Here is a 96,255-nt window from a genome sequence, read left to right on the forward strand (position 1 = left end):
TTCCCCATGTGAGAGTAGGACACCGCCAGGTACTTTTTATTTTGTTAGTTTATTTTTAGAGTAAATTAACAAAATAAAAATTTTGGCAGCAACAGTGCAATGGTCCCACCTGAATCCATATCGAACTCAGAAGTGAAACATTGTTACGCCGATGGTAGTGTGGGGCTTCCCCATGTGAGAGTAGGTCACTGCCAATTATACCTTATTTAGCGGAGTGGTAGTTCAGCTGGTTAGAATACCTGCCTGTCACGCAGGGGGTCGCGGGTTCGAGTCCCGTCCATTCCGCCAATTCTTAATACCAATAGGGGCGTAGTTCAATTGGTAGAGCACCGGTCTCCAAAACCGGGTGTTGGGAGTTCGAGCCTCTCCGCCCCTGCCATTATTCCATATCAAATTATCTCTAATTTTTGTAAGAATATTGTCTATTTTGCTATTCGTTTTATACTAATCGCACTTTTAGTATTTCAGAGATATTCTTATGTATTATTCCATTCAAGATTTTATTCAATTAATTGCGCAATTACGTAATCCTAATGGCGGTTGTCCTTGGGATCTTAAACAAAATTATGAATCAATGATTCCCTGTTTAACCGAAGAAACTTATGAAGTCATTGATGCCATCCAAAAGAAAGACATTGCTAATTTAAGGGAAGAGCTTGGCGATCTTTTATTACAGGTTGTATTTTTTAGTCAGCTTGCTTCTGAAGATGGTTATTTCACATTTGATGATGTCCTTAATGATATTTCTAAAAAGATTGTGCGTCGTCATCCTCACGTGTTTGGAGATGCAACAGCAGGAAATGAAGAAGAGGCATTAGCTCGTTGGAATAGTATCAAAGCACAAGAGAAATCAGTTCAAGAAAAACGTTCTATTTTAGATGATATTCCGAATGCTTTTCCTGCATTGTTAAGAGCACAAAAAATGCAAAAACAATGTTCAAAGATTGGATTTGATTGGGATGATGTTGAACCTGTATTAGCAAAAGTTGAAGAAGAATTGCAAGAAGTAAGGGATGAAATCAATCAAACTCTTCGTAATCAGGAAAAAATAGAAGAGGAAATTGGGGATTTATTTTTTGCAACGGTTAATTTATCTCGACATCTCAAATGTAATGCAGAAGAGGCTTTGCGTAAGGCGAATAATAAATTTGAACAACGTTTTCGTAAAGTAGAAGAAAAAGCATTGGAACGAGGTTCATCAGTTAAAGATCTTTCTTTAATTGAAATGGATATCCTATGGGATGAAGTGAAAAGAGAAGAAAAATAATTGAAATGGCAGAGGGAGTTTTCCTCTGCCATTTTTTTATTTTATAGCATGGATAAGTAACATATAGGCACTTATCACCAATAAAATAATGCCTAATAGTTTTTTGACTAAGTGCGGCGATAATTTACCTCGAATTTTCATTGAGAAAAAACCTGTTACAAAAGCACTTAGCACGACAATAATCACGATCGAAAAATTAACGTAACCGATTTGCCAACCAAAGTGATGCGGTGAGCTTTTTGAAAGATAGCCATAAAGGCTGCCTAATCCACCAATAAACATCATTGCATTGGTATAAGGGGCAATTTGATGGGCTTTAACGGATTTTAGCTGACCAATTAAAGGTGCCATGATTGAGCCTCCTCCAATACCCGTCATACCAGCAATAAATCCCCCAAAAGTCGAAAGGCCCATTCCTTTTATGGTTTCATCAGCTGTTGCTTGCTGATTCATAACACTTTCTTTACTAAAAATAGTACGAATTGCCAATAGGGAAAGCGTAATAACAAACACACTGATAATAGCAATATCAGGTATATAAAAACTGGATTCAAATCCTAGTTGTACACCAATAATCATGCCAACAGACCAAATAAGTATCGCTTTGTAATTAATTGATACTTTTTGTTTGTAGAAATAAATTAAATTAATAAAGGATGATCCCATGACAATCGTCAATGATGTTGCAGCAATCATTTGTAGAGGAAATTGTGGGAATAAAGTGTAGAGAATCGGCACCATCAATACACCGCCACCAATACCAAAGATGGCCGACATGATATTCGTCATGACACCACATAAAATCAAAATAAGAATTAACTGTAAGCTCATTTCAAACTCCTTTTGTGTGGGAGTACGGCATTATTATTCTTTTGGATAAATAAATAATTTATGATCTTGCTCATAATTATCTATAAAAATAGACTTTATTTTAATTTTGTGATCCTTCTCACACAATCAGTATGACAATTATCATATGCTCTTTACACACCTAGCAGTAGTCTATAAATGGAATTTAATAATGGCTTCTACAAGGAGGAGCGTATGCTATTAACGGTTTCGAGTTTCCTCATCGTAACGGCTTTAGTGGCCTATGTTTCATGGCTACGTACTAAAAACGATGATTTAACCACCTCGAAAGGTTATTTCTTAGCGGGACGAGGATTAAGCGGTATTGTGATTGGTTGCTCAATGGTGTTGACCTCTCTTTCAACAGAGCAATTGATTGGCGTGAATGCCGTTTCTTATCAAAACAACTTTTCTATTATTGCGTGGACAGTGCCAACTGTGATTCCGCTTTGTTTCTTGGCGCTTTATATGTTACCGAAATATTTGCGTAACGGTTATACCACCATTCCAGAATTCTTTGAAAATCGTTTTGACCGACAAACTCGTTTGATTATGTCAGGGTTATTCTTAGTCTTCTATCTTTTGATCGTGATTCCGACCGCACTTTATACCGGGGCGATTGCCTTTAATAAAATCTTTAATCTAGAAACTATCTTCGGATTAAGCTACGCTCAAGCGATTGTTTATACGGTCATTGCTATCGGTGTAGTGGGGGCGATTTATGCGATTTTTGGTGGGTTAAAAGCGGTAGCGGTTTCCGATACTATCAATGCCGTGATCTTAGTGATTGGTGCGTTGCTTGTACCTGTATTTGCATTGCTTTATTTAGGTAATGGCAGCATTTCAGAAGGCTTGAATATTATCACTACCACTCACGTTGAAAAATGGAACGCCATTGGTAGCTCAACAGACTCTACTCCTTGGCCAACAATTTTTACCGGTATTATGGTTGTTCACTTCTTCTATTGGACAACGAACCAAGCCATCGTACAACGTTGTTTAGGGGCGAAGGATTTAGCATCAGGTCAAAAAGGGATTTTAATTGCAGCGCTTTTCCTACTCACATTACCGATTATTCTTAATTTACCGGGTTTATTGAGTTTCCATATTTTAGGTGAGGGTTTAAATCCAATTGATACGTCTTATCCATTGTTGGTTAATAAAGTGATGCCGACTGCATTGCAAGGTTTCTTTATTGCGGCACTTTTCGGCGCGATTTTAAGTACCTTTAACTCATTCTTAAACTCTGCAGCGACCATTTATTGTAAAGACTTATTACCATCTATCAGTAAAAAACAACGTACTGATCAAGAATTGATCGTCTATGCGAAAAAAGTCTCTACCATTATGGCGATTGTGACCATGATTATTGGCCCACTTTTGATGTTTGGTACAGATGGTATCTTCTTAATCACTAAACGCTTTGCCGGTTTTGTGAATATTCCAATCGTGGCGCTATTTGCTGTGGGTTTATTTAATAAAACTGTTTCAGGCTTGGCTGCACGTATTGCTTTACTTGTACACGTAGTACTTTATTTCAGTATTGTTTGGGTGTTCAATGTGAAAATTAATTTCGTGTATGTCATGGGCGGATTATTCGTATTTGATGTTGTCTTCATGTTGATTCTAGGTCAATTCTTAAAACGTGAGCCTTATGTGGAAAATACCGTCAATAAAGGCGACGTGGACTTAACCAATTGGAAATATATTAAAGTGACGTCTGTTTCATTGATTCTTGGTTTAATTGCGCTTTATGCATTCTTATCACCAATTGGTATTGCTTCACCAGATGGCAATCCAATGTTAGTGTTGGAAGTATATGCGGTATTACAACTCATCGTGTTGATTGTCTTTAGACCAAAAAATGAAAAAACAGAACATCAATTACATCTTTCTAACCAAAATTAAGCAGTCGGGCGTACATCACGTACGCCCTTAAAATAGATAAGGATTATGTATGAACATTATCTATATTTTACTCGACCAAGTGCGTAAAGATATGTTGGGTGCTTATGGTCACCAGATCGTCAAAACCCCTAATATCGATCGTCTAGCTAAAGATGGCGTGCGTTTTAATAATGCTTTTACACCCGCTTCCGTTTGTGGACCTGCACGGACATCACTCTTTACTGGTTTAATGCCATCTACCCATGGCATCATTCGTAATGGTGAAAAAGGCGGTACCGGTGAAGTGAGCGAAGCGGCACCAAATATCGGTAAACTAGACGGCTATAACACCTATGTCGTAGGAAAATGGCACGTTGGGACAAAATCCGTACCAGAAGATTACGGCATTAAAGGGCATAACTTTGATGGTTATGGTTATCCAGGCAGTGGCGTGTATAAAAATTTAGTGTTCAACCAACCGCCGACACATTCCAATCGTTATAAAGAATGGTTAGATGAAAAAGATTATGACATTCCTGAAGTGAGTCGTGCTTATTTTGGTGATAACCCACATTTGCGCGTACAAGAACTTTGTGGTTTGCTTTCAGGCACAAAAGAACAAACCATCCCGTATTTCATCATTGATGAAGCGAAAAATTATATTAGTGAATCACTTGCTGAAAATAAACCGTTCTTTACATGGATTAATTTCTGGGGACCGCATACGCCTTGTATCGTGCCAGAACCGTATTATTCCATGTATCGAAAAGAAGATGTGGTGCTGGATGAAAGCTTCTTCAAGCCACTAGAAGGCAAACCAGGACACTATCGTACTATCTCTAAAATGTGGGGGATGTGGGAAGCGAGTGAAGATCATTGGAAAGAAGTGATCACAAAATTCTGGGGTTATATCACCTTGATTGATGATGCAATTGGTGAGCTCTTTGCTTTCTTAGAAAATAAGGGAATTTATGACCGCACTTTTATTGTGGCAACCGCTGATCATGGTGATGCGATGGGCGCTCATCGAATGATTGAGAAAGGAGAGTTCATGTTCGATACCACCTACAACATTCCGATGATTATCAAAGACCCGAATTCAAATCGTGTTAATCAACAAGATGATAACCTTGTTTATCTCCACGATTTAACCTCGACCGTTTATGATCTCGCTAATCAACCCATTCCTCAAGCCTTTGAAGGGGAAAGTATTTTGCCGATTGTTCGTCAACATCAAGATAATCAACGCAAAGGGATATTGGCACAGTTGGCGGGGCATTTCGTCTATTTTGAACAACGCATGTGGCACCGTAAAGACTATAAATTAGTGTTTAATGCTTCGGACATTTGCGAGCTTTATGATATAAAAAATGATCCAGCTGAAATGCATAATTTGTTCTACAAGCCAGAGTATGAGGCGGTCAAAAAAGAGATGCTGGAAGAAATGCACCAAGAAATGAAACGCTTAAATGATCCATTAGAAAACTGGGTATATCGGATTATAAACGAAGTGTAAAACCAATAAAAAATTGACCGCACTTTTAAGGGACGATTATGGAAAATTGCGCAATCAAGCCTACTGAATTATCACATTGTCAGTTTACTGAGCTGCATCACTTGCCGAAAGGTTCCTTCTTGTATCAACAAGGTGAGTCAGCACATGAATTTTATTATGTGCAAGCAGGCTTGATTGGCTTATTTCATACCCTTGAAAATGGCAAGGAAAGCTTGGTGCGGTTATATTCCAAAGGGGATTATTTTGGTTTCCGAACCTTATTCTCCATGGCGGATAAACACTATCATTGCAATGCGAAAGTCTTAATTGATGCAGAGATTACTCGCATCAAACCTAATGTAGTGAGTGAATTTTTCACGCATAATACGGTGATGAGCCAATGTTTATTGCAAATCTTGGCAGATGAATTACGCGAAGCAGAAGAACGTTTGGCAAAAAGTGCTTATCTACGCACCTTAGATCGTGTGATGGATAGTTTATATTTCCTTAAACAAAACTTTCCTGATTATAATTGGACGTATCGCGAAATTGCGGAATATGCTGGCTGTGAAACCGAAACCGCGATTCGTATTGCGAAAGAGCTCAAACAAAACGGGGCATTTGATCGAATATCAGGTCATAAATAATGTTGTAACAAAGGATGGTTGATGTCTGTTTTTCTACCACAAGCTCATTTTCACTTAATGGCGAAACCAAGCAGTTTTCACTGTAACATTCAGTGTGAATATTGCTTCTATTTGGAAAAATCAGAACAGTTTGGGCAACATGTGCCTTTTATGTCAAAAGACACCTTAAAACATTACGTCAAAAACTATATCCAATCTCACGCCGGTAATGTGGTTGAATTTGCTTGGCAAGGGGGGGAGCCCACTCTCTTAGGCTTAGATTTTTACAAGCAAGCTGTTGAATATCAGCAGGAATTTGCTCAAGGCAAACAGATTACAAACGCCTTTCAAACCAATGGTATTGCCCTTAATCAGCAATGGGCTGCATTTTTCAAACAACATCATTTTCTCATTGGGCTTTCTATTGACGGTTTAAGTGCTGTGCATAATCGTTATCGTATTTCGGGTAACGGTAATCCCACTTTTGAAAAAGTCGTAAAAGCATTAAATCTGCTACAAGAATATGGCGTGGAATTTAACACCTTAACCGTCATTAACGATCAAAACTGGCAAAAAGGAAAAGAAACTTATTTAGCACTCAAACAGCTTGGCTCGACTTATATGCAGTTTATTCCTATTGTCGAACGTCATGCACAAACACAATCTGTCACTGATTTTTCAGTACCATCAGAAGGTTATGGACAATTTCTCGTGGATGTCTTTCATGAATGGTATGAGCATGATGTAGGACAAATTTATGTGTCGCAGTTTGATAATCTGCTTGGACAATGGCTTGGTTATCCTTCCACAACCTGTGTTCATCAACCTACTTGCGGGCAATCGCTTGTCACGGAAGCCAATGGCGATGTGTATACTTGCGATCATTTTGTGTATCCCGAATACAAGGTCGGAAATTTAACTCAGCAACCTTTAACAGAGATTGTGCTTTCCAGTAAACAGCAACAATTCGGTTTAGAAAAATCACAAAAATTGACCGCACTTTGCCGTCATTGTGAGTTTCGTAAACTCTGTTATGGCGGCTGCCCGAAACATCGTTTTATTTCTCTCGAAAATGAACCTAATCCACATAATTATTTATGTGCCTCTTACCGTTATTTCTTTGAACAAACTGCGCCTTATATGCAAGCCATGGCTCGTCAAATTCGATTACATCCATCCGCCGCTTAAGGTAGAATAGTGTTTTTCTATTTTACTGTTTGATTGATATGAATCCTTGGACATTGCTTGCTATCTCTATTTGCCTTGAAATCGTAGCAACGAATTTATTAAAAGTCAGTGATGGCTTTACCAAACTTTTACCCACCGTTGGTTCATTAGCGCTATATGCCATTTCGTTTTATTTTGTCTCCATTGTTTTCCGAACACTTTCCGTGGGCTTGGTTTACGCCATTTGGTCGGGCGTTGGTATTGTTCTGACCGCTATTGTGGCATATTTCGCATTTGGTCAGAAAATTGATACCGCAGGGCTGATAGGTATAGTGTTGATTATCAGTGGCGTTTTAGTGATTAACTTGTTTTCTCAAACAGGGCATTAATCCTCCAAATGAAATGTGAACAAGCTCACAAATTTTATTTTTCTTCAAAATAAAATTATGTAAGCAATCGATTCACCGCTATAATTCTCCGGCATTTTTAACCGCACTTTGTGCAACTTTAAAGGAAATTCTATGAAAAAATTACTTTGCTCATTATTTGCGCTTTCTGCTGTTAGCACAGCAATGGCACAAGAAGTGAATATTAAATTATTAGGGACCTCCGATGTTCACGGTCGTATCGTACCTTGGAGCTATGGTGCAGACGTAGAGGACAAATCTGGTTCTTATGCACAAATTGCAACTTATGTGAAAGATGTGCGTAAAAATAATAAAAACGTGGTGTTAGTGGAAGTCGGTGATGCGATCCAAGATAACCAAATCGATGTGTTTGCAAAAGATAAAAAATACTATAAAGATCACCCGATTCCAAAAGTATTAAACGAAATGAATTATGATATTTTCGTATTGGGTAACCACGAGTTTAACTTTGGGATGAAAGCATTAGATGAAATCCTAAAAGATATCAAAGCGAAAAAATTAACCGCAAACTTCTATCATAAGAAAAATGACAAACGTTATATCGATGCGACAACCATCATCGAAAAAGATGGCGTGAAGTTAGGGATTATTGGTTTAAGTACCCCAATGTCAGCAAAATTTGAAGAAGATACGGGCAACTTAAAAGACATGAAATTTACTTCACCGACAGAAGAAGCGCGTACGCAAGTTGAGAAATTAAAAGCAAAAGGTGTGGATGCGATTATTGCGGTGACCCACATGGGTATCGATAATGAAAATAATATTCCTGATACCGGTATGCGTGATGTGATCAATGCAGTAGATGGTATTGATGTGGTTATCGCGGGTCACATGCACAAAGATGTGCCAAGTGAAACCATTAAAAACACACTAATCACTGAACCACACCGCTACGGTACCGTGGTATCTGAAGTGGATTTAACTTTTGATATCAACGATAAAAAAGAAGTGAAATTAGTGAAGAAAGAATCTAAAACGGTTCCAGTTAAAGCACTTGAAGCAGATAAGAAAATTGCGGAAATCTATAAACCTTACCACGAGAAATTACGTGAATTAAACAATGTGGTGATTGGTCAAACCGAAAACGAAATGGTACCACAAGAGACCAAACACGGTGTATCTGCTGCATTCTCAAGAGATACTGGTTTGTCTTCATTCATTAATGATGTTGAACAACATTACAGTGGTGCAGATGTGGTAACTTTCTCTTTCGACCATCAAAAAGCACGTATGGATAAAGGCGATATCAAGAAAAAAGACATCATCTTTAACTATCGTTATGCAGGCGGTGATGTTACCGTTTATGAAATGACCGGTAAACAATTGAAAGAATATATGGAATGGTCTGCAAACTACTTCGATACCATCCAACCAGGTGATACTGAATACCGTTACAATGCAGAGCGTAAAAAATCAAAATATGTGACTTACGACATTTTCGGTGGCGTAAATTACAAAATTGACTTACGTAATCCAAAAGGTAGCAAAATCGTTGATTTAACCCTTGCTGACGGCAAACCGGTGACAGATGATATGAAATTAAAAGTGGGTATGAACTCATATCGTTTCGCTCAATTAAACGGTAAAGGTGGGATTTGGGAAGGCCAACAAATTCCGGTACTTTGGGAATCTAAAGTCGCAATGGGCCGTGAAAAAGGCACTATCCAAAATATGATGATCGATTACATCACCAACGTGAAGAAAGGTAAAATCGATGGTCAATCTCACAACCGTTGGGAAATCATTGGATTAAACTAATCGGTCCTTTTAAAATACAATAAAAACCAACCGCACTTTGAGGCAATTGAATCAAGTGCGGTTATTTTTTTCTTTGTTTTCAGCTAAAACTTGTAAATAATCAAGGTAAAATTGAGCTCAACGTAGTAAACTACAAGCACTTTTATCCTTTAGGAGATGACAAATGAAACCTTATTTAATCGCCCCTTCTATCCTTTCTGCAGATCTTGCTCGTCTTGGTGATGATGTGCAAAACGTATTGAATGCAGGTGCGGATGTGATTCATTTTGATGTAATGGATAATCACTATGTGCCAAATTTAACCTTTGGCCCAGCGGTTTGTAAAGCTTTGCGTGATTACGGTATTAAAGCACCTATTGATGTGCATTTGATGGTAAAACCGGTTGATCGTATTATTCCTGATTTTGCCAAAGCCGGTGCGGATTACATTACGTTTCATCCTGAAGCCAGTGAACATATTGATCGCTCTTTACAGCTCATTCGTGATCACGGCTGTAAAGCGGGTTTAGTGTTTAATCCTGCCACACCATTAAGTTATTTGGATTATGTATTAGATAAAGTGGATGTGATTTTGTTAATGTCCGTGAATCCAGGATTTGGTGGGCAATCTTTTTTACCTTCCACATTGAAAAAATTACAACAGGCACGTCGTCTGATTGATGAAAGCGGTTTAGATATCCGTTTAGAAGTTGATGGTGGGGTAAAAGTAGATAATATTGCAGAAATTGCCGCAGCAGGTGCAGATATGTTCGTGGCAGGCTCAGCGATTTTTGGCAAACCAGATTATAAACAAATCATTGATCAAATGCGTGCGCAGTTAGCTTCAGTTAAATAGATGGTAGCAAGAATGAAGACTCAATTTAAAGTTATCGGTTTTGATTTAGACGGTACGCTTGTGAATAGCTTGCCAGATTTAGCGTTGTCTGTGAATTCTGCTTTAGCAGACTTTGGATTACCTCAAGCACCCGAAGAGTTAGTGTTAACTTGGATTGGTAATGGAGCACCTGTATTGATTGCTCGTGCTTTAGAATGGGCAAAAGAGCAAACAGGTAAAGACTTTTCAGATGCAGAAATGGAACAAGTGAAAGAGCGTTTTAACGTGTATTACGCGGAGAACCTTTGTAATGTGAGCCGTTTATATCCAAATGTAAAAGAAACATTGGAAACCTTGAAAGCTCGTGGTTATACCTTAGCTGTGGTAACGAACAAACCCACTCGCCATGTTCAGCCGGTATTAGCGGCATTTGGTATCGATCATTTATTCAGAGAAATGCTTGGTGGGCAATCATTACCCGCGATTAAACCACATCCAGGCCCATTGTATTATTTATGTGGTAAATTTGGCGTAGAACCCCGCCAAGTATTGTTTGTAGGTGACTCTCGAAATGACATTCTCGCTGCTCATTCAGCAGGTTGTCCAGCTGTGGGTTTAACTTACGGTTACAACTACAACATTCCAATTGCGGAATCAAATCCAGATTGGGTGTTTGATGACTTTGCGAAGTTATTAGAGATTCTTTAATCTATCTTAAAGCGTAAAGTGCGGTCAAAAATGACCGCATTTTTTCTTAAACCTCCCACCAAATCAACGCCCATTTGCGTTGTCCGTGTTTTATCGGTTCATTGTTTATTTGTTTTTGTTGATAGAATTGAGCCAAACTTTGTTTTTCTTTTTCAGTGAGATTGCCGAGAGAAAACTCCACGGAATTTAATAAATCCTCAAAGGTTTCACCTTGGAAATGACCTGATTCGGTTTCAATAAAACTCACATTCGCGTGAATGCCTTTTTGGTAAAGGCGATTAACTAAATAAATATAAGTTGGAAAGCCCACATCATCACGGCCAATGGCTTCAAATACGCCTTCATCGAGAAAATGGCGTTGTGTTACCGAGGTTAAAAAGACGCGTTTTTTAGCCTTGCTTTGCAGCTTTTCAATCATGTCATCCAAATCATCAACCAGCGTAGAACGAGAGGCGAGTATTACATCGGCTTGAGGCACATCATCCCAGTTATCTGACCATGATTTATGTAGAAGGGTAATATTATTCAGTTGATGCTTTTCTTTGTATTGCTGTACCATATCCAACATCCCTTGGCTGTAATCGAGAGCATACACAGCTTGGCATTGTTGGGCTAAAGGAATCACAAACGTGCCGGGACCACAGCCAATATCTAACACCGTTTCATTGGGTTGCACATTCATGGCTTTAAGCAACGTTTCGTTATAACGGCTTGGTTTACCCACTAAATTCTCGGCCATTTTAGGCGCTTTTTTATCCCACTTTGTTGGTGGAAGATTATAGTGATTGCAGGCTTTCAGATGTTGTTGATAGAGATCGTTGAAATTAATGTCATTGATGATCATAGTGGCGCCCCAAAGTGCGGTTAGTTTTCGGATTGTTTTTAAATTGCTTGATGATTATATGCTTTCTCCCACTTAAAATCATTTGAAAATGATTGACGCAAACGTTTTCGTTTTGGTGTGTTTTCCTTTATAATAGCCCGCGATTTTCATCTCAAACACAACTCAAAGGTACCCGTATGTTTCAAACTTTTCGTGGCTCACCCGCCCTTTCTGAATTCCGTATTCAAGGCTTAATGCAAAAATTCCAACAAAATCAATTACCGGTGAAATCGGTTTATGCGGAATATTTGCATTTTGTGGAATTAAATCGGCCGCTTGTTAGCGAGCAGGAAGCAACATTAAAGGCGTTGTTACATTACGGCCCAACTTTGGCAGAACACGATGCCAAAGGCGAAACCTTTATCGTGATTCCACGCGTTGGAACCATTTCTTCTTGGTCTTCTAAAGCGACCGATATTGCGCATAACTGTGGTTTAAGTGAAGTGGAGCGTATTGAGCGTGGTTTGGCGTATTATTTTGAGTTAAGCCAACCGCTTGATGAAAAAACAACTGAAAAATTGACCGCACTTTTACACGACCGAATGATGGAAACGGTGGTGCGCAATCCGCAAGATGCGGAGATTTTATTCCGTCATCAAGATCCGAAACCGTTCAAAACAGTGGATATTTTGAAAGGTGGACGTGAAGCCTTAGTGACAGCCAATGTAGAATTAGGCTTGGCACTGGCAGAAGATGAAATTGATTATTTGGTGGAAAACTTCACCCAATTAGGGCGCAATCCGCACGATATTGAACTTTATATGTTCGCGCAAGCCAACTCTGAGCACTGTCGCCATAAAATCTTTAATGCGGATTGGATTATCGACGGTAAAAAACAGGATAAATCCCTGTTTAAGATGATTAAAAATACCTTTGAGAAAACTCCTGATTTCGTGCTTTCAGCTTATAAAGATAATGCTGCAGTAATGGAAGGCTCAAAAGTCGGCCGTTTCTTTGCGGATCAAGATGGGCAATATCGCTATCACAATGAAGATGCCCATATCTTAATGAAAGTGGAAACCCACAACCACCCAACCGCGATTTCGCCATTCCCAGGTGCTGCAACAGGTTCGGGCGGTGAGATTCGTGATGAAGGTGCAACCGGTCGTGGTGCCAAACCAAAAGCCGGTTTAACCGGTTTCTCTGTATCTAACCTTGTCATTCCAAACTTTGAACAACCTTGGGAAAATCCACTTTCCAAACCAAACCGTATTGCTTCAGCCTTAGATATTATGATTGAAGGCCCATTAGGTGGCGCAGCATTTAACAACGAATTTGGTCGTCCTGCATTATTGGGTTATTTCCGTACCTATGAAGAGAAAGTTAACAGCTTCAACGGTGAAGAAGTGCGTGGTTATCACAAACCGATTATGTTAGCGGGTGGTATCGGTAATATTCGTGGCGAACACGTTCAAAAAGGTGAAATCCCCGTTGGTGCGAAATTGATCGTATTAGGTGGCCCAGCGATGAACATCGGTTTAGGCGGTGGTGCCGCTTCTTCGATGGACAGCGGTAAATCAAAAGAAGATTTAGATTTTGCTTCCGTTCAACGTGAAAACCCAGAAATGGAACGCCGCTGTCAAGAGGTGATTGATCGCTGCTGGCAATTAGGTGATGAAAACCCAATTCTCTTTATTCACGATGTGGGGGCGGGTGGTTTATCCAACGCGATGCCTGAATTGGTGCACGATGGTGAACGTGGCGGTAAATTTGATTTACGCTCAATCCTTTGCGATGAAAAAGGTATGTCACCATTAGAAATTTGGTGTAACGAATCGCAAGAACGTTATGTATTAGCGGTTGCGCCAGAAAAACTCGAATTATTTACCGCACTTTGTGAACGTGAGCGAGCGCCATTTGCAGTCATTGGCGAGGCAACGGAAGAGAAACATCTAACCTTGCACGATAGCCATTTCGACAATAATCCAATTGATTTGCCAATGAATGTGTTATTAGGCAAAACCCCGAAGATGACGCGTGAGGTTTCATCAAAAACTGTGGAAAATCGACCGCTTGCAACAGAAAATATTCAATTAAAAGAAGCGTTACATCGTGTATTACGTTTACCGGTGGTGGCAGAAAAAACGTTCTTAATCACCATTGGCGACCGTTCGGTAACGGGTATGGTGGCACGCGATCAAATGGTCGGCCCATGGCAAATTCCGGTGTCTGATGTGGCTGTTACAACTGCATCATTAGACAGCTATCATGGTGAAGCCATGGCAATGGGCGAACGCGCACCAGTAGCGTTATTAGACTTTGGTGCTTCTGCACGTTTAGCGGTAGCCGAATCTATTACCAACATTGCGGGCACTAACATTGGCGATATTAAACGCATCAAACTGTCTGCAAACTGGATGTCTGCAGCGGGCCATGGCGGTGAAGATGCAGGCTTATATGAAGCCGTAAAAGCAGTCGGTGAAGAACTTTGCCCAGCATTAGGTATCACCATTCCTGTGGGTAAAGACTCGATGTCGATGAAAACCACTTGGGAAGAAAATGGCGAGAAAAAATCCGTCACCGCACCGCTTTCTTTAGTGATTTCATCTTTTGCACGCGTGGAAGATGTCCGCAAAACCGTGACACCTCAATTACGCACAGACAAAGGCGCAAGCCGTTTATTGTTGATTGATTTAGGTGAAAGAAAAAATCGCTTAGGCGCGACCGTACTTGCGCAAGTGTATAAACAATTAGGTGATAAACCAGCCGATGTGGTAAACGTAGCTAAACTGAAAAACTTCTTCGATGCAATGCAAGCATTGGTGGCAGAGCGTAAATTATTGGCTTACCACGACCGTTCCGACGGTGGTTTAATTACCACCCTTGCAGAAATGGCATTTGCGGGTAACTGCGGTGTAGATGTGGATATCTCTGCATTAGGCGATAATGATTTAGCCGTGTTATTCAATGAAGAATTAGGTGCGGTAATCCAAGTGTCAGAACGTGAATTAAGCGCCGTGCGTGAGGTATTAAAAGCGTATGACTTGCTTGGTTTAACTTATGAACTCGGTTCTGTAAGTTCAGAAGATCGTTTTGAAATCACACGAGGCAGTAAAAAACTATTAAGCGAAAAACGTTCTGAATTACGTGGTATTTGGGCAGAACTCACTCACCAAATGCAACGCTTACGTGATAACCCAGAATGTGCTGACCAAGAATTTGAAGCGAAAAAAGCAACAGACAATAAAGGTTTATCCGCTCATTTAACCTATGATGTTAATGAAGATATTGCTGCGCCTTACATCAGCAAAGGCGTGAAACCAAAAGTGGCCGTATTGCGTGAACAAGGCGTAAATAGCCACGTTGAAATGGCAGCGGCTTTTGACCGTGCAGGCTTTGCAGCGATTGATGTTCACATGAGTGATTTAATGACTGGTCGTTACAACTTAAACGACTTCAACGCGATGGTGGCCTGTGGTGGCTTCTCTTACGGTGACGTATTAGGCGCAGGTGGAGGCTGGGCAAAATCCATTTTATTTAACCCACAATTACGCGATCAATTCAGCCAATTCTTCGCTAATGAAAGCACCCTTTCATTAGGCGTATGTAACGGTTGTCAATTTATCTCCACCCTTGCGGAAATCATTCCTGGTGCAGAAAATTGGCCACGTTTCGTGCGTAATAAATCAGAACGCTTTGAAGCTCGTGCCGCGATGGTGAAAATCAACGACACCAACTCATTGTGGTTTAAAGGCATGGCTGGCTCACATATGCCGATTGCGGTTTCTCACGGTGAAGGTCGCGTAGAATTCAAAACACCTGAGAATTTGACCGCACTTCAAGCGCAAAACTTGATTGTGGCACAATATATCGACAGCCATTTGAATGTAACAGAAACCTATCCAGCTAACCCAAATGGTTCGGCATTAGGGATTACCGCAATTTCTAACGTCGATGGTCGTATCGCCACGATGATGCCACACCCAGAGCGTGTATTCCGTGCTGTGAGCAACTCATGGCATCCAGAAGATTGGTCTGAAGATGGTGCTTGGATGCGAATTTTTAGAAATGCGAGAGTGAATTTTAAATAATGTGAGATTGCTCACAGAAAATTAATTAAAAATAAGAGATACTACTAAATTGGTATCTCTTTTTTATTGCATAACCTGAGTAATAAAAAAATGCCAACAATATTAGAGAGTAATATTGTTAATGTTTATATAAAAATTCTTGGGCATTATGCCTGTAATATCAATTGAACTATATGAGGAGTTCTACATGAGTGCATTAGTTACATTGCTAGCTAATATTGTTGCGCCATTGCAACGTCAATTTATTAACTTTATCCGCATTGCGATTTGTGTGGTGATGGTTTGGATTGGAGGTTTAAAAGTTTGCCAATATGAGGCGGATGGTATTGCACACTTTGTGTCAAATAGTCCTTTCTTAAGCTTCCTTTACAAAAATGGTGCAAATGAAGTGACAAATGATAAGGGTGTTTTAGTGAAAGAATATACCTTATATAAAAACCCTGAAGGCAAAATGGTCGCAAAAAATATCGAATGGCATAAAGCCAACGGCACCTATACGGCTTCTTATATTATTGGCGCAATCATTGTAACAATTGGTATTTTAGTATTAGCGGGGATTTGGTCTCCAACATTAGGTTTATTCGGAGGTTTACTCACCTTTGGCATGTCGATAGTCACGCTGTCGTTCCTGATATTTACGCCAGAAACCTGGGTGCCGAATTTAGGTGGGGACTTCCCAACACCTAATTATGGCTTCCCATATCTCTCAGGTGCTGGTCGACTCGTGATTAAAGATATAATTATGATGGCAGGTGGCTTAGTTGCTGCAGCAGAATGTGCAAAACGCTATTTAGAGAATAAAAAGCAGTTCGCGTAATAGCAGGATTTTAAAGGGCTTGCTGAGATAAACAGCAAGCTTTTTTTGTTATTAAGATATAAAAACTTAATAATAAAAAACCGACTAGGAACAGTCGGTTTTTATGTTTGTTAATGACTTAGATGAGTCCCAAAAATAAAATTAAAAGGTATAGGAATATCCATACTGGAGCTAATAAAATTGTAATTATCATACCTAAAGTAAGTATAGGTTTACTTTCTATATTTGACTGCTGTAATAAAAAATCCTTACTTTTATCTAAATAGTATGTTAATTGATTAGTTAACAATGCTACAAGAAATACCCAAGACCATAGTGAGGTTAATAAACTCGATAAAAACATTATTCCTTCAGGAAATGCAAAAAACACTTCTGTATTTCCATTTATAATATCAAATGAACCGTCTCCTTTATCTATTAAGTAAGCATCTGTAATAAACTTAAGTAATATATTAATCTCCATAGGTTCAGATATCCAGGTTCTTAAGTTATTGTAAAATGAATCAAAAGAGAATTCTTGAGTGATGATCAGTTCTTTTATAGTGGTATAAAAGAAAACAAAAATTGTTATTGAAATAAGAGTATTTAAAATTACAACTAATATTTGTTGACTTACACTAGAGTTTATATGTCTATTAAATAACCAACGGGTGATGCAAGATGAAACATAATCAATTACTATTCCAATCAGGAAGAACCAAAGGAATTTATATATTATAGGTGTGACAGGGGTTGATAAAATCCATTGTTTAGAGAAATACGAATAAGATAACAATATCAAAACCCATGAAGAGCTTATGATGCATGAAGATACAAATGATCTAACGGAAATAATTTTTTTTCCATAAATAATATCAGTGAGGAGAATTGAATTCACAAGAAAAGATGATACTTTTCTTTGCATTTTAAAATTTTGTAAGAATTTAGGAATTTGTTTTGCAATGCTACCATTGCCAAAAGTATCATCTAAATACTTCAGCGATTTTAACATCATAATAATGATTGCTGGGATACTAAAAAGTGCAACTTCAATGGTCATTTTTTATTTTTTCCCTAAATGGTAATGATAAGGTTCGCTGTATTCTATTAAAGTTCATATATTTTGAGACGAAATTTTATGTTCTAGGCTACAATATTAATCCTTAATCGTTATTACACTACAACTAATTTTGGAAGATACTAGTTAGCAGTTTAATAACATAGAGAAAGAATTATAGTATTAATTTTTAATTGTATATTATTATGTTAATACTCTTAGTTAAAAAGCAGTCAAAAATCAAACCGAATTTTGACCGCTCTTTTTATTACTTTTACTTACGTATTATTTTTGTTTTTTCAAAAATTCAACGCCAGTATCTGGGAAGTCGGTGAATACACCAGTTGCACCAGATTTATTCAATAACGCATCGTACATTTGATTTACGTCAGTGAAGAATTCAGGTAACGCATCTTTACGCACAGTGTATGGGTGTAATTCCACTTTGTATTGTGCGAGTTCTTTCACTAATGGGGTGTACACAATGTTACCTGGTTTAGATTTTTCTTTATCCACTAACATGTACCAGCCTGGACCAACACCATCAGCATATTTCACGACTTCTGCCATTGCACCTGGTTTGAACATCCAATCGTAATCATAGTTCACCCATTTGCCTTTCGCATCTTTTTCTTCAGTTTCATGCCAGTCGGTGTATGCCACTAATTGAACAAGTTTTAAATCCATGCCCATTTTTGGTAGCAATTCGTTTTTGATACGTTTTAACTCATTGAAGTCGAAGGTTTGTAAGTAAACCATGTCTGATTTCTTGTCGTAACCGTATTTTTTCAACACTTTAAGGGTTTCAACTGCAATGTCTTTGCCATTTTGGTGGTGGAACCAAGGTGCTTTGATTTCAGGATAGATACCCACTTTTTTACCAGTCGATTTTTCTAAACCTTGGATGAATTCTAACTCATCTTCAAAAGTATGGATTTTGAAGTGTGATTTCCAAAGTGGGAAACGGCCTGGATATACTGCAACTTGTTTACCATCTTTAGTTTCAAAGTTTTCAGTCATATTTAAACTTTGAATTTCTTTTAAGGTGAAGTCGATTACGTAGTAACGACCATCTTTACGATGACGATTTGGGAATTTTTTCGCGACATCAGTTAAACCGTCTAAGAAGTGGTCATGGATAACAACCAAACGACCATCTTTTGTCATCGCTAAGTCTTGTTCTAAGTAGTCTGCGTGCTGTGCAAATGCAAGCGCTTTGGACTCAAGTGTGTGCTCTGGTAAGTAACCACTTGCACCACGGTGAGCAATGATAATTTTGTCTGATTTCATCGTGTCCACAGAAGAGTGTGCGCTACATCCTGCAAGTACGCCTGCAGCTAATAAAGAAAGCGCTAAAGTTTTGAGTTTCATGGTGTGTTCTCCTTGATTTACTTATTACATCTTGGTTTCATGTCGTAAAAATAGATTTCACTAATTTCACGGTCATATCCTGGATAAAATCCTTTTGGCATCCCTAACACAATTTGTTTGCCTCGGTTTGCATGGACAAGCAGTTGTTTCGTTTTCGGATTCACATTCAAGCCTTCGACTTCGCCGACATCTCGAATGTCATTCAATGTTTTTTCTAAAACAACGCGAGCTTCATTATTTTTATCTGAAATTTCTACACGATAAATATGATCGGGTTCTTTTTCATCTGCCGTACCATCATCAGATGTGACGTAGAGATCACCGTTATAGGCATAAACGCCTTGAATCCATTGTGGAACAGGTTGTAAATGCACTTTACGTTTATATTTACCGGTTGAAAGATCGTATTCATATAAATAACGGCCACTTTCTTCACCAACCCAAGATGCCATCCAAACTGAATTGTGAACGGTATCTACGGTGATGCCGGAAACTTCGACTTGACCTGACTCAGGATTAAAATCAACTGATCTTTTTAATGCGAGGGTTTCGGGATCGTGAATCGCAATTTGAATATTTTTACCTACGCCAGCATCAAACCATTCGGAGGAAACATAAAGTTCATTGTTGTAGATATCAATGTCGCCAATGTGATTGGCTTCTTTTTGATAGCCGACAAAAGGATCTTTATTTTCTTTAATCAGTTTTCCATCCATATCGTATTTGGCGAGCGTTTTACTACCCGATACATATAAATATTTACCATCAGTGGTAATGCCTTGGCGTCCGTTGACTTCGAGTACTTTGTCTAATTTATAAGTATAAGCGGGGAGGGCTGAACGATAGGGCGCTTCACAAGTTTGATTTGCGAATGCTGCATTTGCCATAACTGCCGCGCCTAACATAATGGTTAATTTATTCAATTTCATCACATTATCTCCTTTTAAAGTGCGGTTAAAAATTCAGTTGTTTTTGTAATAAAAAAGGCGGCAAGCCTTCGCCTGTCGCCTTTAATTTATAGATTATTTACCGTAGGTATCGCCTAATTTCGCTTTATGTTTACCTTCTTCAACCATTACGATGAAGAGTAATAACACCGCTAAGACACCACCACCGATCATGACGTAGAAACCGCCGTCCCAGCCATAGTGTTGTGCTGCCCAACCGATAACAGCTGATGCAGACACAGTACCACCTAAGTAACCGAATAAACCGGTGAAACCTGCTGCTGTACCTGCTGCTTTTTTCGGTGCAAGCTCAAGAGCGTGTAAGCCGATTAACATTACAGGACCGTAGATTAAGAAACCGATTAAGGTCATTAAGATGAAGTCAGTTAATTGATATGGGTTTTCATACCAAGCTGCATAGTTTGCAAGCTCTGCTTCAGGTGTAGCTGGGTTCATCCAGTATGCTACAACTGCTGCTGTAGTTAAGATCATGAAGATGAAACCGGTTAAACCACGTTTACCTTTGAAGACTTTATCTGATACCCAACCACATAATAATGTACCTGGAACTGCTGCTAATTCATAGATTGTGTAAGCCCATGCAGTACCTTTGATGTTGAAGTGTTTTACTTCACTTAAGTAAACCGGAGACCATTTCAATACGCCGTAGCGGATTAAGTATACGAATACGTTAGCAATCGCGATGTACCATAACAATTTGTTTTTCAATACATAAGTGACGAAGATTTCTTTTGTGCTTAAATCGTTTTCGTAAGTTTTTTCGTTATAGTCATCTGGGTAGTCATTACGCCATTTTTCGATTGATGGTAAACCACAAGATTGTGGAGTATCACGCATGACGAAGTAAACTGGAATTGCACAGAGCATTGCCGCAATACCCGGATAGTAGAGGGATTGTTGCCAAATGTCTTTTGCTTGTGCTTCGATACCATGAGTGCTGAAGAACACTGCACTTGCTAATAGCACCATTGCACCCGGCATCATACCACCGATGTTGTGCGCGGTATTCCAGATAGATACGATAGTACCGCGTTCTGATTTAGACCACCAGTGTACCATTGTACGACCACATGGAGGCCACCCCATACCTTGGAACCAACCATTTAAGAAGATCATTACCCACATGATGGCAACGCCAGAGGTTGCCCATGGGAATAAACCCATCATGGTCATACAAAGACCAGAAAGCAATAAACCAAATGGTAAGAATACGCGAGGGTTCGAACGGTCAGACATACCTGCCATTACGAACTTAGATAAACCGTAGGCAAGACCAGCCGCTGAGCCGATAACACCTAGTTGCGCTTTAGTGTACAAGCCCTGTTGAATTAAACCGGGTTGTGCTAAGTCAAAGTTTGCACGTACAAAATAGTAAGCGGCATAACCAAAGAAGATCCCTGCAAACACTTGCCAACGTAAGCGTTTATACGTGGAATCAATTTTCTCCGCTGGAAGTTCCGCAATATGCGGAGCGGGTTTAAATGGTCCAAACATAATTTCTCTCCAAAATCATTTTAATTATGAGTCCACCCCCATGATGGGGATAGCGTGCATGATAAAATAAAAATAGAAATTAAAAAGAGAAATAATTCAAAAATGTGATGCATTTCACAAAATATTTTTTAACAAATGAGCGAATTCGAAAATTGTGTGATCTATCTCACAAAACAGCTTTCTTTTTCGCTCAGAATGTTGTGAATTTAACCGCTCTCCCATACAATAGCCATGGAATTTGTAACAGTTTTTACGTTTCTTTTTATTAACATTTTGGCTTTGGGGGTAACAATGGGATTATCGCCTAATATGTATCGTGATGTGGGTGATTTTTCACCTATCTCGACGGATGTGATTATCATTGGTGGCGGTGCGACAGGTGCGGGGATTGCTCGTGACTGTGCATTGCGTGGAATTAACTGTATTTTATTAGAGCGTCGTGATATTGCGACAGGCGCAACAGGCCGTAACCACGGTTTGTTACATAGTGGTGCACGTTATGCCGTAAACGATCAGGAATCAGCAGAAGAATGTATTAAAGAAAATAAAATTCTGCGCAATATCGCTCGTCATTGTGTGGATGAAACAGAAGGTTTATTTATTACCTTACCTGAAGATTCCCTTGATTATCAAAAAACCTTCATCGAAAGTTGTACCAAATCCGGTATTGAAGCTGTCGCCATTGATCCTAAACTAGCCCAAATTATGGAACCATCGGTAAACCCAGATTTAGTGGGTGCCGTTGTGGTGCCAGATGGTTCAATCGATCCTTTCCGTTTAACGGCTTCTAACGTGATGGATGCCACCGAAAATGGCGCGAAAATGTTCACTTATTGCGAAGTGAAAAGCTTAATTCGCGAAGGTGGCAAAGTCATCGGTGTGGATGTTTACGATCACAAAAATCGCGTAAACCGTAAATTCTTTGCGCCATTAGTCGTCAATGCAGGTGGTATTTGGGGGCAAGGTATCGCAGAATATGCGGATCTCAAAATCAAAATGTTCCCAGCAAAAGGTGCATTACTTGTCATGGGTCATCGTATCAACAAAATGGTGATTAACCGTTGCCGTAAACCTGCGGATGCGGACATTCTTGTGCCAGGAGATACCATTTGTGTTATCGGTACAACCTCTAGCCGTATTCCTTACGATCAAATCGATAATATGGAAGTCACCCCAGAAGAAGTGGATATCTTATTCCGTGAAGGGGAAAAACTTGCGCCAAGCTTGCGTCATACTCGTGTATTACGTGCTTATGCCGGAGTGCGTCCGTTAGTGGCATCTGATGACGACCCATCTGGTCGTAACGTAAGTCGTGGTATCGTGTTACTTGACCACGCAGAGCGTGATGGCTTAGATGGCTTTATCACTATCACTGGTGGTAAATTAATGACTTATCGCTTAATGGCTGAATGGGCAACGGATCTTGTTTGTAAAAAACTCAACAAAACCGCACGTTGTACAACCGCTGAGCGTCCATTGCCTGGTTCAACCGAAAGCCGTGCAGAAACCAATCAGAAAGTGATTTCACTTCCAAGTACAATTCGTTATTCAGCCGTGTATCGTCATGGTTCTCGTGCAACTCGTTTATTAGATAAAGAACGTCTCGATCGTTCAATGGTGTGCGAATGTGAAGCCGTGACAGCGGGTGAAGTACGTTATGCCGTTGATGAATTAAATGTGAATAACTTAGTGGATTTACGTCGCCGTACTCGTGTGGGGATGGGGACTTGCCAAGCTGAGCTTTGCGCATGCCGTGCAGCGGGTTTAATGAACCGTTTTGAAGTGGCAACACCTCGTCAATCGACCACACAATTAACCTCCTTCATGGAAGAACGTTGGCGAGGTATTGAACCTATTGCATGGGGTGAAGCGATTCGTGAAGCAGAATTTACTTCATGGATGTATGGCAGTGTGTTGGGCTTAAACGATGTTCAACCGCTTGAAACTGACAAACAGCAAGGGACGGATAACAATGAATTTTGATGTAGTGATTATTGGTGGCGGCCTTGCAGGTTTAACTTGCGGCATCGCTCTACAAGAACAAGGCAAACGTTGTGTCATTATCAATAACGGCCAAGCAGCGATTGATTTTGCATCCGGCTCATTGGATTTATTAAGCCGTTTACCAAATGGTGCGTTTGTTAAAAATATTCCTGAAAATTTGACCGCACTTGCAGCTCAATTACCACAACACCCTTATAGCATTATGGGTGCTGAACGCGTATTAGCGAAAGCGCAAAATTTCGAAAAATTAGCGGAGTCGTTAAATTTAGATTTAGTTGGTTCAACCGCAGAAAATCATCTTCGTGTAACGGGTTTAGGCAGTTTACGCGGTGCATGGCTTTCACCAAATAGTGTGCCAACTGTGCAAGGCGAAACCCCATTCCCTTATAAAAAAATTGCGGTTTTAGGCATTGAAGGCTATCACGATTTCCAACCAGAATTATTGGCAGATAACCTCACGTTGAATCCACAATTTGCACATTGTGAAGTGAAAACCGGCTTTTTAAATATCCCAGAATTAGATCAGTTACGTGCAAACTCTCGTGAGTTCCGCAGTGTAAACATTGCTCAAGTTTTAGAATATAAACTGAAATTTGATGATCTTGTGGCTGAAATGAAAGAAGCTGCGAAAGGCACTGAAGCAATTTTCTTACCAGCTTGTTTCGGTTTAGAAAATCAAGAGTTTATGGAGTCACTTCGTAAAGCAACTGGCTTGCCATTATTTGAATTGCCAACTTTACCGCCTTCTTTATTAGGTATGCGTCAACGTATTCAATTACGCCATCGTTTTGAGAAATTAGGCGGACTCATGATGAATGGTGATAGCGCATTAAAAGCACATTTTCATGGCAACAAAGTTCGTGCTATTCAAACGCGTTTGCACGAAGAGGAAGAAATCACGGCTGAGTATTTCGTCTTAGCGTCAGGCAGCTTCTTCAGTAAAGGTTTAGTCTCTGAATTCGATAAAATCTATGAGCCCGTATTCCATTCTGACATCATCGGTGTGGAAGGTTTTAACGATACGGATCGCTTTACTTGGACTGATCACCGTTTTTCAAATCCACAACCGTATCAATCTGCAGGCGTGGCGATTAATGCGCAATGCCAAGTTCAAAAGGGCGGTCAATTTTTAACGAATTTATATGCGGTGGGTAATGTGATTGGTGGTTTCAATGCACTAGAACTCGGTTGTGGTTCTGGCGTGGCAGTGGTAACAGCACTTGTTGTTGCTGATGAAATTCTTCACAACACACATTAAGGAGGCGTTATGAACATTCAACAATTAATTGATAATGCAAAACAATCCCTTAATGTACCACAGCATCATCATGCTTTTGATGAAAGCTTTGAGAGCTGCATTAAATGTACGGCATGTACAGCAGTGTGTCCGGTTTCGCGTCAAAATCCAAACTACCCGGGTCCAAAACAATCAGGTCCAGATGGTGAGCGTTTACGCTTAAAATCAGCCGAGCTTTATGATGAAGCATTGAAATACTGTACTAACTGTAAACGTTGTGAAATTGCGTGTCCGTCTGATGTAAAAATTGGTGACATTATCGTTCGCGCAAGAAACAAATACCTTGCTCAACAACATAAACCAGCAGTGCAAAAATTACGTGATGCGATTTTAAGTAACACCGATATTATGGGTTCACTTAATACACCGCTTGCTCCGATTGTGAATACGATTACGGGCTTGAAAGCGACAAAATTTGTGTTGGAAAAAGCATTAAAAATCAGCCGTCATCGTACGTTACCAAAATATTCCTTTGGTACGTTCCGTAGCTGGTACATGAAGAAAATGTTGGAAAGCCAACAAAAATTCGAACGTAAAGTGGCGTATTATCACGGTTGTTATGTGAACTACAATAATCCACAGTTGGGTAAAGAATTTATCCAAGTGTTTAATGCCATGGATATTGGTGTGGTGTTATTAGAAAAAGAAAAATGCTGTGGCTTGCCATTGAGCGTGAACCAATTCCCTGAACGTGCGAAAAAAATTGCGCAATTTAACACCGATTACATTGGCAAAATGGTGGATGAAAATGGCTTGGATGTGATCAGTGAAGCATCAAGTTGTGCCTTAAATTTACGTGATGAATATCATCATATTTTAGGTATCGATAATGCGAAAGTTCGTCCGCATATCCACATGGTGACACCATTCTTATATCAACTCTTTAAAGAAGGTAAAACCTTACCGCTTAAACCATTGAAATTGCGAGTGGCTTATCACACCGCATGTCACGTGGATAAAGCAGGTTGGGCACCATACACCTTGGAAGTGTTAAAACAAATTCCAGGTTTAGAAGTGGTGATGCTCCCATCACAATGTTGTGGTATCGCAGGGACATACGGTTTCAAAGAAGAAAACTACGAGGTTTCCCAATCTATCGGTAAAAACTTATTCGATAACATCAATGCAGGCGGATTTGATTACGTGATCTCTGAATGCCAAACTTGTAAATGGCAGATAGATATGTCATCTAACGTGACTTGTATCCATCCATTGACGTTATTGTGTATGTCGATGAATCAAGCTTAGTGAAAAGAGCGGAAACTGATAAAAAAGTGACCGCTCTTTTTGTTATTTAATCCAATATGGAGAACTAATTATGCAAAAAATCTTCAAGGTTTCCTTGTCTTGTGATTGAAACGGTCGCCGCATTAGATAAACCGTTAGATCAGTTACAAAAAATTACGGAGAAAGACTTGCTGGGTATTTATCGCGACAGCTTAAAAACCATGGGGTTGCCAATGTTTAATAGCGGTCCATTACAAGATTAATTAATCTTTTCAAAAAAACAAAAGTGCGGTGAAATTTCACCGCACTTTTTTATTTTCTCTTTCGATTAAAGAATATGTTGATATTGTTCTAACATTTCTTTTGGCCATACGCTTGATTGCACTTCACCAATGTGTTTTTTGTGGAGTAAAAGCATTGCCATACGAGATTGACCGATACCACCACCGATGGTGAGAGGTAATTTGCCGTTTAATAAATCTTGGTGCCAATCCATTTTTAAGCGATCTTCATCACCGGTTAAACCAACTTGTAAACGTAATGCAGATTCATCCACACGAATACCCATTGAAGAAAGCTCAAACGCTTTACCTAACTCAGCGTTCCACACCAAAATATCACCGTTTAGGCCTTTGTAGCCGTTTTCAGATTCAGTTGTCCAGTCATCATAGTCTGGTGCACGACCATCATGTGGTTTACCGTCTGATAATTTACCACCGATACCGATTAAGAATACGGCGCCATATTCTTTACAAATCGCATTTTCACGCTCTTTGCTTGAAAGATCCGGGTAGCGTTTCACTAAATCTTCACTGTGAATGAAAGTAATTTCTTTTGGCAAGCTTGATGGAATGTCAAAGCGAGCTTCTACCGCTAATTCAGTTAAGCGGATTGCACGATAAATAGAACGTACAGTTTCTTTTAAATAAGCAAAGTTACGACGACCTTCAGGAATCACTTTTTCCCAGTCCCATTGGTCCACATAAACAGAGTGAGTTTGATCCAATGAATCTTCATCTGGACGTAATGCTTTCATGTGAACAAATAAGCCTTCACCTTCTTTGAAATGGAAACGTGCGAGAGTATGACGTTTCCATTTAGCCAATGAGTGAACCACTTCATAAACCGCATTTGGGATACATTTCACGTTTACTTGAACAGCTTTCTCAATGCCTGATAAGTTATCTTGCATACCGTTGCCAACTTCACTAAGGATTGGACCTTGTACTTCGATAATGCCAAGTTGTTCAATCAAGTTTTGAGTAAAGGTGTTCTTCACAAAGCTGATTTCTTGTTGTTGTAAAATAAACGTCTTTTTCATATTTATCCTTCTTTTTATAATGACTGGTAAGATTTGTTGTGCATTATTCAATAAAATGACAAATTATTTCAACTAATTTCTTTACATTGTTTTAAATGTTGAATATTATCAAAAATAAAGAAGATATTTTGAAAAAGATCTAATAAGGAGTGTTTTATGAACAATATCGATACACTTGATCGCCAAATTCTCCGTGTACTGACTAAAGATGCTCGTACACCTTATGCAGAAATGGCCAAAAACTTTGGCGTGAGCCCAGGTACAATTCATGTTCGTGTGGAGAAAATGCGTCAGTCTGGCCTGATTGAAGGGACAAAAGCGATTATTGATGAGCGTAAGCTGGGTTACGATGTGTGCTGCTTTATTGGCATTATTTTGAAAAGTGCAAAAGATTATGAAAAAGTGATTAAAAAGCTAGACACCTTTGATGAAGTGGTGGAGGCCTATTACACCACGGGGAATTATTCTATTTTTATTAAAGTGATGACACACACGATTGCTGAATTACATTCCGTGTTGGCGACTAAGATTCAGCTGATTGATGAGATTCAATCGACGGAAACCCTGATTTCCATGCAAAATCCTATTTTACGAGACATTAAACCTTAAATGTCATCAAAATAATAAAGGCGTGTATTTAACACGCCTTTTGTTTTTTAATTAACGATAACGATCGAGGAATTTGTAATAGAGTACGCCGATCTTGGTGGCTAAGTTTTTAAGATATTTTCCACCGTAAAACGAAGGGACTTTTAATTCTTCAAAAATTCTCAAACGTTCGTCATTGCCTAAAATCGCTTCAGCAATAATGCGTCCCGCAAGCCCTGTTAGTGCGACGCCATGCCCAGAGTAACCTTGTGCAAAGTAAATATGCGGTGAGATACGACCAAAATGCGGGCTTGCATTCAGTGTCATATCAATCGGCCCTGTCCAACCATAGTCAATTTTGACATTTTCCAATTGTGGGAAGACATGCAACATATTGCCACGCATAATTTGCACCATATCTTTTTCTGAGCTCGAATCACTGCCAAATAACAAACGGTTATCCGCACTCAAGCGATAATAATCGAGCAAAATATTATTATCACAAACAGACATACCATTATTGATCACGGAATCAGCCGTGGCTTGATCTAAAGGTTCAGTCGCAATAATAAAGCTTTCTACCGGCAAAATTTTACGATTAATGCCGCGATGAATGGATTTTGGTAGTGCATCGATATAGGCATTGGTCGCTAAAATAACATCTTGAGAAATGACCGCACTTTTATCGGTTTTGACTTCAATGCAACCTGATTTTTCCACTAAATCCACAACAGGGGATTGTTCGTAAATTTGCACACCTAAATCTAAGCAGGCTTTTGCTAAGCCTAAGCAATAATTTAATGGGTGTAAGTGGCCTGAGTTACTATCGAATAAGCCGCCCACATAAATATCACTGCCTAGATGTTGTTTAAGTTTGGCTTTATCCCAAAGTTGCATCTTGTCATAGCCAAAAGTCGCGTGGCTGGCTTTTTCCATTTCAATGAGATCGTCCATACGACGTTCATTTAACGCCAATGTGGCATAGCCTTTTTTCCAATCACATTGAATGCCATATTTCGCAATGCGTTCATCAATAATATCAATGGCTTCTAGCGACATATCCCAAAGTTTTTTCGCTTTATCAAAGCCCACTTGAGCAATATATTCATCAATGCCTTCTTCAAAACCATTGATAGCTTGACCGCCACTTCTGCCGGATGCGCCAAATCCTACTCTTGCGCCTTCTAATACAATGACTTTCTTGCCTTTTTCTGCTAATTCAAGGGCGGCTGATAAACCGAAGAAACCCGCACCAATAACACAAACATCCGATTCTTCTTGCTGAGTGAGAGGCGGCAATTCGAAGGTTTGGTTTCGACTGTCGAAATAATAAGATTTGATATGTTCTTGATGAGCAAATTCGAGCATGATTGATGCCTAATTAATTAACATAAAATTGAAATTGAGGGAATCTTACCCTGATGGGAAAATATGTCAAACCTTTTGCTAAAAAGGTGCTATACTCCCCCAAGTTTATACAAGTAAACGATTACTTAAGGTTTATTTTGATTGTCCTGAGGAGGTCAATAAATTGAAAAAAAATGCTGTTCAATACATCAAATCACTTTGTCTTTCTGCCGTTGCATTTGCTGCAACTTCTGCTGCTCTTGCTGCTGAAAAATTGTATGTTTATAACTGGACTGACTATGTGCCATCCAATTTGGTTGCAGAATTTACCAAAGAAACCGGCATTGAAGTGATTTATTCTACGTTTGAAAGTAATGAAGAAATGTATGCTAAATTGAAACTGACCTCCAGTACAGGCAGTGGTTATGATTTAGTTTTCCCATCAAGCTATTACGTCAATAAAATGGCGAAAGAAAATATGTTACAAGAGCTTGATCACAGCAAATTAAGTAATTTTAAACAAATTCCAGCAAACTTATTAAACAAGGAATTTGACCCAAATAACAAATATTCTCTGCCTTATGTTTATGGCTTAACCGGTATCGGTGTGAATGCGGATGATATTGAACCAAGCAAAATCACAAGCTGGGCTGATTTATGGAGCCCTGAATACAAAGGTAAAGTATTATTAACCAGTGATGCGCGTGAAGTGTTCCACATTGCATTACTTTTAGATGGTAAATCACCAAACACCACGAATGAAGAAGAGATCAAAGCCGCTTACGAGCGTTTAGTGAAATTGTTACCAAATGTGGTGACTTTTAACTCTGACTCGCCAGAAGTTCCGTTTGTTCAAGGTGAAGCCTCTATTGGTATGTTATGGAATGGTTCGGCTTATTTAGCCCACAAAGAAAATCCAAGTATCCAATTTGTGTATCCAAAAGAAGGGGCGATTTTCTGGATGGATAACTACGCGATACCAAAAGGTGCGAACAATGTTGAAGGAGCTTATAAATTTATCGACTTCTTACTTCGCCCTGAAAATGCAAAATTAGTCGTTGAAAAAATGGGTTTCTCTATGCCAAATGAAGGCGTGAAAGCGTTACTTTCACCAGAAATGGCGAATAACCCAACCTTGTTCCCATCAGCTGAAAATATTGAAAAAGGCATTATGCAAGGCGATGTGGGTGAAGCAGTGGATATTTACGAAAAATATTGGAATAAATTAAAAACCAATTAATCCAAATATTGATGAAAAGTGCGGTGAATTTGACCGCACTTTTTCTTTGTAAAGGATGACAAATGAGTTTTCTTGAGCGACTTTTTCACGCAATCTTGTTTGAAACCACAGTTGTGTTGCTTTCTGTTTTCGCTTTGTATTTCTTTACAGAAGAAAGTGTTTCTATTCTCTTTGGGTCCATGGTACTGGTTTCCTTAACCGCCATGCTATGGAACCTCGTTTTTAATTATTTTCTTGATAAAGTCTTTACGGGGCCACGAGAAAAGCGAGGCGTCATATTTCGTACTTTACATGCCATTTCATTTGAAGTTGGTTTGCTTGTTTTCACAGTCCCGATCATTGCTTACTTTTTGAAAGTAGATTGGATCACGGCTTTTATGATGGATTTCAGTTTAACGGTAATGGTGACCGTTTATACCTTTATTTTTAATTGGGTGTATGATCACGCGCGATTGCTGTTTATTAAGCGTGAATGATGCAATAGGTAAGAGAAGAAATAAAAAAGTGAGGTCAAAATCTAAGATGTTTTTGACCGCACTTTTATTTTTAGGGCGTGGTAAAACGCCCTTTTATTTCTTAAAGTTTTTCCACTAACTCAATGGCTGCACCAATATAGGTTGCAGGAGTAAGTTGTTGTAAACGTGCTTTTTCATCAGCTGGAATATCCAGTTTTTCGATGAATTCACGCATTGCTTTTTCATCAACGCGTTTACCACGAGTGAGCTCTTTTAATTTTTCGTATGGTTTTTCAATACCATAGCGACGCATCACGGTTTGAATTGGCTCAGCTAAAACTTCCCAGTTGTGGTTGAGTTCATCACGGAGATGTTGTTCGTTAACTTCTAATTTGCTGATACCTTTACGCGTTGCAGCATACGCAATTAAACAATAGCCTAAACCCACACCTAAGTTACGTAATACAGTAGAGTCGGTTAAGTCACGCTGCCAGCGAGAAATTGGTAATTTTTGACCAAGGTGAGTCATCACAGCATTGGCTAAACCTAAGTTACCTTCTGAGTTTTCGAAGTCGATAGGATTCACTTTATGCGGCATGGTGGATGAACCAATTTCACCCGCGATAGTGCGTTGTTTAAAGTGATTTAATGCAATGTAGCCCCATAAATCACGGTCGAAGTCGATGATGATGGTATTAAAACGTACCACGGCATCAAAGTATTCAGCAATGTAATCGTGAGGTTCAATTTGCGTGGTGTATGGGTTCCAATCTAAACCTAATGAGGTGACAAATTCTTCGCTAAATTTGTGCCAGTTGATATTTGGATAAGCCGATAAATGCGCATTGTAATTACCTACTGCACCGTTAATTTTACCCAAGATTTCATTTTGTTGGAGTTGTTTGAATTGGCGTTTTAAACGGTAAACCACGTTCGCCATTTCTTTACCCACAGTACTTGGTGAGGCAGGTTGGCCGTGTGTACGAGAAAGTAATGGAATGGTTTTGTATTCGTTCGCTAAACGGGTGATTTCATCAATCAGTTTTTGCCATTCAGGTAAGATCACTTCTTCACGCGCCGTTTTTAACATCAAGGCATGAGAAAGGTTGTTAATGTCTTCTGATGTACAAGCAAAGTGAATAAATTCAGAGACTTTGGCTAATTCTGGTAAAGCTTCACTTTTTTCTTTTAAGAAATATTCAACCGCTTTGACGTCATGATTCGTGGTGCGCTCAATTTCTTTGATACGTTCAGCATCTTGAAGACTGAATTCTCCCACAATTTTATTAAGGTAATCGTTTGCTTCTTTAGACAAAGAAGAAACTTCTTGGATTTCAGCGGTCGCCGCCAATTTTTGTAACCAACGTACTTCCACGGTGACACGGAATTTGAGCAAGCCAAATTCACTGAAAATACCACGTAATGCGGTGGCTTTATCTTGATAACGACCGTCAATCGGGGAAAGAGCGGTTAATGCGGAAAGTTGCATAAGAGTTCTCCAAGGATTAATTTAAAGTTGAGTAGAGTTGTCGTGCTGCTTGCACTAATTTTTTACGATGAAATAACAGTTGCCATTTGCTGCCACCTACTTGACGCCACAAAACGGCCGAACGAATGCCGGCAAGCAAACACGCACGAATTTTGTCTTGTACATTTTGTTGCTGTAAATGATATGCCGAACCAATAATATGAATGCGTTTGCCTAAAGGACTAATTGTATCGACATAAATGTTTGCCATGATAGAAAACATCTCATCATCAAATTGATTGTCGTGATAAGAAAGTTGTTCTGGTAAACGGGCAATTCGGCGGCCAAGTTCTTGTTTGATTTCAGGTTGCTTGTTTAATTTGCTCTCTAACGCTAACAGGCTGCCCCAATAATTCAATAAATTTTTGTCATTTAATTGAGTGAGTTGCTCAATAAGTGTGTTTAATCCCACTTTAAGATGTTGAACATCACCGCCAAATACGGCTAATGTATCTTCAGGTTGAGTGATGAGAAGAGAATGAATGGTGGTTTGGAATGCATCTTGATGATCAACTTCGCCTTTTTGTGCTAATTGACTGATTAATAAGACAGATTGACAAACACCGGCAAGTGCCAGAGCCATATCATTATAATTTTTCATTGGGACTATAGATTGTAAGCTGTAGAAATTTTGGGCGTAATATAGCATTTTTACACATTGTTTTGAACTCAATCATTAAAAAACGCCCTATCTTTTGTTATCATAGCGCCAATTCAGTTTACAGAATGAAAGGATAACCAATGACAAAACCAATTGTATTCAGTGGCGTGCAGCCTTCCGGCGAATTAACTATCGGGAATTATTTAGGTGCACTTCGCAACTGGGTGAAAATGCAAGAAGATTATGAGTGTATTTTCTGTGTGGTGGATTTACACGCCATCACTGTACGTCAAGATCCTGCAGCACTTCGCAAAGCAACGCTTGATGTGCTCGCCCTTTACTTGGCTTGTGGCATTGATCCGAATAAAAGCACGATCTTTGTGCAATCTCATGTACCAGAACATACTCAACTAAGCTGGGTGTTGAACTGTTACACCTATTTCGGTGAGATGAGCCGTATGACTCAATTCAAAGATAAATCAGCACGTTATGCCGAAAATATTAACGTGGGTTTATTTGATTATCCCGTTTTAATGGCGGCAGATATCTTACTTTACCAAGCGAAAAGCGTACCGGTGGGGGATGACCAAAAACAACATTTAGAAATCACTCGCGATATTGCCGCTCGTTTTAATGCTCTTTATGGTGATATTTTCACGATCCCTGAAATCTTCTTAGGCAAAGCGGGTGCGCGTATTATGTCTTTGCAAGATCCTGATAAAAAAATGTCTAAATCAGATGATAACCGTAATAACGTGGTGACCTTGCTTGAAGATCCAAAATCGGTGGCAAAAAAAATCAAACGCGCGGTAACAGACTCTGATGAACCACCTGTTGTACGTTATGATGTGCAAAATAAAGCGGGTGTATCTAACTTATTGGATATTCTTTCTGCGGTAACCGATAAATCTGTGGCAGAACTTGAAAAAGAATTTGAAGGCAAAATGTACGGGCACTTAAAAACAGCGGTGGCTGACGAAGTGTCAAACTTACTTGCCGGCTTACAAGAACGTTTCTATCAATATCGTAACGATGAAGCGCTTTTAGACGAGATTTTACGTCAAGGTGCGGAAAAAGCCCGTGCAAGAGCAAAAGCAACCCTTGACAAAGTGTACGAAGCCGTAGGCTTTGTTGCAGCAAAATGATAATTTTAAACTTAATAAGCCGTGTTCTGTCACGGCTTTTTTAGATAAGGAGAAAAATATGGCCATTCAAACTGAAAAACCAATTGAATGTGTAGGTTGTAATACTTTCGATATGAAATCATTGTTTGATAACAGCGATTGTAGTTTACCTATCGAACAGTTTTACGCGACTCGTCAAGATGCAGAAGGCGCATTGGAATATTTCACGTTAAAAGCACGTGATGTAGAAAGTGAACCTTGTCAAATTCAGTCTGAAATTCAACAGGTTGAAGAGGGATATGTACTTAAAGCGGTTTTCACATTCTGCTGCCAAGCGGAATTAGTGATTTTTCAAATGAAGCTTGTGTAAGTGATAACTTACTCTAGAAAACAGCGTTTTTTGTGACCGCACTTTCTGATATTTATGTTCCCCTGCATCGTATTATTCCTTTTTCTAATGTAGAAGGGCAGGGGAATCGTACCAGTATTTTCTTACAAGGTTGTAAGTTAAACTGCCTTTATTGCCATAATCCAGAAACCATTCCTCGTTATGCAGAAGGCGCTCATCAAGTCAGCCTGCAGTATTTGTATGAGCAGGTGATGGATGCCGTACCTTTCATTCGTGGTGTGACGGTTTCCGGCGGGGAACCCACCATTCACCATAAAAAGCTCGTTCCGTTGTTTCAAAAGCTACGTGAGGAAGGGCTAACTTGCTATTTAGATAGCAGTGGTTTCTTTGAATTTGAAGCAATTCGACCTTTAATTGATGTGACAGACAAATTTCTCTTTGACCTGAAAGGAGAAGGGCTTGGCTTACAACGTTTGTGCTTTGATAGACAAAATCGCCAAGGTATTGTCCCTCAAAACATCATTCCCGCTCATCAACATATCAAGCAAGAAAATTTAGATCGTAATTTGAAGAATTTGGCGCAATTATTACCATTAAATAAAGTGGAAGAAGTGCGGTTAGTTTATGTGGCGAATTTTTTTGATGCAGAAAAGTTGGTGGAAAAAGTCGGTTCCTTATTGAAAGGTTATCCGGATGTTTTGTTCAAAATTATCCGAATGCACACAAAAGGTGCTCGAGATGCTGAAGGGCTCAGCCCTTATGTCCCAACTGTTGAGCAGACCCAAGAACTTGAAAACTATGCGAAATCTTGTGGTCTGACCAAAATTGTGACCATTTTATAAGCAAACATATCGAAAAGTAGCAAAAATATTCCGACTTTTTACCGAAAAACAAGTAGAATAGGACAATTTTATTCACTTACTTATCTAACCAACCTAGGGGAAAAAAATGGGTATTTTAGGTAGCATTTTAGGCATTGTCGTATTACTGGTCATTGCCGTATTATTTTCAAATAATCGTAAGGCGATTAATTTACGTACTGTATTAGGGGCTTTGGCGATCCAAATCGGATTTGCGGCCCTTATTTTGTATGTGCCGTTTGGTCGAGATGCATTACAAGCGACGGCAAATGGTGTATCAAATGTTATCGCCTATGGTAATGAAGGGATTAACTTCGTCTTTGGTGGCTTATCGGATCCTTCAAATGCCGGCTTTATCTTTGCGGTGAAAGTGTTACCAATCATCGTCTTTTTCTCTGGTTTAATTTCTGTGCTTTATTACTTAGGCATTATGCAAGTTGTCATCAAAGTGATTGGTGGTGCATTGCAAGCCGCATTAGGCACATCTAAAGCAGAATCAATGTCTGCAGCAGCGAATATTTTCGTTGGCCAAACTGAAGCACCTTTAGTGGTTCGTCCTTACATTAAAAATATGACCCAATCTGAATTGTTCGCTATTATGGCGGGTGGTACAGCTTCTATCGCGGGTTCAGTGATGGCGGGTTATGCAGGAATGGGCGTGCCGTTGACTTACTTAATCGCAGCCTCTTTCATGGCTGCACCAGCAGGTTTATTATTTGCGAAAATTTTATTCCCGCAAACTGAACAATTTACCGATAAACAACCTGAAACGGATGATAGCGAAAAACCGACTAACGTGCTTGAAGCAATGGCAGGTGGTGCGAGTGCCGGTATGCAATTAGCGTTAAACGTAGGTGCGATGTTACTCGCTTTCGTGGGTTTAATTGCTTTAATTAACGGTATTTTAGGCGGCGTAGGCGGCTGGTTCGGTTACGGTGATTTAACGTTACAATCAATCTTTGGTTGGATCTTCAAACCATTAGCTTACTTAATCGGTGTATCTTGGGATGAATCTGCCATCGCGGGTCAAATGATTGGTATGAAGTTAGCGGTGAACGAATTCGTGGGTTACTTAGAGTTTGCGAAATACTTACAACCAGATACCGCGGTGGTATTAAGTGAAAAAACCAAAGCCATCATTACTTTCGCATTATGTGGTTTCGCTAACTTCAGTTCTATCGCAATCTTAATCGGCGGTATCGGTGGTATGGCACCAAATCGTCGTGGTGATGTGGCTCGCTTAGGTTTAAAAGCAGTTGTAGCGGGTACATTAGCTAACTTAATGAGTGCGACTATCGCAGGTTTATTCATCGAGTTAAGCGGCGTAGCAATGTAATTAAAATGTGGTGAATTTTGACCGCACTTTATCTCTCAACACCACGAATCGTTCGTGGTGTTGTATTTTAAAGCAGGCGAAAACGTTTGCTTAAATGATTTTTTATTTATCAACAAGAGGAAAAAATAATGACTCCACATATTAATGCTCCTGAAGGCGCATTTGCAGATGTTGTATTAATGCCAGGTGATCCGCTTCGTGCAAAATATATTGCTGAAACATTCTTAGAAGATGCGAAAGAAGTGACTAACGTTCGCAATATGTTGGGTTATACCGGTACTTATAAAGGTCGTCGTATCTCTGTTATGGGGCACGGTATGGGTATCCCATCTTGCTCAATTTATGCGAAAGAATTAATTACTGAATACGGTGTTAAGAAAATCATCCGTGTTGGTTCTTGTGGTGCTGTACGTATGGATGTTAAAGTACGTGATGTTATCATTGGCCTTGGTGCATGTACTGATTCAAAAGTAAATCGTATCCGTTTCAAAGATAACGATTTTGCTGCAATTGCTGATTTTGATATGGCACAAGCTGCGGTTCAAGCTGCAAAAGAAAAAGGTAAGCAAGTTCGCGTAGGGAATCTTTTCTCTGCAGACCTATTCTATACACCAGATTTTGAAATGTTTGATGTGATGGAAAAATACGGCATCTTAGGCGTAGAAATGGAAGCAGCTGGTATCTATGGTGTAGCAGCAGAATATGGTGCAAAAGCACTTTGTATCTGTACCGTTTCAGACCATATTCGTACACACGAACAAACTACTGCGGAAGAACGTCAATTAACTTTCAATGATATGATTGAAATTGCGTTAGAGTCTGTATTAATTGGTGATAAAGCATAATTTATCCGATTGATAGAAAAAACAAAAGAGCGGTCAATTTTAACCGCTCTTTTGTTTTTTCTACTTCGCTATTTTTCATACCAAATTCGGTTCACATAGAGCACCACTTTGCCCGAGGGTGTTTCCACATGAATTTCATCATCAACGCCTTTTCCAATTAAGGCACGTGCGACGGGAGAATCAATGGAGATCCAGTTTTTAGCGGGATCGAATTCATCGCAGCCAACAAGGCGATATTGCTTCACTTCACCTTCTTCATCTTCTAGCTCAACCCATGCACCGAAAAACACTTTGCCTTCTTGTTTTGGGTGGTAATCCACGATTTGTAACACTTCTAAGCGTTTGGAAAGGAAACGCACACGGCGATCAATTTCACGTAAGCGACGTTTACCGTAAATATATTCCGCGTTTTCACTGCGGTCACCAAGCGCTGCAGCATCTGAAACCGCTTGGGTAACTTTAGGGCGTTCTTCTTTCCACAAAAATTTAAGTTCTTGGTCAAGCGCAAGCCAGCCTTGACGGGTAATGTAATTTGATTTTGCCATGATAAAAATAAAAGAAATTTTTTTGAATTATATTTGAGCCTGTTGTCTAAAACCAGTATTCTATTCCCGTTTTTATCGAATCCTTTAATAACAAAGAAGTATGACAATGTTAAATCAACAAATTAGCCAAATTATTGCGGCAGAATTAACCGTTCAACCCCAACAAATCCTCGCCGCCATTCAATTATTAGATGATGGCAATACCATTCCATTTATCGCCCGTTATCGTAAAGAAGCCACAGGTGGCTTAGATGATACCCAACTTCGTCATTTTGAAACTCGTTTAATTTATTTACGTGAATTAGAAGATCGTCGTCAAACCATCTTGAAATCTATTGAAGAGCAAGGGAAATTGACCGATGAATTGCGTGACAAAATCCATGCAACACAAAGTAAAACTGAATTAGAAGATTTGTATTTGCCATATAAACCAAAACGTCGCACGAAAGGGCAAATTGCGATTGAAGCCGGTCTTGAGCCATTGGCTGATTTACTTTGGAACGAGCCGAAGAATGATCCTGAAACGGTAGCCGCTGAATTTGTAGATGCTGATAAAGGTGTAACAGACACCAAAGTCGCACTTGATGGCGCTCGCTATATTTTAATGGAGCGTTTTGCTGAAGATGCGGGCTTATTAGCGAAAGTCCGTGATTATTTAGCAAAAAATGCCGTTATTGTATCCAAAGTGATCGAAGGCAAAGAAACGGAAGGCGCAAAATTCCAAGATTATTTCGACCACCAAGAATTATTGAAAAATGTGCCTTCTCACCGTGCATTAGCCATGTTCCGTGGACGTAATGAGGGCATTTTACAATTAAGCTTAAATGCAGATCCCGATGCAGAAGAGGGAAGTCGTCAAAGTTATTGTGAAGAGATTATTCGTGATTATTTAGATGTCCGTTTCACGGGGCAGCCTGCAGATAAATGGCGTGAGCAAGTGATTGCGTGGACATGGAAAATCAAAGTTTCGTTGCATTTAGAAACGGAATTAATGGCAAGTTTACGTGAAAAAGCAGAAGAAGAGGCCATTGATGTTTTTGCTCGAAATCTGACCGCACTTTTAATGGCGGCACCAGCTGGCGCGAAAAGCACTATGGGCTTGGACCCAGGCTTACGTACAGGTGTTAAAGTCGCCGTAGTAGATAACACAGGTAAATTATTAGATACCACCACCATTTATCCACACACGGGGCGTGAAGCCGAAGCGCAAGTGGCGATTTTCAGCTTAATCCGCAAACATAACGTGGAATTAATTGCCATTGGTAATGGTACGGCTTCTCGTGAAACTGAACGTTTTGCGAAAGAAGTCATTAAAGAAATCAAAGAAAATAAACCACAAACCGTTGTAGTGAGTGAAGCTGGCGCATCGGTTTATTCTGCTTCTGAATTTGCGGCAAATGAATTCCCGAATTTAGATGTCTCTTTACGCGGTGCGGTATCTATCGCCCGTCGTTTACAAGATCCATTGGCGGAATTAGTAAAAATCGAACCGAAAGCTATTGGTGTAGGGCAATATCAACACGATGTAAACCAAACCCAACTTGCGCGTAAACTTGATGCGGTGGTGGAAGACTGTGTAAACGCGGTAGGTGTGGATTTGAATACGGCATCCGCGCCGTTACTTGCTCGCGTGGCAGGGATGACGAAAACCTTAGCGCAAAACATTGTGGAATACCGTGATGAAAATGGTCGTTTTGAAAGCCGTAGCGAATTGAAAAAAGTGCCGCGTTTAGGGCCAAAAGCCTTTGAGCAATGTGCGGGCTTTATGCGTATTGCAGGTGGGAAAAATCCACTTGATGCTTCAGGTGTCCATCCAGAAGCTTACCCAGTGGTGGAAAAAATCTTGCAAGCGACAGCACAATCTATTCAAGATTTAATGGGCAATGCGGGTGTGGTACGTCAGCTTGATGCAAAACAATTCATTGATGAGCAATTTGGTTTACCAACGGTTCAAGATATTTTCAAAGAGTTGGAAAAACCGGGGCGCGATCCGCGTGGTGAATTTAAAACCGCGGTATTCGCAGAGGGCGTGGAAGAAATCACCGATTTAAAACCAGGTATGATTTTAGAAGGTACCGTCACTAATGTGACCAACTTCGGCGCATTTGTGGATATTGGTGTTCACCAAGACGGTTTAGTACACATTTCATCATTAAGCGATAAATTCGTAGAAGATCCACATCAAGTGGTGAAAACGGGCGATATCGTAAAAGTGAAAGTCTTGGAAGTGGATGTGCCGCGTAAACGTATTGCATTGACGATGCGATTAGATGAAAGTGCGGTCAAAAATGACAGCAAATCTGACCGCACTTTAAGCGCAAAACCAAGAAGTAATGCACCTCGTCAAGAGCGTAATCCTAGAGGAAATAGTGCGATGGGTAATGCCTTTGCCGATGCGTTGAAAAATTGGAAAAAATAATTTCGTCATTTAGATGAACATTGTGGCCAAATAGGCGTACAATGAAGGGGATCTGGTCAATCATCCAATCCCCTTTTTTATTTCAACGAAAGGAATATTCTTATGGAAAAAGGTATTCTTGGGCCGCATGAAGGCAAGGAGCTGGAATTAATGTTAAGGGGCGAAAAGCAAGTGGCATTATTCAATCAGGAGCTCGGTATTCCTGACGCCTTTCTCCCTTATCTTGAGCAAGGAATGCTTCATTCAAAAACAGTGCAACGTCATATTAATGATGTTTGCTTAACCGATTTTATTGTCTATTTACCCCAATCTCTTGCACTCGCTGAACAAATGGAAGTACTACTTCCTGCAAGCACGGTGAATGGTTTTGATCCAAAAGTGGAACGTGAAATCGGCCGAATTCTTGGTTACCGAGAAAAAGATATCGAATACTATATTCAGCATTTTCAAGATAATTTAGAAAAGTATCGGCAGCAGTATAGTTAATAGATAAAATAAAAGTGCGGTTGATATTTAAGCAAGATAGGCGTATGTATATGATGAAATCCTTTTAAGGATAGAAATAAATATACGAACGATTAGAGTGAATCCTATATTAGGTGAGAGAAGATGATTATCGGAAATCCAGGGATATATGATAGTAAAGGGAATTTTAATAGCTTTGCTATTCAAATAGATAAGATTTTAGATACAGATAATTTTTCAGTAAATCTGTGTATTGATATGAATATTTACCCAACTCAATTGGCTTATAATAAAGCAAGTTATCTTATTGATTATTTTAATCCTAAATTGGAGATCTTCTCCAATATAAATGATGAGTTATTTTATTTGGATGATAGGGATTTAATGATTAATTTAATGGCAAAGGGATTTGGGTATATATATGCTATTGAGGAATTAATAAAAGACAATAAAATTGATTATCAAGAGTTTATAGATAATGAAGATATTTTTTTAGAAAAATTGAATCTAGTTAAACAGAGTGAAGTGGTAAACCCATATTTATGGGAGATAGACTACATGGAGTATGTAAACAAAGGGTTTTATCCTTTTGTAATAAATAGTTCTAGCGGTTTATCTAAAATAATAGTTGTTTTTAATAAGAATAGAAGTTATGACTTAGATTATATTGAGGATAGATTGTTGCTTTCTAATACAAGATCAAGTCAGAGTGTTGGTTTCTTTGATGAACGATTTTGGGGAGTTAAGGTGTCTTGTGTTAAGAGTGATGAGTTAAGCCTAATAATTAATAAGGTTTACTCTGTGTTGAGTGAGGCTTCTTAATAGAATGTAGACTAGGCATATGGTGCGGTCAAAAACACAAGCGATTTTGACCGCGCTTTTGTTTCCAAAGATGATTATTCTAAGTAAACCTTATAATTCCACATTCACTTTTCTGTAGAAATATCACTATAGATAGCATAACAAGTCAAAGTGGTAAATTAGGTAATTGTTTAATGTATACTAGATCTAAAGGAACTAATATTATTGTTACTAAGGTAAATTAATATGACTAAACCTAAAGCTGCTTTTGTCAGAATTAATAAAGATTTCTTATTGGTTACCTCTTTTATTAGAGGAATGATTGCGATAACAGATCCAGATCAAGATTTTATTTTTAATGAAGTTGATATTTCTGATTTAGATCTAGGAAGGTTAATTAAAGAAAAGCTTAATGAAAGTAAAGAAATTTCGTTCGAAGAGTTTCAGGCTATCTTTAATTCTGAAAAAATGAAAGGACTACAAAAAAATCTCGAAGAAGAGATGAAAAAACGCTATGGATATAAAAATAAAAAATCGATCTATAAGGATATGTCTTTTTTATCTTTAGAACAGGACGCTAGTTTTATAATTATAGCGCCACTTCACCAGGATTCTCTTGGTGGGTACTCAGGAATTTCACTTCCTGACAATTCACCATTAGAATTTAAATATGATAAGAGTATTTCGGATGAAGAATTAGGGAAAGCCATAAGACAAGCCCTGACGTATTGTACGAGTATTTATCGGTAATATATTTCCTCAAAATAAAAGTGCGGTCAAAAACACAAGTGATTTTGACCGCACTTATTATTAGAAGGAAGAATTATTCCGCGTCTTCTTTTGCCCACTCTAATGACCGTTTCACCGCTTTTTTCCAACCTTTATAACGACGTTCACGTTTTTCTTCGTCATTATCTGGAGTAAAAGTACGTTCTACACGTGCTTTGTCGTGAAGCTCATCTAAATCTTTCCAGAAACCAACGGCAAGACCTGCAAGGTAAGCTGCACCAAGTGCCGTCACTTCTTTCACCACTGGACGTTCTACGTTCACATCTAAAATATCTGCTTGGAATTGCATTAAGAAGTTATTGTTGGTTGCGCCACCATCAACACGTAAATATTGTAAGCGTTGACCTGAGTCAGATTGCATTGCTTCTAACACATCACGGGTTTGGTAAGCGATAGATTCAAGGGTTGCGCGTACAATATGGTTACGGTTAGAACCACGAGAAAGACCGAAAATTGCACCTCGTGCATACGGATCCCAATAAGGTGCACCTAAACCGGTGAAGGCTGGAACAACATACACACCGTTACTGTCAGGGACTTTTTGTGCGAAGTATTCGGAGTCATAGCTGTCATGAACGATTTTGAGTTCATCACGCAACCATTGGATTGAAGCACCTGCGATAAATACCGAACCTTCAAGTGCGTATTCTGGTTCGCCTTTGGCGTTACACGCGATGGTGGTTAATAGGCCATTTTTAGAGGTAATGGCTTTATCACCGGTGTGAAGCAACATAAAGCAGCCTGTACCATAGGTATTTTTTGCTTGGCCTGCGCGAGTGCATAGATGGCCGTAAAGTGCCGCTTGTTGGTCACCCGCGATACCGGCAACAGGAATACGCACACCGCCTTTACCCCCGATGTTGGTTTTGCCATACACTTCGGAAGAATTACGCACTTCAGGCAACATAGAACGTGGAATATTTAATAATTCCAACATTTTGTCATCCCATTTTTTCGTATGGATGTTAAATAACATAGTACGGGATGCGTTGGTGTAATCCGTTACGTGAACACGACCTTGAGTTAATTTCCATACAAGCCAGGTATCCACGGTACCAAATAGAAGCTCGCCACGTTCCGCTTTTTCGCGTGCGCCTTCTACATTGTCTAAAATCCATTTCACTTTTGTACCGGAGAAATACGGATCCACCACTAAACCCGTGGTGTTGCGGATATACTCTTCGTGACCATCCGCTTTAAGTTTGTCTGTAATATCTGCAGTACGACGACATTGCCACACAATCGCATTATAAACCGGTGTGCCGGTTGCTTTTTCCCACACAATGGTGGTTTCACGTTGGTTAGTAATACCAATTGCCGCGATTTCATCTGAGGTAATACCTGCTTTTGCAACCACTTCGTTTAATGTTGAACTTTGTGTTGCCCAAATTTCCATTGGATTATGTTCCACCCAGCCTGCGCGTGGATAAATTTGTGTAAATTCACGTTGGGCGATTTCGACAACATTCGCATTGTGATCTAATAATACTGCACGGGAGCTTGTGGTACCTTGGTCCAAAGCGATGATGTATTTTTTGTCTGTCATGGTTCTATTCCTTAGAGCGCTTGGCACTCTCATTAATGAATGAAGAAATTTTGAGCTTAAACGAACAAATTGCGAACCTAACTTAATTGAATTCGAATCTAATTGGAACAAGCAATGTTGGGTTTTGTGATTAGCATCACAGATTTTTCTCTGAAGATATGCAATCGATTGCGTTAACGTACAAAATAATGTGATCCTTCTCTCATTTCTAGAAAATAGATCGGTTTTATCTATTGAATTAATTGGTTAAAACTAGATAATGAAGTCACTCACTTTGAGTATCTCAATATTTGATCAAACAACGAAACGAATTGCAAAGCAAGATTTCTTTAATGAAATCATTAAGTTAATCATTATTTGGAGATTCTCTTATGAATGCCTATTTTGCAGAATTTTTTGGCACAGCACTTTTAATCCTGTTAGGTAACGGTGTGGTGGCCAACGTATGTTTAAATAAAACGAAAGGGCAAAGTTCTGGTTGGATTGTGATTACTACCGCGTGGGCATTTGCAGTGTATGTGGCCGTCGTTGTGACAGGTCCTTACAGTGGGGCACACTTAAATCCTGCGGTAACACTTGGCGTGGCAATGAAAGGGGCATTTGCTTGGGAACTGGTTCCAGGCTACATTGCGGCACAAGTTGTGGGCGGCATGGTAGGTGCGTTGTTGGTTTACATTATGTATAAAGATCACTTTGCAGCGACCGAAGAAGAGGGCTTAAAACGCGCTTGTTTCTGTACCGAACCTGCGATTCGTAACTATCCAATCAACTTAGTGAACGAAATTGTTGGTACCTTCGTGCTTGTTTTCGTGATTTTCTATCTTGCGGGAGCAAACATCACTTTACCAGGCACGGCAGAAAGCACGCCAATTGGTTTAGGCTCTATCGGGGCATTACCAGTAGCGATTCTCGTTTGGGCAATTGGTTTAAGTTTAGGTGGCACAACCGGTTATGCGATCAATCCAGCTCGAGATCTTGGTCCGCGTTTAACCTTAGGTCTTTTCCTGGGCGGGACATTAAAAACTAAAGCTGACTGGGGATACAGTTGGGTGCCGGTTATAGGGCCGTTTATCGGAGCGGCTTTAGCAGCAGTATTCTATAACGCCATTATGTAATTTATTCAAATAGAAAGAGCGGTCAAAATTCATGATGTTTTTTGACCGCTCTTTTTATATTTAGGGGTTTGATTAAATACAATAATCTTCGAATTCCATCGGCATTTTAGCTTGCAATAAGAATTGTTTGGTGCGCTCTTGCTGTGGATGACCGAAGAATTCAGCCGCGGTATTTTGTTCAACAACTTGACCATTTTCCATGAGAATCACGCGATCTGCCACATCTTTGGCAAAATTCAATTCATGGGTGACGATAATCATTGTCCAACCTTCTTGCGCGAGCATTTTGAGCGCTTGTAACACTTCACCGACGAGTTCAGGGTCAAGAGCGGAAGTAGGCTCATCTAACAAGATAATATCGGGTTTAACGGCTAAAGCACGGGCGATCCCGACGCGTTGCTGTTGACCTCCAGAGAGTTGAGAAGGATATAAATCCGCTTTCGCTTTTAAACCAACTTTTTCCAATAATGCTAAGGCTTTTTCACGCGCAATCTCTTTCGCTTGTTTTTGCACAACGACCATGCCTTCCATCACATTTTCGAGTGCAGTGCGATGGGGAAAGAGATTGTATTGTTGGAATACCATTGAAGAACGACGACGCAATTTTAGTTCATCGGCTTTGCTGATTTTTTTACTGAAATCAATGGTTAAGCTTCCATCGGTAAATGCTAATACACCTTTTTCTGGGCGTTCGAGCAAATTTAAACAGCGTAAAAAAGTCGTCTTGCCTGAACCTGATGGACCCAGAATGGCAACCACTTCGCCTTTATTAATTTCAAAATCAATGCCTTTTAATACATGGTGGCCATTAAAACTTTTCTGAATATTCGTGACTTTTAACATAAACAGTCCTTATAAATGGCGAGAAAGGCGTTTTTCTAAACGGGTTTGTCCCATTGACAGCACAAAACAGAATACCCAATAAATGAGAGCCGCTTCACTATAAATTAAAATAAATTCGTAGTTTTCAGCTGTGATGTTTTGCGCCACACGAAATAATTCCGCAATCCAAACGAGTGAAGCAAGGGATGTATCTTTCACTGTGCTAATGAAAGTATTTGATAGCGAAGGGACGGAAATACGTAAAGCTTGCGGCATAATGGTACGCACGAAAGCTTGTGTGTAATTCATGCCTATCGCATAAGAGGCTTCCCATTGACCTTTAGGAATCGCAAGAATGGAGGCCCTTACTGTTTCTGCCGCATAAGCACCAATGTTAATGGAGAACGCAATAATCGCGGTTGGAAAAGGTTCTAGCTTGATGCCAACTTCAGGTAAACCATAGAAAATGATGAAGATCTGCACCAACATTGGGGTGCCACGAATAATTGAAATATAAGTGCGACAAATGCCCTGCAGTATTTTGGTCATTAAATTGGGATGTGGCAATGTGCAAATCACAGCCACGATAACCGCAATGAATAAACCGCAAAAGAAGGAAATGACCGCAAGGGGGATCGTATATAAAATTGCCCCTTCCATCATAGGCCAAAACGAGCTGATTACATAATCAGCTCGTTCTGTGGTCATAAATGGAAGGCTGGCTAACCAATTATTGAGTAATGTCATCGCCAAACCATTTGATTGAAAGTTGTTTTAAAGTTCCGTCTTTGCGTAGTTCTTCAAGTGCTTGGTTCACTTTTGCAATAAGCGGTTCTTCACCTTTCAAGAACGCAAAACCGGTCGGGATTTTTTTATCACTTTCTACAGCAATTTTTAAGCCTGAGTTAGGTTGTTTTTTGAAGTAATCTAATACTGCAAGCTTATCGTTTACTGTTGCATCAACACGACCTTGTTTTACCGCTTCAAGGTTTTGCGCCAAGCTATCTACAGTCACGATAATTGCACCATTATCACGTGCGTCTTTGCTCCAGTTACTGGTTGCAGATTGTGCAGATTTTTTACCTTTTAAATCAGGGAATGATTTAATGCTATCGTTATCGGCTTTCGTCACGATTACGCCAGCAGAGTAGTTGTAAGGTGCACTGTAATCATATTTTTTTAAACGTTCTGGGCTTGGATTGGTTTGGTTCGCAATAACATCAAAGCGTTTTGCGTTCAAACCTGCATACATGCCGTCCCAAGCGGTTTCTTTAAATTCGACTTTCCAACCTAATTTTTGTGCAACTTTTTCGATAATTTCCACATCGAAACCGGTTAACTTGCCATCTTTGTCATGGAAAGTAAATGGTGCGTAAGTACCCTCAGTACCAACTAATAAGGTTTTAGTTTGTTCAACGCGATCAGCAATTTCGCCGGCGTTAGCAAAAGTAGAAAGGGCTAATCCTGCCGCTAAAAGTGCGGTGCTAAAAAATGATTTTTTCATAAGTATTCCTTTTTTAGATAAATAACGAAAGTGAAATGAATTATAAGAAGCGAAAAAGAAAAGAAAAGTATTATTTATTTATGAATTATTTCCTTTAGTTATATCAAATAAAATTTGTTTAATTAATAAACAAAAAAGGTCTGTGAAAACAGACCTTAGATAAAATGAATTCAATCAATAGATTAAGCTTCAATACCTTCGAATAACGCCGTACTTAAATAACGTTCTGATGCAGAAGGTAAGATCGCGACGATTAACTTATCTTGGAATTCAGGTAGTTTTGCTAAGCGGTCAGCCGCAGCCACTGCAGCACCTGAAGAAATACCTGCAAGAATACCTTCCTCAGCCATTAAGCGACGAGCGGTCGCAATTGCCGTATCGCTATCTACAGTTTCCACGCGATCAATTAATGATAAATCTAAGTTTTTCGGAATGAAACCCGCACCGATACCTTGAATTTTGTGTGGACCTGGTTTCACTTCTTGGCCAGCAAGGGTTTGGCTGATAACAGGCGATTCTGTTGGTTCAACCGCTACAGAAGTAATTTTTTTACCGTGATCGAGTTTGATTGCACGAGAAATACCGGTAATTGTACCGCCGGTACCGACACCAGCAACCACCACATCGACTTTACCTTCCGTATCTTTCCAAATTTCTTCACCAGTAGTTTGACGGTGAATGTCAGGGTTAGCCGGGTTTTCAAATTGTTTTAGCATCACATAATGATTTGGATTAGACGCCACAATTTCTTCTGCTTTAGCGATCGCACCTTTCATCCCTTTTGAGCCTTCAGTGAGCACAAGATTGACGCCCAAACCACGTAATAAACGTTTACGTTCAAGACTCATGGTTTCAGGCATGGTTAAGGTGATTTTATAACCACGTGCAGCAGCTACATAAGCTAAAGCAATACCGGTGTTACCGCTGGTTGCATCTACAATTTCTTTACCTGCCGTTAAAATGCCATCTTTTTCTGCTTGCCAAATCATATTGGCACCAATACGGCATTTCACGCTAAAGCTTGGGTTGCGACCTTCGATTTTTACGACAACGTTGCCATTGTGTCCGAAGTGTTTTAAACGAACTAATGGCGTATTACCGATTGAGTATGAGTTATCTGCATAAATTGTCATTTTACTGTCCTTTTATATTTGGGAATGAGTTGATGCAGTAGTTATAACACCGGTTTTTGTATAAAAAAAATAGTTAATAGCTATATTTTATAACTAAATGCTATTTATTCACGATGTTATTTCCTGAAGGCTTAATTTCCGTACTATTAGAACGTGTCACAATTTGTGTTGAACCTGAAGTGCGGTCAAAATTCATATCAAATTTTAATTGTGAGCGATAATTTTCCACCCACATCACCGTTGCACCACAGACCGCCACAGGAATAATCACTAAGTTTACGATTGGCAATGCGGTACAAAGGGTAATTAATGCCCCGAATGTCAAGCTTTGTGAACGTCTTTCGCCTAACGCATTTTTCATAATGCCAAAAGAAATTTTATGGTTATCAAACGGGTAGTCACAGTACTGAATCGCCATCATCCAACAAGTAAATAGGAAGGTGAGTACTGGAATAATAGTTTGTCCAATAACAGGGATAAAACTCAATAAGAACAAGCCTACAAATTTCGGTAAGCTGTACCACAATTTTTGCCATTCACGATTCAACATGCGCGGCACATCTTTCATAATTTCAGCCAAACCATCCTCATTAACGGCTTCACCGGTCAGCATTTTTTCGACTTTTTCTGCTAATAATCCATTAAACGGTGCGGCAATAAAGCCTGAAAGCGTTGTAAAGGCAAAATAGAAAAATAAGAGAATCGAGCCGATAGACAGTACAAGCAAAATCACATTTAAAAAGCTTAACCAATCAGGAATAAAGCTCATTACCCAGTCGATCATCGTGGAGATTTGTGAAACAAATAGCCAAAATAAGCCTGTGAGCAGGACGACGTTAAGTAAAATCGGCATAATCACAAAACGGCGGAGGCCTTTTTGCGTAATGAAATGCCAACCCATCACGAAATGATTGAAAGCAGATTTTATTTCATTTTGATCGATCATCATTGTTCCTTTAAATTAAAAAGTAAAAAATACAAAATGTCACAGAAAGACAATATTTTTTGAGAAAGATTCCATCTCATCCCTTTTAATCTCTTGTTTGCTTTCCTATTTTTTCACCTGTGGAAATGTGATAGGATTAGCAAAAAATCATTGCGTTAAGGAGCAACAAGAATGGACTTAAATACCATTTTGATTATTTTAGGGGTAATTGCTTTAATTGCCTTAGTGGTACACGGATTATGGTCAAATCGCCGTGAGAAATCAAAATATTTTAAAAGCGCGAATACATTTAACCGCACTTCTAAAAACGGTGAGGTCAATCCTTTTTCGCAAGCTGCTGATCCTAATGCGGATATTCGTTTAACACATCGTGCTCAAGCGGCACAGCCTGTACAACAAAGTGTTCAACCTAAAGTGGCACCACAGGCAGCAAGCCAACAGCAATTTAATTTTGATGAGCAACGTGCTCAAGTGGATGTGCGTCAAATAGAAAAAAGCGTCGATGATATTAAAATCTCCTTACCAAATCAGCCAGTTTATGAGATGAAAACGGCGCAACCTGCTCCTGCGCCACAGCCTGAACCTGTGGTTTATCCTGAAACGAATGTACAACCGAAACCACGTGTGGCAGAAATGACAATCGAAGAGTTAGAAGCACAAAGCAATGATTTTGATGGTGTAAATTCTTCTTCGCCTGAATTACGTGAGCAGTTAGCCGAGATGTCATTAAATCCAACTCAAGAACCTACTCATGAGAACGTACATTTTAACTATCACGAACCGGTAGAAGTGGAAAAACCAAAACAAACCACTGGCTTTGTTCAACTTTATGTGATTTCAAATCAAAATCGTGAATTTTATGGTCCGCAGTTATCTCAATCGTTAGAAAACTTGGGATTCATTTTTGGCGAGCGTCAAATGTATCACCGCCACTTTGATTTAAGTGTGGCAAGCCCGGTTTTATTTAGCGTTGCTAATATTGAGCAGCCAGGTACGTTTGATTATTACAATATGGCCGAGTTTTCAACCATGGGTGTGGTACTCTTTATGCAGTTGCCATCTCCAGGTAATAATTTGGCGAACTTACGTATGATGATTCGCGCAGCGAAAACCATCGCAGAAGATTTAGGTGGCGTGGTGTTGACTGATCAGCAAGAGATTTTTGATGATGTAGCTGAGCAGGATTACTTATCTCGCATCGCATAAAACGCACGAAAAAATAACCGCACTTTGGGCGAGCCGATGGTTCGCCCATTTTAATTCAATGAGTAAACCGTTAGAGAACATTATGAGCCTTCAGCAACAAATTGATACATTACGTCAGGATCTTCGTCGTTATGAATATGAATATCACGTGTTGGATAATCCAACCATTCCTGATGCGGAATACGACCGTTTATTTCACCAACTTAAAGCCTTAGAGGCCGCCCATCCGGAACTTATTACAGCAGATTCACCTACTCAACGAGTGGGCGCTAAACCGCTTTCTGGCTTTGCACAAATTCGTCATGAGATTCCGATGCTTTCTTTGGATAATGCTTTCTCAGACGAAGAGTTTTATGCATTCGTAAAACGTATTGAAGATCGGCTTATTCATTTGCCTGAACCTCTCACTTTCTGCTGTGAGCCGAAATTAGATGGTTTAGCCGTGAGTATTTTGTATGTGAATGGTGTGCTGACTCAAGCGGCAACGCGTGGTGATGGGACAACGGGGGAAGATATTACTGCCAATATTCGCACGATTCGAAATATTCCCTTGCAGCTTTTAATGGACAATCCTCCCGCTCGTTTAGAAGTGCGTGGTGAAGTGTTTATGCCACATGAAGGCTTTGAGCGTTTAAATCAGCAAGCGTTAGAGAGAGGCGAGAAAACCTTTGCTAACCCACGTAATGCCGCAGCAGGTTCGTTGCGCCAGCTCGATCCAAAAATTACGAGTAAGCGTCCATTGGTATTGAATGCTTATGGTATTGGTATTGCGGAAGGCGTAGATTTGCCGAATACGCATTATGATCGTTTGCAATGGTTGAAGTCTACTGGGATTCCGGTAAACCCAGAAATCCGTTTATGTAACGGCACGGATGAAGTGTTGGATTTTTATCGTGATATTCAAAATAAACGTAGTGCTCTTGGCTACGATATTGATGGTACCGTGCTGAAAATTAATGATATTGCGTTACAAGAGAAATTAGGTTTTATTTCCAAAGCACCACGTTGGGCGATTGCCTATAAATTCCCAGCTCAAGAAGAATTAACTCGCCTAAATGATGTGGAATTCCAAGTGGGCAGAACGGGGGCAATTACACCTGTAGCTAAATTAGAGCCTGTATTTGTGGCAGGGGTAACGGTAAGTAATGCCACATTACATAACGGCGATGAAATTGAACGCTTGGATATTGCTATTGGTGATACGGTAGTGATTCGCCGTGCGGGAGATGTGATCCCACAAATTATTGGTGTATTGCACGATCGTCGTCCAGCGGATGCAAGACCGATTATTTTTCCAGAAACTTGTCCTGTGTGTGATTCAGCCATTGTTCGTATTGAAGGTGAAGCGGTAGCGCGTTGTACGGGCGGTTTATTCTGTGCAGCACAGCGTAAAGAAGCACTTAAACATTTCGTTTCTCGTAAGGCCATGGATATTGATGGCGTAGGGGGGAAATTAATCGAGCAGTTGGTGGATCGTGAATTAGTTCATACACCCGCCGATTTATTTAAGTTAGATTTAACCACACTGACTCGTTTGGAAAGGATGGGCGCAAAATCTGCTGAAAATGCCTTAGCCAGCCTTGAAAAAGCAAAAAATACGACGTTAGCACGTTTTATTTTTGCTTTAGGAATCCGTGAAGTGGGGGAGGCGACAGCATTGAATTTAGCAAATCATTTCAAAACCCTAGAAGCGTTGCAAAATGCAGATTTAGAAGCCTTACAGCAAGTGCCTGACGTGGGTGAAGTGGTGGCAAATCGTATTTTGGCGTTTTGGCATGAACCACATAATGTCGCGGTGGTGAATGATTTAATCGCTCAAGGCGTACATTGGGAAACCGTGGAAACCAAAGAAGTGACAGAAAACCGCTTTAAAGGCAAAACGGTGGTGTTAACCGGAACCTTAACTCAAATGGGACGTAATGAAGCTAAAGCCTTATTACAAGACATGGGCGCGAAAGTGAGCGGCTCGGTTTCAGCGAAAACGGATTTTGTGATTGCTGGTGATGCAGCCGGTTCTAAACTGACAAAAGCGCAAGAATTAGGTGTGGCTGTTTTAACGGAAGAAGAATTTCTGGCTCAGATTTAATCGTCTCAATCGAAAAAATACTAAAAAAATGACCGCACTTCATCTCATCTCAAGATTAAGTGCGGTTTAACTTTTCTTCTTAATAAACGATAGCAGACATTTTAAGCTCTTAATTTACTGGCTCCGCGTTCCAGTTGTTTTGCCAAGCATTCTTTTGAAGCAATAATCTGTTTACCAAAGCGTTTATATAAACGTTGTTTTAATTTTGCCAACCCTTTCACTTTAGCACTTTTTTCTGCCCCAAATAACTGCTTAATATGGAGTGTCACCTGACCAATTTCTTGTAAGGCAATACCTGTTTTGGCTTTTAATTCGTTTAATTGGAACGTGATTTTTTCCTGTACATTCTGTTCTAATCGTTGTGTTAATTCTGCCGTATCGGCAGTTTCATTTTGACACAACTGTTCAAATTCGGCGATTTCTGTACTGAAATCTAGCTGTAACCCTTGTTCCAGTTCAATTAATACTGCAGTGCCGTATTCCAATTGTGATGTTAATTGCTGTTGGCTCTGAACTAATTGATTTTGAATGGCTTCACTTTGCTCAATACATTCATTTAATGATTGTTTCATTTCTGTTTGTTGCTGCATAGCAGAGGCTTTTAGTGAATCAATTCGTTGTTGAATTTGCTGCATAAGATCTGACATTGTTTGTACGTTTTCCATTCTCTTCTCCTTTGGGATTTTTAACCGCACTTAAGAAAAGTGCGGTCATTTTGTTAGTTATTTTTTGATGATTTGTTTTACATCAACTTCTGTTTTATTCCATTCTTTATCGACTTTACCGATAATTTGAATGTTATCTTGAGGTGCTATCGTTTGACCATTCCATGCTTTTTTGCTGACTTCAATTTGGATTTCTTTTCCACTTGCGTCTTTAAATAAGAAATCCTTTTTACCAATTTGTTTTACAATTTGTCCGTCTAAACGAACTGGAGTGTTATCATTGGCATTTAATGCATCAGCAACGGTTTTTACAATGACACTTTCATCTACAAAACCTTGTTGAGTGACTTGATTATTGCCATCATTAAATCCTTGCGCTATTGCGGTGTTATATACGGCAACAGAAGATAATGCGATAGCTGCAACAGTAAGTAATTTTTTCATAGTTTGTTCTCCTAAATAAGATAATCATAAAGTAAGTTGAAAGTTTTGCTTTCAGATGTATTAAATCATTCAAATCTTAATCTTTTCTTAAGTGATTAACATTTTTCAGATTTATTTATCGATTGGGTTGTTTGCCTTTCGATGAGTGTATTTAAACAAGAGAATCTTAAGGAAAGATTAAGAGAGGTAAAAAAAATGAAAATTTTTTGAAAATAAAAAATAGGGCGTTTAAGCCCTACTTTTATGAGAAAAATGCCTTGAAAATCTACCGCACTTTAGCCTGCTACTGCAGGTAAATAACCCGATTGAATTAAGAATGGCACGATCATAATGATTACGCCAATTACTAAGGCTATCACTAAGGTTACGTTTCCACCGATTACGCGATAAGGCAGATTCGGATTCGCTTGACGTGTTTTCCATGCTAGTCCGATAGGCAAAATTAAGCAGTAGAACGCACAGAGTAAACCTGCATAGCTTAATGCTGCGATAAAGCCTTCAGGATAATACAAGGCAAACGCAAGTGGTGGTGTGAAGGCTGCAACCGTCAGTGTCAAGCGATTGTGTGGCAATTTGTAACGTTTAAATAAATCGCCTAAACCTTCAAATACCCCGAGCATGACACCAAGGAAAGAGGTGATTAATGCAAGTGCAGAGAATACGCGTACGATTTCACCCATGATGTGGGAGTTCGTGATTTGACGTGTTGCATTGACTAAGCCGTTAAGGGTTGGATCCGCTTGGAGCACTTGTACGAATTCATTTTGGCTTAATACACCGTGAGTCGCTAATTGCCACACTAAATAAGCTACAAGTGGAATCGCTGTACCAATTAAAATCGCTTTACGGAATTGAGTAACACTACCATCTAAATAGCTGTTTACGCTGCCCATGATGATGTGGAAGCCAAAGGAGGTAAAGAAAATTGGTGCCGCAGAGATCACGAAAGCATAATTTAAAGGTAAGGCCATCAGGTTATCGACAGACACTTTTGGTAACATCATGAATAACACAAAAGCAAAGGCAATTAATTTACCGATGAACAGAATGCGGGTGGCACCATCAACGCCTCTTGTACCTACAACCACAAAGGCACCGAGTACGACGGTAAATAAAATGATTGAAAGTTCGGAGGAAAGACTTTCAAAGCCAAAAGCGGTTGGTAAACCCGATAATAATGAACCGCCTCCGGTGATGTAGGCCGCAGAAAGAGCATAAAGTAAAATGAGCAAACTAAAGGTGGCTAAGACACGTCCAGTAATGCCGAAGTATTTTTCAGCGAGAGTCGCCACGCCATCATTTAATCGATCGGCCGTTTGATAGACTTCAACAAAAAGTAAACCGCTGTAAACCAAAAGCGCCCATAAGCCGACTAATAAGAAAACGGTGTAACCAAAACCAATACCGGCAGAGGTTAATGGCATCGCGAGCATTCCCGCCCCGATAGTCGTGCCGGCAATGATTAAGGCACTGCCGAATGTTTTGTTTTTTAGCATAAAATTGTTCTCCGAGTATAAAATTGAAAAACGAGGTTAAAGCTGACCGCACTTTTCTTTGTAATGATAGCGGCAAACCGAAAGATAAGAGTCGTTTCCACCAATTTGGATTTGTTCCCCTTCCTTAATGACTTCACCTTGTTCATTTAAACGTAAAACGAAATTGGCTTTACGTCCACAATAACAGATTGTTTTTAATTCTTCTAGTTGATCTGCCCAAGCAAGTAAATACTTACTACCTTCAAATAGCTCTGCTTGGAAGTCGGTACGCAAGCCATAACAAAGCACAGGAATTTTCAGTTTATCCACGACATCGCTTAATTGATACACTTGCTGTTTCGTTAAAAACTGGGCTTCGTCAACTAAAACACAATGAATTTTTTCTTGTTGTAAACGTTGGCTTACTTCGGCAAAAAGGTCACTCGTTGATGTAAATAAATTCGCATCTTCATGGATACCAATACGTGAAGTGACTTTGCCTACTCCAAAGCGGTCATCAATCGCTGCTGTATAAACCATGGTGTTCATATTGCGTTCACGATAGTTATAGGAAGACTGCAGCAAGGTGGTTGATTTACCTGCATTCATCGTAGAGTAGTAAAAATAGAGTTTTGCCATTATTTAATCACCCATTTCCAGAAATGATAGGCAATGAATCCTGCAACAGGTGGACAGGCTGCAAGCATAAAGGTCCCGTAAGTGGCACCGCCGCCAACCATTTTTCCTGCTTCTGCAAGAGCGTCAACAATATCACTGCTTGGTGTGGTGAAAATCCATGCGCCAATAATCGCAAGCACTAAAAAACAAGCGATACCGGCTGCACGCATGGCTCTTACTTTAATCATATTTTCCATATTTTTTCCTTAAATTGCAGGAAGTTCAGCCATCGCCCAACGAGGTTTGACATCAATGGCGAGATCGCTATGCTGACCTTGTTTTAAACGTAAAAAGCCCGTATAGGCAATCATGGCACCGTTATCGGTACAAAATTGAGGTTGCGGATAAAAGACTTCACCACCAAGATTTTTCATCATTGTGCCAAGGGTTTCACGTAATTTTTTGTTTGCACTCACCCCGCCAGCAATCACTAAACGCTTATAGCCCGTTTCTTTTAAGGCACGTTTACATTTAATTGCAAGTGTATCCACGACGGAGTCTTGGAAGGCAAAAGCGATATCGGCTTTAGTTTGTTCGGTTAATTCACCTTCTTGCTTGATCGCCTGATTAATCGTATTAGCTGCAGAGGTTTTTAAACCTGAAAAGCTAAAATCAAGGCCTGGTCGATCTGTCATTGGACGTGGAAACACAAAACGATCCGGCGATCCTTTTTCGGCTAAACGTGAAAGTGCTGCACCGCCAGGATAATCTAACCCTAATAATTTTGCAGTTTTATCAAAAGCCTCACCAGCCGCATCATCAATAGATTCACCAATAACCTCATATTTCCCCACACCATCAACGCGCACTAGCTGTGTATGTCCACCTGAAACTAAGAGGGCAATAAATGGAAAGTGCGGTCGATTTTCATCAAGCATTGGCGCAAGTAGATGGCCTTCCATGTGGTGTACACCAATAGCGGGCACATTCCAGGCATAAGCCAGTGAACGCGCGATTGTTGCGCCCACTAATAATGCTCCCACTAAACCAGGGCCACTTGTATAGGCGATACCATCAATTTGATCAGCGGTTAAATTGGCTTCTTCTAATGCGGCTTTAATTAATGGTGCCGTTTTGCGAATGTGATCGCGAGAAGCCAGTTCTGGCACCACACCGCCATAATCCGCATGCAAGGCTATTTGCGTGTAGAGCTGATTGGCAATTAAGCCTTTGTCTTCATCATAAATCGCGACACCTGTTTCATCACAGGAGGTTTCGATCCCTAAAATACGCATTTTCTTCTCATTTTATTAAAAAAATTGGCAAAGATTTTACCTTGTTTAGCCCGCTTAAACCAGTTCAAACGCCAAATTTTCAGCAAATAGGCGATCTTTCCTTTGCTTTTGCAGGGAAGATCGATTAGAATTGCGTCCTTTATTGAATTTGCCGTTCATTCGGCAGTAATAAAAATTTAAAATTGCAATTAAATTAAACTCATTGAGGTGATTGGCTTATGCCTGTAATTAAAGTACGTGAAAACGAATCATTTGACGTAGCTTTACGTCGTTTCAAACGCTCTTGCGAAAAAGCTGGTATTTTAGCAGAAGTTCGCGCTCGTGAATTCTATGAAAAACCAACTACAATCCGTAAACGTGAAAAAGCAACGCTTGCTAAACGTCACGCTAAACGTAATGCTCGCGAAAACGCGCGCAATACCCGTTTATACTAATTTGTAGTATTTTCTAACTCGAGTTAAGACAAACCGTGAAACCTTTTGGGTATCACGGTTTTGTTGCTTTAAATTCATCGAAAAAAAGTCACGCAAAATCAACCGCACTTTCGCATCGTATTCAAGGAGGCAAGGCAATGAAGGGCTCAATTCCACGCCAATTTATTGATGATCTGCTCACAAAATCGAATATTGTCGATGTGATTAATGCGCGTGTGAAACTCAAAAAAGCAGGACGAGATTATCAAGCTTGTTGTCCGTTTCATCACGAAAAAACACCATCCTTCACGGTAAGTGAAAAAAAACAATTCTATTATTGTTTCGGCTGTGGCGCGAAAGGCAATGCCATTTCATTTTTAATGGATTACGACAAGTTAGAATTTGTTGAAGCCATTGAAGAACTAGCCGCTTCGGCAGGGCTTGAAGTGCCTTATGAGAAACGCCCAAACCAATTCGGTAATAAACCGGATGTGAGCTATCAGACAAAACGCAATTTATACGATTTAATGCAAGAGATTGCGTCGTTTTATCAAGCGCAACTTCCACTAAATATTCCAGCTCAAAGCTATCTTCAGCAACGTGGTTTATCGCCCGAAATTATCGATCGTTTTCAAATCGGTTATGTGCCCAATGCGATGGATACGGTGTTGCGTCAATTCGGCAAAAATCGAGAAGAACAGAAAAAACTGTTTGATTTAGGTATGCTTTCTCGTAACGATCGTGGCAATGTGTACGATAAATTCCGTAATCGCATTATGTTTCCGATTCGGGATAAACGTGGTCGTACGGTCGCCTTTGGTGGACGTGTTTTAACGGATGAAAAACCTAAGTATTTGAACTCACCCGAAACTATTACGTACCATAAAGGCAATGAACTTTATGGTTTGTATGAAGCCTTACAAATCAATGATGAGCCAGAAAAATTACTGGTGGTTGAAGGCTACATGGATGTGGTGGCATTAGCGCAATTTGGTGTCAATTATGCGGTGGCTTCTCTTGGGACATCAACGACCTCGGAACAAATTCAATTATTGTTCCGTTCAACAGAGCAAGTCATTTGCTGCTATGATGGTGATAGAGCGGGGCGAGATGCTGCTTGGCGAGCCCTTGAAAACGCCTTACCTTATCTGGAAGATGGACGACAAATTAAGTTTATTTTCCTGCCTGATGGAGAAGATCCGGATACTTATATTCGCCAATATGGTAAAGAAAAGTTTGAAGAATATATTGAGCAAGCCCAGTCTCTCACAGAATTCTTATTCGCACATTTAAGTCCGCAGGTGGATTTCTCGACGCAAGAAGGACGAGGCAAGCTAGTAGCACTCGCAGCGCCTTTAATTCGTCAAATTCCTGGTGATATGCTGCGTTTATCATTACGTAATATGTTGGCGCAAAAGCTCGGGATCTTTGATCAATCACAGCTTGAAAGCTTGCTCCCAAATCAAATAGACAAGGCGGAACCCAAACCCAAAACGCCACAAAAAACCATTAAGAAAACACCAATGCGCGTGGTGATTTCGCTGTTATTACAGAATTCACAGTTAGTGAATCGCATTTCGGATGTGGGTTTACAAGCCTTAAAGCATGAGGCGGGTTACGAATTACTCGAAAAATTGACCGCACTTTGTCGTGAACGAGAAGGCATTACAACAGGGCAAATATTAGAATATTTTCGTGATACAGAATTCAGCAAACCCCTTGAAATATTAGCTTCTTGGGATCATCTATTAGATGACTTAGAAATCATTAATGCATTCTCTCAAAACTATCGTCGATTGAATATTCAGGCGATTGAACGAGATATTGAAATGCTGATTGCAAAAGAAAGGGCGGAAGGCTTAACTGATCAAGAGCGAGCAATTTTAGTGAATTTGCTCAAGGGAAAAGAAGAGCAGAAAAAACAGTTAGTTAATCCGTCATAACAATGGTAAAATCTCCTGTTCAAAACAAGGGCTTTTATCTTCCAAAAATAACGCAAAACGGGAATAAAAATGGAACAAAATCAACAATCTACCGCAGAGCAATATTCAGAACAAATTGAACAGCTTATGGAATTGGGTCGTACGCAAGGTTATTTAACCTATGCGGAGATTAATGACTTACTTCCGGAAGATGTGATCGATCCAGAGTATTACGATAAGTTGTTGCAGACTTTACAGCATGATGCGGGTATTCCGGTTCTTGATGAAGCGCCGGAAAGTGACGAAATGATGTTGAATGACACGATTCCGGATGAAGATGCAGTGGAAGAAGCAACACAGATTTTATCCAATGTGGAATCTGAAATCGGTCGTACAACCGATCCTGTGCGTATGTATATGCGTGAAATGGGTACCGTTGATCTCCTTACCCGTGAAGATGAAATCAGCATTGCAAAACGTATTGAAGAAGGGATCGATGAAGTCCAAACTGCGATTGCAGCTTACCCAGAAGCGTTAACTGAATTATTAGATAATTATGACCAAGTTGAAGCGGGCAATTATCGTTTAGCTGATTTAATCACAGGCTTTGTGGATCCAAATGTTCCAGAAGAGGAAACCGCAAACATTGATGAAAATTTTGCTGATGAAGATGAAAGTGCCGAATCTGCTGCGGACGTTGATGAGAGCGATGAGGAAGATGAAAGCGATAACAGCTCAAGTTCTGATGACAGCGATTCAGATAATAGCATCGATCCTGAAGTGGCGCGTGAAAGATTTGCCGCATTAAGAGAGCAACATACTAAAACATTAGCAACTATTGCAAAACACGGTCGCAGTGGTAAACGTGCAAAAGATCAAATTGCTCAACTCGCAGATATTTTTAAACAATTCCGTTTAGTGCCAAAACAATTTGATGTACTTGTTTTATCAATGAAGAATATGATGAAACGTGTACGTTCAGAAGAGCGTCAACTACAAAAAGTATTAGTTGATATCGCGGGTATGCCAAAAGATGAATTTGAGGCGCTTATTGTTGCGAATGGTAGCAGTGATGCATGGGTAGCAAAAGCGTTAAAATCAACAAAAGCTTGGGCAAAACGCTTACCAAAATATGAAGAGCGTATCCGTTTATCTCTAGATAACTTAGCGAATATTGAGCAGCATACGAATCTCACCATTCAACAAATGCGTGAGATTTGCGATGCGGTATCTCGTGGTGAACAAAAAGCTCGACGTGCGAAAAAAGAAATGGTTGAAGCTAACTTGCGTTTGGTGATTTCTATTGCGAAAAAATATACCAACCGAGGTTTACAATTCTTGGATTTAATTCAAGAAGGGAATATTGGTTTGATGAAAGCGGTAGATAAATTTGAATACCGTCGTGGTTATAAATTCTCAACCTATGCAACCTGGTGGATTCGTCAGGCCATTACTCGTTCCATTGCTGACCAAGCGCGTACAATCCGTATTCCTGTTCATATGATTGAAACGATTAACAAATTAAACCGTATTTCTCGTCAAATGTTACAAGAAATGGGACGTGAAGCGACGCCAGAAGAACTTGCTGAGCGCATGGGTATGCCAGAAGATAAAATTCGTAAAGTGCTTAAAATTGCGAAAGAACCTATTTCTATGGAAACCCCAATCGGTGATGACGATGATTCACATTTAGGTGACTTCATCGAGGACTCAACCCTTGAATTGCCATTAGATTCTGCAACCGCACAAAGCTTGAAAGTGGCGACTCATGAAGTGTTAGAAGGTTTAACACCTCGTGAAGCAAAAGTATTACGTATGCGTTTTGGTATTGATATGAATACTGACCATACACTTGAAGAAGTGGGTAAACAATTTGATGTAACCCGTGAGCGTATTCGTCAGATTGAAGCGAAAGCATTGCGTAAGTTACGTCATCCAAGTCGTTCAGAAACCTTAAGAAGTTTCTTAGATGAGTAATTATTCATTTCATTCATATAAAAAAGAAAAGGCAGAGAGCTCTGCCTTTTTTATTTGATTAAATTTGGCTATTTACCACTAAATCACATTCCTTTAAAATACGCATCTTTCGTCATTTTAAAAAACAAAAAAGGAACTTTATGGAAGAATCTCAAGAACTAGAAAAGCTGCCTAGAGTAGTGACTAGTGTATTAAAAGTGGTATTAAGTTTTTCACTTATTGCGTTGGCTTTAGTATTGATTATTGCTTTAGCTAAAATTACCTATACCTTAGCAATTATGGTGTTTAATACATCAAGCGTAGTGCCTTATGATGTTGCCGAACAAGCCGTGATGTTTTTCTTATATTTCGGTTTTATTGGCCTTATCGTGCAATATTTTAAAAGTGGCTATCACTTTCCTTTGCGCTATTTTATTTACGCGGGGATTACCGCTATGTTGCGCCTGATTATTGTGAATCATGAGAGTTCGGTTGATACCATCTTATTCGCAGGCGCGATTTTAATTATGGTTATTGCACTTTGCTTAGTGTTGTATTCCAATAAAATTAAAATTTAAAAGTGCGGTCATTTTGACCGATATTTTGGAATGGATTATTCCGGTACAATCCATTCCACTGTCCAACTTCCCGTACCTTCAGGGACGAGCGTTTGGGTCAAATAAGGCAAAATAGATTTCATTTGCTGTTCTAATTGCCAAGGTGGGTTAATCACCACCATTCCACTTGCGGTCATACCACGTTGATCGCTATCAGGGCGAACCGCCAATTCAATTTTCAAAATTTTACGAATTCCTGTTGCTTCTAATCCTTTAAAAATGCGTTTTGTTTGTTGACGTAGAACCACTGGATACCAAATCGCATAAGTACCCGTAGCAAAGCGTTTATAACCTTCTTCTATAGCTTTCACTACCAAATCATAATCTTCTTTTAATTCATAAGGCGGATCAATAAGCACTAAGCCTCGGCGTTCTTTTGGTGGAAGCGTGGCTTTGAGTTGTTGGAAACCATTTTCTGATTTTGTGGTGATATTTTTAAATTCTTTGAAATTATTGCGTAATAATGGAAAATCACTTGGATGTAATTCTGTCAGTAATGCACGATCTTGAGGACGTAATAATTGCGCGGCAATCATAGGTGAGCCCGCATAATAACGTAATTCTTTACCGCCATAATTGAGCTTTTTAATGAGATCCACGTAGCGAGCAACTTCTTCGGGTAAATCTGTTCTTTCCCAAAGTCTCCCAATTCCCTCTTTGTATTCGCCGGTTTTTTCTGATTCGTTAGAACTTAAACGATAGCGTCCGACCCCAGAATGGGTATCGAGATAGTAAAAACCTTTTTCTTTCAGCGAAAGATTTTCCAATATCAGCATTAATACAATATGCTTTAATACATCAGCATGATTGCCTGCATGGAAACTGTGACGATAACTTAACATGATTTGTCCTTTTGACGTAAAAAAGTGCGGTCAAAATTAACCGCACTTTTAGTATTTAAATCAGGGTTAGAATAATTCTTCTGGTTGCGTTGCAGGAATTGCGTCTTTGGTTTTACCTGTTCCACCATTTAGACGTTGTTGCAACTCTGGTGGAACATAATAACCGCGCTCTTGCATTTCCGCAATGTAAGTACGTTTAGGCTCGGTACCAACGATAAAGTATTCTTTACGGCCACCACCTTCAGAAAGTAAACCAGAGTTACTATCAATGGTTTTTTCCATGATGTTTGGAGGAAGCTCAAGTTGACGTTCTGGCACATCAGAAAGTGCAGCTTTCATATAAGCAACCCAGGCAGGCATTGCGGTTTTCGCTCCCGCTTCACCTTTACCTAATATGCGTTTGTTATCATCGAAACCAACATAGGTTGTGGTGACTAAGTTTGCGCCAAAACCTGCGTACCAAGCTACTTTCGCACTATTAGTGGTACCGGTTTTACCACCGATATCACTACGTTTAATGCTTTGAGCAATACGCCAGCTGGTACCTTTCCAACTAAGTCCTTGCTCACCATAAATCGCCGTATTTAATGCACTACGAATTAAGAAGGCTAATTCACCACTAATCACACGAGGTGCGTATTCTTGTTTTGCTGCACCGTCTTTCGCATCCGCCATTAAATCAACAGAACCGTCATTTAATGCGGATGTTTGAAGTTCTGGCAAGTCAGGTACATTCTCAGGTTGCTGATCGCCCTCACCTTCATCTGTATCGGTGTTGCTATTACCTTTAGCGGATTTTAGGTTATCAGGGTTAGCCACTTCTGCGACATCTTTAAAGCCATCAATTTTATCTTTGGTTTCACCATAAATCACAGGAATGTCATTACAGGTAATACAAGCAATTTTAGGGTTCGCAATAAATAAATCTTTACCGGTATTATCTTGAATTTTTTCGATAAGGTAAGGATCAATTAAGAAACCACCATTATCAAAAACTGCGTAAGCACGCGCCATTTCCAATGGCGTGAAGGATGCAGCACCTAATGCAAGCGCTTCACTGGCAAAATATTGGTCACGTTTGAACCCAAATCGTTGTAAGAAGTCAGCCGTAAAGCCAACACCTGCAGTTTGTAGTGCTCGGATGGCAATCATATTTTTAGATTGACCTAAACCTACACGTAAACGCATAGGACCGTCATAACGATCAGGTGAGTTTTTAGGTTGCCACAAAGGTTGTCCTGGTTTTTGAATAGAGATAGGACTGTCTTGCAATACGCTTGAAAGCGTTAAACCTTTTTCTAACGCAGCCGCATAGATAAATGGTTTAATCGAAGAACCGACTTGCACTAAAGATTGGGTTGCTCGGTTAAATTTACTTTGTTCGTAGCTAAAACCACCCACCATGGCCTCAATTGCACCATTATCAGAGTTTAATGAAACTAATGCAGAGTTAGCTGCTGGAATTTGACCTAAAATCCATTCACCGTTATCACGTTTACGAATCCAAATTTGTTCGCCCACTTTAACCGGTGCTCTTCCCGCCCAACGCATTGCATTAGAAGAGAGCGTCATCGTTTCATTATTGGCTAAAAGTAATTCTGCCCCATTCTTACCTAATGCGGTTACCGCTGCTGGAATGAATGGTTCTGAATCAGGTAATTTTTTCAAGAAAGCGACAATGCGTTCATTATCCCATGGGGTTTCACCTTTTTTCCAAAGTGGTGCACCGCCACGCCAGCCATGACGCATGTCATAATCGATCAAGTTATTACGGACGGCTTTTTGAGCTTCCGCTTGATCTTTTGAAAGTACTGTCGTGAAAACTTTATAACCTTTAGTGTAAGCATCTTCTTCACCAAAGCGTTTTACCATTTCTTGACGAACCATTTCAGTCACATAGTCTGCACGGAACTCAAATTTAGCACCGTGATAGCTTGCTACAATTGGTTCTTTAATCGCTGCATCATATTCTGCTTTGGTGATCTTGTTTTCATCCAACATTCGGCTTAAAACCACATTTCGACGTTCTTCCGCACGTTTTGGCGAATACAGTGGATTCATGGTAGAAGGTGCTTTTGGCAAGCCAGCAATGATCGCCATTTCAGAAAGTGTTAATTCATCTAAGTTTTTACCAAAGTAGGTTTGGGCGGCGGCTGCAACGCCATAAGAGCGATACCCTAAGAAAATTTTATTCAAATAAAGTTCTAAAATTTCTTGTTTGCTTAAGGCATTTTCAATTTCAATGGCTAATACTGCTTCGCGAGCTTTACGAATAATGGTTTTTTCTGGCGTTAAGAAGAAGTTACGCGCAAGCTGTTGTGTAATGGTACTTGCCCCTTGAGATGCCCCACCATTGTTGACGGCAACAAAAATCGCACGAGCAATACCAACAGGGTCTAAGCCGTGATGTTCATAAAAACGGCTATCTTCCGTCGCTAAGAAGGCATCTTGCAGACGCTGAGGCACATTTTCTAATTTCACTGGAATACGGCGTTGTTCACCGACTTCACCGATTAATTTGCCATCAGCCGTATAGATTTGCATCGGCTGTTGCAACTCAACGGTTTTTAGGCTCTCAACCGATGGTAAGGAGGATTTTAAGTGAAAATACAGTACACCACCGGCGACTAACCCCAGTATACATATCGTAAATAGGGTACTTAATATTAATTTTGCGATCCGCATCGTAAAATTCTCTCTGGTTTAATGAATATTCAAAAAATCAAAATTATGATTTTGGCTGCTAAGTATAAAAGATTAATCCCTTAAAGAATAGGAAAGAATATGGGAATTGTTCCTAGAAAGCAGCTAAAACAAAAAATTGGTGTGAGTAAACAACAAGATAACCTCTATTTTGTTTGGCTAGATGAATTCTACAAAGTTCAATCTATTTGCTTAAATGGACAACAAAAGGACTTTTTTCCCCAGCTATTACCTCATTTACCGCAAAAAGCGAACCAATGTTGTTTTATTGGTTCCATTTCACCCCATTTGACTTGGTCTAAAACGCTTATTTTACCGCAAACACTCAATGCTCAGGAGTGTGAACAACAATGTCGTTTCATTTTGCAAAAAGAATTACCGATTCCGTTGGATGAATTATGGTTTGATTATCTTGCCATGCCATTAAAACAAGGTTTCCGTTTGGATATCACGGCGATTCGACAAGAAAGCGCCAATGCAGAATTAGAAAAATATTTGCCGCTAAAATTGACCGCACTTGATTTACTGAATCACAGTATTTTACGTGCATTTTATGCCATTTTAGGTCAAGAGCCAGTTAACACCTTATTTTTATATCAAGATCAACAAGGATGTCTCGCCGTTTGTGAACGATTACAACAACGACAAGTTTTGCAATCTCAAGGTGATTTATCCGAACTTTATCAACAATTTATCCAACGCTTTCCCGAAACGATAGAACAGGTTTATGTGTATCAAACGCCCGATATGTTGAATTTACACGCAATCGAATTACAGACTCAGGATTGGCAGCGTATCGAAACAGATCTTCCTTTCATTGCTTTAGGTAATGCACTTTGGCAAACCGATTTAAAGCTAGTGGATTTATCTTTAAAACCACCCGCACTTTTGCCTCCAATTAATCGGGAGAGTGGTGATGTTTAGCCTTAATTTATTACCTTGGCGCTTAGAACAACATCAAAAGGCTTTTCGTCATTTTATGTGGCAAGGTTTAATTTGGCTAGCTTGCTCAGTTTTGATTGTTGTTGGATTGAACCAACTCAATGAACAACAAGGGCAAACTCTAAATCAGGCAAAAGAAAAACTGACACAAATAACTCATCAAGTCCATCAGAAACGCATTCAGGTTCAGCAACTACAAAGTAGTCTGAAAGAAATGAATGAGCTGACAGAAATGGATACGAAATATGTGTATCGAATGCTTAATTTATTAACTGAGCTGCCATTACAACAAGGCGAGTTAGATGAATTTACGCTTAATGCTAAGCAAGTTGCCCTTTCAGGCATGACAGAAAGCCAACAAGAGTTTGAGGAGATACATCAATTTCTCAAACGCCATTTTACAGAGGTTAACTTAACTAAGTTTCAGCCAGTGCAACAGCAGTTATTTTTTCAATTTGATATTCATTTATCGGAGTCTGTGCAATGAGGAACTTTATCAATGAGCTTGTTCAAAAAAGTGCACAAAGTTGGTTTGGGAGATGGCTTCGATTACCTCAAATGGTTCATGCAGCCTTTTGGTTGAGTGCATTAAGTGCGGTCATCTTTTTACCTGTTTTTCGTTACGTTGAAAATAGCAATGAACGGCATCGACTTGACGCAGAATTGAGTTTGCAGCAGCAAGAGTGGGATAAACAGGAAAAGATTTTACAAACCTTAAGGCAAAAGTCAGACAGCCGACAACTTTCTCCAGAATTAGCTAATTCTGTGTTGCCGATTAATCAGCATGTACAGGCGTTGTTAAATGGGCGACTTCGAGCGTTGGATTTACGTTGGGATTTTTCTCAACATACTTTGTTGCATTTGTCGTTGCAAGGCTATTTTGTCGATTTACAGCAATTTTTAACCGCGCTTTTAAACGATATTCCTACACTTTCTTTAACGCAATTAAACATTGAGAAATTAGATGAAGAGGAAAATGCTTCTATTACATGTGAGTTAATTTTCCAATTAAATAAGGACAAATAATGAAAAAGCTTTTCTTAATCTTGATAGCGTTTTTTTCTGTATCAGCATTTTCGCAAGATCCTTTTGATCGAAAACAGAGAGAACAAACCGAATATCCAAAAGAGGGGCTCACCCTACCGTCGGTGTCGACTTGCGTGTATTCGGAGCCGAGACTGGCGGAGGAACGCCCATTGGCTCAGCTACATGTTGTGGGAGTTGTGCAATATGGTAAACAGGCAGAAGTGTTATTTAATGATGATGGGTATATTCTGCCTGTTCAAGTCGGGCAGAGGATTGGAAAAGAAGGCTATTTAATCGAAAAAGTGAGTAAAAACAGCGTGACGCTTCAAGGTTATAAAGCAGGGCAATGTGAACAAACGACCTCAATCATAATGAGATTTTAAAATGATAAAGCAGAAAATAAAAACAAAGTGCGGTCAGTTTTTAATGTGTTTTTTGATCCTATGGACAACTTACTCAGCGGCAGAGAATCGCGTATTTTCACTTCGCTTAAAACAAGCTCCCATGGTGGCGACACTCCAGCAACTTGCTCTTGAGCAAAATGCCAATTTAATGATTGATGATGAGCTAGAAGGAACGCTTTCATTGCAATTAGATAACGTAGATTTTGATCGTTTATTGCGTTCTGTGGCAAAAATCAAAGGGCTCTCTTTTTATCAAGAAAATGATATTTATTATTTGGGTAAGCCTTCTCAACATGAACAATATGCAGAGAAAATGACAGAACCTATGGCAATTAGCGGAGAAAGTTTATCTAGTGAAACGCCACTTGTGAGTACAACGGTTAAACTGCATTTTGCCAAGGCCTCTGATGTGATGAAATCTTTAACAACAGGGAGCGGTTCTTTGCTTTCACCTAGCGGCACAATTACATTTGATGATCGAAGCAATGTGTTACTGATTCAGGATGATGCTCGTTCTGTCAAAAATATCAAAAAATTGATTGCAGAGCTGGATAAACCCATTGAGCAAATCGTGATTGAAGCACGTATTGTGACGATTACCGATGAAAGCCTAAAAGAATTAGGTGTGCGTTGGGGTATTTTTAATCCGACTGAGGCTGCCCATCGAGTGAGTGGCAGTCTAGATGCGAATGGTTTTAGTCATATCAGTAATAATTTAAACGTGAATTTTGCGACAACGGTCACGCCGGCTGGCTCATTGGCTCTTCAAGTCGCTAAAATTAATGGCCGATTATTAGACTTAGAATTGACCGCACTTGAACGTGAAAATAACGTAGAAATTATTGCAAGCCCTCGCTTACTTACGACCAACAAGAAAAGTGCAAGCATCAAACAAGGGACAGAAATTCCTTATGTGGTGACGAATGGGAAAAATGATACACAGTCAGTAGAGTTTCGCGAGGCTGTCTTAGGATTGGAAGTCACGCCGCATATTTCGAAGGATAATAATATCTTATTGGATTTATTAGTCAGTCAAAATTCTCCGGGAAATCGCGTGGCTTATGGGCAAAATGAAGTCGTATCCATTGATAAACAAGAAATTAATACGCAAGTGTTTGCCAAAGATGGGGAAACGATTGTATTGGGCGGCGTATTTCACGATACGATCACGAAAGGTGTCGATAAAGTGCCATTATTGGGCGATATTCCAGGTATTAAGCGCTTATTCAGTAAGGAAAGTGAACGTCATCAAAAACGAGAACTCGTCATTTTTGTGACCCCTCATATTTTGAAACAAGGCGAAAGAATGGAAATGGCTAAGAAAGAAAAGCATTTTAAGCAAGTTGAAAAAGTGAAAAAATAAAGTGCGGTCAATTTATCTCATGTTTTCTTATTTTTTTCAATTTAGCTGTGTGCATTGCAAGCGATCTATTCATCTTGGTCGAAATGGATTGTGTAGTCGATGCCAAAAGAAAGTTAAAACTTTCCCTTATTGTGGGCGATGTGGTTCACCCTTGCAGCATTATGCAATGGGCTGTGGACATTGTTTGAGAAATGAACCCGCTTGGGATCGTATTGTGATTATTGGGCATTACCTCGAACCACTTTCTTCACTTATTCATCGTTTTAAATTCCAAAAACAGTTTTGGTTAGATCGCAGTTTATCGCGTTTGCTTTATCTTGCGGTGCGAGAGGCGAGACGAACACATGGACTCTCTCTGCCACAGGCGATTATTCCCGTACCGTTATATCATTTTCGACAATGGCAACGGGGCTACAACCAGGCTGATTTATTAGCGAACTGGTTGAGCCGTTGGTGTCATGTGCCTAACTGTCATCATGTGGTGAAACGGATTAAACATACCCACACTCAGCGAGGTTTGACCGCGAAAGATCGACGACACAATCTTAAAAATGCTTTTGCAGTGAATACCAAAAAGCCTTTTCCTTATGAACGAGTAGCGTTGGTGGATGATGTGATTACAACTGGTTCAACGCTGGCAGAAATAGCCAAACAACTTCGAAAATTAGGTGTAAAAGAAATACAAGTGTGGGGCTTAGCGAGAGCTTAAATTCTGTTAAAGATAGGATTTGCCTATATCTATAAAAATAGGAATAAATGTAGAAAAAATTGCCGTATAGGAGTATCATTCCCGATATATTGCATCAAGTATTAGGACTTCATTTATGGAACAAATTTTTATTTCAGATGCTGCACAAGCACATTTTCGGAAACTTTTAGATACACAAGAAGAAGGTACAAATATTCGTATTTTTGTTGTGAATCCGGGTACACCTGGAGCAGAATGTGGCGTGTCTTATTGTCCGCCAAATTCAGTTGAAGCGACTGATACTGAAATGAAGTACGATACATTCTCTGCATTTGTAGATGAAATCAGCTTACCGTTTTTAGAAGATGCAGAAATTGATTATGTAACCGAAGAGCTTGGCGCTCAACTCACTTTAAAAGCACCTAACGCAAAAATGCGTAAAGTTGCAGATGATGCGCCTTTAATTGAGCGCGTAGAGTACGTGATTCAAACACAAATTAACCCACAATTAGCCAGCCATGGCGGTAAAATCACATTAATTGAAATTACTGATGATGGTTATGCAGTTCTACAATTTGGTGGTGGCTGTAATGGTTGCTCGATGGTTGATGTCACCTTAAAAGATGGTGTAGAGAAACAATTGGTTGCACTTTTCCCAAATGAACTAAAAGGCGCACGAGATGTAACAGAACACCAACGTGGTGAACATTCTTATTATTAAGAATAGAAGGTAAAAAAGGGCGAATTATTCGCCCTTTTATTTTTTAAGCAGCAGATAATTTCTGTAATAATCGATCCATGGCTCGATATCCTAGCGCTTCGGCTAAATGAGATTGTTGTATTTCTTTTTCGCCATTTAAATCAGCAATTGTGCGTGAAACTTTTAAAATCCGATGATAGGCTCTTACTGAAAGTCCAAGCTTATTGAGTGCATTCTCAAGGAATAATGCATCTTTATCTTGTAATTTACAGTCTCGTTCAATTTCTTTGCTTGAAAGATATGCATTGATTTTACCGGCTCGATCAAGTTGAATTTCCCTCACTTTTAACACTTTTTCTCGTACTTGTTGGCTTGTCTCACCTCTATCTCCTGTATTCTGTAAGCTACCTTGTGGCAGAAGAGGTACTTCAATGGATAAATCAAAGCGATCTAAAAACGGCCCCGAAAGGCGATTTAAATAACGCATCACTTGTTGTGGTGAGGTTCGGTTATGTGTTCCAGTATAATGACCCGTTGGACTTGGATTCATCGCAGCAACGAGTTGAAAGCGAGCGGGGAATTGGATTTTCGCATTGGCACGCGAAATAATAATTTCTCCACTTTCTAATGGCTGGCGAAGTGCATCTAGTACTTTACGCTCAAACTCAGGCAATTCATCAAGAAAAAGTACGCCGTTATGTGCGAGCGATATTTCGCCTGGTTTTGGAATGGTTCCTCCTCCTACTAAGGCAGGTAATGAGGCGCTATGATGTGGTGCTCGAAACGGACGTTGTTTCCAGTTATGAAAATTTAATTCATTTTGTACTAAACTCGTAACCGAAGCGGTTTCAATCGCTTCTAAATCCGTCATTTCAGGGAGCAGTGCAGTGAGACGACTTGCCAACATGGTTTTACCCGTCCCAGGTGGACCTAAAAAGAGCAGGTTGTGCTGACCAGCTGCCGCTATCGTTAGTGCTCGTTTAGCATGTTGCTGACCAATAATATCGGTCAAATCTAAGTGATTTTTAGCTGAAAATCCGACCGCACTTTCTTGTGCAAGTAATGAGGCCAAAGGTAATTTTTCTTGATTATTTAAGAATTGAACGACTTCCAAAAGGTTTTTAGCGAAATAAGTCTCTTGCTCTGAGACAAGTGAAGCTTCATTAGCATTTTGATAAGCGATAATGGGGTTTCGTTTTGCTTTTTGCGCTGCTAAAATGGCGGGAATCACGCCGTGTACACCACGTAATTCACCTGTTAATGCAAGTTCACCAACGAATTCAAACTGTTTTAAACGGCTGCCATCAAGTTGATCTGATGCGGCTAAAATACCGATTGCAATGGGTAAATCAAATCGTCCCCCTTCTTTGGGTAAATCGGCTGGTGCAAGGTTGACGGTGATGCGTTTAGCAGGATATTTGAACTGGGCATTCATTAATGCACTTCTGACACGATCTTGCGCTTCTTTTACTGTTTTTTCGGGTAGACCAACTAAGGTAAATCCAGGCTTTCCGTTACTTAAGTGTACCTCAATGGTAACAAGAGGGGCTTGTACCCCCATTGATGCACGGCTATAAACAATGGCAAGAGACATTCAGATTCCTTAAAGTGAGGTCAAAAATAATCAGATTTTCGCACTATAAAAAAAGCACAGAATGAAAGCATACATTCTGTGCTTTTTTTGCGATCTTGATCGCAGAAATGACTTTTTCTTGATAAAAAATTACGAAAAAAGTGGCGCAAACCAACCATCTAATTTGGCAGCCAATTTATCAATGCCAATTTTGTTTTGTGCAGAAAAGGCCTCAACCTGAATATCACCTTGGAAGGGTAAAATCGCTTCGCGTACCATTTTGACCTGTTTGCTACGCGCACTTTGACTGAGTTTATCCGCTTTAGTTAAAAGTAACATAACTGGTAAGTCAGCAGAAACAGCCCATTCAATCATTTGTTGGTCGAGATCTTTTAAAGGGTGGCGAATATCCATTAAAACAACAAGTCCGCCTAAACATTCGCGTTTTTGCAAATATTCCCCAAGGGATTTTTGCCATTCAATTTTCATTTTCTCAGGAACAGCAGCATAACCATAGCCAGGTAAGTCCACCAGTTTACAATTCGGCTCTACTTCAAAAAGGTTGATAAGCTGTGTACGACCAGGTGTTTTAGAGGTTCGAGCTAAGCTTTTTTGATTGGTTAATGCATTAAGTGCGGTTGATTTTCCTGCATTTGAGCGTCCCGCAAAAGCAATTTCAATTCCAGTATCTTCTGGGATGGCACGAATATTTGGAGCGCTCGTAAGAAAATGCGTTTTATGATAATTCAGTTTAATTTCAGACATAATGGTTCCTTTCATCAATTGATCCTAGCATATCACAAATAGAAAAATTGCTGAAATTATGAGAGAATGCGCGCTTTGTGTGATTTAAAGCCTATTTAATTATATTAATAACTATGAAATCTCGAGAGAATCAATATTGCTGGCCAAAAGCGGAAGCCGTTTATCCCGATAGACCTGGGCGTTCTTATGTGCTTAAGCGCCTACGCTATCGTCTTCGTGCTTTTTTACACCGTGGATTAATTGCTCAATTTGAGCAATTTATTAATCAGCATCCTTTTCTTGTGAAATTATTAAATGAACATGCAGATTACAGCTATCCATTAGTTTATCGTTTTTTAGATAAACGTTTTAATGGCAAACAGCGTTTCCAAGCTATTTGCGACAATCTACTTTTTTTACCTAAAAAATTGACCGCACTTTCAGCACCTATTTATAAAACGCCATTAAGTTTTGGTGAAGTGATTCCTGATTTTGAGATGACATTGTTGATGAGCACGCACCAACCGATGGAAGGTTATTGGGTTCTGGAGTTATGGCATAAACCACGTAATGAATTAGTGTATTTGCTTACTTTTGCTAAACTTGGCGAGGCATTGCTTATTTCTGTTGTGCAGGGGCCCAATTTTGATGGTTCCAAAGAGATGGTGAAGCAACTCACAAAAACGTGTCATGGTTTACGCCCGGCTTATTTGATGGTGGAAACGATGAAAGCATTGACGAAAGCATTAGGCTTTAATCAATTGTTAGGTATTCCTCAAAAATATCAAAATAAATCGCGTTTTATTCAAAGTTCTCATTATGTTGTAGATTATGATGCGATTTTTGCTGAATCAGGTGGACAGTTGAAAGGTTATTGGGAATTGCCTTTAGAAATAGATAGAAACCTTGATGATGTGCCGAGTAAAAAGCGCTCCATGTATCGCAAGCGTTATGCGATGTTAGATGATTTGGCTAAAGTAATCGAAGAAACGTTAGGATTGTAAAAGTAAAAAGTGCGGTGAATTTTGACCGCACTTTTTGTTTTATAAGACTTTCAAACAAGCCACAAAATGGCTGTTGTTTTGGCTGGTTAAAGGTGGTTTTTGTTTCGCACAATTTTCATCAGCTTTCAGGCAGCGAGTTCGGAACACACAACCAGACGGTGGATTAATTGGCGAAGGCAGCTCACCTTCAAGTAATTCGATGGACTTATTGCGTTCCAATTTTGGATCGGGAATCGGAACTGCAGACATTAAGGCTTTGGTATAAGGATGTTTGGTATTGTTATATACCTCCTCATCACTGCCTAATTCCATGGCATTGCCTAAATACATCACTAACACGCGGTCAGAAATGTGTTTTACCACCGCCAAATCATGAGCGATGAAAATTAAGGAAAGCCCCATTTCTTTTTGCAGGGATTTCAATAAATTCACCACTTGAGCTTGAATAGACACATCCAGAGCAGAAACAGGCTCATCACAAATGATCATTTTCGGCTCAATGATTAACGCGCGAGCGATACCGATACGCTGACATTGGCCACCAGAAAACTCATGCGGATAGCGGTTAATCAAGTTGGGTAAAAGCCCGACTTTTAACATCATCGCTTGCACTTTTTCTTTCACTTCAGCGGCACTTAAGTGAGGTTGGTAGATCTTTAATGGCTCGGCAATGATTTCGCCAATGTTCATTCTCGGATTGAGAGAGGCGAGAGGGTCTTGGAAAATCATTTGGATATCTTTGCGTGTTTCTTTCCATTGTTTCGCTGATTGTTTTCGTAAATTTTTACTAAGCCACAAGATTTCCCCTTCACTCGCTTCGACTAAACCGATAATAGCGCGTGCAAGTGTGGATTTACCGCAACCGGATTCACCCACTACACCGAGAGTTTCACCTGAGTAAAGTTTAAAAGACACATCCTTCACTGCTTTTAAGGTTTGCGGTTTGGCGAAGAAAAGGGATTTCTCATTTTTAATTTTAAAACTGACGCCTAAGTGATTGACTTCAAGGAGTAATTCTTTGTTGTTTGAGACTGTCATAAGTTAAATTTCTCCGCTGGTAACCAACAATTACGTAATTGACCGTGATTAAATGTAGTCAGTTTTGGCGCAGTTTGGCATTGTTCGGTAGCAAATTGGCAACGAGGTGAGAATGGACAACCTTTTGGCAAATGCAATAAATTCGGTGGATTGCCAGGAATGGTGACCAAGTGTTCTTCATTGCTGTCTAAGCGAGGAATCGCATCCATTAAGCCAATGGAATAAGGATGAGTCGGATGATAGAAAATTTGTTCCGCTGTGCCGTATTCCATGGTTCGCCCTGCATACATCACCATGACTTGATCGCAGATACCCGCTACCACACCTAAATCGTGAGTGATCATAATAATCGCGGTATTAAACTCACGTTTTAACTCATTTAATAAAGTCATGATTTGCGCTTGAACGGTCACATCTAAAGCGGTGGTGGGTTCATCGGCAATAAGTAATTTAGGACGACATAACAAGGCCATCGCAATCATCACCCGTTGACGCATACCACCTGAAAACTCGTGTGGATACATGCCCATGCGTTTTTTAGCTTCCGGCATTTTGACCGCATCCAGCATTTTCACAGATTCGGCAAAGGCGGTTTGTTTATTATAGCCCTTGTGCAACTGCAGGACTTCCATGAGCTGTTCACCGATTTTCATGTAAGGGTTGAGTGATGTCATCGGATCTTGGAAAATCATGGAAATTTGCTCGGCGCGGATTTTATTCAACTCAGCATTCGGTAAATTAACTAATTCTTTACCTTCAAACATGGCAGAGCCTTCCACTTCACCGTTGGCTGCCAATAAACCCATTAAAGCAAAGGCCGTTTGTGACTTGCCTGAACCACTTTCGCCTACAATACCTAGCGTACTCCCAGCATTAAGCGTAAAGTTTAAGTCATTCACTGCTGTGACGACGCCATCTGGTGTTTTGAAGCGAACGTAGAGATTTTTTACATCTAATAAAGGATTCATTATTCGCTCCTATCTATCTTTCGGATCGAGTGCATCACGCAACCCGTCACCGATAAAGTTAAAACAAAATAGGGTAAGGCAAAGGAAAAATGCCGGGAAAATTAATAACCAAGGCGAGACTTCCATTTGCGCAGCACCATCACTTAAGAGTGCACCCCAGCTACTCATCGGTTCTTGAGTTCCTAATCCTAAGAAGCTTAAGAATGATTCAAATAGAATGAGTCCAGGTACTTCAAGCGAGGCGTAAACTGCTACTAAGCCTAATACATTTGGAATGATGTGTTTCAAAATGATTTGGCGACGAGGTACGCCACAAACGATGGCGGCTTCGACGAATTCTTTATTTTTTAGGCTGAGCGTTTGTCCACGCACGATACGTGCAAGGCCAAGCCAAGCAATGGCACCGATAGCGATAAAAATTAAGAAAATGTTTTGGCCAAAAAGCGTCACCAACAAAATCACGAAAAACATAAATGGAAATGAGCTGAGAATCTCTAAAAAGCGCATCATCAACATATCCGTTTTACCGCCTACATAGCCGGAAATCGCTCCATAAATTGTACCGATAGTCACGGAAATGAAAGCACCAGCAATACCGACCAATAAGGAAATACGTCCACCGATAGCAGTGCGTACCAACAAGTCGCGACCCGAGGCATCGGTACCGAAGAAGTGATAGCCTTCCATTGTTGGTGCGGCGCTCATCATATTCCAATCGGTATCTTCATAGGTAAAGGGGAAGAACCAAGGCGCTACGGTAATAAATACAATAATAAACGCTAGAATAATCAGACTGGCAACGGCCGCTTTGTTGCGGAAAAAACGGCGTTTCGCATCTTGCCATAGACTGCGGCCTTCTAGTTGCATTTCTTCAATACGGTCAGCCACGTGTTCCACAAAATCCGCATTTTTCTGATTAATCGGCTGAGTACGATAATCTGTCATAACTTATCCTTAATAACGAATTTTTGGATCGATGATGGCGTATAAAATATCCACAATCGCATTAAATAAAATGGTTAATGTGCCAACTAAGATAGTGAGGCTCAAAACTAATGAATAATCGCGGTTCAATGCGCCGTTTACAAATAATAACCCCATGCCAGGTAAACCAAATACGCTTTCGATAACCATTGAGCCGGTAATAATCCCTACGAAAGCGGGGCCTAAATAGGTTATCACGGGTAAAAGAGCAGGGCGCAAAGCATGTTTTAAAATGATTCTCGAAGTAGAAAGTCCTTTAGCTTTGGCGGTACGAATAAAGTTGGAGTGCAGCACTTCAATCATCGAGCCACGCATGATACGCGCAATCCCTGCAACATAAGCGATAGTTAAGGATGCTACGGGTAAAATAATGTACATTGCTGAACCGCCATTCCAACCGCCAGCGGGTAACCACCCCAAATAAATGGCAAAAATCAGTACTAAGACTGGTGCGAAGACGAAACTTGGCATAATTACGCCAAGCATTGAGAAACTCATCAAAATATAATCCCAACGGCTATTTTGATTGAGTGCGGCAAGCGTACCCGTTGTGACACCTAATACCACAGCAAAGGCGAAAGCGACCATCCCTAATTTTAAGGAAACAGGGAAGGCTGATGCGATTAAATCATTGACCGATTGATCTTTATATTTGAAAGAGGGGCCAAAATCACCTTTGGAAAGGTTTTCCAAATAAAGGAAATATTGTTTATGTAATGGTTCATTTAAATGATACTTCGCTTCGATATTAGCCATGACTTCTGGTGGATAAGCGCGTTCAGAAGTGAACGGGCTGCCAGGGGCGAGACGCATCAAAAAGAAAGAAAAAGTAATCAAAATAAACAGCGTTGGCAAGGCTTCCAACAGCCGTTTAAAAATAAACTTGAGCATAACAACTCCAACCAAAATGGGTGAAAAGTGCGGTCAAAAAACACGATAATTTTTAACCGCACTTAAATACGAACAACGAATTAATGTTTAATAATATAAAGGTTGCGTAAGTAAATGTGATCTTGTGGATCTTTGCCTGAATAACCTTTTACGTAAGGTTTCACTAAGCGTGGATTCACATAGTTAAAGATTGGCACGATACCGAAATCTTTTGCAAGAATTTCTTCGGCTTTCGCGTAGGCTTTTGCACGTCCTTCCGCATCCGTTGCAACATAAGATTCAGCAATGGCTTTATCGTATTCAGGGTTCGCATATTTTGCGGTATTGTTACTCGAATTAGATAAGAAATAGTTGCCGAATGTTGTGGCTTGGTTGTAATCCGCATTCCATCCTGCACGTGCCGCGTCGTAACGACCCGCACGACGGCTATCAATGTAAGTTTTCCACTCTTGGTTTTCTAATTTCACATCAATCAAACCTTTGGTGTTCGCTTTCCACATAGATGCTGCAGCAATGGCCACTTTTTTGTGGTTTTCATTAGTATTGTAAAGAATGGTGAATTTCAACGGATTCGCTTTGCTGTAACCGGCTTCTTCTAAGAGTTTAATGGCTTCTTCATTACGTTGTGCCATCGGTTCTTTTGAATAAGCAGGTTGTTGAATGAGATGACCTTCTTCGATGTAAGTTGGGGTAAACACATAGGTTGGTGTTTGACCTTGGCCCAATACTTTATCGGTGATCACATTACGATCAAGGGATAAGTTCAAGGCTTTGCGAATATTCACGTTATCAAAAGGTGCTTTCTTATTGTTTAACTCATAAGAATAAGTTGCTAGGGTACGAGTAATGTATACTTCGCCTGGCAATTCTTTTTGTAATTTAGCGAATTGTTCTGGCGGTAAACCATAATTGGTCATGTCTAAATCACCTGCACGATAACGCGCTACATCGGTACTTGGGTTTTCAATCGCAAGGAATGTTGCACTGTTAATGACAGTCTCTTTATCGTTCCAGTAGAGAGGGTTGCGTTCAAATTCGATTTTTTCGTTAATAATGTGGTTTGCCAGTTTATAGGCACCGTTACCTACATAGTTTTCTTTTTTCACCCATGCATCACCTAATTTTTCGACTACTTTTTGCGGTAATGGCAATAAGGATTGGTGAGTCGTTAAACTAACCGCATAAGGAACAGGATTGGTCGCATGAACTACAAAGGTATAATCATCTTTTGCTTCAACCCCTAATTCAGCTGGTTTTTTCTTACCGTCAATGATGTCTTGCGCATTTTCAACTTGTAAATAACTTAGGTAACTTGCATAAGGCGCAGCAGTTGCAGGATCCACTAAACGACGCCAAGCAAACACAAAATCGTGCGCGGTAACGGGATCACCGTTTGACCATTTAGCATCTTTACGCAAATGGAATGTCCAAGTTTTGAAGTCAGGTGTATTTTCCCAGCTTTCAGCCACACCTGGTTGAAGTTTACCTTCAGAGTCTGAGGTGACTAAGCCTTCAAGTAATTGATAAGCAACGGCAGATTCTGGCACACCTTCGGTTTTTTGTGGGTCAAAACTTTGTGGTTCTGCCCCGTTATTGATGACGATATGCTGTTTTTCATCTAATTGCGTTCCCTCAGGTACTATAACCGCTTGAGCAGAATAGGAAAGAGCAAGAGCAATTGCAGAGAAAAGTAGTTTGTGTTGCATTTGAGCCTCCTTGTCATTAGGCGATATTTTTATAAAGAGTCCTTCTCTTATTAGCTCAAAAATTCATGTTTGTAAAGATTTGTAAGGTGATTATTTAAAGAAAAATAACGTTTTGTGATTTGTATCTAATAAATCGCGAAAAAATTGCTAAAAGTGATGGTATGAGAAGGTAAATCTAGAATGTATTGGTTTTTCCTATCGTAAATATTTTCCTGGACGAATTACCCTTTTAAAGCTAATTATGCTATCGTAAGACAGTTGAATTCAAACAAATCCATTCAAGGAGAATATAATGACAACTCAGTTAGATTCACTTCGTAGTATGACCGTCGTTGTGGCTGATACTGGCGATATTGATGCCATTAAAAAATACCAACCGCAAGATGCAACAACAAACCCATCTTTAATTTTAAGTGCTTCAGCATTACCACAATATGCACCATTAATTGATGAAGCGATTGCTTATGCCAAAGCACAAAGTGCGGATAAAGCTCAACAATTAATTGATGCTGAAGATAAATTAGCGGTAAACATCGGTTTAGAAATTTTAAAAATTGTCCCTGGACGTATTTCAACTGAAGTGGATGCGCGACTTTCTTACGATACCCAAGCAACTGTTGAAAAAGCACGTAAACTTATCGCACTTTATAATGCTGCAGGTATTTCAAATGATCGTATTTTGATCAAAATTGCTTCAACATGGCAAGGTATTCGTGCAGCAGAAATTCTTGAAAAAGAAGGGATTAACTGTAACTTAACCTTATTATTCTCCGAAGCGCAAGCTCGTGCATGTGCTGAAGCGGGTGTTTATTTAATTTCGCCATTCGTAGGTCGTATCTTAGACTGGTACAAAGCAAATACCGATAAAAAAGAATATGCTCCGGCAGAAGACCCTGGTGTTATTTCTGTAACTAAAATTTATAACTACTACAAAGAATACGGTTATAAAACAGTGGTAATGGGTGCAAGTTTCCGTAATGTCGGTGAAATTATTGAATTAGCAGGTTGTGATCGTTTAACTATCGCTCCCGCTTTACTCAAAGAATTACAAGAAAATTCAACCGCACTTGTACGTAAACTAGACTACAAAGGTGAAGTAAAAGCGAAACCTCAACCATTAACTGAAGCTGAATTCTACTGGCAACATAACAGTGATGCGATGGCTGTCGAAAAATTAGCAGAGGGGATTCGTAAATTTGCAGTTGACCAAGAGAAATTAGAAGCAATGCTTTCAGCAAAACTTTAATTTAATAGATAAGAAAGTGCGGTTAGAAATAACCGCACTTTTTTTGTTTATGCAGAGAAAAAAGTGATTTTTTGAAAACTAAAAATACGATTTCAATAATGGCTAATAGAAAGAGCAATCCAAAGGCTGAAATAAATTCTTTTGTAGTTATCTTCCAACTTGGTTAGAATAAAGACAATTTTTTGTAATAGGAAAGTGGAATGAAAAAAGCACCTTTACTTGCGGTAGGCTTAATGGCAACGGCTGTTTTAACAGGTTGTGCAACTAAAGCTGATGGTGAACGCAATGATAAATTAGAAGGTTTTAACCGTACAATGTTTGATTTTAACTATAAAGTCATGGATCGCTATGTGTTGGAACCAGCAGCAAAAGGCTGGCGTGATTACGTGCCGACACCGGTCACAAAAGGTTTATCCAATGTGGCAAACAACTTGGATGAGCCAGTGAGCTTTGTAAACCGTTTATTAGAAGGTGAGCCGAAAAAAGCCTTTGTTCACTTTAACCGTTTCTGGATTAACTCCACCTTTGGTATTGGTGGTTTATTTGATTTTGCCAGTGCAAGTAAAGATCTGCAGGTTTATGATCAACGTAGCTTTGGGGAAACATTGGGCACCTATGGTGTAGATGCGGGCACTTATATTGTATTGCCAATTTATAATGCGACGACACCTCGTCAATTAACTGGTGCAGTGGTCGATGCTGCTTATACTTATCCGTTCTGGAATTGGGTGGGCGGTCCGTGGTCACTGGTGAAATATGGTGTGCAAGCCGTAGATAAGCGCTCAAAAACATTGGACCAAACCGAGTTGCTAAATCAAGCACAAGATCCTTATGTTACTTTCCGCGAAGCTTATTATCAGAATTTAGAATTTAAAGTCAATGATGGCAAAGTAAAAGAAAGCTCACAGAAAGAATTGTCTGATGATGTATTAAAAGAGATTGATTAAGAATACTCGTATAAGCGATAAAGTCACTTATATGTTAGGATAGCAAGCGTATTTATACGTCAATATTAAAGGAGAATATCATGACTAAAATCATTCATACAGAAAAAGCCCCAGCAGCAATTGGTCCTTATGTTCAAGCTGTAGATCTTGGTAATTTAGTTTTGACATCTGGTCAAATCCCAGTTAATCCAGCAACAGGTGAAGTACCAAAAGATATTGTAGCTCAGGCGCGTCAATCGTTAGAAAACGTTAAAGCGATTATTGAGCAGGCTGGTTTGAAAGTGGGTGATATTGTAAAAACCACTGTGTTTGTGAAAGATCTTAATGATTTTGCAGCAGTAAATGCAGAGTATGAGAAATTCTTTAAAGAAAATAATCACCCGAATTTCCCTGCTCGTTCTTGCGTAGAAGTTGCTCGCTTACCAAAAGATGTTGGCTTAGAAATCGAAGCGATTGCGGTAAGAAAATAATAGGAAAGTGCGGTTAAAATCTGCAGATTTTTTCTACAATAGACTTTACAAGAGCGAGATTAATCACTATAATCTCGCTCCTAAATTACGCTTAGCGTAAAATTTCTGGTTGGTGCTTGACCTATTCAAGCCCCGTCCAAGACCGTAGGGAATGGTTAGCAATAATCATCTTAATAATCCTACGTAGATGGTGAACAGAATAAGAATATTTCTTGCTTCTGGGCACCGAAGTCGTCCTAGTCTGAAAGATAACTCTTTCGATGAGGTAAATTAATTCCGAGAAATCGGAGTGTATTCAGGAGCTAAAAGCCAATGGCATTAAATCTTCAAGACAAACAAGCAATTGTTGCTGAAGTAAATGAAGCAGCCAAAGGTGCACTTTCAGCAGTAATCGCGGATTCTCGCGGTGTAACTGTTGATAAAATGACTGAATTACGTAAAGCAGCTCGTGAAGCTGGTGTAACAATGCGCGTTGTTCGTAATACTTTATTACGTCGTGCGGTTGAAGGCACTGATTTCGAATGCTTACAAGATACGTTTGTAGGTCCAACACTTATCGCATTCTCTAATGAACACCCAGGTGCAGCAGCACGTTTGTTCAAAGATTTTGCTAAAGCAAACGATAAGTTTGAAATTAAAGGTGCAGCCTTTGAAGGTAAGATCCAAGATGTTGAATTCTTAGCAACATTACCAACTTACGAAGAAGCAATTGCACGTTTAATGGGCACAATGAAAGAAGCTGCGGCAGGCAAACTTGTTCGCACTTTTGCGGCATTACGCGACAAATTACAAGAAGCAGCTTAATCATTAAGCGTTTCTTACTTCATTTAACTTTATTAATTTTAGGAATTGATTGTTATGTCATTAACTAACGAACAAATCATTGAAGCGATTGCTTCTAAATCTGTAACTGAAATCGTTGAATTAATCGCAGCGATGGAAGAAAAATTCGGCGTTTCTGCAGCAGCAGTAGCAGCAGCTCCAGCAGCTGGCGGCGCAGCAGCAGCGGCAGAAGAAAAAACTGAATTCGACGTAGTTCTTGCTGAAGCTGGTGCTAACAAAGTAGCAGTTATCAAAGCAGTACGTGGTGCAACTGGTTTAGGCTTAAAAGAAGCTAAAGACTTAGTTGAATCTGCTCCAGCTAACTTAAAAGAAGGCATTTCTAAAGAAGAAGCTGAAGCACTTAAGAAAGAATTAGAAGAAGCTGGTGCAAAAGTAGAAATCAAATAATTTTTGATTTACTTATGTCCTGTTTCTCAGGCTTAATGGCTGGTGGTTTACCATCAGCCATTTTGTGCTATCAAAAACAGCACAAAAAACAGATAGGCATTTTCCGTTTAATGGTATCTGTTTCCACTTAAATTAATCAGACGTTTTAATTTAAGTAGCCCACTACAGAAGTAAGGTTCAGAGTGCGGTATCCGAAACGGCGTCAATCTCCGATATAAATAAAAGCGTCAATCAATTTGACCGCACTTTTTTATATCAACTCGGTCTCACTAAAATTTACAGAGGAAAACCAATAATGGGTTACTCCTATACTGAGAAAAAACGAATTCGTAAAGACTTCGGCAAACGTCCGCAAGTTTTAAATGTACCTTATTTATTAACCATCCAATTAGATTCTTTTGATAAATTCATTCAAAAAGATCCTGAAGGTCAACAAGGCTTAGAAGCTGCATTCCGTTCTGTTTTCCCAATCGTAAGCAATAACGGTTATACAGAATTACAATATGTTGATTACCGTTTAGAAGAGCCAGAATTTGATGTACGTGAATGCCAAATTCGCGGTTCAACTTATGCGGCAGGTTTACGCGTAAAATTACGTTTAGTTAGCTACGATAAAGAATCTTCATCACGCGCAGTCAAAGACATTAAAGAAAGCGAAGTATATATGGGTGAAATCCCATTAATGACTGACAACGGTACCTTTGTTATCAATGGTACTGAGCGTGTTATCGTTTCACAATTACACCGTAGCCCGGGCGTATTCTTTGATTCTGACAAAGGTAAAACACACTCTTCAGGTAAAGTGCTTTATAACGCACGCATTATCCCTTACCGTGGTTCTTGGTTAGATTTCGAATTTGATCCAAAAGATAACTTATATGCGCGTATTGACCGCCGTCGTAAATTACCGGCAACCATTATTTTACGTGCGTTAGGTTACACTGTTGAAGAAATCTTAAACTTATTCTTCGACAAAGTAACTTTCGAAATCGCTGGCAATAAATTACTCATGACATTAGTGCCAGAACGTCTACGTGGTGAAACGGCGACATTTGATATTGAAGCAAATGGCAAAGTCTATGTAGAACGCGGTCGTCGTATCACAGCTCGTCACATCAAAGCATTAGAAAAAGATAATGTGACACAAGTTGAAGTGCCAACTGAATATATCGCAGGTAAAGTTGCAGCGAAAGATTATGTAGATCTTGAATCTGGTGAAATCATTTGCCCAGCAAATGGCGAGATTTCTTTAGAAGTGTTAGCGAAATTATCGCAAGCAGGCTATAAAGTGATCGAAACATTATTCACCAATGACTTAGATTACGGTCCATATATCTCTGAAACATTACGTGTTGATCCAACTTACGATCGTGTAAGTGCATTATATGAAATCTATCGTATGATGCGTCCAGGTGAACCACCTACACCAGAATCTTCAGAAGCATTATTCAATAACTTATTCTTCTCTGCAGAACGTTATGATTTATCTGCAGTAGGTCGTATGAAGTTTAATCGCTCGTTAGGTATTCCTGAAGGCGAGGGTACGGGTATTTTAAGTAACGAGGATATCATTCGCGTGATGAAAAAACTCATCGATATCCGTAATGGTCGTGGTGAAGTGGATGATATTGACCACTTGGGTAACCGTCGTATTCGCTCAGTGGGTGAAATGGCTGAAAACCAATTCCGTATTGGTTTAGTTCGTGTAGAAAGAGCAGTTAAAGAGCGTTTATCTTTAGGCGATTTAGATGCGATCACGCCACAAGACTTAATTAATCCAAAACCAATTTCTGCGGCAGTGAAAGAATTCTTTGGTTCTTCACAACTTTCGCAATTCATGGACCAAAATAACCCATTATCAGAAGTGACACACAAACGTCGTATTTCTGCATTAGGTCCAGGTGGTTTAACGCGTGAACGCGCAGGCTTTGAGGTTCGTGACGTACATAACACTCACTATGGTCGTTTATGTCCAATCGAAACCCCTGAAGGTCCAAACATCGGTTTGATCAACTCACTTTCTGCGTTTGCTCGTACTAACGATTATGGTTTCTTAGAAACCCCATATCGTAAAGTAGTGAATGGTCAAGTAACCGAAGAAATCGAATACTTATCTGCAATTGATGAAGCAAACTACATCATTGCACAGGCTAACTCAAACCTTGATGAGAACAATCGCTTTACAGATGCATTCGTTACTGCTCGTGGTGAACGTGGTGAATCTGGTCTTTATAAACCAGAAGAAATTCATTATATGGACGTTTCAACCCAACAAGTCGTATCTGTGGCTGCTGCGTTAATTCCATTCTTAGAGCATGACGATGCGAACCGTGCCTTAATGGGTGCGAACATGCAACGTCAGGCGGTCCCTACTTTACGTGCTGATAAGCCGTTAGTAGGTACAGGTATGGAAAAACCAATCGCACTAGACTCTGGTGTGGCGGTTGTAGCAAAACGTGGTGGTACAGTTCAATACGTTGATGCATCTCGTATCGTTATCAAAGTAAATGAAGATGAAACTGTAGCTGGCGAAGCGGGTATCGATATTTATAACTTAATTAAATACACTCGTTCTAACCAAAATACCTGTATCAACCAAATTCCTTGTGTGAATTTAGGCGATCCAATTAACCGTGGTGAAGTATTAGCAGATGGTCCTTCAACAGACTTAGGTGAATTAGCATTAGGTCAAAATATCCGTGTGGCGTTCATGCCTTGGAACGGTTATAACTTCGAAGACTCAATGTTAGTTTCTGAGCGTGTAGTACAACAAGATCGCTTTACGACAATCCACATTCAAGAATTGTCTTGTGTGGCGCGTGATACTAAATTAGGTTCTGAAGAAATCACTGCGGATATTCCAAACGTAGGTGAATCTGCATTAAGCAAATTGGATGAATCAGGTATCGTTTATGTGGGTGCTGAAGTGAAAGGTGGTGACATCTTAGTCGGTAAAGTAACCCCTAAAGGCGAAACACAGTTAACACCAGAAGAAAAATTGTTACGTGCAATCTTCGGTGAAAAAGCCTCTGATGTGAAAGACTCTTCATTACGCGTACCAAACAGCGTAAGCGGTACTGTAATTGACGTTCAAGTCTTCACTCGTGATGGCGTAGAAAAAGACAAACGTGCATTAGAAATTGAAGAAATGCAGTTAAAACAAGCTAAGAAAGACCTTTCTGATGAATTAGAAATCTTAGAAGCTGGCTTGTTTGCTCGTGTACGTAATGTACTTATCGCTGGCGGTATTGATGCGGCTCAATTAGATAAAATGGATCGCACCAAATGGTTAGAGCAAACCATTTCTGATGAAGAAAAACAAAACCAATTAGAACAGCTTGCTGAGCAATATGAAGAATTACGTAAAGAGTTTGAACACAAACTTGAAGTAAAACGTAAGAAAATCATTAAAGGCGATGACCTTGCACCAGGTGTGTTAAAAGTGGTTAAAGTTTACCTTGCGGTGAAACGTCACATCCAACCGGGTGATAAAATGGCGGGTCGTCACGGTAACAAAGGTGTTATCTCAAAAATCAACCCTGTGGAAGATATGCCATACGATGAAAACGGTCAACCGGTTGAAATCGTATTGAACCCACTGGGCGTACCGTCTCGTATGAACATCGGTCAGATCTTAGAAACCCACTTAGGCTTAGCGGCGAAAGGTATCGGTGATCAAATCAATGCGATGATCAAACAAAAACAAGATGTTGAGAAACTTCGTGGCTATATGCAAAAAGCATACGATTTAGGTCATGGCGCACAAAAAGTTGATTTAAGCACCTTTAGCGATGACGAAATCATGCGTTTAGCAGAAAACCTACGTAAAGGTTTGCCGGTAGCAACACCAGTCTTTGATGGTGCTGATGAGCAAGAAATCAAAGAAATGTTGAAACTTGGTGGCTTACCAACTTCAGGTCAGATCACGTTATACGATGGTCGTACTGGTGAGAAATTCGAGCGTCCAGTAACCGTAGGTTATATGTACATGCTTAAATTGAACCACTTAGTTGATGACAAAATGCATGCTCGTTCAACTGGTTCTTATAGTCTTGTTACTCAACAACCACTTGGTGGTAAAGCACAATTCGGTGGTCAACGTTTCGGTGAGATGGAGGTATGGGCACTTGAAGCATACGGTGCGGCTTACACCTTACAAGAAATGTTAACTGTGAAATCCGATGACGTGAATGGCCGTACGAAAATGTACAAAAACATCGTTGGCGGCAACCAACAAATGGACCCGGGTACACCGGAATCTTTCAACGTAATTATGAAAGAAATCCGTTCACTTGGTTTGAATATCGAGTTAGACGAAGAGTAATCGACAAACCTGCCTTCCCCTGTTCGCAGGGGAAGCAAAAGGAAGAAATCGCCGAAGTGCGGTTAAAAAACAAAATATTTTTGACCGCACTTTGAAACCCTTAACTCCGACAGGAGACTATTTGTGAAAGACTTAGTTAAGTTTTTAAAAGCACAATCAAAAACGAGTGAAGATTTTGATGTGATTAAAATTGGGTTAGCTTCTCCAGACATGATCCGTTCTTGGTCATTTGGTGAAGTTAAAAAACCTGAAACAATCAACTATCGTACGTTCAAACCTGAGCGTGATGGTCTTTTCTGTGCACGTATTTTCGGGCCGGTAAAAGATTACGAATGTTTATGCGGTAAATATAAACGCTTAAAACACCGTGGTGTGATTTGTGAAAAATGTGGTGTTGAAGTTACACAAACTAAAGTGCGTCGTGAACGTATGGGCCACATTGAGTTGGCTTGTCCAGTTGCACACATTTGGTTCTTAAAATCACTTCCATCCCGTATCGGTTTATTACTTGATATGCCATTACGTGATATTGAACGTGTGCTTTACTTTGAAATGTACATCGTGACCGAACCGGGTATGACCGATTTGGAACGTGGACAGTTATTAACTGAAGAACAATTCCTTGATGCAGAAGACCGTTGGCAAGATGAATTCGAAGCGAAAATGGGTGCTGAAGCAATTCAAGATTTACTTAAAGGTATTGATCTTGAAGTGGAATGTGAAAAATTACGTGAAGAGTTACAAGAAACTAACTCTGAAACAAAACGTAAGAAAATCACTAAACGCTTAAAATTATTAGAAGCTTTCCAACAGTCTGGTAATAAACCAGAGTGGATGGTGATGACTGTATTACCAGTACTTCCACCAGATTTACGTCCGTTAGTACCATTAGATGGTGGTCGTTTTGCAACATCTGATTTGAACGATTTATATCGTCGCGTGATCAACCGTAACAACCGTTTAAAACGTTTATTAGATTTAATTGCACCAGATATTATTGTGCGCAACGAAAAACGTATGTTACAAGAATCTGTTGATGCGTTATTAGATAATGGTCGTCGTGGTCGTGCTATTACGGGTTCTAACCGTCGTCCATTAAAATCACTTGCGGATATGATCAAAGGTAAACAAGGTCGTTTCCGTCAAAACTTATTAGGTAAACGTGTTGACTATTCAGGCCGTTCTGTAATCACTGTAGGTCCATACCTGCACTTACACCAATGTGGTTTACCGAAGAAAATGGCATTGGAATTATTCCGTCCGTTTATCTATGCAAAATTAGAAAGCCGTGGTTATGCAACTACAATCAAAGCGGCTAAGAAAATGGTTGAGCGTGAAGACGCGATCGTTTGGGATATCTTGGCAGAAGTTATTCGTGAGCACCCAATTCTATTGAACCGTGCACCGACACTTCACCGTTTAGGTATCCAAGCGTTTGAACCACTTCTAATCGAAGGTAAAGCAATCCAGTTACACCCACTTGTTTGTGCGGCGTTCAACGCGGACTTCGATGGTGACCAAATGGCGGTTCACGTACCATTAACACTTGAAGCGCAGTTAGAAGCGCGCGCGTTAATGATGTCAACCAATAATGTACTTTCACCAGCAAACGGTGATCCAATTATCGTTCCATCACAAGACGTGGTGTTGGGTCTTTACTATATGACCCGTGAAAAAGTAAACGGTAAAGGCGAAGGCATGTTATTGCAAGATCCGCGCGAAGCTGAAAAAGCGTATCGCACAGGTGAAGCAGAATTACATTCTCGCGTTAAAGTACGTATTACTGAATATGTGAAAAATGAAACTGGCGAATTAGAAGATAAAACCACATTAACCGATACTACTATCGGTCGTGCAATCTTATGGATGATCGCGCCGAAAGGCATGCCTTATTCATTGTTCAACCAAACATTAGGTAAAAAAGCAATTTCTAAACTCATCAACGAAGCGTATCGTCGTTTAGGTTTGAAAGAAGCGGTAATGTTTGCTGACCATATTATGTATACCGGTTTTGCTTATGCTGCACGTTCTGGTTCTTCCGTGGGTATCGACGATATGGTTATCCCAGAGAAAAAATACGAAATTATTTCTGCAGCGGAAGAAGAAGTGGCAGAAATTCAAGAACAGTTCCAATCTGGTCTTGTAACAGCTGGCGAACGTTATAACAAGGTAATCGATATTTGGGCTGCGGCGAATGAGCGCGTAGCGAAAGCGATGATGGAAAACTTATCTCAGGAAGAAGTAATTAACCGTGAAGGTAACCCTGAGAAACAAGCTTCTTTCAACAGTATCTTTATGATGGCTGACTCTGGTGCGCGTGGTTCTGCAGCTCAGATTCGTCAGTTAGCAGGTATGCGTGGTTTGATGGCGCGTCCAGATGGTTCGATCATCGAAACTCCAATTACAGCGAACTTCCGTGAAGGTTTGAACGTACTTCAGTACTTTATTTCAACCCACGGTGCGCGTAAAGGTTTGGCGGATACTGCATTAAAAACAGCAAACTCTGGTTACTTAACTCGTCGTTTAGTTGACGTAGCACAAGACTTAGTGATCGTTGAAGATGACTGTGGTACGCATGAAGGCTTAGTCATGACCCCATTAATCGAAGGTGGTGATGAGAAAGTTCCACTTCGCGAATTAGTGTTAGGTCGTGTTGTGGCTGAAGATGTGTATAAGCCAGGTACAGAAGAAGTCTTGATTGCTCGTAACACTTTATTAGATGAAAAACTTTGTGATGTGTTGGATGCAAACTCAGTGGACAGCGTAAAAGTACGTTCTGTTGTAACTTGTGATACTGACTTCGGTGTCTGTGCGAAATGTTACGGTCGTGACTTAGCGCGTGGTCACCTCATCAACCAAGGTGAAGCAGTAGGTGTTATCGCTGCTCAATCTATCGGTGAGCCAGGTACACAGTTAACCATGCGTACGTTCCACATCGGTGGTGCAGCTTCTGCAGCCGCGAAAGAATCTAGCGTACAAATCAAAAACAACGGTACTTTACACCTTGCTAACGCAAAATTCGTTGTGAATGACGAAGGTAAATTAGTTTTAACTTCTCGTAATACTGAATTAACCGTAACTGATGCATTCGGTCGTACAAAAGAGCACTATAAAGTGCCTTACGGTACTGTATTGAATAAAGCAGACGGTCAAGAAGTATCAGCAGGTGAAACAGTGGCAAACTGGGATCCACATACCATGCCAGTTGTCTCTGAGGTATCCGGTTTTGTTAAATTCGTTGATATCGTGGACGGTTTAACTGTAACTCGTCAAACGGATGAATTAACCGGTCTTTCTTCTATTGTGGTACAAGACGTGGGTGAACGTGCAACTGCAGGTAAAGATTTACGTCCAACCATCAAATTAGTTGATGCAAAAGGTAACGATATCTTCTTACCTGAAACTGACGTTATTGCACAATACTTCTTACCAGGTAAAGCAATCGTAAGTTTAGATGACGGTGCGGAAGTAAAAGTGGGTGAACCACTTGCACGTATTCCACAAGAATCTGTAGGTACTAAAGATATTACCGGTGGTCTTCCACGCGTTGCTGATTTATTCGAAGCTCGTAAACCTAAAGAGCCTGCTATCTTGGCAGAAATTTCAGGTATCGTGTCCTTCGGTAAAGAAACCAAAGGTAAACGTCGCTTGCTAATCACCCCAACTGAAGGTGAAATTTACGAAGAAATGATTCCAAAATGGCGTCAGCTTAACGTATTTGAAGGCGAGATGGTAGAACGTGGTGATGTGATTTCTGATGGTGCAGAGACACCACACGATATCTTACGTTTACGTGGTGTTCGTGCTGTAACTGAATATATCGTGAACGAAGTGCAAGAAGTTTACCGCTTACAAGGGGTAAAAATTAACGATAAACACATCGAAGTTATCGTACGTCAAATGTTACGTAAAGCAGTCATCACAAAAGCTTATGACAGCGAATTCCTTGAAGGGGAACAAGTTGAAGTGGCTCGCGTGAAAATTGTAAACCGTAAACGTGAAGCGGAAGGTAAACCACCAGTTGAATTCGAACGTGAATTACTAGGTATTACCAAAGCATCATTGGCGACAGAGTCCTTCATTTCTGCAGCATCGTTCCAAGAAACCACTCGCGTGCTTACTGAAGCCGCAGTGGCGGGTAAACGTGATGAATTACGCGGCTTGAAAGAGAACGTAATCGTAGGTCGTTTAATCCCTGCAGGTACTGGTTTTGCCTATCACCAAGGTCGTCACAAAAAACGTATTGTAGACGATGTTGTGATTAAATTGTCTGAAGACGATGAAGCAGCAATTGCTGATGAATTCGTGATGACAGCAGACGATGCAACAACTAACTTAGCAGAAATGCTTAATATGGCAGATGATGCAGAGTAATCGCTAATCGATAAAAGAAAACCCGAGTTTAGGCTCGGGTTTTTTATTATCTCAATAAAGAAAGTGCGGTCAGTTTTTGATGAATTTTTCTTTTGGAAAAGTATCGAAAAAATGACCGTACTTTCTTTTCATCAATAAAAAAGCCACCTTAATCGGTGGCTTTGAAATATTTTGCTTAAGCTAAGATTACCAGCCTTTTACAACACCATCTTTAAAGTGTTTTTTCGCTTCTTGGTAAACTTCTTCAGTTTGGTATGCTTTGACGAAATCTTGGATCGCTTTGCTGTCTTTGTTGTCAGTACGTGCAACGATGATGTTTACGTATGGAGAATCTTTATCTTCTACGAATACACCGTTATCTTGTGCATTTAAGCCAACTTGACCCGCATAAGTGTTATTTACAACCGCAAGATCAACATCATCTAATGCACGAGCTGCAACAGAGGTATCCACTTCAGAAATTTTTAAGTTTTTCGGATTTTCAACGATATCTGCGACAGTTGAAAGAAGATCGTTAGAATTTTTAAGTTTGATTAAACCTTGTTTCTCAAGGAGGATTAATGCACGACCACGGTTTGATGGGTCATTTGGCACAACAACTTTCGCGCCATCTTTTAATTCATTTACATTTTTGATGGTTTTAGAATATCCAGCAAGTGGGTAAACAAAGGTATTACCAACGATCACTAAGTTGTTTAAGTTTTTCGCTTTTACATCTTCATCTAAGTAAGGTTTGTGTTGCATTGCGTTAGCATCTAAATCACCTTTGGATACAGCAGTATTTGGCAATGCGTAGTCATTGAATAAAACAAATTCAACATTTAAGTTGTATTTGTCTTTTGCCACTTTTGCAGCGGTTTCGGCTACTTGGTGCTCAGGACCCGCCATTACACCAACTTTGATTGATGTTGCTGCAGGCGCAGTTGACGCTGCATCTGCTTTTTTCTCTTCTTTACAACCTGTTAATACTAATGCTGACGCGATAGCGGTGATAGCAAATAAGTTTTTTAATTTCATGTTTTTTCCTTGTTGTGAATAAAATGGTATAGAAAATAATTAACGGTGATCTACTCGTTTTGCGAGCGTGTCGCCTAATTTTTGACTGAGCATGACGATTATCACGATAACAATCGTAGCCGCCCAAGTTACCGATGGCATATTACGATAGACGCCATAGTTAATGGCGAGGCTTCCTAAGCCGCCACCGCCTTGCGTTCCCGCCATTGCGGTATAGCCAATTAATGTCACGAAGGTGAGTGTAATCGCATTAATAAGCGTTGGTAAAGATTCAGGCAAATAGAATTTACGAATAATTTGCCAATTGGTTGCGCCCATGGCTTTTGCTGTTTCAGTCAAACCGGTTGGGATCTCAAAAAGTGCATTGCTCGTAAGACGTGCAAAAAATGGTGTTGCTGCAGCACTTAATGACACAATTGCCGCATTAGAACCAATACTACCGCCAGGAAGTAACCAACTGGTAAGCGGAATTAAAGCGAGTAACAAAATAATATAAGGGATTGAACGTCCGATATTAATAATGACGTTTAAGAACGCATTGAGTTTTTTGTTTTCTAAAATCGCGCCTTTATTGGTTAAAAAGGTTAAAAAACCAAGTGGTAAGCCTAATAAAGCCGCAATTAATGTCGACAATACTGACATATAAACCGTTTCAACGGTTGATACCGTTAATAAACTCGCAAAATTATCGGGGAATTGTTGGCTAAATGTTGCCCATAAATCATTGAACATAGCCTAGCACCTCTACTCGAACGTTATTTTCCATTAAATAAACTTTGGCTTGCGTAATCGCATCTTCATCACCTTCAACCTCCGCAATGGTAAAGCCAAATTTTACCCCACCGGCATAATCAATTTGTGAGGTTAAGATACTGAGCTCTACGCCAAATTTTTTCGATGCTTGAGAAAGTAATGGCGCATCGACGGAGCGACCAGTAAATTCAAATTTGATGATCGGATACGATTTGGCATGTTTTGGCGTATCAGATAAATTTTCTAAATATTCTTCCGGCAACGTAATGTGGAAAGTCGAACTGATAAATTCTTGGGCCAATTCTGTTTTCGGATTAGAGAAAATTTCGCTAACCGTGCCTTGTTCAATCAGGCGACCTTTATCAATCACGGCAACTTGATCGCAGATGCGTTTAACCACTTCCATTTCATGAGTGATAAGAAGAATGGTGATACCTAAAGTGCGGTTGATTTCTTTTAATAATTTTAGAATGGATTGAGTTGTAGCGGGATCCAATGCGCTGGTGGCTTCATCACAAAGTAAGACTTTAGGATCGCTTGCAAGTGCACGCGCAATCGCTACACGTTGTTTTTGACCGCCTGAGAGATTAGCTGGATACACATTATGTTTATCACTTAATCCTACAAGCGCTAAAAGTGCGGTCGTTTTTTCTTGAATTTCTGCTTTCGATTTATTTTCTAATTCAAGTGGCAATGCTACGTTTTCAAAAACGGTTCGAGAGGTCAACAAATTAAAATGTTGGAAAATCATGCCGATTTGGCGGCGTGTTTTCACTAATTCAGCATCAGAAAGTTGAGTCAGATCCACATCATCGATGATTACGGCACCGTGAGTTGGTCTTTCTAATAAGTTTACACAACGGATAAGTGTACTTTTACCAGCACCAGAAGCACCAATGACACCACAAATCTGACCCTTCGGCACATGTAATGAAACATTATCAAGTGCGGTCAGTTTTTTATCTGGAAGTGTAAAAATCTTCGTAATGTTATTTAGCTTAATCATATAAGCCCTTGTTCTCAGTTAATATTTGAATTTCATTTGTATTCTAGACGTCTAGAATGCTGTGTCAATATCTTCGGGGATCTTTTTTAGACAGATCGGTTATGACTTATTATTGCTTATATTAAGGATAAAAGGGATAATTTTGTCCTAAGAAAAAGATAAATGAGAAAATATATGAAGAAAGCTGTTTTTTTAGATCGTGATGGCACTTTAAATATCGACCATGGTTATGTCTATAAAATTGATGATTTCCAATTTATAGAAGGTAGCATTGATGCATTAAAATCATTAAAGGAAATGGGATATCTTTTGGTTTTAGTGACCAATCAATCAGGCATTGCTCGTGGATATTTTTCAGAAGATCAGTTTTTACAACTAACAGAATGGATGGATTGGTCATTGTCTGATCGTGGCGTGGATTTAGATGGTATTTATTATTGTCCTCATCATCCAGAAGGGAAAGGCGAATATAAAGAAGACTGTGAATGCAGAAAACCAAAAGCAGGTATGTTACTAGAGGCAATTAAAGCACTGGAAATCGATCCTGCACAATCTATTATGGTTGGCGATAAGATTGAAGATCTTAAAGCAGGTATTGGCGCAAAAGTGAAAACAAATATTTTAGTACGAACAGGCAAGCCTATTACAGAAGAGGGAGAGAACCTCGCTGATTATGTTTTGGATTCTATTGCAGATTTGCCAAGAATAGCAAAACGATTAATTAAGTAACAAAAATGATCTATTTTTTGTGCGAATAGGCGAAAAGATCTTCAAGCAATAAAAAATTTACATTTTTTTACAAAAAGATC

Annotated in this window: 83 protein-coding genes, 2 tRNA genes, 1 rRNA gene and 3 pseudogenes; 53 read left to right on the forward strand and 36 right to left on the reverse strand. The window is 39.8% G+C overall.

The annotated features are described in order from the left end of the window. The first annotated feature begins 81 nt into the window (after positions 1 to 81). The 4 genes from rrf (at position 82) to mazG (ending at position 1,267) form a co-directional block, all read left to right on the forward strand. A 5S ribosomal RNA gene (gene rrf, locus HMPREF2750_RS04995) occupies positions 82 to 197 on the forward strand. A gap of 14 nt (positions 198 to 211) precedes the next feature. Beyond that, positions 212 to 288 (forward strand) — tRNA-Asp (locus tag HMPREF2750_RS05000). Between the two features lie 15 nt (positions 289 to 303). Beyond that, a tRNA-Trp gene (locus tag HMPREF2750_RS05005) sits at positions 304 to 379 on the forward strand. A gap of 99 nt (positions 380 to 478) precedes the next feature. Beyond that, positions 479 to 1,267 carry a nucleoside triphosphate pyrophosphohydrolase gene (gene mazG, locus HMPREF2750_RS05010; RefSeq protein ID WP_070582894.1) on the forward strand — a complete coding sequence of 263 codons (789 nt, stop codon included), beginning with the start codon at positions 479 to 481 and terminating at the stop codon, positions 1,265 to 1,267. A gap of 36 nt (positions 1,268 to 1,303) precedes the next feature. On the opposite strand, the gene HMPREF2750_RS05015 is transcribed toward mazG, so the two are convergent. After that, positions 1,304 to 2,098, reverse strand: a complete 795-nt coding sequence (locus HMPREF2750_RS05015; RefSeq protein WP_070582895.1) for a sulfite exporter TauE/SafE family protein — start codon at positions 2,096 to 2,098, stop codon at positions 1,304 to 1,306. A 213-nt stretch (positions 2,099 to 2,311) separates the two neighbouring features. Here HMPREF2750_RS05015 and HMPREF2750_RS05020 point away from each other — a divergent pair, with 213 nt between their 5' ends. The 8 genes from HMPREF2750_RS05020 (at position 2,312) to HMPREF2750_RS05055 (ending at position 10,999) form a co-directional block, all read left to right on the forward strand. Beyond that, entirely contained in the window at positions 2,312 to 4,024 is a 1,713-nt protein-coding gene (locus HMPREF2750_RS05020) for a solute:sodium symporter family transporter (RefSeq protein WP_070582897.1), read from the forward strand. Between the two features lie 49 nt (positions 4,025 to 4,073). Continuing rightward, on the forward strand, positions 4,074 to 5,519 hold the full coding sequence (locus HMPREF2750_RS05025) for a sulfatase family protein (RefSeq protein WP_070582899.1): 1,446 nt from the start codon (positions 4,074 to 4,076) through the stop codon (positions 5,517 to 5,519). Between the two features lie 38 nt (positions 5,520 to 5,557). Beyond that, positions 5,558 to 6,145, forward strand: a complete 588-nt coding sequence (locus HMPREF2750_RS05030; protein ID WP_070582902.1) for a Crp/Fnr family transcriptional regulator — start codon at positions 5,558 to 5,560, stop codon at positions 6,143 to 6,145. Positions 6,146 to 6,166: 21 nt separating this feature from the next. Further along, entirely contained in the window at positions 6,167 to 7,312 is a 1,146-nt protein-coding gene (locus HMPREF2750_RS05035; RefSeq protein ID WP_070582904.1) for an anaerobic sulfatase maturase, read from the forward strand. 38 nt (positions 7,313 to 7,350) lie between these two features. Beyond that, positions 7,351 to 7,680, forward strand: coding sequence for a DMT family transporter (locus HMPREF2750_RS05040; RefSeq protein WP_049373814.1), 330 nt, complete (start codon positions 7,351 to 7,353; stop codon positions 7,678 to 7,680). 132 nt (positions 7,681 to 7,812) lie between these two features. Further along, entirely contained in the window at positions 7,813 to 9,477 is a 1,665-nt protein-coding gene (locus HMPREF2750_RS05045; RefSeq protein ID WP_070582906.1) for a bifunctional metallophosphatase/5'-nucleotidase, read from the forward strand. A 163-nt stretch (positions 9,478 to 9,640) separates the two neighbouring features. Beyond that, positions 9,641 to 10,312: a ribulose-phosphate 3-epimerase gene (gene rpe, locus HMPREF2750_RS05050; protein ID WP_049374871.1), complete on the forward strand. Its 672-nt coding sequence runs from the start codon at positions 9,641 to 9,643 to the stop codon at positions 10,310 to 10,312. A gap of 12 nt (positions 10,313 to 10,324) precedes the next feature. Further along, positions 10,325 to 10,999 (forward strand): phosphoglycolate phosphatase, encoded by a 675-nt coding sequence (locus HMPREF2750_RS05055; protein WP_070582908.1) that lies wholly within the window; start codon positions 10,325 to 10,327, stop codon positions 10,997 to 10,999. Between the two features lie 46 nt (positions 11,000 to 11,045). On the opposite strand, the gene HMPREF2750_RS05060 is transcribed toward HMPREF2750_RS05055, so the two are convergent. After that, entirely contained in the window at positions 11,046 to 11,843 is a 798-nt protein-coding gene (locus tag HMPREF2750_RS05060; protein WP_070582911.1) for a class I SAM-dependent methyltransferase, read from the reverse strand. A 176-nt stretch (positions 11,844 to 12,019) separates the two neighbouring features. Here HMPREF2750_RS05060 and purL point away from each other — a divergent pair, with 176 nt between their 5' ends. Both purL and HMPREF2750_RS05070 read left to right on the forward strand, forming a co-directional pair. Continuing rightward, the gene (purL, locus tag HMPREF2750_RS05065) at positions 12,020 to 15,913 is read left to right on the forward strand and encodes a phosphoribosylformylglycinamidine synthase (protein ID WP_070582913.1); all 3,894 of its coding nucleotides are present in this window, start codon (positions 12,020 to 12,022) and stop codon (positions 15,911 to 15,913) included. A gap of 187 nt (positions 15,914 to 16,100) precedes the next feature. After that, on the forward strand, positions 16,101 to 16,730 hold the full coding sequence (locus tag HMPREF2750_RS05070; RefSeq protein WP_005697450.1) for a YkgB family protein: 630 nt from the start codon (positions 16,101 to 16,103) through the stop codon (positions 16,728 to 16,730). 118 nt (positions 16,731 to 16,848) lie between these two features. Here HMPREF2750_RS05070 and HMPREF2750_RS05075 read toward each other — a convergent pair whose 3' ends face one another. The 4 genes from HMPREF2750_RS05075 to glpT all read right to left on the reverse strand — a co-directional run bounded on the left by HMPREF2750_RS05075 (position 16,849) and on the right by glpT (position 21,599). Next, positions 16,849 to 17,769, reverse strand: a complete 921-nt coding sequence (locus tag HMPREF2750_RS05075) for a hypothetical protein (protein WP_070582915.1) — start codon at positions 17,767 to 17,769, stop codon at positions 16,849 to 16,851. Positions 17,770 to 18,051: 282 nt separating this feature from the next. After that, positions 18,052 to 19,137 carry a glycerophosphodiester phosphodiesterase gene (gene glpQ / locus HMPREF2750_RS05080; protein WP_005697412.1) on the reverse strand — a complete coding sequence of 362 codons (1,086 nt, stop codon included), beginning with the start codon at positions 19,135 to 19,137 and terminating at the stop codon, positions 18,052 to 18,054. 17 nt (positions 19,138 to 19,154) lie between these two features. Further along, positions 19,155 to 20,066 (reverse strand): hypothetical protein, encoded by a 912-nt coding sequence (locus tag HMPREF2750_RS05085; protein WP_049367604.1) that lies wholly within the window; start codon positions 20,064 to 20,066, stop codon positions 19,155 to 19,157. Positions 20,067 to 20,159: 93 nt separating this feature from the next. Beyond that, positions 20,160 to 21,599 carry a glycerol-3-phosphate transporter gene (gene glpT / locus HMPREF2750_RS05090; RefSeq protein ID WP_070582917.1) on the reverse strand — a complete coding sequence of 480 codons (1,440 nt, stop codon included), beginning with the start codon at positions 21,597 to 21,599 and terminating at the stop codon, positions 20,160 to 20,162. Positions 21,600 to 21,890: 291 nt separating this feature from the next. On the opposite strand from glpT, the gene glpA reads away from it, so the two are divergent. From glpA to HMPREF2750_RS09870, 4 genes and pseudogenes are all read left to right on the forward strand, one after another. Beyond that, a complete protein-coding gene (glpA, locus tag HMPREF2750_RS05095; protein ID WP_032803913.1) occupies positions 21,891 to 23,582 on the forward strand; it encodes an anaerobic glycerol-3-phosphate dehydrogenase subunit A in 1,692 nt (563 codons plus the stop codon). After that, complete coding sequence (glpB, locus tag HMPREF2750_RS05100; protein ID WP_070582920.1) at positions 23,572 to 24,861, forward strand: glycerol-3-phosphate dehydrogenase subunit GlpB; 1,290 nt, start codon at positions 23,572 to 23,574, stop codon at positions 24,859 to 24,861. The genes glpA and glpB overlap by 11 nt, the downstream gene beginning before the upstream one ends. A 9-nt stretch (positions 24,862 to 24,870) precedes the next feature. Beyond that, positions 24,871 to 26,148, forward strand: coding sequence for an anaerobic glycerol-3-phosphate dehydrogenase subunit GlpC (gene glpC / locus HMPREF2750_RS05105; protein WP_070582922.1), 1,278 nt, complete (start codon positions 24,871 to 24,873; stop codon positions 26,146 to 26,148). A 104-nt stretch (positions 26,149 to 26,252) separates the two neighbouring features. After that, positions 26,253 to 26,390: pseudogene (locus tag HMPREF2750_RS09870) on the forward strand (transporter); the annotation flags it as partial. A gap of 65 nt (positions 26,391 to 26,455) precedes the next feature. Here HMPREF2750_RS09870 and asnA read toward each other — a convergent pair. Further along, the gene (gene asnA, locus HMPREF2750_RS05110) at positions 26,456 to 27,448 is read right to left on the reverse strand and encodes an aspartate--ammonia ligase (protein ID WP_070582924.1); all 993 of its coding nucleotides are present in this window, start codon (positions 27,446 to 27,448) and stop codon (positions 26,456 to 26,458) included. Positions 27,449 to 27,604: 156 nt separating this feature from the next. Between asnA and asnC the strand changes: the two genes are divergently transcribed. Then, positions 27,605 to 28,057, forward strand: a complete 453-nt coding sequence (gene asnC, locus HMPREF2750_RS05115) for a transcriptional regulator AsnC (RefSeq protein WP_005697406.1) — start codon at positions 27,605 to 27,607, stop codon at positions 28,055 to 28,057. Between the two features lie 51 nt (positions 28,058 to 28,108). Here asnC and HMPREF2750_RS05120 read toward each other — a convergent pair whose 3' ends face one another. Continuing rightward, positions 28,109 to 29,404 (reverse strand): NAD(P)/FAD-dependent oxidoreductase, encoded by a 1,296-nt coding sequence (locus HMPREF2750_RS05120; RefSeq protein ID WP_070582926.1) that lies wholly within the window; start codon positions 29,402 to 29,404, stop codon positions 28,109 to 28,111. Positions 29,405 to 29,591: 187 nt separating this feature from the next. On the opposite strand from HMPREF2750_RS05120, the gene HMPREF2750_RS05125 reads away from it, so the two are divergent. After that, complete coding sequence (locus HMPREF2750_RS05125) at positions 29,592 to 30,623, forward strand: extracellular solute-binding protein (RefSeq protein ID WP_410002393.1); 1,032 nt, start codon at positions 29,592 to 29,594, stop codon at positions 30,621 to 30,623. Positions 30,624 to 30,685: 62 nt separating this feature from the next. Next, the gene (locus HMPREF2750_RS05130) at positions 30,686 to 31,099 is read left to right on the forward strand and encodes a PACE efflux transporter (RefSeq protein ID WP_070582930.1); all 414 of its coding nucleotides are present in this window, start codon (positions 30,686 to 30,688) and stop codon (positions 31,097 to 31,099) included. Positions 31,100 to 31,199: 100 nt separating this feature from the next. On the opposite strand, the gene purB is transcribed toward HMPREF2750_RS05130, so the two are convergent. Next, entirely contained in the window at positions 31,200 to 32,567 is a 1,368-nt protein-coding gene (gene purB, locus HMPREF2750_RS05135; RefSeq protein WP_005697377.1) for an adenylosuccinate lyase, read from the reverse strand. 16 nt (positions 32,568 to 32,583) lie between these two features. Then, positions 32,584 to 33,207, reverse strand: coding sequence for a high frequency lysogenization protein HflD (gene hflD, locus HMPREF2750_RS05140; protein ID WP_032803925.1), 624 nt, complete (start codon positions 33,205 to 33,207; stop codon positions 32,584 to 32,586). 140 nt (positions 33,208 to 33,347) lie between these two features. Between hflD and trpS the strand changes: the two genes are divergently transcribed. From trpS to deoD, 5 genes are all read left to right on the forward strand, one after another. Continuing rightward, complete coding sequence (gene trpS / locus HMPREF2750_RS05145; protein WP_005697360.1) at positions 33,348 to 34,352, forward strand: tryptophan--tRNA ligase; 1,005 nt, start codon at positions 33,348 to 33,350, stop codon at positions 34,350 to 34,352. A 58-nt stretch (positions 34,353 to 34,410) separates the two neighbouring features. Further along, a complete protein-coding gene (locus HMPREF2750_RS05150) occupies positions 34,411 to 34,701 on the forward strand; it encodes a YfcZ/YiiS family protein (protein ID WP_005697358.1) in 291 nt (96 codons plus the stop codon). A 32-nt stretch (positions 34,702 to 34,733) separates the two neighbouring features. Next, the gene (locus tag HMPREF2750_RS05155; protein WP_005697427.1) at positions 34,734 to 35,522 is read left to right on the forward strand and encodes a 4Fe-4S cluster-binding domain-containing protein; all 789 of its coding nucleotides are present in this window, start codon (positions 34,734 to 34,736) and stop codon (positions 35,520 to 35,522) included. Positions 35,523 to 35,628: 106 nt separating this feature from the next. Further along, positions 35,629 to 36,876: a NupC/NupG family nucleoside CNT transporter gene (locus HMPREF2750_RS05160; protein ID WP_005697381.1), complete on the forward strand. Its 1,248-nt coding sequence runs from the start codon at positions 35,629 to 35,631 to the stop codon at positions 36,874 to 36,876. Between the two features lie 128 nt (positions 36,877 to 37,004). Beyond that, entirely contained in the window at positions 37,005 to 37,721 is a 717-nt protein-coding gene (gene deoD, locus HMPREF2750_RS05165; RefSeq protein ID WP_005697435.1) for a purine-nucleoside phosphorylase, read from the forward strand. Positions 37,722 to 37,789: 68 nt separating this feature from the next. On the opposite strand, the gene greB is transcribed toward deoD, so the two are convergent. Then, entirely contained in the window at positions 37,790 to 38,266 is a 477-nt protein-coding gene (greB, locus tag HMPREF2750_RS05170) for a transcription elongation factor GreB (RefSeq protein ID WP_005697419.1), read from the reverse strand. 106 nt (positions 38,267 to 38,372) lie between these two features. On the opposite strand from greB, the gene HMPREF2750_RS05175 reads away from it, so the two are divergent. The 4 genes from HMPREF2750_RS05175 (at position 38,373) to HMPREF2750_RS05190 (ending at position 42,701) form a co-directional block, all read left to right on the forward strand. Continuing rightward, a complete protein-coding gene (locus HMPREF2750_RS05175) occupies positions 38,373 to 40,685 on the forward strand; it encodes a Tex family protein (RefSeq protein WP_070582932.1) in 2,313 nt (770 codons plus the stop codon). Between the two features lie 102 nt (positions 40,686 to 40,787). Beyond that, positions 40,788 to 41,171: a hypothetical protein gene (locus HMPREF2750_RS05180; protein WP_005697445.1), complete on the forward strand. Its 384-nt coding sequence runs from the start codon at positions 40,788 to 40,790 to the stop codon at positions 41,169 to 41,171. Positions 41,172 to 41,294: 123 nt separating this feature from the next. Beyond that, positions 41,295 to 41,972 carry a hypothetical protein gene (locus HMPREF2750_RS05185; RefSeq protein WP_005697437.1) on the forward strand — a complete coding sequence of 226 codons (678 nt, stop codon included), beginning with the start codon at positions 41,295 to 41,297 and terminating at the stop codon, positions 41,970 to 41,972. Positions 41,973 to 42,197: 225 nt separating this feature from the next. Continuing rightward, positions 42,198 to 42,701, forward strand: a complete 504-nt coding sequence (locus HMPREF2750_RS05190) for a contact-dependent growth inhibition system immunity protein (RefSeq protein ID WP_005697455.1) — start codon at positions 42,198 to 42,200, stop codon at positions 42,699 to 42,701. 73 nt (positions 42,702 to 42,774) lie between these two features. On the opposite strand, the gene glpK is transcribed toward HMPREF2750_RS05190, so the two are convergent. After that, complete coding sequence (gene glpK, locus HMPREF2750_RS05195) at positions 42,775 to 44,286, reverse strand: glycerol kinase GlpK (protein ID WP_005697426.1); 1,512 nt, start codon at positions 44,284 to 44,286, stop codon at positions 42,775 to 42,777. 371 nt (positions 44,287 to 44,657) lie between these two features. Here glpK and HMPREF2750_RS05200 point away from each other — a divergent pair, with 371 nt between their 5' ends. Next, complete coding sequence (locus HMPREF2750_RS05200) at positions 44,658 to 45,401, forward strand: MIP/aquaporin family protein (RefSeq protein WP_070582934.1); 744 nt, start codon at positions 44,658 to 44,660, stop codon at positions 45,399 to 45,401. Between the two features lie 72 nt (positions 45,402 to 45,473). On the opposite strand, the gene HMPREF2750_RS05205 is transcribed toward HMPREF2750_RS05200, so the two are convergent. The 5 genes from HMPREF2750_RS05205 to cysZ form a co-directional block, all read right to left on the reverse strand. Continuing rightward, entirely contained in the window at positions 45,474 to 46,244 is a 771-nt protein-coding gene (locus HMPREF2750_RS05205; RefSeq protein ID WP_070582936.1) for an amino acid ABC transporter ATP-binding protein, read from the reverse strand. Between the two features lie 9 nt (positions 46,245 to 46,253). Next, positions 46,254 to 46,970: an amino acid ABC transporter permease gene (locus HMPREF2750_RS05210; protein WP_049365735.1), complete on the reverse strand. Its 717-nt coding sequence runs from the start codon at positions 46,968 to 46,970 to the stop codon at positions 46,254 to 46,256. Next, a complete protein-coding gene (locus HMPREF2750_RS05215; RefSeq protein WP_005697382.1) occupies positions 46,954 to 47,727 on the reverse strand; it encodes an amino acid ABC transporter substrate-binding protein in 774 nt (257 codons plus the stop codon). Before HMPREF2750_RS05215 ends, HMPREF2750_RS05210 begins: the two co-directional genes overlap by 17 nt. A 182-nt stretch (positions 47,728 to 47,909) precedes the next feature. Continuing rightward, a complete protein-coding gene (cysK, locus tag HMPREF2750_RS05220) occupies positions 47,910 to 48,860 on the reverse strand; it encodes a cysteine synthase A (protein ID WP_005694743.1) in 951 nt (316 codons plus the stop codon). A 100-nt stretch (positions 48,861 to 48,960) separates the two neighbouring features. Beyond that, positions 48,961 to 49,806, reverse strand: coding sequence for a sulfate transporter CysZ (cysZ, locus tag HMPREF2750_RS05225; RefSeq protein WP_070582938.1), 846 nt, complete (start codon positions 49,804 to 49,806; stop codon positions 48,961 to 48,963). Positions 49,807 to 49,977: 171 nt separating this feature from the next. On the opposite strand from cysZ, the gene zipA reads away from it, so the two are divergent. Further along, on the forward strand, positions 49,978 to 51,012 hold the full coding sequence (gene zipA, locus HMPREF2750_RS05230) for a cell division protein ZipA (RefSeq protein WP_070582940.1): 1,035 nt from the start codon (positions 49,978 to 49,980) through the stop codon (positions 51,010 to 51,012). An 82-nt stretch (positions 51,013 to 51,094) separates the two neighbouring features. After that, positions 51,095 to 53,098 (forward strand): NAD-dependent DNA ligase LigA, encoded by a 2,004-nt coding sequence (gene ligA, locus HMPREF2750_RS05235; RefSeq protein WP_186821574.1) that lies wholly within the window; start codon positions 51,095 to 51,097, stop codon positions 53,096 to 53,098. A 101-nt stretch (positions 53,099 to 53,199) separates the two neighbouring features. Here the strand turns inward: ligA and HMPREF2750_RS05240 are convergent, their stop codons facing one another. From HMPREF2750_RS05240 to tsaD, 6 genes are all read right to left on the reverse strand, one after another. Further along, a complete protein-coding gene (locus HMPREF2750_RS05240) occupies positions 53,200 to 53,763 on the reverse strand; it encodes a hypothetical protein (RefSeq protein WP_054420346.1) in 564 nt (187 codons plus the stop codon). A 57-nt stretch (positions 53,764 to 53,820) separates the two neighbouring features. Then, positions 53,821 to 54,207 (reverse strand): YgiW/YdeI family stress tolerance OB fold protein, encoded by a 387-nt coding sequence (locus HMPREF2750_RS05245; RefSeq protein WP_054420347.1) that lies wholly within the window; start codon positions 54,205 to 54,207, stop codon positions 53,821 to 53,823. A gap of 275 nt (positions 54,208 to 54,482) precedes the next feature. Further along, positions 54,483 to 55,703, reverse strand: a complete 1,221-nt coding sequence (locus HMPREF2750_RS05250; RefSeq protein ID WP_070582944.1) for an aromatic amino acid transporter — start codon at positions 55,701 to 55,703, stop codon at positions 54,483 to 54,485. Positions 55,704 to 55,739: 36 nt separating this feature from the next. Continuing rightward, positions 55,740 to 56,321 (reverse strand): thymidine kinase, encoded by a 582-nt coding sequence (locus tag HMPREF2750_RS05255; protein WP_070582946.1) that lies wholly within the window; start codon positions 56,319 to 56,321, stop codon positions 55,740 to 55,742. Then, positions 56,321 to 56,557, reverse strand: coding sequence for a hypothetical protein (locus HMPREF2750_RS05260; protein WP_005694734.1), 237 nt, complete (start codon positions 56,555 to 56,557; stop codon positions 56,321 to 56,323). Before HMPREF2750_RS05260 ends, HMPREF2750_RS05255 begins: the two co-directional genes overlap by 1 nt. Before the next feature lie 9 nt (positions 56,558 to 56,566). Next, on the reverse strand, positions 56,567 to 57,595 hold the full coding sequence (gene tsaD, locus HMPREF2750_RS05265) for a tRNA (adenosine(37)-N6)-threonylcarbamoyltransferase complex transferase subunit TsaD (RefSeq protein WP_070582948.1): 1,029 nt from the start codon (positions 57,593 to 57,595) through the stop codon (positions 56,567 to 56,569). A gap of 218 nt (positions 57,596 to 57,813) precedes the next feature. Here tsaD and rpsU point away from each other — a divergent pair, with 218 nt between their 5' ends. The 4 genes from rpsU (at position 57,814) to psiE (ending at position 62,464) form a co-directional block, all read left to right on the forward strand. Beyond that, on the forward strand, positions 57,814 to 58,029 hold the full coding sequence (rpsU, locus tag HMPREF2750_RS05270) for a 30S ribosomal protein S21 (RefSeq protein WP_005694732.1): 216 nt from the start codon (positions 57,814 to 57,816) through the stop codon (positions 58,027 to 58,029). 137 nt (positions 58,030 to 58,166) lie between these two features. Next, positions 58,167 to 59,951 carry a DNA primase gene (gene dnaG / locus HMPREF2750_RS05275; RefSeq protein ID WP_070582974.1) on the forward strand — a complete coding sequence of 595 codons (1,785 nt, stop codon included), beginning with the start codon at positions 58,167 to 58,169 and terminating at the stop codon, positions 59,949 to 59,951. A gap of 69 nt (positions 59,952 to 60,020) precedes the next feature. Further along, positions 60,021 to 61,907: an RNA polymerase sigma factor RpoD gene (rpoD, locus tag HMPREF2750_RS05280; protein WP_070582950.1), complete on the forward strand. Its 1,887-nt coding sequence runs from the start codon at positions 60,021 to 60,023 to the stop codon at positions 61,905 to 61,907. Positions 61,908 to 62,047: 140 nt separating this feature from the next. Continuing rightward, on the forward strand, positions 62,048 to 62,464 hold the full coding sequence (gene psiE, locus HMPREF2750_RS05285) for a phosphate-starvation-inducible protein PsiE (protein WP_070582952.1): 417 nt from the start codon (positions 62,048 to 62,050) through the stop codon (positions 62,462 to 62,464). Between the two features lie 35 nt (positions 62,465 to 62,499). Here the strand turns inward: psiE and HMPREF2750_RS05290 are convergent, their stop codons facing one another. The 3 genes and pseudogenes from HMPREF2750_RS05290 to HMPREF2750_RS05295 form a co-directional block, all read right to left on the reverse strand. Further along, on the reverse strand, positions 62,500 to 63,345 hold the full coding sequence (locus HMPREF2750_RS05290; RefSeq protein WP_049373837.1) for a 23S rRNA (adenine(2030)-N(6))-methyltransferase RlmJ: 846 nt from the start codon (positions 63,343 to 63,345) through the stop codon (positions 62,500 to 62,502). Between the two features lie 66 nt (positions 63,346 to 63,411). Continuing rightward, positions 63,412 to 64,104 (reverse strand): annotated as a pseudogene (locus tag HMPREF2750_RS10185) (penicillin-binding protein 1A); the annotation flags it as partial. Positions 64,105 to 64,179: 75 nt separating this feature from the next. After that, positions 64,180 to 66,030 (reverse strand): annotated as a pseudogene (locus tag HMPREF2750_RS05295) (penicillin-binding protein 1A); the annotation flags it as partial. Between the two features lie 99 nt (positions 66,031 to 66,129). Here HMPREF2750_RS05295 and HMPREF2750_RS05300 point away from each other — a divergent pair. The 7 genes from HMPREF2750_RS05300 to nfuA all read left to right on the forward strand — a co-directional run bounded on the left by HMPREF2750_RS05300 (position 66,130) and on the right by nfuA (position 71,192). Further along, a complete protein-coding gene (locus HMPREF2750_RS05300; protein ID WP_070582956.1) occupies positions 66,130 to 66,972 on the forward strand; it encodes a competence protein ComA in 843 nt (280 codons plus the stop codon). Continuing rightward, the gene (locus HMPREF2750_RS05305) at positions 66,965 to 67,477 is read left to right on the forward strand and encodes a competence protein ComB (protein WP_070582957.1); all 513 of its coding nucleotides are present in this window, start codon (positions 66,965 to 66,967) and stop codon (positions 67,475 to 67,477) included. The genes HMPREF2750_RS05300 and HMPREF2750_RS05305 overlap by 8 nt, the downstream gene beginning before the upstream one ends. Continuing rightward, on the forward strand, positions 67,474 to 68,016 hold the full coding sequence (locus HMPREF2750_RS05310) for a competence protein ComC (RefSeq protein WP_070582958.1): 543 nt from the start codon (positions 67,474 to 67,476) through the stop codon (positions 68,014 to 68,016). The genes HMPREF2750_RS05305 and HMPREF2750_RS05310 overlap by 4 nt, the downstream gene beginning before the upstream one ends. Beyond that, on the forward strand, positions 68,016 to 68,399 hold the full coding sequence (locus HMPREF2750_RS05315) for a pilus assembly protein PilP (protein ID WP_070582959.1): 384 nt from the start codon (positions 68,016 to 68,018) through the stop codon (positions 68,397 to 68,399). The genes HMPREF2750_RS05310 and HMPREF2750_RS05315 overlap by 1 nt, the downstream gene beginning before the upstream one ends. A gap of 1 nt (position 68,400) precedes the next feature. Then, positions 68,401 to 69,783, forward strand: a complete 1,383-nt coding sequence (locus tag HMPREF2750_RS05320; RefSeq protein WP_070582960.1) for a type IV pilus secretin PilQ — start codon at positions 68,401 to 68,403, stop codon at positions 69,781 to 69,783. A gap of 19 nt (positions 69,784 to 69,802) precedes the next feature. Then, positions 69,803 to 70,492: a ComF family protein gene (locus HMPREF2750_RS05325; protein ID WP_070582961.1), complete on the forward strand. Its 690-nt coding sequence runs from the start codon at positions 69,803 to 69,805 to the stop codon at positions 70,490 to 70,492. A gap of 115 nt (positions 70,493 to 70,607) precedes the next feature. Then, positions 70,608 to 71,192, forward strand: coding sequence for a Fe-S biogenesis protein NfuA (gene nfuA, locus HMPREF2750_RS05330; RefSeq protein WP_014064659.1), 585 nt, complete (start codon positions 70,608 to 70,610; stop codon positions 71,190 to 71,192). A gap of 43 nt (positions 71,193 to 71,235) precedes the next feature. On the opposite strand, the gene HMPREF2750_RS05335 is transcribed toward nfuA, so the two are convergent. Both HMPREF2750_RS05335 and yihA read right to left on the reverse strand, forming a co-directional pair. Beyond that, positions 71,236 to 72,765 carry a YifB family Mg chelatase-like AAA ATPase gene (locus tag HMPREF2750_RS05335; RefSeq protein WP_070582962.1) on the reverse strand — a complete coding sequence of 510 codons (1,530 nt, stop codon included), beginning with the start codon at positions 72,763 to 72,765 and terminating at the stop codon, positions 71,236 to 71,238. Positions 72,766 to 72,894: 129 nt separating this feature from the next. After that, on the reverse strand, positions 72,895 to 73,509 hold the full coding sequence (gene yihA / locus HMPREF2750_RS05340) for a ribosome biogenesis GTP-binding protein YihA/YsxC (protein WP_070582975.1): 615 nt from the start codon (positions 73,507 to 73,509) through the stop codon (positions 72,895 to 72,897). Between the two features lie 113 nt (positions 73,510 to 73,622). Here yihA and HMPREF2750_RS05345 point away from each other — a divergent pair, with 113 nt between their 5' ends. Beyond that, positions 73,623 to 74,492, forward strand: coding sequence for a VirK/YbjX family protein (locus HMPREF2750_RS05345; RefSeq protein WP_070582963.1), 870 nt, complete (start codon positions 73,623 to 73,625; stop codon positions 74,490 to 74,492). A 39-nt stretch (positions 74,493 to 74,531) separates the two neighbouring features. Here the strand turns inward: HMPREF2750_RS05345 and oppF are convergent, their stop codons facing one another. From oppF to HMPREF2750_RS05370, 5 genes are all read right to left on the reverse strand, one after another. Next, on the reverse strand, positions 74,532 to 75,530 hold the full coding sequence (gene oppF, locus HMPREF2750_RS05350) for a murein tripeptide/oligopeptide ABC transporter ATP binding protein OppF (RefSeq protein ID WP_070582964.1): 999 nt from the start codon (positions 75,528 to 75,530) through the stop codon (positions 74,532 to 74,534). Continuing rightward, complete coding sequence (locus HMPREF2750_RS05355) at positions 75,527 to 76,498, reverse strand: ABC transporter ATP-binding protein (RefSeq protein ID WP_070582965.1); 972 nt, start codon at positions 76,496 to 76,498, stop codon at positions 75,527 to 75,529. The genes oppF and HMPREF2750_RS05355 overlap by 4 nt, the downstream gene beginning before the upstream one ends. Before the next feature lie 9 nt (positions 76,499 to 76,507). Beyond that, positions 76,508 to 77,443: an oligopeptide ABC transporter permease OppC gene (gene oppC / locus HMPREF2750_RS05360; protein ID WP_049373849.1), complete on the reverse strand. Its 936-nt coding sequence runs from the start codon at positions 77,441 to 77,443 to the stop codon at positions 76,508 to 76,510. A gap of 9 nt (positions 77,444 to 77,452) precedes the next feature. Further along, entirely contained in the window at positions 77,453 to 78,373 is a 921-nt protein-coding gene (gene oppB, locus HMPREF2750_RS05365) for an oligopeptide ABC transporter permease OppB (RefSeq protein WP_070582966.1), read from the reverse strand. 80 nt (positions 78,374 to 78,453) lie between these two features. Then, the gene (locus tag HMPREF2750_RS05370; RefSeq protein ID WP_070582967.1) at positions 78,454 to 80,079 is read right to left on the reverse strand and encodes an ABC transporter substrate-binding protein; all 1,626 of its coding nucleotides are present in this window, start codon (positions 80,077 to 80,079) and stop codon (positions 78,454 to 78,456) included. A 292-nt stretch (positions 80,080 to 80,371) separates the two neighbouring features. Here HMPREF2750_RS05370 and tal point away from each other — a divergent pair, with 292 nt between their 5' ends. The 7 genes from tal (at position 80,372) to rpoC (ending at position 92,670) form a co-directional block, all read left to right on the forward strand. Then, positions 80,372 to 81,325 carry a transaldolase gene (gene tal / locus HMPREF2750_RS05375; RefSeq protein ID WP_005697398.1) on the forward strand — a complete coding sequence of 318 codons (954 nt, stop codon included), beginning with the start codon at positions 80,372 to 80,374 and terminating at the stop codon, positions 81,323 to 81,325. Between the two features lie 200 nt (positions 81,326 to 81,525). Continuing rightward, a complete protein-coding gene (locus HMPREF2750_RS05380; protein ID WP_070582968.1) occupies positions 81,526 to 82,272 on the forward strand; it encodes an MlaA family lipoprotein in 747 nt (248 codons plus the stop codon). Between the two features lie 80 nt (positions 82,273 to 82,352). After that, on the forward strand, positions 82,353 to 82,742 hold the full coding sequence (locus HMPREF2750_RS05385) for a RidA family protein (RefSeq protein WP_005694694.1): 390 nt from the start codon (positions 82,353 to 82,355) through the stop codon (positions 82,740 to 82,742). Between the two features lie 312 nt (positions 82,743 to 83,054). Further along, positions 83,055 to 83,546: a 50S ribosomal protein L10 gene (gene rplJ, locus HMPREF2750_RS05390; protein WP_005694693.1), complete on the forward strand. Its 492-nt coding sequence runs from the start codon at positions 83,055 to 83,057 to the stop codon at positions 83,544 to 83,546. Positions 83,547 to 83,600: 54 nt separating this feature from the next. After that, a complete protein-coding gene (gene rplL, locus HMPREF2750_RS05395) occupies positions 83,601 to 83,972 on the forward strand; it encodes a 50S ribosomal protein L7/L12 (protein WP_049357197.1) in 372 nt (123 codons plus the stop codon). A 295-nt stretch (positions 83,973 to 84,267) separates the two neighbouring features. Beyond that, positions 84,268 to 88,296 (forward strand): DNA-directed RNA polymerase subunit beta, encoded by a 4,029-nt coding sequence (gene rpoB, locus HMPREF2750_RS05400; RefSeq protein ID WP_070582969.1) that lies wholly within the window; start codon positions 84,268 to 84,270, stop codon positions 88,294 to 88,296. Between the two features lie 123 nt (positions 88,297 to 88,419). After that, entirely contained in the window at positions 88,420 to 92,670 is a 4,251-nt protein-coding gene (rpoC, locus tag HMPREF2750_RS05405; RefSeq protein ID WP_070582970.1) for a DNA-directed RNA polymerase subunit beta', read from the forward strand. 186 nt (positions 92,671 to 92,856) lie between these two features. Here rpoC and HMPREF2750_RS05410 read toward each other — a convergent pair whose 3' ends face one another. From HMPREF2750_RS05410 to metN, 3 genes are read right to left on the reverse strand one after another with little or no spacing between them, the layout of a single operon-like run. After that, positions 92,857 to 93,687: a MetQ/NlpA family lipoprotein gene (locus tag HMPREF2750_RS05410; protein ID WP_070582971.1), complete on the reverse strand. Its 831-nt coding sequence runs from the start codon at positions 93,685 to 93,687 to the stop codon at positions 92,857 to 92,859. A gap of 39 nt (positions 93,688 to 93,726) precedes the next feature. Further along, the gene (locus tag HMPREF2750_RS05415) at positions 93,727 to 94,419 is read right to left on the reverse strand and encodes a methionine ABC transporter permease (protein WP_005694683.1); all 693 of its coding nucleotides are present in this window, start codon (positions 94,417 to 94,419) and stop codon (positions 93,727 to 93,729) included. Continuing rightward, a complete protein-coding gene (gene metN / locus HMPREF2750_RS05420; RefSeq protein WP_005694681.1) occupies positions 94,409 to 95,446 on the reverse strand; it encodes a methionine ABC transporter ATP-binding protein MetN in 1,038 nt (345 codons plus the stop codon). Before metN ends, HMPREF2750_RS05415 begins: the two co-directional genes overlap by 11 nt. A 174-nt stretch (positions 95,447 to 95,620) precedes the next feature. Between metN and gmhB the strand changes: the two genes are divergently transcribed. Next, on the forward strand, positions 95,621 to 96,175 hold the full coding sequence (gene gmhB / locus HMPREF2750_RS05425) for a D-glycero-beta-D-manno-heptose 1,7-bisphosphate 7-phosphatase (protein ID WP_070582972.1): 555 nt from the start codon (positions 95,621 to 95,623) through the stop codon (positions 96,173 to 96,175). The last annotated feature ends 80 nt before the right edge of the window (positions 96,176 to 96,255 follow it).

The organism is Haemophilus sp. HMSC066D02, assembly GCF_001810545.1.
Classification (GTDB): Bacteria; Pseudomonadota; Gammaproteobacteria; order Enterobacterales; family Pasteurellaceae; genus Haemophilus_D.

Coding starts and splice junctions, on each gene's coding strand:
- ligA (WP_186821574.1), top strand. CDS start 51,095: ATGAGCCTTCAGCAACAAATTGATACATTACGTCAGGATCTTCGTCGT.
- gmhB (WP_070582972.1), top strand. CDS start 95,621: ATGAAGAAAGCTGTTTTTTTAGATCGTGATGGCACTTTAAATATCGAC.
- hflD (WP_032803925.1), bottom strand. CDS start 33,207: ATGAAAAATTATAATGATATGGCTCTGGCACTTGCCGGTGTTTGTCAA.
- HMPREF2750_RS05410 (WP_070582971.1), bottom strand. CDS start 93,687: ATGAAATTAAAAAACTTATTTGCTATCACCGCTATCGCGTCAGCATTA.
- zipA (WP_070582940.1), top strand. CDS start 49,978: ATGGACTTAAATACCATTTTGATTATTTTAGGGGTAATTGCTTTAATT.
- psiE (WP_070582952.1), top strand. CDS start 62,048: ATGGAAGAATCTCAAGAACTAGAAAAGCTGCCTAGAGTAGTGACTAGT.
- HMPREF2750_RS05120 (WP_070582926.1), bottom strand. CDS start 29,404: ATGCTCGAATTTGCTCATCAAGAACATATCAAATCTTATTATTTCGAC.
- HMPREF2750_RS05060 (WP_070582911.1), bottom strand. CDS start 11,843: ATGATCATCAATGACATTAATTTCAACGATCTCTATCAACAACATCTG.
- HMPREF2750_RS05025 (WP_070582899.1), top strand. CDS start 4,074: ATGAACATTATCTATATTTTACTCGACCAAGTGCGTAAAGATATGTTG.
- HMPREF2750_RS05260 (WP_005694734.1), bottom strand. CDS start 56,557: ATGGAAAATATGATTAAAGTAAGAGCCATGCGTGCAGCCGGTATCGCT.
- HMPREF2750_RS05320 (WP_070582960.1), top strand. CDS start 68,401: ATGATAAAGCAGAAAATAAAAACAAAGTGCGGTCAGTTTTTAATGTGT.
- glpB (WP_070582920.1), top strand. CDS start 23,572: ATGAATTTTGATGTAGTGATTATTGGTGGCGGCCTTGCAGGTTTAACT.
- oppF (WP_070582964.1), bottom strand. CDS start 75,530: ATGACAGTCTCAAACAACAAAGAATTACTCCTTGAAGTCAATCACTTA.
- HMPREF2750_RS05020 (WP_070582897.1), top strand. CDS start 2,312: ATGCTATTAACGGTTTCGAGTTTCCTCATCGTAACGGCTTTAGTGGCC.
- HMPREF2750_RS05045 (WP_070582906.1), top strand. CDS start 7,813: ATGAAAAAATTACTTTGCTCATTATTTGCGCTTTCTGCTGTTAGCACA.
- HMPREF2750_RS05160 (WP_005697381.1), top strand. CDS start 35,629: ATGGGTATTTTAGGTAGCATTTTAGGCATTGTCGTATTACTGGTCATT.
- HMPREF2750_RS05305 (WP_070582957.1), top strand. CDS start 66,965: ATGTTTAGCCTTAATTTATTACCTTGGCGCTTAGAACAACATCAAAAG.
- dnaG (WP_070582974.1), top strand. CDS start 58,167: ATGAAGGGCTCAATTCCACGCCAATTTATTGATGATCTGCTCACAAAA.
- glpA (WP_032803913.1), top strand. CDS start 21,891: ATGGGATTATCGCCTAATATGTATCGTGATGTGGGTGATTTTTCACCT.
- glpK (WP_005697426.1), bottom strand. CDS start 44,286: ATGACAGACAAAAAATACATCATCGCTTTGGACCAAGGTACCACAAGC.
- purB (WP_005697377.1), bottom strand. CDS start 32,567: ATGCAACTTTCCGCATTAACCGCTCTTTCCCCGATTGACGGTCGTTAT.
- HMPREF2750_RS05210 (WP_049365735.1), bottom strand. CDS start 46,970: ATGACATTACTCAATAATTGGTTAGCCAGCCTTCCATTTATGACCACA.
- HMPREF2750_RS05130 (WP_070582930.1), top strand. CDS start 30,686: ATGAGTTTTCTTGAGCGACTTTTTCACGCAATCTTGTTTGAAACCACA.
- greB (WP_005697419.1), bottom strand. CDS start 38,266: ATGGCAAAATCAAATTACATTACCCGTCAAGGCTGGCTTGCGCTTGAC.
- HMPREF2750_RS05370 (WP_070582967.1), bottom strand. CDS start 80,079: ATGCAACACAAACTACTTTTCTCTGCAATTGCTCTTGCTCTTTCCTAT.
- HMPREF2750_RS05245 (WP_054420347.1), bottom strand. CDS start 54,207: ATGAAAAAATTACTTACTGTTGCAGCTATCGCATTATCTTCTGTTGCC.
- HMPREF2750_RS05070 (WP_005697450.1), top strand. CDS start 16,101: ATGAGTGCATTAGTTACATTGCTAGCTAATATTGTTGCGCCATTGCAA.
- cysK (WP_005694743.1), bottom strand. CDS start 48,860: ATGACAATTTATGCAGATAACTCATACTCAATCGGTAATACGCCATTA.
- HMPREF2750_RS05205 (WP_070582936.1), bottom strand. CDS start 46,244: ATGTTAAAAGTCACGAATATTCAGAAAAGTTTTAATGGCCACCATGTA.
- HMPREF2750_RS05200 (WP_070582934.1), top strand. CDS start 44,658: ATGAATGCCTATTTTGCAGAATTTTTTGGCACAGCACTTTTAATCCTG.
- rplL (WP_049357197.1), top strand. CDS start 83,601: ATGTCATTAACTAACGAACAAATCATTGAAGCGATTGCTTCTAAATCT.
- oppC (WP_049373849.1), bottom strand. CDS start 77,443: ATGACAGATTATCGTACTCAGCCGATTAATCAGAAAAATGCGGATTTT.
- rpe (WP_049374871.1), top strand. CDS start 9,641: ATGAAACCTTATTTAATCGCCCCTTCTATCCTTTCTGCAGATCTTGCT.
- HMPREF2750_RS05385 (WP_005694694.1), top strand. CDS start 82,353: ATGACTAAAATCATTCATACAGAAAAAGCCCCAGCAGCAATTGGTCCT.
- HMPREF2750_RS05300 (WP_070582956.1), top strand. CDS start 66,130: ATGGGAATTGTTCCTAGAAAGCAGCTAAAACAAAAAATTGGTGTGAGT.
- asnC (WP_005697406.1), top strand. CDS start 27,605: ATGAACAATATCGATACACTTGATCGCCAAATTCTCCGTGTACTGACT.
- HMPREF2750_RS05015 (WP_070582895.1), bottom strand. CDS start 2,098: ATGAGCTTACAGTTAATTCTTATTTTGATTTTATGTGGTGTCATGACG.
- yihA (WP_070582975.1), bottom strand. CDS start 73,509: ATGTCTGAAATTAAACTGAATTATCATAAAACGCATTTTCTTACGAGC.
- HMPREF2750_RS05335 (WP_070582962.1), bottom strand. CDS start 72,765: ATGTCTCTTGCCATTGTTTATAGCCGTGCATCAATGGGGGTACAAGCC.
- deoD (WP_005697435.1), top strand. CDS start 37,005: ATGACTCCACATATTAATGCTCCTGAAGGCGCATTTGCAGATGTTGTA.
- HMPREF2750_RS05055 (WP_070582908.1), top strand. CDS start 10,325: ATGAAGACTCAATTTAAAGTTATCGGTTTTGATTTAGACGGTACGCTT.
- HMPREF2750_RS05150 (WP_005697358.1), top strand. CDS start 34,411: ATGGCCATTCAAACTGAAAAACCAATTGAATGTGTAGGTTGTAATACT.
- tal (WP_005697398.1), top strand. CDS start 80,372: ATGACAACTCAGTTAGATTCACTTCGTAGTATGACCGTCGTTGTGGCT.
- HMPREF2750_RS05240 (WP_054420346.1), bottom strand. CDS start 53,763: ATGGAAAACGTACAAACAATGTCAGATCTTATGCAGCAAATTCAACAA.
- HMPREF2750_RS05255 (WP_070582946.1), bottom strand. CDS start 56,321: ATGGCAAAACTCTATTTTTACTACTCTACGATGAATGCAGGTAAATCA.
- glpC (WP_070582922.1), top strand. CDS start 24,871: ATGAACATTCAACAATTAATTGATAATGCAAAACAATCCCTTAATGTA.
- rpoB (WP_070582969.1), top strand. CDS start 84,268: ATGGGTTACTCCTATACTGAGAAAAAACGAATTCGTAAAGACTTCGGC.
- glpT (WP_070582917.1), bottom strand. CDS start 21,599: ATGTTTGGACCATTTAAACCCGCTCCGCATATTGCGGAACTTCCAGCG.
- HMPREF2750_RS05345 (WP_070582963.1), top strand. CDS start 73,623: ATGAAATCTCGAGAGAATCAATATTGCTGGCCAAAAGCGGAAGCCGTT.
- HMPREF2750_RS05290 (WP_049373837.1), bottom strand. CDS start 63,345: ATGTTAAGTTATCGTCACAGTTTCCATGCAGGCAATCATGCTGATGTA.
- HMPREF2750_RS05040 (WP_049373814.1), top strand. CDS start 7,351: ATGAATCCTTGGACATTGCTTGCTATCTCTATTTGCCTTGAAATCGTA.
- HMPREF2750_RS05355 (WP_070582965.1), bottom strand. CDS start 76,498: ATGAATCCTTTATTAGATGTAAAAAATCTCTACGTTCGCTTCAAAACA.
- HMPREF2750_RS05030 (WP_070582902.1), top strand. CDS start 5,558: ATGGAAAATTGCGCAATCAAGCCTACTGAATTATCACATTGTCAGTTT.
- nfuA (WP_014064659.1), top strand. CDS start 70,608: ATGGAACAAATTTTTATTTCAGATGCTGCACAAGCACATTTTCGGAAA.
- HMPREF2750_RS05215 (WP_005697382.1), bottom strand. CDS start 47,727: ATGAAAAAATCATTTTTTAGCACCGCACTTTTAGCGGCAGGATTAGCC.
- trpS (WP_005697360.1), top strand. CDS start 33,348: ATGACAAAACCAATTGTATTCAGTGGCGTGCAGCCTTCCGGCGAATTA.
- HMPREF2750_RS05180 (WP_005697445.1), top strand. CDS start 40,788: ATGGAAAAAGGTATTCTTGGGCCGCATGAAGGCAAGGAGCTGGAATTA.
- HMPREF2750_RS05325 (WP_070582961.1), top strand. CDS start 69,803: ATGTTTTCTTATTTTTTTCAATTTAGCTGTGTGCATTGCAAGCGATCT.
- HMPREF2750_RS05310 (WP_070582958.1), top strand. CDS start 67,474: ATGAGGAACTTTATCAATGAGCTTGTTCAAAAAAGTGCACAAAGTTGG.
- asnA (WP_070582924.1), bottom strand. CDS start 27,448: ATGAAAAAGACGTTTATTTTACAACAACAAGAAATCAGCTTTGTGAAG.
- metN (WP_005694681.1), bottom strand. CDS start 95,446: ATGATTAAGCTAAATAACATTACGAAGATTTTTACACTTCCAGATAAA.
- HMPREF2750_RS05415 (WP_005694683.1), bottom strand. CDS start 94,419: ATGTTCAATGATTTATGGGCAACATTTAGCCAACAATTCCCCGATAAT.
- HMPREF2750_RS05035 (WP_070582904.1), top strand. CDS start 6,167: ATGTCTGTTTTTCTACCACAAGCTCATTTTCACTTAATGGCGAAACCA.
- HMPREF2750_RS05250 (WP_070582944.1), bottom strand. CDS start 55,703: ATGCTAAAAAACAAAACATTCGGCAGTGCCTTAATCATTGCCGGCACG.
- HMPREF2750_RS05075 (WP_070582915.1), bottom strand. CDS start 17,769: ATGACCATTGAAGTTGCACTTTTTAGTATCCCAGCAATCATTATTATG.
- HMPREF2750_RS05315 (WP_070582959.1), top strand. CDS start 68,016: ATGAAAAAGCTTTTCTTAATCTTGATAGCGTTTTTTTCTGTATCAGCA.
- oppB (WP_070582966.1), bottom strand. CDS start 78,373: ATGCTCAAGTTTATTTTTAAACGGCTGTTGGAAGCCTTGCCAACGCTG.
- glpQ (WP_005697412.1), bottom strand. CDS start 19,137: ATGAAACTCAAAACTTTAGCGCTTTCTTTATTAGCTGCAGGCGTACTT.
- rpoD (WP_070582950.1), top strand. CDS start 60,021: ATGGAACAAAATCAACAATCTACCGCAGAGCAATATTCAGAACAAATT.
- mazG (WP_070582894.1), top strand. CDS start 479: ATGTATTATTCCATTCAAGATTTTATTCAATTAATTGCGCAATTACGT.
- HMPREF2750_RS05175 (WP_070582932.1), top strand. CDS start 38,373: ATGTTAAATCAACAAATTAGCCAAATTATTGCGGCAGAATTAACCGTT.
- rplJ (WP_005694693.1), top strand. CDS start 83,055: ATGGCATTAAATCTTCAAGACAAACAAGCAATTGTTGCTGAAGTAAAT.
- cysZ (WP_070582938.1), bottom strand. CDS start 49,806: ATGATCGATCAAAATGAAATAAAATCTGCTTTCAATCATTTCGTGATG.
- HMPREF2750_RS05190 (WP_005697455.1), top strand. CDS start 42,198: ATGACTAAACCTAAAGCTGCTTTTGTCAGAATTAATAAAGATTTCTTA.
- tsaD (WP_070582948.1), bottom strand. CDS start 57,595: ATGCGTATTTTAGGGATCGAAACCTCCTGTGATGAAACAGGTGTCGCG.
- rpsU (WP_005694732.1), top strand. CDS start 57,814: ATGCCTGTAATTAAAGTACGTGAAAACGAATCATTTGACGTAGCTTTA.
- HMPREF2750_RS05085 (WP_049367604.1), bottom strand. CDS start 20,066: ATGAAATTGAATAAATTAACCATTATGTTAGGCGCGGCAGTTATGGCA.
- HMPREF2750_RS05185 (WP_005697437.1), top strand. CDS start 41,295: ATGATTATCGGAAATCCAGGGATATATGATAGTAAAGGGAATTTTAAT.
- purL (WP_070582913.1), top strand. CDS start 12,020: ATGTTTCAAACTTTTCGTGGCTCACCCGCCCTTTCTGAATTCCGTATT.
- HMPREF2750_RS05380 (WP_070582968.1), top strand. CDS start 81,526: ATGAAAAAAGCACCTTTACTTGCGGTAGGCTTAATGGCAACGGCTGTT.